111 protein-coding genes, 1 tRNA gene, 1 other RNA gene and 1 pseudogene (1 of these 114 running past the window's edge) are annotated in these 115,343 nt (G+C 58.2%); 61 read left to right on the top strand and 53 right to left on the bottom strand.

From position 1 onward, the window contains the following. Positions 1-101: the end of a 2-aminoethylphosphonate--pyruvate transaminase gene (locus tag ABI171_RS20990; RefSeq protein ID WP_348094503.1), read on the top strand. It extends 1,030 nt beyond the left edge of the window; 101 of the gene's 1,131 nt are visible here — the last part of the coding sequence; the start codon falls outside the window, past its left edge; its stop codon occupies positions 99-101. A 38-nt stretch (positions 102-139) separates the two neighbouring features. On the opposite strand, the gene ABI171_RS20985 is transcribed toward ABI171_RS20990, so the two are convergent. The 5 genes from ABI171_RS20985 to ABI171_RS20965 all read right to left on the bottom strand — a co-directional run bounded on the left by ABI171_RS20985 (position 140) and on the right by ABI171_RS20965 (position 7,014). Then, the gene (locus ABI171_RS20985) at positions 140-571 is read right to left on the bottom strand and encodes a DUF971 domain-containing protein (protein ID WP_348094502.1); all 432 of its coding nucleotides are present in this window, start codon (positions 569-571) and stop codon (positions 140-142) included. A gap of 39 nt (positions 572-610) precedes the next feature. Beyond that, the gene (locus ABI171_RS20980; protein ID WP_348094501.1) at positions 611-1,039 is read right to left on the bottom strand and encodes an HIT family protein; all 429 of its coding nucleotides are present in this window, start codon (positions 1,037-1,039) and stop codon (positions 611-613) included. Positions 1,040-1,041: 2 nt separating this feature from the next. After that, positions 1,042-5,070, bottom strand: coding sequence for an FAD/FMN-binding oxidoreductase (locus ABI171_RS20975; protein ID WP_348094500.1), 4,029 nt, complete (start codon positions 5,068-5,070; stop codon positions 1,042-1,044). A 485-nt stretch (positions 5,071-5,555) separates the two neighbouring features. Then, positions 5,556-6,416, bottom strand: a complete 861-nt coding sequence (locus tag ABI171_RS20970) for a hypothetical protein (protein ID WP_348094499.1) — start codon at positions 6,414-6,416, stop codon at positions 5,556-5,558. Between the two features lie 106 nt (positions 6,417-6,522). Next, a complete protein-coding gene (locus ABI171_RS20965; RefSeq protein ID WP_348094498.1) occupies positions 6,523-7,014 on the bottom strand; it encodes a YqaA family protein in 492 nt (163 codons plus the stop codon). Positions 7,015-7,199: 185 nt separating this feature from the next. Between ABI171_RS20965 and ilvA the strand changes: the two genes are divergently transcribed. From ilvA to ABI171_RS20930, 7 genes are all read left to right on the top strand, one after another. Continuing rightward, entirely contained in the window at positions 7,200-8,726 is a 1,527-nt protein-coding gene (gene ilvA, locus ABI171_RS20960; RefSeq protein WP_348094497.1) for a threonine ammonia-lyase, biosynthetic, read from the top strand. Between the two features lie 111 nt (positions 8,727-8,837). Beyond that, positions 8,838-9,677 carry an NADPH-dependent 7-cyano-7-deazaguanine reductase QueF gene (queF, locus tag ABI171_RS20955; protein ID WP_348094496.1) on the top strand — a complete coding sequence of 280 codons (840 nt, stop codon included), beginning with the start codon at positions 8,838-8,840 and terminating at the stop codon, positions 9,675-9,677. A 133-nt stretch (positions 9,678-9,810) separates the two neighbouring features. Beyond that, positions 9,811-10,422: a hypothetical protein gene (locus ABI171_RS20950; RefSeq protein WP_348094495.1), complete on the top strand. Its 612-nt coding sequence runs from the start codon at positions 9,811-9,813 to the stop codon at positions 10,420-10,422. Between the two features lie 331 nt (positions 10,423-10,753). Beyond that, positions 10,754-11,230, top strand: coding sequence for a PTS sugar transporter subunit IIA (locus tag ABI171_RS20945; RefSeq protein WP_348094494.1), 477 nt, complete (start codon positions 10,754-10,756; stop codon positions 11,228-11,230). A 121-nt stretch (positions 11,231-11,351) separates the two neighbouring features. Beyond that, on the top strand, positions 11,352-12,299 hold the full coding sequence (hprK, locus tag ABI171_RS20940) for an HPr(Ser) kinase/phosphatase (protein WP_038485268.1): 948 nt from the start codon (positions 11,352-11,354) through the stop codon (positions 12,297-12,299). Positions 12,300-12,524: 225 nt separating this feature from the next. Continuing rightward, positions 12,525-13,406 (top strand): RNase adapter RapZ, encoded by an 882-nt coding sequence (gene rapZ, locus ABI171_RS20935; protein WP_348094493.1) that lies wholly within the window; start codon positions 12,525-12,527, stop codon positions 13,404-13,406. Between the two features lie 35 nt (positions 13,407-13,441). Next, complete coding sequence (locus ABI171_RS20930; protein WP_348094492.1) at positions 13,442-14,068, top strand: LON peptidase substrate-binding domain-containing protein; 627 nt, start codon at positions 13,442-13,444, stop codon at positions 14,066-14,068. A 377-nt stretch (positions 14,069-14,445) separates the two neighbouring features. Here the strand turns inward: ABI171_RS20930 and mutY are convergent, their stop codons facing one another. From mutY to mutM, 3 genes are all read right to left on the bottom strand, one after another. Next, complete coding sequence (mutY, locus tag ABI171_RS20925; protein WP_348094491.1) at positions 14,446-15,573, bottom strand: A/G-specific adenine glycosylase; 1,128 nt, start codon at positions 15,571-15,573, stop codon at positions 14,446-14,448. Then, complete coding sequence (locus tag ABI171_RS20920) at positions 15,574-17,511, bottom strand: dynamin family protein (protein WP_348094490.1); 1,938 nt, start codon at positions 17,509-17,511, stop codon at positions 15,574-15,576. It abuts the gene before it with no gap. Positions 17,512-17,623: 112 nt separating this feature from the next. Further along, a complete protein-coding gene (mutM, locus tag ABI171_RS20915) occupies positions 17,624-18,445 on the bottom strand; it encodes a bifunctional DNA-formamidopyrimidine glycosylase/DNA-(apurinic or apyrimidinic site) lyase (protein WP_348094489.1) in 822 nt (273 codons plus the stop codon). 263 nt (positions 18,446-18,708) lie between these two features. Here mutM and ABI171_RS20910 point away from each other — a divergent pair, with 263 nt between their 5' ends. The 14 genes from ABI171_RS20910 to ABI171_RS20845 all read left to right on the top strand — a co-directional run bounded on the left by ABI171_RS20910 (position 18,709) and on the right by ABI171_RS20845 (position 34,103). Next, positions 18,709-20,538, top strand: coding sequence for a tetratricopeptide repeat protein (locus ABI171_RS20910; protein WP_348094488.1), 1,830 nt, complete (start codon positions 18,709-18,711; stop codon positions 20,536-20,538). Further along, positions 20,535-21,221, top strand: a complete 687-nt coding sequence (lolB, locus tag ABI171_RS20905) for a lipoprotein insertase outer membrane protein LolB (protein ID WP_348094487.1) — start codon at positions 20,535-20,537, stop codon at positions 21,219-21,221. The genes ABI171_RS20910 and lolB overlap by 4 nt, the downstream gene beginning before the upstream one ends. Positions 21,222-21,241: 20 nt before the next feature. Further along, complete coding sequence (gene ispE / locus ABI171_RS20900; RefSeq protein WP_348094486.1) at positions 21,242-22,138, top strand: 4-(cytidine 5'-diphospho)-2-C-methyl-D-erythritol kinase; 897 nt, start codon at positions 21,242-21,244, stop codon at positions 22,136-22,138. Between the two features lie 85 nt (positions 22,139-22,223). Further along, positions 22,224-22,300 (top strand) — tRNA-Gln (locus ABI171_RS20895). A gap of 175 nt (positions 22,301-22,475) precedes the next feature. Then, positions 22,476-23,426, top strand: coding sequence for a ribose-phosphate pyrophosphokinase (locus tag ABI171_RS20890; RefSeq protein ID WP_348094485.1), 951 nt, complete (start codon positions 22,476-22,478; stop codon positions 23,424-23,426). A 136-nt stretch (positions 23,427-23,562) separates the two neighbouring features. Further along, a complete protein-coding gene (locus ABI171_RS20885) occupies positions 23,563-24,195 on the top strand; it encodes a 50S ribosomal protein L25/general stress protein Ctc (RefSeq protein ID WP_348094484.1) in 633 nt (210 codons plus the stop codon). 127 nt (positions 24,196-24,322) lie between these two features. Beyond that, positions 24,323-24,907 (top strand): aminoacyl-tRNA hydrolase, encoded by a 585-nt coding sequence (pth, locus tag ABI171_RS20880; RefSeq protein ID WP_348094483.1) that lies wholly within the window; start codon positions 24,323-24,325, stop codon positions 24,905-24,907. Positions 24,908-25,041: 134 nt separating this feature from the next. Further along, positions 25,042-26,133 (top strand): redox-regulated ATPase YchF, encoded by a 1,092-nt coding sequence (ychF, locus tag ABI171_RS20875; RefSeq protein ID WP_348094482.1) that lies wholly within the window; start codon positions 25,042-25,044, stop codon positions 26,131-26,133. Between the two features lie 356 nt (positions 26,134-26,489). Next, a complete protein-coding gene (locus tag ABI171_RS20870; RefSeq protein WP_348094481.1) occupies positions 26,490-29,180 on the top strand; it encodes a TonB-dependent receptor in 2,691 nt (896 codons plus the stop codon). Positions 29,181-29,264: 84 nt separating this feature from the next. Then, a complete protein-coding gene (locus tag ABI171_RS20865) occupies positions 29,265-29,630 on the top strand; it encodes a CzcE family metal-binding protein (RefSeq protein ID WP_348094480.1) in 366 nt (121 codons plus the stop codon). Between the two features lie 149 nt (positions 29,631-29,779). Further along, positions 29,780-30,400, top strand: coding sequence for a TetR/AcrR family transcriptional regulator (locus ABI171_RS20860; RefSeq protein WP_348094479.1), 621 nt, complete (start codon positions 29,780-29,782; stop codon positions 30,398-30,400). Between the two features lie 344 nt (positions 30,401-30,744). Further along, the gene (locus tag ABI171_RS20855; protein ID WP_348094548.1) at positions 30,745-31,146 is read left to right on the top strand and encodes a VOC family protein; all 402 of its coding nucleotides are present in this window, start codon (positions 30,745-30,747) and stop codon (positions 31,144-31,146) included. A gap of 352 nt (positions 31,147-31,498) precedes the next feature. Continuing rightward, a complete protein-coding gene (locus ABI171_RS20850) occupies positions 31,499-33,802 on the top strand; it encodes an FdhF/YdeP family oxidoreductase (protein WP_348094478.1) in 2,304 nt (767 codons plus the stop codon). Between the two features lie 4 nt (positions 33,803-33,806). Continuing rightward, a complete protein-coding gene (locus ABI171_RS20845) occupies positions 33,807-34,103 on the top strand; it encodes a helix-turn-helix domain-containing protein (RefSeq protein ID WP_348094477.1) in 297 nt (98 codons plus the stop codon). A gap of 12 nt (positions 34,104-34,115) precedes the next feature. Here the strand turns inward: ABI171_RS20845 and ABI171_RS20840 are convergent, their stop codons facing one another. Beyond that, on the bottom strand, positions 34,116-35,561 hold the full coding sequence (locus tag ABI171_RS20840) for a PLP-dependent aminotransferase family protein (protein WP_348094476.1): 1,446 nt from the start codon (positions 35,559-35,561) through the stop codon (positions 34,116-34,118). A 154-nt stretch (positions 35,562-35,715) separates the two neighbouring features. Here ABI171_RS20840 and ABI171_RS20835 point away from each other — a divergent pair, with 154 nt between their 5' ends. The 3 genes from ABI171_RS20835 (at position 35,716) to ABI171_RS20825 (ending at position 38,556) form a co-directional block, all read left to right on the top strand. After that, entirely contained in the window at positions 35,716-35,985 is a 270-nt protein-coding gene (locus ABI171_RS20835; RefSeq protein WP_348094475.1) for a MoaD/ThiS family protein, read from the top strand. A gap of 2 nt (positions 35,986-35,987) precedes the next feature. Beyond that, positions 35,988-37,076 carry an exo-alpha-sialidase gene (locus tag ABI171_RS20830; protein ID WP_348094474.1) on the top strand — a complete coding sequence of 363 codons (1,089 nt, stop codon included), beginning with the start codon at positions 35,988-35,990 and terminating at the stop codon, positions 37,074-37,076. Between the two features lie 202 nt (positions 37,077-37,278). Continuing rightward, a complete protein-coding gene (locus ABI171_RS20825) occupies positions 37,279-38,556 on the top strand; it encodes a dicarboxylate/amino acid:cation symporter (RefSeq protein ID WP_348094473.1) in 1,278 nt (425 codons plus the stop codon). A gap of 18 nt (positions 38,557-38,574) precedes the next feature. Here the strand turns inward: ABI171_RS20825 and ABI171_RS20820 are convergent, their stop codons facing one another. After that, positions 38,575-39,078, bottom strand: coding sequence for a cupin domain-containing protein (locus tag ABI171_RS20820; protein ID WP_348094472.1), 504 nt, complete (start codon positions 39,076-39,078; stop codon positions 38,575-38,577). Positions 39,079-39,401: 323 nt separating this feature from the next. On the opposite strand from ABI171_RS20820, the gene ABI171_RS20815 reads away from it, so the two are divergent. From ABI171_RS20815 to ABI171_RS20780, 8 genes are all read left to right on the top strand, one after another. After that, positions 39,402-40,367, top strand: coding sequence for a MurR/RpiR family transcriptional regulator (locus tag ABI171_RS20815; RefSeq protein WP_348094471.1), 966 nt, complete (start codon positions 39,402-39,404; stop codon positions 40,365-40,367). Position 40,368: 1 nt separating this feature from the next. Further along, positions 40,369-41,361, top strand: a complete 993-nt coding sequence (locus tag ABI171_RS20810; protein ID WP_348094470.1) for an isoaspartyl peptidase/L-asparaginase — start codon at positions 40,369-40,371, stop codon at positions 41,359-41,361. 31 nt (positions 41,362-41,392) lie between these two features. Continuing rightward, a complete protein-coding gene (locus ABI171_RS20805) occupies positions 41,393-43,249 on the top strand; it encodes a dipeptide ABC transporter ATP-binding protein (protein WP_348094547.1) in 1,857 nt (618 codons plus the stop codon). Between the two features lie 82 nt (positions 43,250-43,331). Continuing rightward, a complete protein-coding gene (gsiB, locus tag ABI171_RS20800; RefSeq protein WP_348094469.1) occupies positions 43,332-44,885 on the top strand; it encodes a glutathione ABC transporter substrate-binding protein GsiB in 1,554 nt (517 codons plus the stop codon). A 147-nt stretch (positions 44,886-45,032) separates the two neighbouring features. Beyond that, positions 45,033-45,953: a glutathione ABC transporter permease GsiC gene (gsiC, locus tag ABI171_RS20795; RefSeq protein WP_348094468.1), complete on the top strand. Its 921-nt coding sequence runs from the start codon at positions 45,033-45,035 to the stop codon at positions 45,951-45,953. A gap of 8 nt (positions 45,954-45,961) precedes the next feature. Next, positions 45,962-46,867, top strand: coding sequence for a glutathione ABC transporter permease GsiD (gene gsiD, locus ABI171_RS20790; RefSeq protein WP_348094467.1), 906 nt, complete (start codon positions 45,962-45,964; stop codon positions 46,865-46,867). Then, a complete protein-coding gene (locus ABI171_RS20785) occupies positions 46,867-47,919 on the top strand; it encodes a P1 family peptidase (protein ID WP_348094466.1) in 1,053 nt (350 codons plus the stop codon). The genes gsiD and ABI171_RS20785 overlap by 1 nt, the downstream gene beginning before the upstream one ends. Before the next feature lie 17 nt (positions 47,920-47,936). Further along, positions 47,937-48,755, top strand: a complete 819-nt coding sequence (locus tag ABI171_RS20780) for a M55 family metallopeptidase (RefSeq protein WP_348094465.1) — start codon at positions 47,937-47,939, stop codon at positions 48,753-48,755. A gap of 423 nt (positions 48,756-49,178) precedes the next feature. Here ABI171_RS20780 and ABI171_RS20775 read toward each other — a convergent pair whose 3' ends face one another. Then, positions 49,179-50,408 (bottom strand): MFS transporter, encoded by a 1,230-nt coding sequence (locus ABI171_RS20775; RefSeq protein ID WP_348094464.1) that lies wholly within the window; start codon positions 50,406-50,408, stop codon positions 49,179-49,181. A gap of 130 nt (positions 50,409-50,538) precedes the next feature. Here ABI171_RS20775 and gcvA point away from each other — a divergent pair, with 130 nt between their 5' ends. Then, positions 50,539-51,441 carry a transcriptional regulator GcvA gene (gcvA, locus tag ABI171_RS20770; protein WP_348094463.1) on the top strand — a complete coding sequence of 301 codons (903 nt, stop codon included), beginning with the start codon at positions 50,539-50,541 and terminating at the stop codon, positions 51,439-51,441. A 6-nt stretch (positions 51,442-51,447) separates the two neighbouring features. Further along, a complete protein-coding gene (locus ABI171_RS20765; RefSeq protein ID WP_348094462.1) occupies positions 51,448-52,299 on the top strand; it encodes an MOSC N-terminal beta barrel domain-containing protein in 852 nt (283 codons plus the stop codon). Positions 52,300-52,302: 3 nt separating this feature from the next. Here the strand turns inward: ABI171_RS20765 and ABI171_RS20760 are convergent, their stop codons facing one another. From ABI171_RS20760 to ABI171_RS20750, 3 genes are all read right to left on the bottom strand, one after another. Then, a complete protein-coding gene (locus ABI171_RS20760) occupies positions 52,303-53,877 on the bottom strand; it encodes an aldehyde dehydrogenase (NADP(+)) (protein ID WP_348094461.1) in 1,575 nt (524 codons plus the stop codon). Positions 53,878-53,899: 22 nt separating this feature from the next. Continuing rightward, positions 53,900-54,574, bottom strand: coding sequence for a GntR family transcriptional regulator (locus ABI171_RS20755; RefSeq protein ID WP_348094460.1), 675 nt, complete (start codon positions 54,572-54,574; stop codon positions 53,900-53,902). Between the two features lie 89 nt (positions 54,575-54,663). Then, positions 54,664-55,584, bottom strand: a complete 921-nt coding sequence (locus tag ABI171_RS20750; protein WP_348094459.1) for a dihydrodipicolinate synthase family protein — start codon at positions 55,582-55,584, stop codon at positions 54,664-54,666. Between the two features lie 216 nt (positions 55,585-55,800). Here ABI171_RS20750 and ABI171_RS20745 point away from each other — a divergent pair, with 216 nt between their 5' ends. Together ABI171_RS20745 and ABI171_RS20740 are read left to right on the top strand one after the other, a co-directional pair. Then, positions 55,801-56,925 (top strand): branched-chain amino acid ABC transporter substrate-binding protein, encoded by a 1,125-nt coding sequence (locus ABI171_RS20745; protein ID WP_348094458.1) that lies wholly within the window; start codon positions 55,801-55,803, stop codon positions 56,923-56,925. A gap of 93 nt (positions 56,926-57,018) precedes the next feature. Next, positions 57,019-57,780 carry an AraC family transcriptional regulator gene (locus ABI171_RS20740; RefSeq protein ID WP_348094457.1) on the top strand — a complete coding sequence of 254 codons (762 nt, stop codon included), beginning with the start codon at positions 57,019-57,021 and terminating at the stop codon, positions 57,778-57,780. Here the strand turns inward: ABI171_RS20740 and ABI171_RS20735 are convergent, their stop codons facing one another. From ABI171_RS20735 to rsmD, 7 genes are all read right to left on the bottom strand, one after another. After that, a complete protein-coding gene (locus ABI171_RS20735) occupies positions 57,781-59,064 on the bottom strand; it encodes an FAD/NAD(P)-binding oxidoreductase (RefSeq protein WP_348094546.1) in 1,284 nt (427 codons plus the stop codon). Further along, positions 59,064-59,327, bottom strand: a complete 264-nt coding sequence (locus ABI171_RS20730) for a 2Fe-2S iron-sulfur cluster-binding protein (RefSeq protein ID WP_348094456.1) — start codon at positions 59,325-59,327, stop codon at positions 59,064-59,066. Before ABI171_RS20730 ends, ABI171_RS20735 begins: the two co-directional genes overlap by 1 nt. Beyond that, on the bottom strand, positions 59,320-60,441 hold the full coding sequence (locus ABI171_RS20725) for an FAD-dependent oxidoreductase (RefSeq protein ID WP_348094455.1): 1,122 nt from the start codon (positions 60,439-60,441) through the stop codon (positions 59,320-59,322). Before ABI171_RS20725 ends, ABI171_RS20730 begins: the two co-directional genes overlap by 8 nt. After that, on the bottom strand, positions 60,438-61,373 hold the full coding sequence (locus tag ABI171_RS20720; RefSeq protein ID WP_348094454.1) for a 4-hydroxyproline epimerase: 936 nt from the start codon (positions 61,371-61,373) through the stop codon (positions 60,438-60,440). The genes ABI171_RS20725 and ABI171_RS20720 overlap by 4 nt, the downstream gene beginning before the upstream one ends. A gap of 104 nt (positions 61,374-61,477) precedes the next feature. Continuing rightward, positions 61,478-61,756 carry a YfhL family 4Fe-4S dicluster ferredoxin gene (locus ABI171_RS20715; RefSeq protein ID WP_348094453.1) on the bottom strand — a complete coding sequence of 93 codons (279 nt, stop codon included), beginning with the start codon at positions 61,754-61,756 and terminating at the stop codon, positions 61,478-61,480. Between the two features lie 111 nt (positions 61,757-61,867). Then, entirely contained in the window at positions 61,868-62,356 is a 489-nt protein-coding gene (coaD, locus tag ABI171_RS20710; protein WP_038485166.1) for a pantetheine-phosphate adenylyltransferase, read from the bottom strand. Positions 62,357-62,402: 46 nt separating this feature from the next. Next, positions 62,403-63,050 (bottom strand): 16S rRNA (guanine(966)-N(2))-methyltransferase RsmD, encoded by a 648-nt coding sequence (gene rsmD, locus ABI171_RS20705; RefSeq protein ID WP_348094452.1) that lies wholly within the window; start codon positions 63,048-63,050, stop codon positions 62,403-62,405. 239 nt (positions 63,051-63,289) lie between these two features. On the opposite strand from rsmD, the gene ftsY reads away from it, so the two are divergent. The 17 genes from ftsY (at position 63,290) to ABI171_RS20620 (ending at position 78,829) form a co-directional block, all read left to right on the top strand. Further along, positions 63,290-64,441: a signal recognition particle-docking protein FtsY gene (gene ftsY / locus ABI171_RS20700; protein WP_348094451.1), complete on the top strand. Its 1,152-nt coding sequence runs from the start codon at positions 63,290-63,292 to the stop codon at positions 64,439-64,441. Positions 64,442-64,501: 60 nt separating this feature from the next. Beyond that, positions 64,502-65,206, top strand: a complete 705-nt coding sequence (locus ABI171_RS20695; RefSeq protein WP_348094450.1) for an ATP-binding cassette domain-containing protein — start codon at positions 64,502-64,504, stop codon at positions 65,204-65,206. Continuing rightward, positions 65,203-66,129, top strand: coding sequence for a permease-like cell division protein FtsX (gene ftsX / locus ABI171_RS20690; protein ID WP_348094449.1), 927 nt, complete (start codon positions 65,203-65,205; stop codon positions 66,127-66,129). The genes ABI171_RS20695 and ftsX overlap by 4 nt, the downstream gene beginning before the upstream one ends. Positions 66,130-66,137: 8 nt before the next feature. Continuing rightward, the gene (locus ABI171_RS20685) at positions 66,138-66,974 is read left to right on the top strand and encodes an AraC family transcriptional regulator (protein WP_348094448.1); all 837 of its coding nucleotides are present in this window, start codon (positions 66,138-66,140) and stop codon (positions 66,972-66,974) included. 89 nt (positions 66,975-67,063) lie between these two features. Next, positions 67,064-68,023, top strand: a complete 960-nt coding sequence (locus ABI171_RS20680) for a DMT family transporter (protein WP_348094545.1) — start codon at positions 67,064-67,066, stop codon at positions 68,021-68,023. Positions 68,024-68,159: 136 nt separating this feature from the next. Further along, positions 68,160-68,609: a hypothetical protein gene (locus ABI171_RS20675; RefSeq protein ID WP_348099341.1), complete on the top strand. Its 450-nt coding sequence runs from the start codon at positions 68,160-68,162 to the stop codon at positions 68,607-68,609. Between the two features lie 132 nt (positions 68,610-68,741). Further along, positions 68,742-69,086 carry a DUF1840 domain-containing protein gene (locus ABI171_RS20670; protein ID WP_348094446.1) on the top strand — a complete coding sequence of 115 codons (345 nt, stop codon included), beginning with the start codon at positions 68,742-68,744 and terminating at the stop codon, positions 69,084-69,086. Continuing rightward, complete coding sequence (locus ABI171_RS20665; RefSeq protein WP_348094445.1) at positions 69,086-69,985, top strand: lysophospholipase; 900 nt, start codon at positions 69,086-69,088, stop codon at positions 69,983-69,985. Before ABI171_RS20670 ends, ABI171_RS20665 begins: the two co-directional genes overlap by 1 nt. 206 nt (positions 69,986-70,191) lie before the next feature. Next, complete coding sequence (locus ABI171_RS20660; protein WP_348094444.1) at positions 70,192-70,830, top strand: LysE family translocator; 639 nt, start codon at positions 70,192-70,194, stop codon at positions 70,828-70,830. Between the two features lie 46 nt (positions 70,831-70,876). After that, a complete protein-coding gene (rsmB, locus tag ABI171_RS20655; RefSeq protein WP_348094443.1) occupies positions 70,877-72,184 on the top strand; it encodes a 16S rRNA (cytosine(967)-C(5))-methyltransferase RsmB in 1,308 nt (435 codons plus the stop codon). Positions 72,185-72,383: 199 nt separating this feature from the next. Beyond that, a complete protein-coding gene (locus tag ABI171_RS20650) occupies positions 72,384-72,860 on the top strand; it encodes a DUF4390 domain-containing protein (protein WP_348094442.1) in 477 nt (158 codons plus the stop codon). Positions 72,861-72,862: 2 nt separating this feature from the next. Next, positions 72,863-75,142, top strand: coding sequence for an ATP-binding protein (locus ABI171_RS20645; protein ID WP_348094441.1), 2,280 nt, complete (start codon positions 72,863-72,865; stop codon positions 75,140-75,142). Positions 75,143-75,474: 332 nt separating this feature from the next. Continuing rightward, positions 75,475-76,197 (top strand): response regulator, encoded by a 723-nt coding sequence (locus ABI171_RS20640; RefSeq protein ID WP_348094440.1) that lies wholly within the window; start codon positions 75,475-75,477, stop codon positions 76,195-76,197. Next, positions 76,194-76,568 (top strand): GTPase, encoded by a 375-nt coding sequence (locus tag ABI171_RS20635; protein ID WP_348094439.1) that lies wholly within the window; start codon positions 76,194-76,196, stop codon positions 76,566-76,568. The genes ABI171_RS20640 and ABI171_RS20635 overlap by 4 nt, the downstream gene beginning before the upstream one ends. 258 nt (positions 76,569-76,826) lie before the next feature. Then, a complete protein-coding gene (rpoH, locus tag ABI171_RS20630) occupies positions 76,827-77,726 on the top strand; it encodes an RNA polymerase sigma factor RpoH (RefSeq protein ID WP_348094438.1) in 900 nt (299 codons plus the stop codon). A gap of 141 nt (positions 77,727-77,867) precedes the next feature. Then, positions 77,868-78,419 (top strand): DUF4166 domain-containing protein, encoded by a 552-nt coding sequence (locus ABI171_RS20625; RefSeq protein ID WP_348094437.1) that lies wholly within the window; start codon positions 77,868-77,870, stop codon positions 78,417-78,419. Further along, the gene (locus ABI171_RS20620) at positions 78,416-78,829 is read left to right on the top strand and encodes a DCC1-like thiol-disulfide oxidoreductase family protein (RefSeq protein ID WP_348094436.1); all 414 of its coding nucleotides are present in this window, start codon (positions 78,416-78,418) and stop codon (positions 78,827-78,829) included. Before ABI171_RS20625 ends, ABI171_RS20620 begins: the two co-directional genes overlap by 4 nt. 81 nt (positions 78,830-78,910) lie before the next feature. On the opposite strand, the gene ABI171_RS20615 is transcribed toward ABI171_RS20620, so the two are convergent. From ABI171_RS20615 to ABI171_RS20595, 5 genes are all read right to left on the bottom strand, one after another. After that, positions 78,911-79,444, bottom strand: coding sequence for an SCO family protein (locus ABI171_RS20615; RefSeq protein WP_348094544.1), 534 nt, complete (start codon positions 79,442-79,444; stop codon positions 78,911-78,913). Positions 79,445-79,551: 107 nt separating this feature from the next. Next, entirely contained in the window at positions 79,552-80,436 is an 885-nt protein-coding gene (gene cyoE / locus ABI171_RS20610; protein ID WP_348094435.1) for a heme o synthase, read from the bottom strand. Then, positions 80,433-81,593, bottom strand: coding sequence for a COX15/CtaA family protein (locus ABI171_RS20605; protein ID WP_348094434.1), 1,161 nt, complete (start codon positions 81,591-81,593; stop codon positions 80,433-80,435). The genes cyoE and ABI171_RS20605 overlap by 4 nt, the downstream gene beginning before the upstream one ends. A gap of 21 nt (positions 81,594-81,614) precedes the next feature. Then, positions 81,615-82,133: a cytochrome C oxidase subunit I gene (locus tag ABI171_RS20600; RefSeq protein WP_348094543.1), complete on the bottom strand. Its 519-nt coding sequence runs from the start codon at positions 82,131-82,133 to the stop codon at positions 81,615-81,617. A gap of 88 nt (positions 82,134-82,221) precedes the next feature. Next, positions 82,222-82,992, bottom strand: coding sequence for an SURF1 family protein (locus ABI171_RS20595; RefSeq protein WP_348094433.1), 771 nt, complete (start codon positions 82,990-82,992; stop codon positions 82,222-82,224). Positions 82,993-83,031: 39 nt separating this feature from the next. Here ABI171_RS20595 and ABI171_RS20590 point away from each other — a divergent pair, with 39 nt between their 5' ends. Further along, positions 83,032-83,232 carry a twin transmembrane helix small protein gene (locus tag ABI171_RS20590; protein ID WP_348094432.1) on the top strand — a complete coding sequence of 67 codons (201 nt, stop codon included), beginning with the start codon at positions 83,032-83,034 and terminating at the stop codon, positions 83,230-83,232. A gap of 134 nt (positions 83,233-83,366) precedes the next feature. Here the strand turns inward: ABI171_RS20590 and ABI171_RS20585 are convergent, their stop codons facing one another. The 13 genes from ABI171_RS20585 to rnpB form a co-directional block, all read right to left on the bottom strand. Then, complete coding sequence (locus tag ABI171_RS20585) at positions 83,367-84,227, bottom strand: cytochrome c oxidase subunit 3 (protein WP_348094431.1); 861 nt, start codon at positions 84,225-84,227, stop codon at positions 83,367-83,369. 61 nt (positions 84,228-84,288) lie between these two features. Continuing rightward, positions 84,289-84,504 (bottom strand): DUF2970 domain-containing protein, encoded by a 216-nt coding sequence (locus ABI171_RS20580; RefSeq protein WP_348094430.1) that lies wholly within the window; start codon positions 84,502-84,504, stop codon positions 84,289-84,291. Positions 84,505-84,536: 32 nt separating this feature from the next. Next, the gene (locus ABI171_RS20575; protein WP_348094429.1) at positions 84,537-85,118 is read right to left on the bottom strand and encodes a cytochrome c oxidase assembly protein; all 582 of its coding nucleotides are present in this window, start codon (positions 85,116-85,118) and stop codon (positions 84,537-84,539) included. Between the two features lie 179 nt (positions 85,119-85,297). After that, the gene (gene ctaD, locus ABI171_RS20570) at positions 85,298-86,911 is read right to left on the bottom strand and encodes a cytochrome c oxidase subunit I (protein WP_348094428.1); all 1,614 of its coding nucleotides are present in this window, start codon (positions 86,909-86,911) and stop codon (positions 85,298-85,300) included. A 15-nt stretch (positions 86,912-86,926) separates the two neighbouring features. After that, positions 86,927-88,099 (bottom strand): cytochrome c oxidase subunit II, encoded by a 1,173-nt coding sequence (gene coxB / locus ABI171_RS20565; RefSeq protein ID WP_348094427.1) that lies wholly within the window; start codon positions 88,097-88,099, stop codon positions 86,927-86,929. A gap of 32 nt (positions 88,100-88,131) precedes the next feature. Beyond that, on the bottom strand, positions 88,132-88,587 hold the full coding sequence (locus ABI171_RS20560; RefSeq protein WP_348094426.1) for a DUF2244 domain-containing protein: 456 nt from the start codon (positions 88,585-88,587) through the stop codon (positions 88,132-88,134). Between the two features lie 350 nt (positions 88,588-88,937). Beyond that, positions 88,938-89,387 (bottom strand): DsrE family protein, encoded by a 450-nt coding sequence (locus tag ABI171_RS20555; RefSeq protein WP_348094425.1) that lies wholly within the window; start codon positions 89,385-89,387, stop codon positions 88,938-88,940. 133 nt (positions 89,388-89,520) lie between these two features. Further along, positions 89,521-90,630, bottom strand: a complete 1,110-nt coding sequence (locus ABI171_RS20550) for a tetratricopeptide repeat protein (protein WP_348094424.1) — start codon at positions 90,628-90,630, stop codon at positions 89,521-89,523. 145 nt (positions 90,631-90,775) lie between these two features. Then, the gene (locus ABI171_RS20545) at positions 90,776-91,918 is read right to left on the bottom strand and encodes an enoyl-CoA hydratase/isomerase family protein (protein ID WP_348094542.1); all 1,143 of its coding nucleotides are present in this window, start codon (positions 91,916-91,918) and stop codon (positions 90,776-90,778) included. A gap of 17 nt (positions 91,919-91,935) precedes the next feature. Next, positions 91,936-92,736, bottom strand: coding sequence for an enoyl-CoA hydratase (locus ABI171_RS20540; RefSeq protein ID WP_348094423.1), 801 nt, complete (start codon positions 92,734-92,736; stop codon positions 91,936-91,938). Then, positions 92,733-93,893: an acyl-CoA dehydrogenase family protein gene (locus ABI171_RS20535; RefSeq protein WP_348094422.1), complete on the bottom strand. Its 1,161-nt coding sequence runs from the start codon at positions 93,891-93,893 to the stop codon at positions 92,733-92,735. Before ABI171_RS20535 ends, ABI171_RS20540 begins: the two co-directional genes overlap by 4 nt. Before the next feature lie 199 nt (positions 93,894-94,092). Beyond that, complete coding sequence (locus ABI171_RS20530) at positions 94,093-94,608, bottom strand: fasciclin domain-containing protein (protein ID WP_348094541.1); 516 nt, start codon at positions 94,606-94,608, stop codon at positions 94,093-94,095. A 176-nt stretch (positions 94,609-94,784) separates the two neighbouring features. Further along, positions 94,785-95,110: RNase P RNA component class A (rnpB, locus tag ABI171_RS20525), an RNA gene on the bottom strand. Between the two features lie 229 nt (positions 95,111-95,339). Between rnpB and ABI171_RS20520 the strand changes: the two genes are divergently transcribed. The 5 genes from ABI171_RS20520 (at position 95,340) to ABI171_RS20500 (ending at position 99,639) form a co-directional block, all read left to right on the top strand. Beyond that, positions 95,340-96,608 (top strand): D-amino acid dehydrogenase, encoded by a 1,269-nt coding sequence (locus tag ABI171_RS20520; protein ID WP_348094421.1) that lies wholly within the window; start codon positions 95,340-95,342, stop codon positions 96,606-96,608. Positions 96,609-96,616: 8 nt separating this feature from the next. Next, positions 96,617-97,546: an ornithine cyclodeaminase family protein gene (locus ABI171_RS20515; RefSeq protein ID WP_348094420.1), complete on the top strand. Its 930-nt coding sequence runs from the start codon at positions 96,617-96,619 to the stop codon at positions 97,544-97,546. A gap of 147 nt (positions 97,547-97,693) precedes the next feature. Continuing rightward, a complete protein-coding gene (locus ABI171_RS20510) occupies positions 97,694-98,365 on the top strand; it encodes a MarC family protein (RefSeq protein ID WP_348094419.1) in 672 nt (223 codons plus the stop codon). A gap of 67 nt (positions 98,366-98,432) precedes the next feature. Next, positions 98,433-98,582 (top strand): entericidin A/B family lipoprotein, encoded by a 150-nt coding sequence (locus ABI171_RS20505; RefSeq protein ID WP_348094418.1) that lies wholly within the window; start codon positions 98,433-98,435, stop codon positions 98,580-98,582. A 340-nt stretch (positions 98,583-98,922) separates the two neighbouring features. After that, complete coding sequence (locus ABI171_RS20500) at positions 98,923-99,639, top strand: hypothetical protein (protein WP_348094417.1); 717 nt, start codon at positions 98,923-98,925, stop codon at positions 99,637-99,639. Between the two features lie 96 nt (positions 99,640-99,735). On the opposite strand, the gene ABI171_RS20495 is transcribed toward ABI171_RS20500, so the two are convergent. The 9 genes from ABI171_RS20495 to ABI171_RS20455 form a co-directional block, all read right to left on the bottom strand. After that, a complete protein-coding gene (locus tag ABI171_RS20495; protein ID WP_348094416.1) occupies positions 99,736-99,975 on the bottom strand; it encodes a hypothetical protein in 240 nt (79 codons plus the stop codon). Positions 99,976-100,321: 346 nt separating this feature from the next. After that, entirely contained in the window at positions 100,322-101,263 is a 942-nt protein-coding gene (locus ABI171_RS20490) for a cupin-like domain-containing protein (protein ID WP_348094415.1), read from the bottom strand. A gap of 52 nt (positions 101,264-101,315) precedes the next feature. Next, positions 101,316-102,080 carry an enoyl-CoA hydratase gene (locus tag ABI171_RS20485; protein ID WP_348094414.1) on the bottom strand — a complete coding sequence of 255 codons (765 nt, stop codon included), beginning with the start codon at positions 102,078-102,080 and terminating at the stop codon, positions 101,316-101,318. Positions 102,081-102,159: 79 nt separating this feature from the next. Further along, positions 102,160-103,356 (bottom strand): acetyl-CoA C-acyltransferase, encoded by a 1,197-nt coding sequence (locus ABI171_RS20480; RefSeq protein WP_348094413.1) that lies wholly within the window; start codon positions 103,354-103,356, stop codon positions 102,160-102,162. 13 nt (positions 103,357-103,369) lie between these two features. Further along, positions 103,370-105,769, bottom strand: a complete 2,400-nt coding sequence (locus ABI171_RS20475) for a 3-hydroxyacyl-CoA dehydrogenase NAD-binding domain-containing protein (protein ID WP_348094412.1) — start codon at positions 105,767-105,769, stop codon at positions 103,370-103,372. Positions 105,770-105,841: 72 nt separating this feature from the next. Further along, the gene (locus tag ABI171_RS20470; RefSeq protein WP_348094411.1) at positions 105,842-107,632 is read right to left on the bottom strand and encodes an acyl-CoA dehydrogenase C-terminal domain-containing protein; all 1,791 of its coding nucleotides are present in this window, start codon (positions 107,630-107,632) and stop codon (positions 105,842-105,844) included. Between the two features lie 22 nt (positions 107,633-107,654). Beyond that, positions 107,655-108,332, bottom strand: a complete 678-nt coding sequence (locus ABI171_RS20465) for a TetR/AcrR family transcriptional regulator (protein ID WP_348094540.1) — start codon at positions 108,330-108,332, stop codon at positions 107,655-107,657. A gap of 370 nt (positions 108,333-108,702) precedes the next feature. Continuing rightward, positions 108,703-109,089: an RNA-binding S4 domain-containing protein gene (locus ABI171_RS20460; RefSeq protein ID WP_348094410.1), complete on the bottom strand. Its 387-nt coding sequence runs from the start codon at positions 109,087-109,089 to the stop codon at positions 108,703-108,705. Positions 109,090-109,110: 21 nt separating this feature from the next. Continuing rightward, positions 109,111-109,848 (bottom strand): Nif3-like dinuclear metal center hexameric protein, encoded by a 738-nt coding sequence (locus ABI171_RS20455; RefSeq protein WP_348094409.1) that lies wholly within the window; start codon positions 109,846-109,848, stop codon positions 109,111-109,113. Between the two features lie 68 nt (positions 109,849-109,916). Here ABI171_RS20455 and ABI171_RS20450 point away from each other — a divergent pair, with 68 nt between their 5' ends. Continuing rightward, a complete protein-coding gene (locus ABI171_RS20450) occupies positions 109,917-111,083 on the top strand; it encodes a Do family serine endopeptidase (RefSeq protein ID WP_348094408.1) in 1,167 nt (388 codons plus the stop codon). Positions 111,084-111,117: 34 nt separating this feature from the next. Here the strand turns inward: ABI171_RS20450 and ABI171_RS20445 are convergent, their stop codons facing one another. The 5 genes and pseudogenes from ABI171_RS20445 to ABI171_RS20425 form a co-directional block, all read right to left on the bottom strand. Beyond that, positions 111,118-112,557: a DHA2 family efflux MFS transporter permease subunit gene (locus tag ABI171_RS20445; protein ID WP_348094407.1), complete on the bottom strand. Its 1,440-nt coding sequence runs from the start codon at positions 112,555-112,557 to the stop codon at positions 111,118-111,120. Between the two features lie 158 nt (positions 112,558-112,715). Further along, the gene (locus tag ABI171_RS20440) at positions 112,716-113,126 is read right to left on the bottom strand and encodes a hypothetical protein (RefSeq protein WP_348094406.1); all 411 of its coding nucleotides are present in this window, start codon (positions 113,124-113,126) and stop codon (positions 112,716-112,718) included. A gap of 49 nt (positions 113,127-113,175) precedes the next feature. Then, positions 113,176-113,433 carry a PAAR domain-containing protein gene (locus ABI171_RS20435; RefSeq protein ID WP_348094405.1) on the bottom strand — a complete coding sequence of 86 codons (258 nt, stop codon included), beginning with the start codon at positions 113,431-113,433 and terminating at the stop codon, positions 113,176-113,178. Positions 113,434-113,534: 101 nt separating this feature from the next. Then, positions 113,535-115,013, bottom strand: a complete 1,479-nt coding sequence (locus tag ABI171_RS20430) for an ankyrin repeat domain-containing protein (protein ID WP_348094404.1) — start codon at positions 115,011-115,013, stop codon at positions 113,535-113,537. Between the two features lie 121 nt (positions 115,014-115,134). Further along, positions 115,135-115,343: pseudogene (locus ABI171_RS20425) on the bottom strand (hypothetical protein); the annotation flags it as partial.

Genomic DNA, 115,343 nt, shown 5'->3' with positions numbered 1-115,343 from the left:
TAGGAGCGATCGGCGCTGAAGAAATGCAGCAAGCAGTGCATGCTATCGGCGATGCACTGCGTGAGATGGGAGTCAAAACAAGAAATGCGGCCAGTTCGTAGGCGATGCAGACAACCGGCTTGTACACAAAGCCGGGGATTTATGCGCAACCGTGACCGCCCGCTGACTTGCTGGTCATGGACAAATCGCGACCGGCTTCCCGGCCGTGTCCGGCATCTTCCAGCCGGCGCAGGTAATCCTCCCACATCGCATCCTGGTCGTGACCCAGCTTGTACAGATAAGCCCAGGTAAAAATGCCGCTGACGTGGCCATCGGAAAAGGTAGGCTTGACCGCGTAATTGCCGACCGGTTCCAGCGCCGCCATCTCGACATTGCGCTTGCCGGTTTGCAGCACTTCCTGGCCGGGGCCATGGCCGCTGACTTCGGCGGACGGCGAATAGACGCGCATCAGTTCAAACGGCAGCGAAAAAACCGCGCCGTCGTCGAAAGCGACTTCCAGCTTGCACGATTGCTTGTGCACTGTGAAAGACACCGGTACAGGAGCAGGTGCGGATTGTTTGGAGCCGGTCATGGTGATGGACTAGGTAAAATTAAAAACGATTAAAGACGATTAAAACTGTGCAACCATTGCCGAACGCAATGCGCCCAGTAATGCCTGCCGTTGCGCCAGGCTGGACGGTGGCGTTTGCCGCTCGGCTGCCGCCCAGACAGGACTCGGAAATTGCGCATCGTCCAGATAGCGCGGAATTACGTGCCAGTGCAGATGCGGCGTCATGTTGCCGAGGCTGGCCAGATTGATTTTTTCCGGCTGCATGACGGCGCGCACAATGGATTCGACTTTACAGACCGCAGCCATCAATGCGCTGCGATCAGCTATCGGCAGATCGGTCATTTCCTTGACATGGTTATTCCAGATGACACGGCAAAAACCCGGATAGGCTGCATCGTCCACCAGCACCACACGAAACTTTTCGGCGCGGTGGAGAACTTCTCCACCGTCGCCGCTGCACAATTCGCAATCAATCGGATGTTCTGCCATGGTCACACCAAAATTCGTTCGATGCCGCCGTTGTTGGCGCGGGCAACGTAATCCGGCAACCAGTTCTCACCAAGCAGGTGACGCGCCATTTCCACCACGATGTAATCGGCGGTAGTGCCGGAGTCATCGTTGTAGCGCGACAAACCCTGCAGGCAAGACGGGCAGGACGTGAGGATCTTGACATCGCCGACAAAACCATCGGCGCGCAGCTTGTCCGCGCCCTTGTTCATCTCTTCTTCCTTGCGGAAGCGCACCTGGGTCGAGACATCCGGACGGCTGACGCCGAAGGTGCCTGACTCGCCGCAGCAACGCTCGTTCTTCTCGATCTTGGCGCCGTTCTCGGTGGTGATCAGCGCGTTGACCGTCTTCATCGGATCCTGCAGCTTCATCGGGCTGTGGCAAGGGTCGTGATACATGTAGCGCGTGCCGCTGACGCCTTCCAGCTTGAGGTTTTTCTCCAGCAGATATTCGTGGATGTCGATGATGCGGCAGCCAGGGAAAATCTTGTCGAACTGGTAGCCCTGCAACTGGTCGTAGCAAGTGCCGCAGGAGACGATCACGGTCTTGATGTCGAGATAGTTCAGGGTATTTGCCATGCGATGGAACAGCACGCGGTTATCGGTGATGATCTTCTCGGCCTTGTCGAAATCGCCCGAGCCGCGTTGCGGATAGCCGCAACACAGATAGCCAGGCGGCAGCACGGTCTGCACGCCGACTTGCCACAGCATAGCTTGTGTCGCCAGGCCGACTTGCGAGAACAGCCGCTCCGAACCGCAACCCGGGAAATAAAACACGGCTTCGGTATCGGCGGTGGTGCTCTTCGGATCGCGGATGATCGGTACGATCTTGTCGTCTTCGATATCCAGCAAGGCGCGCGCAGTCTTCTTCGGCAGGTTGCCCGGCATCTTCTTGTTGATGAAGTGGATCACCTGTTCTTTGATCGGCGCCTTGCCGACCGTGGCCGGCGGTTTCTTGGTCTGCTTCTTGGCGAATTTCTTCAGCATGTCGTTGCCGAAACGCTGCGCCTTGAAACCCCAGTCGGTCATGACCTTGCGGGTCATGTTGATAGTGGCCGGATCGGTGGCGTTGAGAAAGAACATGGCCGCAGTGGTGCCGGGATTGAACGATTTCTTGTTCATCTTGCGCAGCAGGTTGCGCATGTTCATCGAGACGTCGCCGAAATCGATATCGACCGGACATGGCGTCAGGCACTTGTGGCAGACGGTGCAATGGTCGGCGACGTCTTCGAATTCTTCCCAATGCTTGATCGAGATGCCGCGCCGGGTCTGCTCTTCGTACAGGAAGGCTTCCACCAATAGCGAAGTGGCCAGGATCTTGTTGCGTGGCGAGTAAAGCAGGTTGGCGCGCGGCACGTGGGTGGCGCACACCGGTTTGCATTTACCGCAACGCAGGCAATCCTTGACGCTGTTGGCGATGGCGCCGATATCGCTTTGCTGCATGATCAGCGATTCATGGCCCATCAAGCCGAACGACGGCGTGTAAGCATTGCTAAGGTCAGCCTCGAAACCCGGCAGGTTGAGCAACTTGCCTTTGTTGAAGCGGCCTTCCGGATCGACCCGCAGTTTGTAGCTGCGGAAATCCTTGATTTCATCTTCGGTCAGGAATTCCAGCTTGGTGATGCCGATGCCGTGTTCGCCCGAAATCACGCCGTCCAGCGAACGCGCTAAAGCCATGATACGCGCCACCGCGGCATGCGCATCCTGCAGCATTTCGTAGTGGTCGGAATTGACCGGTAGGTTGGTATGGACGTTACCGTCGCCGGCATGCATGTGCAAGGCGACGAACACGCGGCCGCGCAGCACGCGCTTGTGAATCGCGCCGCACTCGTCGAGGATAAGCTTGAACGAAGCGCCGTTGAAAATCTGCCGCAGCAAAGCGCGTACTTCCTGCTTCCAGGAGACGCGGATGGTGCGGTCCTGCACCACATCGAATACCGTCGCTTCCGGTTGCGTACGCAAACGCTCATCAAATACCAGGCCGAGTTTTTCCAGCCCCAGTTGCACCAGCTGCTGCTGGGCATCCTTGAGCGGCAAGTCAAGATTCGCCAGCAGATAAGTCCAGCGCGCCTCGACATCGGCCAGCAATTGTTCAGCCTGGTTCACGCGGTCTTCCAGGATTTCGGTGGCCGGAATATCATCGCCGTCGGCGTCGTCGCCCTTGCCCAGTGGCAGATTGCCCTTGAGCAGGAAATCGCGTAATTCGCCCAGCAATTGCAGCTTGTTCTTGCCCGACAGTTCGATATTGATGCGCTCGATGCCGTCGGTGTACTCACCCATGCGATTGAGCGGGATCACGACGTCTTCATTGATTTTGAAGGCGTTGGTGTGCTTGGCGATGGCAGCCGTGCGTGCGCGGTCCAGCCAGAATTTCTTGCGCGCTTCCGGACTCACCGCGACGAAACCTTCGCCGACACGGTTGTTGGCCATCCGTACCACTTCCGATGCCGCTTGCGCTACCGCGTTTTCATCGTCGCCGACGATATCGCCGAACAAGGCCATCTTCGGCAACACGCCGCGCTTGGATTTGGTGGTGTAGCCGACTGCGCGCAAATAACGCTCGTCCAGATGTTCGAGGCCGGCCAGGATCGCGCCACCCTTCCTGGTTTCAGCATCGAGGAAATCCTTGATCTCGACGATCGATGGAATCGCATCGCGCGCCTGTCCGAAAAATTCCAGGCAGACAGTGCGCGTGTGCTTCGGCATCTTGTGCAGAATCCAGCGCCCGGAGGTAATCAGACCGTCGCAGCCTTCTTTTTGAATCCCCGGCAAACCCGCCAGGAATTTATCGGTAACGTCCTTGCCCAGGCCTTCCTTGCGGAACACGCGGCCCGCGATTTCCAGGATTTCGGTCTTGAATGGTTTCTCGCTTGGACGGCCCTTTTCGGCCGGATGACGCCATTCGAGCTGGAAGCGCGCCAGCGGTGTGTCGTGAATCTTGCCCAGGTTATGGTCGAGACGGGTGACGTCCAACCAGTCGCCGTTCGGGTCGACCATGCGCCAGCTCGCCAGATTATCCAGCGCGGTGCCCCACAACACGGCTTTCTTGCCGCCCGCATTCATGGCGATGTTGCCGCCGACGCAGGATGCTTCCGCCGAAGTCGGATCGACGGCGAACACGAAGCCGGCTTTTTCAGCGGCGTCGGAGACGCGCTTGGTGACTACGCCGGCGCCTGAGTAAATCGTCGCATATTCTTTATCCAGCCCTGGCAGCACAGCCATTTCCACCGCGCCGAGCTGTTCCAGCTTTTCGGTGTTGATGACCGCCGACAACGGCGTCAGCGGAATCGCGCCGCCGGTGTAACCGGTGCCGCCGCCGCGCGGGATGATGGTCAGGCCGAGTTCGATACAGCCCTTGACCAGGCCGGCCATTTCATCTTCGCCGTCCGGCGTCAGCACCACGAAGGGATACTCGACGCGCCAGTCGGTGGCGTCGGTCACGTGCGAGACGCGCGACAGGCCGTCGAACTTGATGTTGTCCTTGGCGGTATAACGGCCCAGGATCTTGTTGGTGCGCTTGCGCAGATCGTAGGTCTGGCGGAATTCGTCGGAGAAAGCGGCAATCGCTTTCCTGGCGGCGGCCAGCAACGCTTCGACATTTTCGCTGCGCTTTTTGGCTTCTTCATCGCTGCCGGCATCGCGGGTCGTGCCACCTTCCTCCGCCGCATCGGTGACGATGCGACGCTTGTCGACTTCACCGAGACGATGATGCAGCGCATCAATCAGAGCCTGGCGACGCTTCGGATTGTCCAGCATATCATCTTGCAAATACGGATTGCGGCGCACCACCCAGATGTCGCCCAGCACTTCATACAGCATGCGGGCCGAGCGGCCGGTCTGGCGTTTGCCGCGCAGTTCGTCGAGCAAGCGCCAGGAGGCTTCACCCAGCAGACGAATCACAATCTCGCGATCGGAAAACGAGGTGTAGTTATAGGGGATTTCGCGCAATCGCGTAGGGGTGGCGCCGTGTGGCGCATCTGACAATAATGCCTGGATTTTGACTGGGGCGTTCATTGATCTTAAGAAGTGACTACTGCATTGTCTTCAACTGCTGGAGCATCATTTTAGCTGATTGCGCCCTTTAGCGATGGTGACATGGTGATTTGTGCAGCGCAAGATAGCGGCGTGCTGCAGATAGCCAAAGCCAATCGATACAATAAAAACAATCAATTTTTATAATTTAATAGCCAGTACCTATAATGATTTCACCCCCACTAAAATTATGGAGCTTTCATGTTCAGCCAGATCATCAGTGAAATCATGGAAAGCATTGCCCTCACGTTGGCTGACTACGGCCAATGCAAAGGCTGAGCCGCCTGTTTTCAAGGAGTTTTGCCATGACGCCCGTATCGTTATCCACCAGAAATCCCTACTTCGGCCTCTCTCACCTGCTTCGTAAGCGGGCCTGGCCGTTGCGCATGCTGCCGTATGTGGTTTTATTGCTGATTACGCCAGCGATGTTGCGTGTACTTTGAATAAAATTCATACATAGCCGCGGCTCACACCTGCAATTCGGTAAGCACCGTGGCGACGATTTCGTCCTGCCGCATTACCCGGGTTTCAAATACGTAGTGCGAGAGATAAGCGGAAGCGGTAATACAACTGGTATGGAAAGAAAGTGGCTCCGATGCCGGCACCAGTTGATGCGCAGAAAGATCGCACTTGACCACCGTGTAGCTGACTTCCTTGTCGAGGAGGTGATGCAGCAACCTGCTCGTGGTTTGCGCCACCGTGTGGACGATGATGGCAACCGGCCAGGCCGGATAGTCCAGAAAATGCCCGGCGCAGCGAGCCGGCGCCAGCGCCTTGCTACGGGCGATAAGGGAATGGCCGATGGCGGCGTCAAACTCCAGCTGTACCGATTGTCTGTATGGCGAATGATCGTGGGATGGCGCCGAGGGCACCCGGTAATCTTTGAACAGGCGCAGGAACACCGGCTCCGTTAACGCCTGGTATTCGCAATACAGATGGGCAAACGGCTTTTCCGCCGAGATGATGGCTTGCGCGGTCAGCGTGCGCCGGTCCTGGTGCAAGACTTCCGCCGTGGCCTGAAACGAAGCGCCCGATGCGCGCGGTGCGACGTCATGCAGTTTGCTGTAGCGCGCCTTGGTCGCCAGATAATAGATTTGCGAAGCCTGCGGTGCGGCTTGCCAGGCGACGGCGGCGCAAGAACCGAGAATTGCCAGGTGACGGCCGATTTCGGCCGAGGCTACCGGACCATTTTCAAAACCTAAAGGCTGCTCCGATGAAAACGTTCCTCGGACTATCCGATTCGGTACGCCGCACAATTCTGTGAATGCAAAATACGGCGCTTGCACTGCGATGCGCTCACAAATCTCCCTGATGTCCAGTTTGTTCATAGCCTTCTCTCCTCGAAGGATTTCGATTTCAAAGAAGCATGCAAACCAGTGTTGATTCAGAGCAATATATAATAGTGCGCCGCAAAAATCCACGCTTTATTTCAGGTCACGCCAGCCAGGTCGCGACCGCACGCCAGAAGCCATCCGGCACATGCAACAGCAGCCAGACCACCATGATGTAGCGCAGGAATTTACCGATCGCCATGTACATGACGGAAGGCCAGAACGGCAGCTTGAGCCAGCCGCCCAAGGTGCAGATCGGGTCGCCGATGCCCGGCACCCAGGCCAGCAGCATGGTCTTCGCGCCATAGCGTTCAAGCCAGCCGAACCAGCTGCTGCCACGTTCGCGCGCGAAGGCCTGCTTGGCGCCGTAGCCCATCCAGTAATCGACCACGCCACCCAGGGTGTTGCCCAGGGTGGCGACAAAAATCACCGGCCAGAACAGCGCGCCATTGCCCTTGATTACGGCGAACACCGCCGGCTCGGAGCCTAGCGGCAACAAAGTGGCGGCGACAAAACTGATGACAAAGACGGAAGTCAGGCCCACGGTGGGCACGGCCAGCGTCTTGAGCAGCCATAAAACAGCAGATTCGATCATGGAAAACAATTCATAAATACGGCAGATCGGCTCGCGCAGCGCCTCAAGATGCGCTTGTTTGCTGTGCGGTCGAAAAACCTGGTGGCGCTAAAAAAGCCCTCCATTATAATGACCGGCTGTTTCCCCCGCCTGATCCTGTTGCCGATCACGTTCAAAATGCTACCGGACCGCTACTGACTAACGACATGACTACAGATTATTTGCAAAAAATCCTCACCGCCCGCGTCTACGATGTCGCGGTCGAAACCCCGCTTGAACTGGCCTCAACGCTGTCGCAGCGAATTGAAAACCAGATTTATTTCAAGCGCGAGGATATGCAAAGCGTATTCAGTTTCAAATTGCGCGGCGCCTACAACAAGATGGCCAGCCTGACCCCGGCGCAGCTCAAGCGTGGCGTGATTTGCGCTTCGGCCGGCAACCATGCCCAGGGCCTGGCGCTATCGGCTGCCAAGCTCGGCTGCCGCGCGGTGATCGTGATGCCGACCACAACGCCGCAAGTCAAAGTCGACGCGGTCCGCGCTCGCGGCGGCGATGTGGTGCTGTTCGGCGATTCTTATACTGACGCCTACAACCACGCGCTGACGCTGGAAAAGAAACTCAAGCTGACTTTCGTCCACCCTTTCGACGATCCGCATGTGATCGCCGGCCAGGGCACCATCGGCATGGAAATCCTGCGCCAACACGCAGGCCCGATCCATGCGATCTTCGTGCCGATCGGCGGCGGCGGCCTGATTGCCGGCATCGCCGCCTATGTCAAGGCGGTGCGGCCCGAGATCAAGATCATCGGCGTGCAAACCACGGATTCCGACGGCATGGCGCGCAGCCTGGCCGCCGGCCGCCGCGTGACCTTGCCGGATGTCGGCTTGTTTGCAGACGGCACGGCGGTCAAGCTGGTCGGCGAAGAAACCTTCCGCCTGGCGCGTTTGTATGTAGATGAAGTGATTCTGGTCGATACCGATGCCGTCTGCACCGCCATCAAGGATGTGTTCCAGGATACCCGCAGCATCCTCGAGCCTTCCGGCGCGCTGGCGGTGGCTGGCGCCAAAGCTTATGTCGAACGGGCCAAGGGCACGCGCAAGGCGATCAAGAACCAGACGCTGGTGACCATCGCCTCCGGCGCCAACATGAATTTCGACCGCCTGCGTTTCGTCGCTGAAATGGCCGATATCGGCCAGCTGCGCGAAGCCGTGTTCGCCGTCACCATCCCCGAGCAGCGCGGCAGCTTCCGCCGTTTCTGCGAACTGGTCGGACCACGCAACGTGACCGAGTTCAACTACCGCATCAGCGATGAGAAGACCGCGCACGTGTTTGTCGGCGTGGCGATCTCAAACCGCGACGAAGCCAGCCAGATCGCCAGGAATTTCGAAAAGCACGGATTCAGCACGCTCGACCTGACCCATGACGAACTGGCCAAGGTCCACGTCCGCCATCTGGTCGGCGGCAAGAGCGCACTGGCGCAGGATGAGTTGCTGTACCGCTTTGAATTCCCGGAACGCCCGGGCGCGCTGATGCGCTTTTTGAATTCGATGGCGCCTAACTGGAATATCAGCCTGTTCCATTACCGCAGCCAGGGCGGCGACGTCGGCCGCATCCTGGTCGGACTGCAAGTGCCGAAAAAGGAAATGAAAGCGTTCCGTACTTTCCTTTCCAGCCTCGGTTATCGCTATTGGGATGAAAGCGCCAATCCGGTCTATAAGCTGTTTCTCGGCTAAGGGCCTCATCGTCAAATGCGTCTCCCGATAACCGCCATCAAGCTGTGAATATCGGGGATTCATGCTTATCTGGCAAAATACTGCTTTTACGCATACGTACAAGCAGAAGCCATGACCATACCAAATACGCCCGACGCTTCGCCGTTGGGCAAGCCCGCCGCCTACCAGACCCAATACCAGCCTTCGTTGCTGTTCCCGATCGCCCGTCAAGGCAAGCGCGATGAAATCGGCGTTAGCGGCACTTTGCCGTTTTTCGGCGTCGACATCTGGAATGCGTACGAGGTGTCCTGGCTCAATGCGCGTGGCAAGCCTCAGGTGGCTATCGCCACTTTCACGGTGCCGGCAGATTCTCCGAATATCGTCGAGTCGAAGTCGTTCAAGCTGTACCTGAACTCCTTCAATCAAACCAAATTGGCGGATACAGATGCCTTGTTGCAACTGTTGCGTACCGATTTATCGACCGGCTTCGGAGCGCCGGTGCATGTGACGGTGACCACGGCAGATGCATTTGGCAGTCTGAAACTGCAGGAACCGCAAGGCTTGTTGCTCGACCGGCTGGATATCGAAGTCAGCGAGTACCAGCCGAATCCGTCGTTATTGAAAGCCGATCCGAATCAAGTTGTCGTAGAAGAAACTTTTTTGTCGCATCTTCTCAAATCGAATTGCCTGGTCACCGGCCAGCCGGACTGGGGCAGCGTACAAATCCATTATGTCGGCGCAGCCATCGACCAGGAAAGCCTGTTGCGCTACCTGATCAGCTTCCGCGACCATAACGAATTCCACGAGCAATGCGTCGAACGGATATTTATGGACATCATGCGCAACTGTTCACCACAAAAGCTGTCTGTGTATGCGCGCTACACCCGCCGCGGCGGCCTTGACATCAATCCGTGGCGCAGCAATTTTTCCACCGGGCAGCCACCGTCAAATTGGCGTCAAGCAAGGCAGTAACACACAAATCGTTACATTTGTAGCAAAAAGACAGCACTTATGTATATAAATACGCATTAAATTAGTGGGGATATTGACGCAAAGTGACCCAGCGTCTACCGTACCACCTCGCTGCAAAGGACTCTATTTTTTTATGACTATTTTTTCTCGTTTTCCCGCCGTCAAAAGGATCGCAATTCTCTCCGGCATGACTGCCATCGCCGCCATGTGCGCCTCGGCCCACGCTCAGGAAACCCCTGACACCACCGGCTGGTTCAGCAAGACGTTTACGCAAACCAAGAACCGCCTGGATAACATCGTTGATAACGGCGACATGGAAGTGTATCTGTCTGGCTACGCTTATCATGGCCGCCGTACCTATACCGAAGAAAAAATTCGGGATTTGAACGAAAAGGCCTGGGGCCTGGGTGGTGGCCGCACCATTCGCAATGCCGACGGCAATGATGAATCCCTGTACTTGTTTGCGATTCGCGACTCCCACTGGCGGCCGCAGATCATGGCCGGCTACGCCTATGAATGGATCTGGAACGTGCCCAAGACACCGGTCGAAGTCGGCGCCGGCTATACCGCGATGCTGATGAGCCGCCAGGATTATTTCGGCGGCGCGCCGTTCCCGATCGCCTTGCCGGTCGTATCTCTTGGCGTCAAGGGAGCTAAATTAATGGGCTCTTACGTACCTCGCTTGTCGCAAAACAAAGGCAATGGCGATGTCTGGCTCGTCTTCGCACGCTTCGAAGTTAAGTAAAACATCACACTATTCAGCGACTAGCATCACTGCAAGTTGATGTTGTTGGCCAGAATCAAGTCTATAATTCGGGTTGGGTGTCGCCAATAGAAACCGAATCGGCGCTGTAGCGGCGCCCTAAGGGTGTCATAAGCACCGTAACCTGAGCCATGCTGACCAGGGCCAAATCGGGGAGGCGTTGTAGTAGAATCTGCGGCCAAGCAGCAACGCGCCGCAGCCTAGCCCCGAAATTGACATGTCTAGTATGTTTTCTACATGCAGCGCTGGGTTTTTAGCGATGGCGGCTCTTAAGACACAACCATCCATACTGGACCGCAAACCAATTTGTATTATGACTAATCTTGCAAAAATCCTGCCCGCACAAAATGTGGCGCTGGATCTGGAAGTCTCCAGTAAAAAACGTGCTTTCGAACAAGCCGGCTTACTCTTCGAAAACAACTGCGGCATTGCCCGCTCTACCGTCTCCGATAACCTGTTTGCGCGCGAGCGCCTGGGTTCCACCGGTCTCGGCCATGGCGTCGCCGTGCCACACGGCCGGGTCAAGGGCTTGAAAGCACCGCTGGCGGCGTTTGTCCGCCTGGCCGAGCCGATTCCGTTCGAATCGCCGGATGGCGAACCGGTCAGTTTGCTGGTATTCCTGCTGATCCCGGACAACGTCACCCAGCAGCACCTGGAAATCCTGTCGGAAATCGCGGAAATGTTTTCCAGCGACGCCTTCCGCCAAATCTTGGCCAGCGATCCCGATCCGGCCTCGGTGCACGCCCACATTGTCGCCTGGCAGCCCATGGGCGCCGAAAATGCGACATAATTTGGCATAAGGACATCGTTTTTACCGGGCAACATGAAAACCAGCGCTGTGTCGGTTTTTTGAGGCTCTACCGGGTGTCTGCGGGCGATCCTGCCCTAACTAACCATGTCAGACGCCTATCATGCCCGCTTCCACGCCTCTATCGATTCAGCAACTGTATGACGAAAACCGCGAATCGCTGCAACTAGGCTGGTTTGCCGGCTTTCCCGGCGGCGAGCGCCTGATTTCCGGCGACGCTGCTTCGGCTGCCGACCAGGTCGGCCACTTGAACCTGATCCACCCGGGCCGGATCCAGGTCTTCGGTCATCAGGAAACCGAGTATTACCAACGCCTTTCGGCCACCTCGCGGGTTTATCAGACCGCGGAACTGGTGGCGGGCGCACCGCCGGCCTTCATCATCGCCCAAGGATTGGCGACGCCGCCGGACATCCTGGAAATCTGCGACGAAAAAAATATCCCGCTGTTCTCGACGCCGCTGCCCGCAGCCCAGGTGATCGATTACCTGCGCGTGTATCTGTCGAAAAAACTGGCGCAGCGCATCACCATGCACGGTGTGTTCATGGATGTGCTGGGAGTCGGTGTGCTGATCACCGGCGAATCCGGGCTCGGCAAAAGCGAGCTGGGGCTGGAACTGATTTCACGCAGCCATGGTCTGGTGGCGGACGATGCGGTGGAATTCGCGCGCATTGCGCCGAACATGATCGAAGGACGCTGTCCGCATCTGCTGCAAAACCTGCTGGAAGTCCGCGGACTGGGCCTGCTTGACATCAAGACCATCTTTGGCGAAACCGCGGTGCGGCGCAAGATGCGCCTCAAGCTGATCGTCCATCTGGTGCGCCGCGCGACGCTGGAAGAGAATTACGAACGCTTGCCGCTCGATGCTCACACGCAGGAAGTATTGGGGCTGGCGATTCGCAAGGTCATCATTCCGGTGGCCGCCGGCCGCAACATCGCGGTGCTGCTGGAAGCCGCAGTGCGCAATACGATCCTGCAATTGCGCGGCATCGATACGCTCAAGGATTTCATCGCCCGGCAACGGATTGCAATGGATAGCGACAGCGATCTTTGAAACGCCATATCGCGGGTACATAACGTTACAAAACCGTAAGCGGATCTGGCGCAGGATTAGCGCGAGTGGCATATAAAATACGATACGGCAGACTTGGCGGGGACACACTTCTCAAGTGTGATTTTTCGCCGGGCGAGATGGCGGCATGTGGTTCATGCCTGCTTCCAATTCGGACACTCCCTGTAGCCTCGCGGCGTAAACCCCGACTTACGGTATCATTCTCCAATGCGCATTATTCTTATTACCGGTATTTCCGGTTCCGGCAAATCAGTCGCTCTTCGGGTACTCGAAGATGCGGGTTATTTTTGCGTCGACAACTTGCCGCCAGTGCTGCTGCGCGACCTGGTCGCCGCCCGTCAACACGAAGGAGCGCAAATGCTGGCCGTGGCCACCGATGCCCGCAGCGCCGATTCGCTGGCCGGCCTGCCGAGCGATATCCAGCAATTGAAAACCGAAGGACACGACGTCAAGGTGTTTTTCCTGACGGCGCAGACCGAATCGCTGATCGCGCGCTTTTCCGAGACCCGGCGCAGCCATCCGCTATCGCACCGGCTGCGTCCCGGCCAGAATCCGAGCGACCGCCTGACCCTGACCGAGTGCATCCTCAACGAGCGCGAGATGCTGGTCGAGATCGAGAACATCGGCCACACCATCGACACCTCGGACATGAGCGCCAACCGCTTGCGCAGCTGGATCAAGGAGCTGGTAGATACCGAACCGGCGCCGCTGACCTTGCTGTTCGAATCGTTCGCATTCAAGCGCGGCGTGCCGCTGGATGCCGATCTGGTATTCGATGTGCGGATGCTGCCGAACCCGCATTACGACGTCAAGCTGCGGCCGCTGACCGGGCGCGACCAGCCGGTGATCGCTTTCCTGGAAGGCTTGCCGCGGGTCGCCGACCTGCTGGGCGACATCCGCAATTTTGTCGAAAAATGGCTGCCTGAGTTCAAGAACGACAACCGCAGTTATCTGACGGTGGCGATCGGCTGCACCGGCGGCCAGCATCGTTCTGTGTATATGGTCGAGCAGCTGGCGGAATATTTCCAGGTCTCAGAACGCGTGGTGCGGCGTCACCGCGAGCTGGCCAAGCGCGCAGGCGATCACTAGCCGACGACGCAGTTCAATTTATCTGTTCTCTTTCCATGCCTGAAAATAATTCCTGGATTCCCTTATTTCCTCTTCATGCCGTATTGTTTCCAGGCGGCGTGTTGCCGCTCAAGGTGTTTGAAACGCGCTATCTCGACATGCTGCGGGATTGCATGAAGAGCGAACAGCAGTTTGGCGTCGTGTTGATCAAATCCGGACAGGAAGTGGGTAACGCCGCGGACCCTGAAAGCGTGGGCTGCCTGACCCGGATTACCGAATGGGATATGCAGGACCTGGGGGTGATGATGTTGCGCACCGAGGGCAGCCAGCGGTTTCGGATTTTGCGGCAGCGGGTGTTGGCGGATCAGCGGCTGGAGGCGCAGGTAGAACTGATCGATGCGGATCCGGCGACTGTACCGGATGAAGTTCACTTGCAATGCGCGGGGACTTTGAAGCTGGTGATTGACGATATCAACAAGAAGGGCCGGGCTGCGCATGGGGCGGATTACGCTAGCCCGTTCTCGTTGCCGGTGCGGTTTGATGATGCGGGATGGGTTGCTAATCGCTGGTGTGAGATTTTGCCGATTCCTTTGAAGGCGCGGCAGAAATTGCTGGAGTTGACCGACGGCCGCGAACGGCTGAGAATCATTCACCAATATCTCCTGCAGCACAACATCATCTAGCGCTCGACAAATCCCGAGCCGCTACAAACGTAGTTAAATAGGGTCGTCGTTATATAAAGCGGCGGCGGCTCCGTGGATGCAAGCCGAGGGTAGCCCGGCAGCTACTCACTTTCTTTTGCTTCGCCAAAATAAAGTAAGCAAAGAAAAGGCGACCGCAAAGCTTTTGCCTTCCCTTCGGTCAGGTCCTCAAAAGAGGCACGTGGCAGTCGGGTGAGGCACAAACTCGCTGCGCTCAAACATGTGCCCCACAATTCCCGACTGCCACGTGCCTCTTTTGGCAAGTTCTCAATGCGGAACACTTCAACATCAACGTCAACGTCAAAAACCACAGCTTTGTACTTTTGCGTATGCGCGTTTAACTTGGTGCCAGAATTTGTTTAAGCAAACAAATCCGCTTCGCGGAAAACTTCCAGCAATAATTTCTTGACCGGCGCAGGCAATGGCGCATCCGCCAGTTTTTCAGCGGGATACCAAACGTAATTGGCTTGAGCGATGCCATCTACTCTGTCTGCCAGCGTAATCTGGAACGGCGAGATCTGCAGTTTGAAGTGGGTGAACACGTGGGTGAACGGTTGCAGCGGTTCGCATGACGCGACCTCGCCGAAGGCAGCCGTGGCGCGGCTCAGGGCTGCGTCGAAATCTGCTTCGGGGGAGATTTCCGGCAACGACAACAAGCCGCCCCAGATGCCGCTGTCTGGACGTTGTTCCAGCAATACCTGGTGCTGGTCTACGATTACCAACATGCCGGTATGTTTTTCCGGGATGGCTTTCTTTGGCTTGCGGACCGGCAGCTCACCTACGCGATCGGTGGCGAGCGCTACACAGCGCTGCGCCAGCGGACATGTCTGGCAGGACGGTTTGCCACGGGTGCACAGGGTCGCGCCTAGATCCATCAGCCCTTGCGTGTACGATTCCACGCCCTGCTCCGGCAACAATGCTACCGCGCGCTGCCACATGACATCCTCGATCGGTTTGCTGCCGGGATAGCCTTCTATTCCGAAAACCCGCGCGAATACGCGTTTGACATTGCCGTCCAGGATCGCTGCCTGCACGCCGTAGGAAAAGGCGGCGATGGCGGCGGCGGTGGAACGCCCGATGCCGGGCAGGTCTTGCAATAACTCCGGATCATGCGGGAATACTCCGCCATGTTCGGCAACCACTCTTTGCGCGCAACGATGCAGGTTGCGGGCCCGGGTGTAGTATCCCAGGCCGCTCCAGTGCGCCATTACTGCCTCGCTGGGTGCAGCGGCAAGAGCTTGCACATCGGGGAAACTGGATAAAAACTTTTGGTAGTAGGGAATCACCGCCGCCACCTGCGTTTGTTGCAGCATGATTTCAGATAGCCAGACGCGATAAGCGTCACGCGTCTGTTGCCACGGCAAAGCGTGACGGCCATGTTGCTTCTGCCATGCAATCACCGCCGCAGAAAAAGACGGGTCGGCAAATATGGCGGTTGCCTGATTATTTGCTGACTTGATGCTACTGCTGTTAACTACACGTTTCATTTATACCGCAACTTTCATGGGCGACAGCTCGCTTCCAAGCGCATTTCTCAAATCGTTCTCCAGCGCCATCAAGGTGTTTCTCTGCGCAGTCAACTCCTTCTGCAGCATTTCCACCGACTGGATTTTCTCTTCCAGGCTGTCAATCGCGACGTGCACCCGTTCGATCGAATCGGTGCGCTGCTTCAGTTGCGATTTGTGGGCGCGGATCTGCTCTTCCAGTGGCGCCATGACTACCTTGAGCCAGGCGTCGACATCGCGATTGGCTTGCAGGTAGCTCTGCTTGACGCGGGAGGCGATCGAATCGAAGAATTTCTGCATCAGCACCACCTGGCTGGTTTTCACCAGGGTGACCGTGCCGAACTGGCGATGATACGCGGTTTCGATGACGTTGATTTCCTTGCGATACTTATCCAGCGAAAACGGCATCGGCGTCGATAGGGCCAAACCGTGTTCGGTCGAAAACTTGCGGTACATGATAGTCATCATTTCCGAGATTTCATCGGTCTTCTGGCCGGACAGCATCAGGTTTTCCTGCGAATTGTCAAAAAAATCCTTCACCGCGTGGCGGAAACCGGCGGTAAACATGCTGCCTTTCATGGTCTCGCGCGTCTTGCGGATTTCTTCTTTCAGCAAGCCCATGCCCAGTGTACTGAAGACGCCCGCCGACAAACGGGCAAACACGGTGCGCGTGCCCTGTAATTTCAGCAAACTCTCGTCGAATTCCTTTTTCTCGATATCGATACGCTTCATCATGTGGCTGATGATGGAGGTATTCTTGCCGCGCAAGCTCTTCAGCTCCAGCAGTTGCTCCACCACGCTACGGATATGCGCCGACATCAAGGCTTGTTTGGTGACTGTCAGGTCATGGATGTCCGCAATCAGCTGCGAGCGGATGATGTCGCGTTTGGCGGGTATCAGCTCGCGCGACAAGGCGTTTTCCAACGCCGGCAAGCGGCTCCTGCGCAACAGGTCCGGCTCGCCGTTGATCTTGCCGACCAGCCCCTTCTGCGCCGATACCGGATAAACCTGCGCCTCCGACAAACCCAGCGTATGCGCCACGCTCGACACCTGCTTGCTGATCTGCTGCTCGACTTCAAACGGCGAGCGCAACTCGTCCCACATGCTGTCGATCTTGTTCAACACCACCATGCGCCCGGCGCCGCTGCCGATATGATGACGCCAGACGTCGATATCGCTCTTGGTGACGCCGGTATCGGCCGCCAGGATGAACAGCACCGCGTGGGCGTTGGGAATCAGGTTGAGAGTCAGTTCCGGCTCGGTGCCGATTGCATTCAGGCCTGGCGTATCGATAATCACCAGCCCCTCTTTCAGCAAGGGATGCGGGAAATTGACGATGGCGTGCCGCCACTGGGAAATTTCAACGCGGCCCAGGACATCGATGGCGACCGCGGCGTCCGGGTCGTCTTCATCGTACAGGCCGTAAAGCTTGGCCTCTTCCACCGGCACCCATTTGGTCAGGCTGACCTGCTTGAATGCTTCCAGCATGCCGTCGGTGGAGGAGATATCCAGCGGCAGCACCGTCCATACGTGGTGCGCGCCCTTGTAGTCGCTGGTAGATTGCGATTCGGCGCGGGTTTCTATCGGCAGCAGCCGGATGCAGGACGGGAACGAGGCGTCATACAGCAGCTCGGTCGGGCACATGGTGGTGCGGCCGGCGGCTGACGGCAAGATGCGCTGGCCGTAATCGGCGAAGAAGATCGCGTTGATCAGCTCCGATTTACCGCGCGAAAATTCCGCCACGAAAGCGATCGATAATTTATCGTCGGTCAGCCGGGCCAAGGCGCGTGCGATGCGCTGTTCGCTGGCGATATCCGATAATTTCGATGCGCTCGCCCATGTCTGATAACGCCGTAGCGCGCCCGCCACCCCGGTACGCCACTCACTGTATTCCTGGAATTTCTGGACTAGATTGCTCACTATCTCTCTCGCCTATCGTTTCTGATATTTGTTTCTGATATTTTTAATAGCTTCTACAAGCTATTTCTAAAATTCACTTCTCTGCCTGATTTTTCAGCTGAACTTCTCAACTTTATTTCTGACATTTCTTGCAATAAAACGTCGACCGCTGGCCTTGCTTGATCTGCGTAATCAGCGCTCCGCAATTTCTACACGGCAACCCAGCACGATCATAGACGAAATAACTCTGTTGGAAGTAGCCAGATTGGCCATCGGCACCAATAAAATCGCGCAAAGTGCTGCCGCCCTTCTCGATTGCCGCCGCTAAAATTATGCGAATGGCATCAACCAGCCGCTCATAACGCGCCAGGCTGATGCGATTAGCCGGCGTTTTCGGATTGATGCCGGCCCGGAACAGGCTCTCGGAGGCATAGATATTGCCGACCCCGACCACGATATCGCCCGCCAGCAGCACTTGTTTGACCGGCGCGCTGCGGTTGCGCGTCTGGCGGTAAAGAATCTGTGCAGAAAAAACCGGTTCCAGCGGCTCCAGCCCGAGGCCGGCCAGCAGCACATGCTGCTCCACCGGACCGTCGACGTCGTCATGCCAGAGCACGGCGCCGAAACGGCGCGGATCGGTCAGGCGCAGCAACTGCTGGCCAACCACGAGGTCGAAATGGTCGTGCTTTTGCGGCTCGGTGCCGAGCGTCAGGATGCGCAAGTGGCCGGACATCCCGAGGTGGATCAGCACGGTGCCATGATCGAAACGCAGCAACAGATACTTGCCGCGGCGCTCGACCCGGCGCACCGCGCGGCCGACCAGCAGCGCCGGCAAATCTTGCGGAAACGGCCAGCGCAAACCGCTGTGACGGAACGTGACGGCGGTGACCACGCGGCCATCGAGATGCGGCGCAACGCCGCGACGGGTTACTTCTACTTCAGGCAATTCTGGCATAAGTGGTTATTTTCAAAGACGGGGTTTAGCAGTAACTGACAAATTCTGTCGCGAACTATCCTGCCCCCGGCTGATCTGATAAAGCAGTAAAAAAGCAATAAACAAGCGGTCAAATTACAGCAGGCGGAATTGTGTGCCGCCGCCGATACTATTTTTGAAACAAAACTCGCGCTGGCGACTGCGCATTGCTCTCCGGTTGGGCGTAAAATCAGAATTACCTCTGAAATTCAGATCTCGAATGCTGACAAGCTAGGATATGTCCCTTGAAAAAAGCCCTTGCCATTGTAACGCTCTCTACCCTGCTGTCGGCTTGCGCCGGTGTTTCCTCAAGCAACAACGATGCCAAAGATTCAGCCGCGGCCACCAGCGCCACTCCTGCCGATCCACAAGCAACTGCAGCTACGGCCAATCCTGAGCAGCTCAAGGCGCGCAAGCTGGCGACCAGGCCAATGCCGGTCAAACCACCGGAAGAACATCTGCCGGCGGTTCCGCTGACCAAGGAAATCCTGTTCAAGGTGCTGAGTTCCGAAATCGCTTTCCAGCGCGGTAACTGGCAATCCGCCTATGTGACCTTGCTCGGCGCCGCGCAACAAACACGCGACCCGCGCCTGGCGCGGCGTGCGGCTGAAATGGCGCTGAGCGCCAAGCAGGCCGGCGAAGCGCTGGTAGCGATCCGGCTGTGGCGCGAACTGGCGCCCGATTCGGAAGAAGCGACCCAGTATTATCTCGGCTTTATCATGCTCAGCAATAATCTGGCCGAAGCCCGGCCGATCCTGGAAAAGCGCCTGCAAGATGCACCGCCGCAGGCACGCGGCGTGATGATGCTGCAAATCCAGCGCTTGCTGGTGCGGGCGCAGGACAAGGCTGGCGCCTTCACGTTGCTGGAACAGCTGGTGACGCCTTACACGGCGATGTCGGAGGCGCATCTGGCGCTGGCGCAAGAGGCCTTCAGTATCGGCAACGTCACGCGCGCCAAAGAAGAAGCGCAAATTGCGTTGAATCTGAAACCGGATTCCGAACTGGCGATACTGACCAGCGCGCAAGTCGCGTCGGAAAACTCGGAAGTCGAGCGTATCCTGACCGATTTCCTCAAGAAATATCCCGGCTCGCGTGAAGTGCGGGTGGCTTATGCACGCACCTTGATCGATCAAAAGCAATACGAGAAAGCCCGCGGCCAATTCGAGATCCTGCTGAAAAGCGACAAGCAAGACGTCACCACTTTGCTGGCGCTGGGTTTGCTGAATGCGCAGATCGGCGACACCACGGCTGCCGAACGTTATCTGACCAGCTATCTTGATCAGTTGAGCAAACATCCCGACGAGTCGCGCGACAGCACCCAGGCCTTGCTGATCCTGGCGCAAATCGCGTCGGACCGGAATGACACCGAGACCGCCTTGAAATGGCTGGCGCAAGTCGAGCCGGGCGATGCTTACCTCGACGCACAGCTGCGCCGGGCGCAATTATTGTCCAAACGCGGCGACCTGGACGGCGCGCGCCGGGTACTGGCGGAAATCGACACCAACGGCGAACGCGAGAAAACCCAGGTCACCCAGGTCGAAGCACAATTGCTGCGCGAATCGAAACGCCCGCAAGAAGCTTTCAAGGTACTGGAAACCGCCCTCAAGGCCCAGCCGGACAATGCCGACCTGCTGTATGACTACGCAATGGCAGCGGAAAAACTGGACAACCTGAGCGCCATGGAAACCGCCTTGCGCAAACTGATCGCCATCGCGCCGGAAAACCAGCAAGCCTATAACGCGCTCGGCTATTCGCTGGCGGACCGCAATATCCGCCTGCCGGAAGCACTGACCCTGATCCAGAAAGCGTTGTCGCTGGCGCCGCAGGATCCATTCATTGTCGACAGCATGGGCTGGGTGCAGTACCGTATGGGCAACCTGGATGAGGCTGAAACCCGTCTGCGCAATGCCTATGGCTTGCTGCCCGATCCTGAAATCGCGGTGCATCTGGGAGAAGTGCTGTGGATCAAGGGACAAAAGACCGACGCCCAGAAACTGTGGCGTGAAGTACGGCAGAAAGATCCTCAAAACGATGCACTGAAAAACACCCTGGCACGGCTGCGCGCAACATTATGATGCGAAACACCAGCAAGACTTCACAGGCAATGCCGTCGATGTTGCAGGCATTGCGTCGCACCAGCCTTGCCGCCGTTGCACTGGCCGCGATGGCATTGAGCGCTTGCAGCAGCTTGCAGCAAGCACCCTCTGCCGCAGCCACCAGCACCACCGGCGGCGCTGCGCGCCAGTATCATCAAGCCATCGATGTCAGCGGCCGGCTGTCGCTGCGCTACCAGCAGGACGGCAAGGAGCAGGCGGTGTATGGCAGTTTTACCTGGTCGCAAAACAAGCAGGAAACCGCCATCACCCTGCTCTCGCCGCTGGGACAAACGCTCGCCACCATCAATATAGGCGCCGACCAGGCTACCCTGAAACAAGCCGGCCAGCCGCCGCGCATCGCCAGCGATGTCGATGCCTTGACTGTGCAGGCGCTGGGCTGGCCGCTGCCGATCGCCGGTTTGCGCGACTGGCTGCAAGGCTTCGGCCAAAACGCTGCCGGCCAGCGCTTTACCGCGACGCCAGCCGCCGACGATAGTTTCAGCGTGACCACCGCCGACAAATGGCTGATCCAATACAGCAACTGGCAGGACCAGAACAATGCCGTCGACAGCTATCCGAAACGGATAGACCTGGCGCGCAATACCGCCCAGGCTGGCGACGTTGCGATCCGTATCGTCATCAGCAATCGCCAATCACACTGAATCTCTGCAATGAATTTGCCATGACCCGCACGCTGAACAACTGCCCGGCGCCAGCCAAGCTGAATTTATTCCTGCACGTCACCGGACGACGGGCGGACGGCTATCATTTGCTGCAAACCGTGTTCCAGCTGGTCGATTTCAATGACTTGCTGCATTTTGAAGTGCGCGACGACGACCAGATCCGCCGCTGCACTGACATTCCCGGCGTGCCGGAAGAAAGCGACTTGATTGTCCGTGCAGCCAGACTATTGCAAACGGCGATCCGGGAAAAAGCTGGCGCGGATGCCGGATTGACGCCGGCGTCGGCGCCGTTAGGCGCAAATATCGGCATTGAAAAAAATCTGCCTATGGGCGGCGGCCTGGGCGGCGGCTCTTCCGACGCCGCCACCACGCTGATGGCGCTCAATCATCTTTGGCAAGGCGGCTTGTCACGTGTGGAGTTAATGGCTTTGGGTCTGCAATTAGGCGCCGATGTACCGTTTTTCCTGTTCGGCCGGAATGCATTTGCAGAAGGAATCGGGGAATCTCTGCAAAAGCTTGACACTCCCGGGCTATGGTTCGTTATAATTCAGCCCGGCGTAACAATTCCGACTGAAATAATTTTTTCATCTTCGGAATTGACAAGGAGTACGAAACCCGTCAAAATGACGGACTTTTCGATAGGTACTAAAAAGCTCTTCGGAAAAAACGATCTGGAAGCCGTGGCAGCAAGGCAGTTCCCGGAAGTTGCAGAGGCCATCAAATGGCTCGGCAATTACGGAGACGCCAGGATGACCGGATCGGGTGCTTGTGTTTTTTGTGCTTTTACCGAAGAACACGAAGCTGATGAAGTACTGAAATTAGTGCCAACTCAGTGGAAAGCATGGAAAGCCAGGGCGATCCAGGAACATCCGCTCGCTGGGTTGTTGGATAGTTAGTTGAGTTGTACAGAATTCGGTTTAGCATCAGATTCAAGCGCGGCATAGGATGTAGCGCGGATTTATGATAGACAACAAGTTGCGTAGGGGAATCGCCAAGCTGGTTAAGGCACTGGATTTTGATTCCAGCATTCGAAGGTTCGAATCCTTCTTCCCCTGCCATTAAATACGGACAATAATGTCCTGCAGGAAATATAGTCTTACAGCGGTAGCCGGATTACGCCGCATCAGAAATACAACACTGCACACAGCGAACACATAAGCCGCCAACGCAAGACTCCATCAGTCTGGCATTGTCGGCTTTTCAACTTTTTAACGACAGTATCCAGGGAACTCCATGGCAAACGAAAACCTGATGGTTTTTACCGGCAACGCAAATCCGGAACTAGCTATTGGAGTTGCCAAGCAACTCGGTATCCCGCTAGGCAAAGCTAACGTTACCAAATTCTCCGACGGCGAAGTCATGGTCGAGATCAACGAGAACGTACGTGGCAAGGATGTGTTCGTGCTGCAATCGACATGCGCGCCAACCAACGACAACCTGATGGAAATCATGTTGATGGTCGATGCCCTGAAGCGCGCCTCTGCCGGCCGCATCACTGCTGCGATTCCTTATTTTGGCTATGCAAGACAAGACCGCCGCCCGCGTTCGGCGCGCGTTGCGATTTCCGCCAAGGTGGTTGCGAACATGCTGCAGGAAGCCGGCGTCGAACGCATGTTGATCATGGACTTGCATGCCGACCAGATTCAGGGCTTCTTTGATATTCCGGTAGATAACATCTACGCATCGCCGATTTTGCTGGGCGACCTGGTAAGCAAGAACTACGAAGACTTGCTGGTCGTATCGCCGGACGTCGGCGGCGTGGTTCGCGCCCGCGCCCTGGCCAAACGCCTGAACTGCGACCTGGCGATCATCGACAAGCGCCGCCCGAAAGCGAACGTGTCGGAAGTCATGAACATCATCGGTGAAGTCGAAGGCCGCAACTGCGTGATCATGGATGACATGGTCGATACCGCCGGCACCCTGACCAAGGCAGCCGAAGTATTGAAAGAGCGCGGCGCCAAGAAAGTGGTCGCTTACTGTACGCATCCGGTGCTGTCCGGCCCGGCCCTTGAACGTATCGTCAATTCGCCGCTGGATGAGCTGGTGGTGGTCGACACCATTCCGCTGTCGGCAGAAGCCAAGGCCTGCGGCAAGATCCGCCAGTTGTCATGTGCGGAACTGCTGGCCGAGACCTTCAAGCGTATTACCAAGGGCGACTCGGTCATGTCGCTGTTTGCCGAGTAATTATTCGGCATACTGAATTCGCATTCCCTGCTACGCCTGCCCTGCCTTACTGCAGGCGTAACAGGTTAACAAAACCCTCTGGTCGCGGAGGGTTTTTACCGCCGGACTTCAATCCGGCACACATTGGAGCTTCAAAATGAAAGTCATCGCATTTGTACGCAAAGAGCAGGGGACCGGAGCGAGCCGCCGCCTGCGCAATGCTGGTCAAACACCAGGTATCGTTTATGGCGGTTCCGACGCGCCGGTCAATATCTCGCTGGACCACAACGCGCTGTACCACGCACTGAAAAAAGAAACTTTCCACTCCTCGATCCTCGACCTCGAAATCGATGGCGCGGTACAGAAAGTTTTGCTGCGCGACTTCCAAGTCCACGCATACAAGCAACTGGTCCTGCACGCTGACTTCCAGCGCGTTGATGCCAAACAAGCAATTCACGTTAAAGTGCCTCTGCATTTCGTCAATGCAGACATCGCTCCGGCAGTGAAACTGAATGGCGCCATCATCAGCCACGTTCTGGCTGAACTGGAAATCACTTGCTTGCCAGCAGACCTGCCAGAGTTCGTTGAAGTCGACCTGACCAGCATCGAAGTCGGTCACTCGATCCACTTGGCCGATCTGAAATTGCCTAAGGGCGTTTCGGCTGTGTCGCAAGAAAACCTGACTATCGCTACTGCATCGATCCCAGCCGGCAAGGTAGAAGCTGAAGCCGAAGCAGCTGCTCCGGCCGCTGCTGCTGCCCCAGCTGCACCTGCTGCCGACAAGAAGTAATAGTCGACGTATTTACCAGAAGGCTTTTTTTCTGGTCGAAAAACCCGCCTTCGTGGCGGGTTTTTTATTATTGGTCCCGCGCTTCTTCTATAATTTGCGCTAGCCTTTCATACGAAATCAAGAAAACATGTCCATCCGCCTCATCGTCGGCCTCGGCAATCCCGGTCCGGAATATGAACAAACGCGCCACAACGCCGGTTTCTGGCTGGTCGACAACCTGGCCAACCAGCTCGGCCGCAACCTGGCGCGGGAAGCGCGCTTCAATGCGTTTGTCGCCAAGACCAGCATCGCCGGCCAGGAAGTCTGGCTGCTGGAGCCGCAAACCTTCATGAACCGCTCAGGTCAGTCGGTAGGCGGCCTTGCGCGCTTCTACAAGATTGCGGCGGAAGAAATCCTCGTGGTGCACGATGAGCTGGACCTGCCGCCCGGTAGCGCGAAGCTGAAAAAAGGCGGCTCGTCGGGTGGCCACAATGGCCTGAAAGACATCACGGCCGCGCTCGGCACCCAGGATTACTGGCGTCTGCGGCTAGGCATCGGCCATCCGCGCACGCTCAACCTGCAGCAAGTGGTCGCGGATTTCGTATTGCACCGGCCACGCAAGGATGAGCAAATCCCGATTGAAGAAGCGATTGCCGATAGCCTGAAAATTATTCCGATGCTATGCGAAGGTAAATTCGAGGCCGCGACCATGCAATTGCATACTGCAAAATAACGTTCAATAACGCCTGACAGGGCCAATACGCGGGGGCGAACGCGATTACTTACTGCGATTGCTTACGGCTTGAGCAGCCGCTTCCGGTAAAATAGCAGGCTAGTTCCAATAATTCACTCACCAAAGTCCATATCATGAGTCTCCAATGCGGCATCGTCGGCCTACCCAACGTCGGCAAATCCACCCTCTTCAATGCCCTGACTAAAGCAGGCGTTCCGGCAGAAAACTATCCCTTCTGCACCATCGAGCCGAGCGTCGGCGTGGTAGAGGTGCCCGACCCGCGCCTGACGGCGCTGGCCGGGATCGTCAAACCGGAACGCATTGTGCCGGCCGTCGTGGAATTCGTCGACATCGCCGGCCTGGTTGCAGGCGCCTCCAAAGGCGAAGGCCTGGGCAACCAGTTCCTCGCGCACATCCGCGAAACCGACGCCATCGTCAACGTCGTGCGCTGCTTTGAAGACGACAACGTGATCCACGTCGCCGGCAAGGTCAATCCGCTGGACGACATCGAAGTGATCCAGACCGAACTGGCGCTGGCCGACATGGGTACGGTTGAAAAAGCCATCCATCGCGAAAACAAGAAAGCCCGCTCCGGCGACAAGGATGCCGCCAAGCTGGTCGCCCTGCTGGAACGACTGATGCCGGAACTGGACCAGGCCAAGCCGGTGCGCGCCTGCGGCCTCGACGCTGAAGAAATGGCCCTGATCAAGCCGCTCTGCCTGATCACGGCGAAACCGGCGATGTATGTCGCCAACGTCTCCGATCACGGCTTCACCAACAATCCGCTGCTCGATCAGTTGTCCGTCTACGCCGCTGCGCAAAACGCGCCTATCGTCGCCATCTGCGCCGCCATCGAATCGGAAATCGCCGATCTGGACGACGCCGACAAGCACGAATTCCTGGCTGACATGGGTATGGAAGAGCCCGGCCTGGACCGCCTGATCCGCGCCGCCTACAAGCTGCTCGGCCTGCAGACCTACTTCACCGCCGGCGTCAAGGAAGTGCGCGCATGGACCATCCATGTCGGTGACACCGGCCCGCAAGCCGCAGGCGCTATCCATACCGACTTTGAACGTGGCTTCATCCGCGCCCAGACCATCGCCTATGAAGATTTCATCAGCCACAAGGGCGAGCAAGGCGCCAAGGAAGCCGGCAAGATGCGCGCCGAGGGCAAGGAATATATTGTCAAGGACGGCGACGTGTTGAACTTCCTGTTCAACGTCTAAGCATGCGGAGGCGTTGCCGCCGTTCTGCTTCGCCATTCGCATCAACCCTGCGGCGCTCCTGGAGCGCCGCTTGTATTTGCGAGCTGCAGTTTGCCAGCCGCACATCTGGAATCAATCACCACAAGGGATGCGAGATACATTCCCTCTCGCAACTTCCTCCTCCCAAATCTCGCTTCTAAGCTTTGTCTTAACTGTTCAGTATTTATTGCCATAAAAGCACTGAATTGCAATACTTCTTGTACGACCTGACTACCCGGACTTTCGTCCAATCCGGTGAATTCGTCACGGGCGCCGGCAGGAGACACTCAACAAGAATGTATTTCAGATCTGAGTTTACCCATAGGAGAGGTTTGATTATGATGAAGGAACGGGGATTGCCACATTCGCTGCGCATGATGTTTTCGGGCGGCATGGCTGTCGGCTTGGGTCTGCTGGCTCAGCCGTTGCAAGCACAAGAGACCGATAAGGAAGAAGAAGCACCGCAACAAATGCATCGGGTCGAAATCACCGGCTCGTCGATCAAACGGGTGGCGGCGGAAGGCGCATTGCCGATTACTGTCATCAAGGCGGATGACTTCGTCAAACTGGGATCGACTACCGCAGCTGAAGTGCTATCCAATATTTCGGGAAATCAAACGAATTTCACAACCACCTCAAACGTTGGCGCCGGCAGGACCGTCGGCGCCGCCGCGGATCTGCGCGGCCTGGGACCCAACAAAACCCTGGTGCTGCTGAATGGCCGCCGTCTCGCCAACAGCGCATTCGACGGCTCCGCAGTGAATCTCAACGTAATCCCTATCGCAGCGCTGGACCGGGTTGAAATCCTGCGCGATGGTGCTTCTGCGATCTACGGCACCGACGCCATCGGCGGCGTTATCAACTTCATCACCAAACGTTCCTACACCGGCCTCAACCTGAGCGCCGAAGGCATCCTGCCGGAGCAAAGCGGCGGTGCAGAAAAACGTTTCAACCTGTCAGGCGGCCTTGGTGATCTGGATAAAGACGGCTACAACTTCTTTGGTGTCATCGATTATCACAGCCAGAACGCGGCGAAAGCCAGCGATCGGAGTTTCTCCGCACCGGGCGGCCGAAATCCGGGCCTGGGAATGGATATCGGCAGCGGCAATTCGTACCCGGCCAATTACTACGACATCAATGCCGACCAGTCCGGAAATCCCTATGCTGCAGCAGGCTGCAAACCGCCCTATGCGTTCTCCCAGGGCGGCGTTTGCCGCTACAACAGCCAGGCGGTGATAGGCATCGTGCCGAAGACGGAAGAAATTGCAGTGTTAGGCAAAGGCACCTTCAAACTGGATGCCGACAATACGGCGTCGATTGAATACCTGCATTCACAAAGCAAAGTAAGAACCTATATCGCCCCCGATGTCTTCGGCGGCGACGGCAGCGGCACCAGTAGCGATTATGTGATCAATCCCAACAGTCCTTACTATCCCGGCAATGGCATTACGCCAGGCAGCGTCAGCGGTGGCCCGCTATCGCTCAACTGGCGTTCGATAGATGCCGGCCTGCGCATCGGTGAATCCAAAAACAGCACCGACCGCCTGCTGTTCAGCCTGGATGGGACGCTCGCCGGCTGGGATTACAAGACCGGCCTGGCATACGCCATGAGCAAGGCCAGCGACTCCCTGATCGACGGCTACCTGAATAGCAATATGATCAGGGAAGGACTGTTGAACGGCATCCTCAATCCATTCGGTCCACAGAGCGCCGCCGGCGAGGATTACTTGAACCGGGCCAAGGTGCGTGGCGTTATTCTAGACGCCAAGACGCAGGTGACTTCGCTCGATTTCACCGCCAGTCGCGAACTGTTCCAGTTACCGGCCGGGCCTCTGGGCTTCGCGCTCGGCGGCGAATTGCGCAGGGAGCAAGCCAGCTTCAACGTCAATCACGCGCTATCCGATCTGGTGGAGAGCAGCGGTTCGCAAGACTCCAAATCCGCGTCCGGCAGCCGCAACGTGAAAGCGCTGTTTACTGAACTCAACGTACCCATCTTCAAAACCCTGGAGGCCCAGCTGGCGTTGCGCTACGACGGCTACAGCGATGTCGGCAATACCGTCAATCCCAAGGTCGCGCTACGCTTCCAGCCGGCCAAGGAAATCATGTTCCGCAGCTCGTACAGCACAGGCTTCCGTGCGCCTAGCCTGTATGAGTTGAATGATCCGAATGCAAAAACATATACTGGGGCGCCGTACAATGATCCTGTCCTGTGTCCAGGTGGTGCAGTGGCTCCCGGCGGCATTGGCGCACGCGATTGTGGACAACAGTTTTTCAAACTTCAAGGCGGCAACAAAAATTTACAGCCCGAGAAATCCAACTCTTTCACACTAGGCATGGTGATCGAACCGCTGCCTAGCGTTACGGCCTCAGTAGACTATTGGAATATCCGGATCAAAAACCAGATCAACGTCATTCCTGAAAATGATATTTTTGCCGACCCGGTCAAATACGCTGATAAATTCGTCCGCAATCCGGATGGTTCGCTCAGTCACATCATTGATACTAACGTCAACCTTGGCAATGTGCATACCTCAGGCTTTGACCTTGGCTTTGCATGGCGTTTGCCAAAGACTGCCTGGGGCAATTTCGGCCTGTCCCTGGACGGCACCTATGTCAGCCAGTATGACTATCAGACAGAAACCGGTGGCGAGTATCTGAACAACCTGGCGACCTACGCCAACGGCAGCGTGATTTTCCGTTGGCGCCATTCCGCCACTTTCAACTGGAGCCAGGGGCCGTGGAGCGCCGCTGTACAGCAAGTCCACACCACAGGATATCGCGACCAAAACGGCGGCCAGATTGCGGATGGATACAAGAACCACCAGGTCGGCTCCTACACGCGCTACAACCTGTCCGGCAGCTACGGCGGATTCAAGAGCCTGACCTTGACCGCCGGCATCAAAAACCTGTTCAACACCAATCCGCCTGCCTCCAACGTCACCGATAACTTCCAGTATGGTTACGACGCGCGCTATGCAGACGCCATCGGCCGCGCGTTTTTCGTGCGCGCCAATTATCAGTTTTTTTAAACAGGGAATTTAATTAGCGTTCGTTCTTCGCATGGCTTAATATCCAACTATCCTGTTCCAACCACCCTATCTCCAGGAAGCGTCATGCGAAGACAATTGCTGTTGCCCTGCATTTTGAGCGCCATGTTATGCACCGCATGTGCTTCAAGCACCGACAGATCCGCCAAACAGGTTCTGATCGGCAGCCCTGCGCAGGTAACCGCCGCCACGCGCACCATTGTGATTGCTACGGATACAAACTACGTGACTGTCGTCGGCGGTGAAATCATCAAGTTCATCGTCGGTGAGAATTCGTTCGCCTGGAACTTCGATAAAACGGCCGATTCCCGGCAACTCGAGTTAACCCGAGCGGCTCCTGCCGGCATGCTCGATCACGAGGTCACGGCCTATGTCGCTCCTGATCCTGAATGCGCCTGTAAAAATAATGCGCGCAGCGATGGCCACAAATAAGTGACCCGGCGACGTGCCCTGTTGCCGCAGGACCTGCAAATCAACCGTGGCGGAACGCCTGATTTTTAAGGGTACCGGCGACTTGGCGAACGCCTTGTCCGACCATTGGTATAATATGAGTTATTACTCGCCTTATTCCAGATAACGTCGTGACGACAAAAAAGCACCAATCATTAAAGCCTCGCAAGATTCCCAGTCAGTCGCGCGCCGAACAGACCGTTGCCGCGATTTTGGAGGCAGCGGCTTGCATTCTGGAAACCAAGGGATTGGACGGCTTGAACACCAATCTTGTTGCGCAACGTGCGGGGGTCAGCATCGGTTCTCTGTATCAATACTTCCCAGGCAAGGACGCGCTTATCGTTGCCCTCTCGCAGCGGGAGCGCGCCGTGTTCTTTGCAGAGGCTGAAGGCGCGCTGAACGAGCCAACGGGCCAGAGAGGATTGAAGCACCTGATTGCCGCCTCCGTCCGCCAGCAACTACGCCGGCCGACGCTCGCGCGCCTGCTCGACTTCGAGGAAAACCGCCCTTCCATTGCCAAGGAGCTGGCGCCATTCATTACCGCCATGACGGAACTGATCCGACAGCTTCTGGACCATGAAGATATTCCGCCACAGCCGAGCATCGAGACAGCGGCTGGCGACATCATCGCCATCGTGCGCGCCATCGTAGACGCAGCGGGAGAGCGCGGCGAAGTAGACCGCACAGCTCTCGAGCTTCGTGTCAGCCGTGCCTTGTTCGGATACTTGGGAATCGTGGGTCGTCAGCCCTGAAAGCCACGCGCCAAGAGACAGACGAACTCCCACATCAGACAAGACAATCGTCGCCCATCATCCCGTCACCAGCCCGCGCCGGCATAGAGCGCCAGCCCCGGCGGCTTCCAGAATGCGAGCAACCGTCCAAGCCTCAGTTACGCCCGGCGCGAAGATCCTCCGCCACTCCTATCCCTCACGCTACAAGCGGGCGGGAAGTCCAATGCGAGTTTAAAAAACGAGCAATTGCTCGTAAAATGAAAACCGTGGTGAGTCACACGATCGGCATCGCCGCACAGGTCCTGATCGGCCGATCGGTGACAACTTCTTCCACAATGCATTTCAACCTTTTTGCGAGATCGATCATGAAAATTCATACAGAAGTAAAGCTGAACCACCTGAGTTTCCCCACCACCAATGTGGCAGAAACGACTGCTTTTTTCGAAAAATATCTGGGCTGCGAAGTCGTAGCTGCCGGAGAGACTTGTCTTCTCAAACTGAATGGTTTTGACATTGTTCTGGACCACGCCACGAAGGAAATACCGGTATGGCCCGAAAACTTCCACTTCGGCGTAGAGGTCGACAACCTGGATGACGTCCATGCCCTCTACAAGACATTCCTGGAAGGCGGCGTCCATATGGAGACCGAGGTCTTCAACAACTCGCGTGGATCGCGGTTCTTTTGCCGCGCGCCTGGCGGCCTGATGGTCGAGGTCAACACCCGCGCGGACATACAGAAGGACAAATGGCAAAAGCTGTTTGCATAGACCAGGGCTTGAAGGGGCTGCGTAGCTGCAGCTCCTTCAAGGCCGCAGCTACACATCCTCCCTCCGGCCTTGGCTTCATCCGCGAGCAGTCGGTGACTCTAGGCCGCCTCCGATCCTGGCGCAAGATCCTCCTGCCCCGTCAACAACCAGGCCTGTTTTTCCGTCTTCCGTCTTTTCAGCCAAGAGCAAACAAAGTACAGTATTAAATTTATTTGTAACTGTGCTTTAAATCTATCGCGCCGGCTGTATATACAGCGATAAACGCGCCCCCACTACACTCCACCTGACCCCGCGCATTTTGCGTAAAGACGTTTCGCGTGGCGCACATCTGCGCCCGGAACAAGGAAGAAAATTGAGCACTGAAAAGATCGAGCAGTACAACCATCCGGCCGGCGGCTGGGGCGCCCTGAAATATGTGGCGCTGCATTTGCTGAAGGAAAAGGTCCCGGGCGGCGGCATCCGCACCTTGCTGGCGCAGAATCAGCCGGACGGCTTCGATTGCCCCGGCTGCGCTTGGCCGGACCGCGACCATGCGTCAACCTTTGAATTCTGCGAAAACGGCGTCAAGGCAGTGGCGGCGGAAGCCACTTCCAAGCGCGTCACGGCGGATTTCTTTGCGCAAAACAGCGTCGCTTCGCTGCTGCAGCAATCGGATTACGCGCTGGAAGAACACGGCCGCCTGACCGAGCCGATGGTGTATCACGCCGCCAGCGACAAGTACCAGCCGATCTCGTGGACGGATGCATTCACCCTGATGGCCGATCATCTCAATGTATTGGAAGATCCGAACCAGGCCTCGTTCTATACTTCCGGCCGTACCAGCAACGAAGCTGCGTTCCTGTATCAATTGTTCGTGCGCGAATACGGCACCAACAATTTCCCCGACTGCTCCAACATGTGCCACGAGCCGACCAGCGTCGGCTTGCCGGAAACGGTGGGTGTCGGCAAGGGCACCGTGACGCTGGACGATTTCGACCTGGCCGACACCTTCCTGATCTTCGGCCAGAATCCGGCCACCAATCATCCGCGCATGATGGGCGAGCTGCGGGAATGCGCCAAGCGCGGCGCCACCATCGTCTCCATCAATCCATTGCGCGAGCGCGGCCTGGAGCGCTTCTCCAGCCCGCAACATCCATCCGACATGCTGTCGCGCTCCGGTACCGTCATCAGCAACATGTTTATCCGCCCGACCTTGTGCGGCGACCTGGCGCTGGTCAAAGGCGTGATCAAGCGCGTGCTGGAACTGGACGACCTGGCGCTGCAAAACAATGATGAACGCGTGCTCGACGTGCAATTTATTGCCGAGCACACCGCCTACTTCGAAGAATTCGCCGCCGATATCCGCGCCGAAAGCTGGGACGATATCGTCACCGAATCCGGTGTCAGCCGTGATGATATTGAAAAACTGACGCAAGTCTATGTGCGCGGCAAGAACGTCATCGCCACCTGGGGCATGGGCCTGACCCAGCACAAACATGGCGTCGACACCATCCAGATGGTTTCCAACCTGATGCTCTTGCGCGGCAATATCGGCCGCCCGGGTGCGGGCCTGTGCCCGGTGCGCGGCCATTCGAATGTACAAGGCGACCGCACCGTCGGCATCGATGAAAAACCGACCACCGCTTTCCTCGACCGTATCGAAAAAGTCTATGGTTTCAAGCCGCCGCGCGAACACGGCCTGGATGTAGTCGGCACGATTGAAGCGATGCTGCAAGGCCAGGTCAAGGTTTTCATCGGCCTCGGCGGCAATTTCGCCATGGCCACGCCGGACACGCCGCGCACCTGGCAAGCGCTGCAGTCCTGCGCGCTGACCGTGCATATCACCACCAAATTGAACCGCAGCCATCTGATCCACGGCAAGGACGCCTTGATCCTGCCGACCATGGGCCGCACTGAAATCGACATCCAGGCAAGCGGCGCGCAAGGCGTGACCGTGGAAGATTCAATGAGCATGGTGCACATCTCCTACGGCATCAACAAACCGGTAACCAAGACCTGCTTGTCGGAAATCGACATCGTGGCGCGCCTGGCGCACGCTACCCTCAAGGACAGCCGCATCCAGTGGCTGGAGTACGTCAAGAATTACGCCCTGATCCGCGACGACATTGAAAAAGTGTACGACGCCTTCAAGGATTACAACGCGCGCATCGCCAAGCCGGGCGGTTTCCATCTGGGCGTCGCTTCGCGTGAACGGGTCTGGAAAACCGCCAGCGGCCGGGCCCAGTTCAAAACCATCGCGATCCCCAAGGACACGCCGATTCACCAGGCGCGCCGCAAGCACGGGCCGGAACTGATGATCCTGATGACCACCCGTTCGCACGACCAGTACAACACCACCATCTATGGCCTGGACGACCGTTATCGCGGCGTCTTCGGCCAGCGCCGGGTGGTGTTCGCCAATCCGCTGGATATCGCCATGCTGGGCTTCAAGGCCGGCGACTGGATAGATCTGATCGGCGTCTGGGACGATGGCATAGAGCGCCGCGCCGACCGTTTCCTGCTGGTGGAATATGACATTCCGCGCGGCTGCATCAGCAGCTACTATCCGGAAACCAATCCACTGGTGCCGCTCAACAGCTTTGCCGACAAGGCGCGCACGCCGACCTCTAAATCGATCCCGGTGCTGCTGCGCCGCTCGCAACAGCTGGTTGCGTGATTCGATGATGATCCTGGAAAATGAAGTCGACGATGCCGTGCTGCTCATCTTGTCCGTACTGCATGCCGACGCCATCGATGAAGACAATCATCGCGGCGATCCGGGCCTGTCGCTGGCCAAGCTGAGCAAACGCACGGAGCTGCGCATGAGTACCTTGCTGCGCCATTTGACGGCACTGGAAGATGCCGGGATTGTCAACGTGATCAACAACGAAGACGGTACCGGTCGCGCCGCATTGGCGCCCTATGGCATGACGATTTTCGATGCCTTGGATGAGAGCCAGAGCGCTGACATGGCTTGACGCCGATAGCGCCTAATCCAGCATGGCGGCCAGCATCTCGCCCAGTCGCCGCAATGCCTGTTCGATCTGCGGCGTCCAGCTATAGCTGTAGTTCAAGCGAATAAAGCTGCGATAAGCATCTGAAGTCGAAAACAAGCGGCCCGGCGCAATCGTGATGCCCTCGGCCAGCGCCTGCTGGTACAAGGCCATGGAATCAATCGCCGGCGGCAGTTCTATCCACAATACATAACCGCCGCCAGGCCGCGTGATGCGCGTCCCGGCCGGAAAAAACCGTCCGACAAACGCACTCATGATGTCGCAACGCTGCTGCAAGGCGCGGCGCACCCGGCGCAGATGGCGGTCGTAGCCACCGGCGGTGAGGTAAGCGGCGATGGCCCGCTGCGGCAAAGTCGAGGTGCTGAGCGTATTGAGGAATTTCAGTTTTTCCACCTGCGCCCGGTAGCGGCCCGGCAGAGTCCAGCCGATGCGGTAAGCCGAGGTCAGACTCTTGGAAAACGAAGAACAGTAGAGCACCATGCCGCGCTTGTCGTAAGCCTTGAGGACGCTCGGGTGCGCGTTGCCAAAGTAAAGTTCGTTATAGACGCCGTTTTCGATAATCGGCATGTTGTAGCGCGCGCCCAGATCGACCAGCTGGCGCTTGCTTTCCTCCGGCATTTCAAAGCCCAGCGGGTTCTGGAAATTCGGCATCACCATGCAGGCCGCCACCGGCTGCGACTGCATGATCGTGCTCAGCGCCGCAATATCCATCCCCAGCCGCGGATCGGTCGGCACCTCGATCGCGCGCATGCCCAGCCGCTCGATAGCGTGCAGCATCGCATAAAAAGTCGGCGACTCCACCGCGATGGTATCGCCGGCCTTGGCCACCGCTTGCAGGCACAGGTTGATCGCTTCAGTCGCGCCCACCGTGACCACCACATCATCCGGACTGACGACCAGCCCGGTTTCCAGGTGACGCCGGACAATCTGCCGGATCAGGTCCGGATGCCCGGGCGGCAAATCATCCAGCACCCCGAGCGGGCCACCGCTGCGCAGGATGGCGCCGTTGTACTGGCTGATGCGGCGGGCCGGAAACAGCGACGGATCCGGATACGGCGAGCCAAGCGGAATCGCATCGTGTTGATGGATCGATTTCAGGGTCGCCAGTACATGGCGGCTGACGTCGACTTCGGCCGATACCGGCAACGGCATGGAACGGCCTGGCTCGGCTGGCGAAGCCGGCAACGCCGTCGCGGCAAACTGCGCCCGCACAAAATAACCCGACTGCGGATGGCTTTCGATCAGCCCGCTACTCTCCAGCAATTCATAAGCACGCACTACGGTCGTGATGCTCAGCCCGTGTTGCTGGCTGGCCTGCCGCACCGAACTCAGGCGATCGCCGGGACGCAGCACGCCATTCTGCACCGACGCCTTGATCTGCTCGGCAAAACGTTGGTAAAGTGGCTGGCGCGCTGTTTTCAATGCGGACGATGAGGGAGATCACGGATCGGTTCATTATAGTGAAAATCAGACAGTACCTTTGTTGATAAGCGGTAGTTATCACGCAGGCATGGCAAAAATGCCGGATCCATCTATAGTGATTTAGCGGCAACACGACGACTTTTTTGGTGACTTGATGGCGACACTGATTTTCACCCCTCAACTGGCGCGCTTTACCGCCGCGCCGGAAATCCACACCGACGCCCTCACCTTGCGCGCCGGCCTGGAAACCGCGTTCTCGGCCAACCCGCGCCTGCGCGCCTACCTGCTCGACGAGCAAGGCTGCCTGCGGCCGAATGTCGCCATCTTCATCGACGGCCATACCGTGCGTGACCACGTGCGCCTGGATGCGCCACTGACGGCGCTAAGCAAGGTGCATGTCCTGCAAGCTCTCTCCGGAGGTTAATCATGATTGAACGGGCCTGGATCGCAAGCCGCAAAGGATTGTTTGAACTGTTGAAACGCAACGAGCGCTGGGCCCTCGGCCCGGTCGCCTTTCTCGGCGAACCGGTCTCGATGGTGCTGGCCGATCCGCGCGACGGCGCCGTCTATGCCGCGCTGAATCTAGGTCATTTCGGCGTCAAGCTGCATCGCAAGGACGCCGGCGCGGAACACTGGGTTGAAATCGCCGCGCCGGCCTATCCGCTTAAACCGGAGGGTTCTGCCGATCCGCTCGACTGGACTGTGAAATTCATCTGGTCGCTGGCTTACGGCGGCGCCGACGAGCCAGGCGTCATCTGGGCCGGCACCTTGCCGGGCGGCTTGTTCCGCTCCGTCGACCGCGGCGCATCATGGACGCTGGTGCATGCCTTGTGGGACGCACCTGAACGCAGCGAATGGCTCGGCGGCGGCTACGATGTTCCGGGGATACATAGCATTTGCGTCGATCCGCGCGATAGCCGCCATGTGCTGGTCGGCATTTCTTGCGGCGGCGCCTGGGTCACGCATGATCGCGGACAAAGCTGGACCTTGAGCGCCAAAGGCATGCACGCCAGCTATATGCCGCCGGAGCGCGGTGACGAGCAGAATGTGCAGGATCCGCATCGCATCGTCGGCGCCAGGGAGACCCCCGACCAGCTCTGGTGCCAGCACCACAACGGCATCTGGCGCTCGGGCAATTTCGGCGTCGACTGGCAGGAAGTCAGCGCCGCGCCTCTGTCGAATTTCGGCTTCGCGGTAGCCGTCCATCCGGCCGATGGCGATACCGCCTGGTTTGCACCGGCGCTGGCCGACCAGACGCGGATTCCGACGGACGCCGCCCTGACCGTCAGCCGCACTACCGACGGCGGCAAAACGTTCACCGCCTTGCGCGCCGGCCTGCCCCAGCAAGATTGCTACGACCTGGTCTATCGCCACGGCCTGGCGGTGGCGGAAGACGGTTGCACCTTGCTGATGGCGTCCACTACCGGCGGTGTCTGGCTGTCGGAAAACGCCGGCGACAGTTGGCGCACCATTTCCAGCAGCATGCCGCCGGTTTATTCGGTATGTTTTGGCTAATGGCGTTATTATTTACGCAATTCAGATATCAATAGAACAATCCGCCATATGGATAGAGCAAAAAAATATTGGACGCCAATACAGTGAGCCCCGATACTCTCGGATCGCTCGGCTTATGTGCTGGTTTCAGACATATCGCAGCCAACTTTACCTTTCGCGTTGCAACAAGACGCGCAGTGTCAACATTCCCCCTGATTACTCTATGAACATTTTCTCTCTCTGGTTCCGCATTCCCTTTTGGCAACGCGTGCTGGGCGGCTTCGTGCTCGGCGCACTGGCCGGCTGGCTGGTAGGCGCACCGGCGGAAGCCTGGTTCGGCCCGCTCGGCAAGCTGTATGTCACGCTGATCAAGATGATCGCCGTGCCGCTGGTGTTCTTCGCCGTCACCAACAGCATCTCCAGCCTGCACGGCATGAAGAGCGTGGCGGCGCTGGGCGGCAAGACCTTCTTGTGGTTCGCCATCACGGCGGTGCTGGCGGTCGGCGTCGGCCTGCTGGTGGCGAATATCACCAATCCCGGCCAAAACCTCGGCCAATTGGCCATCGCCGCCGATTACGCCGTGCGCGAAGTGCCTACCCCGATCCAGGTATTGCTGGATGTAGTGCCATCGAATCCGTTCAAGGCACTTTCCGAAGGCAAGATCCTGCAAGTGATTTTCTTCGCCGCGCTGCTCGGCATGGCGCTGGTCAAGTTGGGCGACAAGGTCCGGCAGATACGCGAACTGATGGGCGAAGCCAGCAGCGCGATGATCCAGATCACCCGCTTCGTGCTGGAAATGACGCCGCTCGGCACCTTCGGCCTGATCGCTGCGCTGGTCGGTTCCTACGGTTTCGAGCGCCTGCTGCCGCTGGGAAATTTCGTGTTTACGCTGTACCTGGCTTGTGCGCTGCATATCGTGGTGGTGTACGGCGGCCTGCTGCTGACCCATCGCCTGAATCCGATCCGCTTTTTCCGCGGCGCTTTCCCGGCGATGCAGGTGGCGTTCACCAGCTCGTCCAGCTTTGCCTCCATGCCTATCGCCCTGCGCAGCGTAGTGCATAACTTCGGCGTGAAACAGGAATACGCAGCGTTTGCGGTGCCGCTCGGCGCCAGCATCAAGATGGACGGCTGTGGTGCAATCTATCCGGCGATTGCGTCGATTTTCGTGGCGCAGTACTTCGGCCTGCACCTGGACATGTCGCAATACTTCATCATCATGCTGGCGTCGGTGCTCGGCTCGTTCGGCACCGCCGGTGTACCCGGTACGGCGATCGTGATGGTGACGCTGGTGCTGAGCTCGGCCGGCCTGCCGCTGGAAGGCATCGGCTACCTGGTGGCGATCGACCGTATTCTCGACATGATGCGCACCATGACCAATGTCACCGGGCAGATGCTGGTGCCGGTACTGGTGGCCAAGGAAGAAGGCTTGCTGGACCTGGACATCTACAATGCGGCCAACAGCGATGTCGGGCTGGATCAGAACAGCAACGCGGCCGCCTGATCCGCCCGGGATTATTTTTCAGGGCTCGCCGTCCCAGTAGTCCAGATCGTTTTCGGCGCGCTGGATGACATCAAATACCCGCTCGCCGCCAACGGACGCCATCGCCAGGAATTTGCCGGAATCCGGGTACTCGCAAACCTCCGGCTGCTCCCTGGTGCTGACCGACAGATACTTCAACGGCTGGTCCGAGGTATTCACTATCTGGTGTGGATACTCCGGGCCAGGCGGGATGAAAATGACGTCGCCGCAACGCAGCGGCAGCATTTCCCCGGCCACCCTGAGCGTGCCGCTGCCCTCAAGAATGATAAACATCTCTTCCTGCGCATAATGGAAGTGGTAGGGGCAGGAAATTTTTCCCGGAGCGACGATATCTACGCTGGCGCCCAGTTTCTGCGCTGCGGTATCCGTCCCGAGGCGTGCGCAAAGCGTGTCGTATAAAGGTTCGCGCAGCTCATGCTTGAGCGGCGCGGTAATGAAGTTGCGTATCAAACGGCTGTTCAAAATCTCTGCTTTTTCATTCATTCATTTCTCCGCGGTTTTTCTCGGGTTTTCTCTGTCATTGCGGCGCCGGGAAGGTCGTCTTGCGCCTGTCCAGCAGAATACACTTAAGCGCGTCTCGCCGTAATTTCCGGATAAATTTGTCCGCACCGTTACGGACAGCGCCCACACAAAAATGGTGCGGAGCCGCATTCCAGAGCGGTTTGAGCAACATCCGCGCACCACTTCCGCACATAGTTGATGACACAAAATACACACACCCGAAAAGAAAATAAATTTTCTTTACTTGAGAAGAAAATGTAAATATATTTACATAAATTAGAAAAAATCTTAAGCGAGGATAGACAGTGCAACACGCCGCAGTCACAGCATGGCAACGCGAAAGCGCGGTTGCCGCTCGCATAGGAAAAACCTATCCCGAGCTCTCGAAAGCACACCGCAAGGCCGCAGATTATGTGCTCGCGAACGTGTTCCGCGCCGCCACCATGACCATCGACGAACTGGCCGATGCGGTCGGCGTCTCGCTAGCGACCGCCAACCGTTTTGCCCACGCACTGGATTTCGACGGCTACCCGGCATTCCGCGCCGCGCTGGTATTGGATTTTGCGTCTTCTCTGGCGCCGGTGGAAAAGCTGCGCGACCAGGTGCAACGCCCCGCCACCAGTGCCGAAATCATCGCCGCCGCGCTCAGCGCCGACATGCAAAACCTGGAAGCCACCCGCCGAGCGCTGGCGCCGGCGCAATGCGACCAGGCGGTCAGCATGATCTTGAATGCGGAGCGTATCTTTATCCTAGGCTTCGGCGCTAGCGCCTTCCTGGCCGGCATCATGGCGCATGCGCTGGAACCGTATTGCCGCACCGTGCAATCGGTGGCAGGCCCTGGCGGCCCGTCGCAAGCCGGACGCCAGTTCTTCAAACTGGATCAGCGTGACCTGGTGATTGCCTTGGCCTTTCCTCGCTACGTCACAGATACCGTCACGCTGGCGATGCGCGCCAAAGAGCGCTCCGCCCAAGTGCTGGCGTTTACCGACAGCCCGACCTCGCCGCTGGTGCCGCTGGCGAACGTCACCTTGTACGCGCAGACCGAACGCCAGTTATCGGCAACCTCCGACGCCGCCTCGCTGGCCTTGATCCAGGCAGTGTGCGACGCCGTCGCCCACCGCGCCAACCGCTCGGTGCATGCGGCGTCAAAAATGACCGAAGCGGTGCTGCCTTGGCTCTACCATGCCAACGGTAGCGATCAATCGAAGGCCAGGAGCAAAGGCAAGGGCAGCAAAGCCGTCACCAACAAACCAGCAGCGAAAGTGAAATAACGTGTCCACATCAAACAACACCGCCACCATCGCCATCCACGGCGGCGCCGGCACCATCTTGCGCAGCGCCATGAATACCGAGCAGGAACGCGCTTACCATGACGCCATGACCGAAATCCTCAGCGCCGGCCAGAAGATCCTGGCAGACGGCGGCAGCGCGCTGGATGCGGTCTCCAAGGCCGTCAGCATGCTGGAGGATTGCCCTTTGTTCAACGCAGGAAAAGGCGCGGTGTATACCCACGCCGGCACGCACGAGCTGGACGCTGCGATCATGGATGGCGCCACGCTGGCCGCCGGCGCGATAGCCAATGTGGCGCACGTGCGCAACCCGATCCTGGCGGCGCGTACCGTGATGGAACACAGCGAACACATTCTGCTGGTAGGCGCGGGAGCGGAAGAATTCGTCGCCCGGCATGGCGCGGACCTGGTGGAAGCGGACTATTTCCATACCGAAGCGCGGCATGCGCAATGGCTGCGCGCGCGCGACCAGGAAGGAATGCTGCTGCTGGATCATGACGCCACCAGCCAGGCCGCCGGCAAACTCCCGGCGGCGGAAATCGCTCCCATCGATCCCGATAATAAATTCGGCACGGTTGGCGCCGTCGCCGTCGACATGCATGGCAACCTGGCCGCCGCCACGTCAACCGGCGGCATCACCAACAAGCGCGTCGGCCGGGTCGGCGATTCGCCGCTGATCGGCGCCGGCTGCTACGCCAACAACCGCACCGCTGCGATTTCAGCCACCGGCACCGGCGAAGCGTTCATGCGCACGGTGGCGGCCTATGACATCTCTGCGCGCATGGAATACGCCGGATTGTCCCTGCAGGACGCCGCGGAAATAGTGGTGATGGATCTGTTGCCGCTCTACAAAGGCCGCGGCGGCCTGATCGCCATTGATGCGCAAGGCAACGTGGCGCTGCCGTTCAATACCGAAGGCATGTACCGCGGCTACGCCAAGGTAGGCGCTGCGCCGGTGACGGCGATTTATAAATAGTACACAGGCGACTGAAAGCGATTATATGAACATGCAAACTGGCCGACGGGTGCTGACGGTAGAACAAATGAGCGTCGGCTTTACCACGTCCGAACGCACGGTCGAAGCGGTGCGCAATCTGTCCTTCCATATCGATGCCGGCGAAACGCTAGCCATCGTTGGTGAATCGGGTTCCGGCAAGTCGGTCTCGTCACAAGCCATCATGCGCCTGATCGACTATGGCGGCGGCCGCATCAGCGGTGCCCGCATGAATTTCCAGCGGCGCGACGGCAGCACGGTCGATCTGGCTAGCGCCGAGCAAAGTACCATGCGCCGCATTCGCGGCTCGGAAATCGCCATGATTTTCCAGGAGCCGATGACTTCGCTCAACCCGGTCTTCACGGTGGGCGAACAGATCGCCGAATCGATCCGCCTGCATCAAGGCAAGAGCATGGCCGAAGCGCGCGCCGAAGCCTTGCGCATGCTGGAAATCGTGCGCATCCCGGAAGCGCGGCGCATTCTTGACCGCCATCCGCACCAGTTGTCGGGTGGCATGCGGCAGCGCGTGATGATCGCCATGGCCTTGTCGTGCAAGCCATCGTTGCTGATCGCCGACGAGCCGACTACTGCGCTGGATGTAACGATACAGGCGCAGATCCTGCAACTGATACGGGCGCTGCAAGATGAAATGCAGATGGCAGTGATTTTCATCACCCACGACATGGGCGTGGTGGCCGAAATCGCCGACCGCGTGGTGGTCATGTGCCGCGGCGAGAAGGTCGAGGAAAACAATGTCCACGCCATCTTTGAAGCGCCACAACATCCATATACTCAGGCTTTGCTGGCAGCCGTGCCGCGCCTGGGCGCCATGCATGGCACCGACCTGCCGGAACGGATCGCCATCGCCGGCGCAGTCGTCACGCCGGAAATGGAAGCCGAAGCGAAAATCATCCGCAGCATTCCCGGCGCCGATCCGCAACAGCAGCCTTTACTGAAAGTACGCAAGCTGACTACCCGCTTCGACGTCAAGAGCGGCATCTTCAGCCGGGTCAAGCAACGGGTGCATGCGGTCGAACAAATCAGTTTCGACCTGTATCCCGGCGAGACGCTGGCGCTGGTCGGCGAATCCGGCTGCGGCAAATCGACCACCGGCCGCTCGCTATTGCGCCTGGTCGACATTACCAGCGGCAGCGTCGAGTTCGGCGGCCGCGACCTGGCCAAACTGCCGCGCTCGGAATTGCGTTCGCTGCGACGCGAAATCCAGTTCATCTTCCAGGATCCGTTTGCCTCGCTCGACCCGCGCCTGACTGTCGGCTATTCCATCATGGAGCCGCTACTGGTGCACGGTATGGCTGAAGGTGTACAAGAAAAAGTCGCATCCCTGCTGACCAGAGTCGGCCTGCTGCCGGAACACGCACAACGCTATCCACATGAATTCTCGGGTGGCCAGCGCCAGCGGATCTGCATCGCCCGCGCGCTGGCGCTGAATCCGAAAATCGTCATCGCCGATGAATCGGTATCGGCGCTGGACGTCTCGATCCAGGCACAAATCGTCAACCTGATGCTCGACCTGCAACGCGAAATGGGGATTTCCTTCATCTTCATCTCCCACGACATGGCGGTGGTAGAGCGTATCAGCCACCGGGTGGCGGTCATGTACTTGGGGCAGATCGTCGAAATCGGTCCGCGCCGCGCCATCTTTGAAAATCCGCAGCATCCCTATACCCGCAAGCTGATGGCGGCGGTGCCGGTAGCGGATCCCAAGCAGCGCCATCGCCAGCGCGAACTGCAGACAGAGGAAATCCCAAGCCCGATCCGCGACGTCGGCGATTTGCCGATAGTCGAGCCGCTGAAACAGGTCGGGCCGGGACACTTTGTGGCAACGCACCGGATTTCCGCTTCCTTTTAAGAGGCTGCATTATCGTTTTTGCGTTTTTTCGTTTTATCCGTTTGTTTGTCTTCAATGTTTTTTTGAACCAGGGGAGTAACACATGCGCACTACTCGACACTTCGGCAAGATACTTGCCAGTACCGCCGTTGCACTGACTGCACAATTCGCCGCCGGCCATGCCTTTGCCGCCAAGGACGTCACGCTGGCGGTCGCCTCGACCTTCACCACGCTCGATCCTTACGATAGCAACGACACCTTGTCGCAGGCAGCGATCAAGTCTTTCTACCAAGGCTTGTTCGGTTTCGACAAAGACTTGAAAGTGGTCAACGTACTGGCCGACGGCTATGAAGTCAGCAAAGACGGCTTGGTGTACACCATCCGCTTGCGCAAAGGCGTCAAGTTCCAGGACGGCACCGATTTCAAAGCAGACGCCGTCAAGGTCAACCTGGAACGCGTCATCAATCCGGACAACAAGCTGAAGCGCTTCAACCTGTTCAACCGGATTTCCAAGGTCGACATCGTCAACGACTATGAAGTCAAGATCACCTTGAAAGAGCCGTTCTCGCCATTCATCAATACCCTGGCGCACTCTTCCGCTGCGATGATTTCGCCGACGGCGCTCAAGCAGTATGGCAACAAGGACATCGGTTTCCATCCGGTCGGCACCGGCCCGTTCAAGTTTGTGGAATGGAAGCAGACCGACTACATGAAGGTCGTCAAGTTCGACGGCTACTGGAAAAAGGGGTATCCGAAAGTCGACAGCATTACCTGGAAACCGGTGATCGACAACAATACCCGCAGCGCCGTGATGCAAACCGGTGAAGTACAGTTCGCCTTCCCGCTGCCCTATGAGCAAGCCGAGCTGTTGAAGAGCAAGCCGAATCTGGACCTGATCACATCGCCTTCCATTGTGCAGCGCTACATCTCGATGAATACGCTGCAAAAGCCTTTCGATAATCCGAAAGTACGGCAAGCGATCAACTACGCAATCAACAAGGATGCACTGGTCAAGGTGGCCTTCAGCGGCTATGCCGTGCCGCAGGATGGGGTGTTGCCGCAAGGCGTCGACTACGCCTTGAAAACCGGACCATGGCCTTACGATCCGAAGAAGGCCAAGCAGTTGCTGGCCGAAGCCGGCTATCCGAACGGCTTTGAAACCGAGCTGTGGTCTGCCTACAACCACACCACGGCGCAAAAAATCATCCAGTTCGTGCAACAGCAACTGGCGCAAGTCGGCATCAAGGCCAAGGTCATGGCGCTGGAAGCCGGCCAGCGCGTAGAGAAAGTCGAAAGCGCGCCGGTCGCCGCCAACGCGCCGGTCCGCATGTACTACACCGGCTGGTCGTCCTCGACCGGGGAAGCCGATTGGGGCCTGCGGCCATTGCTGGGATCCGATTCGTTTCCACCCAAGCTGATGAACACTGCTTATTACAAGAATGAGAAGGTCGATGCCGATATGGCCAAGGCCTTGACCACCACCGACCGTGCAGAAAAGACCACGCTCTACAAAGATGCACAGACGGAAATCTGGAAAGACGCGCCGTGGGCTTTCCTGGTCACTGAAAAACTGTTGTACGCACGCAGCAAGAACCTGAAAGGCATGTATGTCATGCCAGACGGCTCCTTCAATTTCGATGAAATTGAATTGAAGTAACGAAACGTTCGCCGATGACACCAATCATTACGGCGATCTCACGCACTCCGTCGTCCCCGCGAACGCGGGGATCCAATTTTCTGCCTAATTTGGATTCCCGCGTTCGCGGGAATGACGCTGTAGTTTAGTCAATTTTCTGAGCGCGCCATGCTTCCCTATATCTTAAAACGCCTGATGGGCCTGATACCAACCTTGCTGATCGTCGCAGTGGTGGTATTCATGTTCGTCCATTTGCTGCCGGGCGATCCGGCCAGACTGGTCGCCGGTCCCGAAGCCGATTTGCAAACGGTAGAGCTGATCCGCAAGGATCTTGGTCTCGACAAGTCGTTGCCCGAACAGTTTGTCAACTATTTCGGCAGAGCCTTGCGCGGCGATCTCGGCACCTCCCTGCGCAGCAAGCGTCCGGTCAGTACAGAGATTGCCGAGCGCTTCTGGCCTACCTTCTGGCTCACCGTCACCAGCATGGTGTGGGCGGTGCTGTTCGGCCTGGTCATCGGCATTGTTTCCGCCGTGTGGCGCAATCAATGGCCGGACCGCCTCGGCATGACCTTGGCGGTGTCGGGTATTTCGTTTCCATCATTTGCGCTGGGAATGCTGCTGATGGAGCTGTTCTCGGTCAAGCTCGGCTGGCTGCCTACGATTGGTGCCGACAGCTGGCGTCACTACATTTTGCCGTCGCTGGCGCTGGGCGCAGCGGTGGCGGCCGTGATGGCGCGCTTCACCCGTTCCTCCTTCGTCGAAATCCTGCATGAAGATTTTGTCCGCACGGCACGCGCCAAGGGCCTGTCGGAAACCATCGTGGTGCTCAAGCACTGCCTGCGCAATTCGCTGATCCCGGTGGTGACCATGATGGGGCTGCAGTTCGGCTTCCTGCTGGGCGGTTCCATCCTGGTGGAAAAAGTGTTCAACTGGCCAGGCATGGGACGGCTGCTGATCGACGCGGTCGAAATGCGCGACTACCCGATCATCCAGGCCGAGATCCTGCTGTTCTCGCTGGAGTTCATCTTCATCAATCTGGTGGTTGACGTGCTGTACGCCGTCATCAACCCTAGCATCCGTTACAAGTGAGGCCGCCCGTGACCAAGCCAATCAATCCTGTAGCGGCAATTGCCGCCGCGCCGCTACCGAATACCATCCGCACGCCGTGGAGCGAATTCTGGCGCAAGTTCAAGAAGCAGCATCTCGCGGTTGCCGCCGGCTGCTTCGTGCTGTTTCTGATCGTGATTGCCATTGCCGCACCCTGGCTGGCGCCCTACGATGCTGAAAATTATTTCGACTACGACGCCCTGAACGCCGGGCCATCGCTGGCGCACTGGTTCGGCGTCGACTCGCTGGGCCGCGACATTTTCAGCCGCATCCTGATGGGCACACGGATTTCCCTGACCGCCGGCTTTTCATCGGTAGCGGTGGGCGCCGTGATCGGCACGCTTGCTGGCCTGGTCGCCGGTTACTACGAAGGCTGGACCGACCGCATCATCATGCGCATCTGCGACGTGCTGTTCGCCTTTCCTGGCATCTTGCTGGCGATCGGCATCGTGGCGATTCTGGGCAGCGGCATGACCAACGTGATTTTTGCGGTGGCGATTTTCAGCATTCCGACTTTTGCGCGGCTGGTGCGCGGTAACACGCTGGCGCTGAAACATCTGACGTTCATCGAAGCGGTGCGCAGCATCGGCGCCAACGACCGCACGATTATCCTGCGCCATATTTTCCCGGGCACGATATCGGGCGTGGTGGTCTACTTCACCATGCGCATCGGCACTTCCATCATCACCGCCGCCGGCCTGTCCTTCCTCGGCATGGGTGCACAGCCGCCGATGCCGGAATGGGGCGCGATGCTGAACGAAGCGCGCTCCGACATGATGACGGCACCACATATAGCGATCTTCCCCAGCCTGGCGATCTTCCTGACAGTGTTGGCGTTCAACCTCCTCGGCGACGGCTTGCGTGATGCCTTGGATCCGAAGATCGACCGCCGCTGATGCTGGCGCTGTCCCTGCCCTATATTGGCGGACTGCCGTCCGGCCCTCTCAACGCCATCAGCGATGTCGCCGGCGTCACCGTCGGCCATAGCACTCTGGCGCAAGATGCCATACAAACCGGCGTGACGGTGATCCGGCCGCATGGCGGCGATCCGTTCCGCAACAAGGTGCCTGCCGCTGCGGTGGTGTTCAATGGTTTCGGCAAGAGTATCGGGCTGGTGCAGATGCAAGAACTGGGCGTACTGGAAACGCCGCTGGCGCTGACCAACACGATGTCGGTCGGCGCCATTGCCACTGCCCAGATCAGCGCCGCCATCGCCGCTAATCCAGAGATCGGCCGTAGCGATCCGACGGTCAATCCGCTGGTGTTCGAATGCAACGACGGCTATCTGAACGATATCCAGGCGATGGCCGTCACGGCCGAGCACTATCAGCAAGCGCTGGACTCCGCCGCGGCAGAATTTTCCCAAGGCGCTGTTGGCGCCGGCCGCGGCATGTCCTGCTTCGATCTCAAGGGCGGCATCGGTTCCGCATCGCGTTATGCAAAAATCGGCGGCCAGCAATATTGCGTCGGCGCGCTGGTGCTGGCCAATTTCGGCAAGCTGCCGGCGCTGACCCTGGCCGGCCAACGGGTTGGCGCGCAATTACTGGCCGCTCGGAATCAACCTTGCAAGCCTGACGGCGAGACGCCGGAAATGGGCTCGATCATCATGATCGTCGCCACTGATGCGCCACTCGACGCCCGCCAGCTGGGACGTCTGGCAGCCCGCTGCGGCATCGGCCTGGGCCGCACCGGCTCGATCTACGGTCATGGCAGCGGCGACCTGGCGCTGGCGTTCTCCACCGCGCAAACCATCCCCTATCGACCGCTTGAGGCTGTCCGTCACACTGCTATCTTGCATGACAACTTGCTCGATCCGCTGTTTGAAGCGGTAGTCGACAGCACCGAACAAGCCATCGTCAACGCCCTGTTTGCCGCAGAAACCGTAACCGGCCGCGACGGCCACCAGCGCCAGTCATTGTATGACATGGCGGCCGACCAAATTATTTAGCTTAAATCCAAAAGACAATGAAAATCCTGATTTCCGTTGATATCGAAGGCATCGCCGGCGTATTCCACCCGGAACAAGTCCGCCCCGGCAATCCCGAATACGAACGCGCACGCCGTCTGATGACGGCGGAAGCGAATGCAGTCATCGAAGGCGCGCTGGCCGGCGGCGCCAGCGAGATCCTGGTGAACGATTCGCACGGCGGCTTCCGCAACCTGTTGCCAGACCTGCTGCATCCTGCAGCCAGCCAGATCCTCGGCAAGCCGCGCCTGCTCGGCATGATGAGCGGCGTCGAAATCGGCGTAGATGGCGTCATGATGGTCGGCTACCATGGCCGCGCCCAAAGCCGCGGAGTCCTGGCCCACACGATCAACGGCTTTTCCTTCGCCCGCATCTGGCTCAACGACCAGGAACTGGGCGAAGCCGGTATTTACGGCGCACTGGCCGGTGAGTTCGGCGTACCGGTAATTTTCGGCAGTGGCGACGACGTCTTCGTCGCAGAGAACCAGCCACTATTCCCACACGCCACGCTGGTAGGCGTAAAAACCGCGCAAGGCGCCAACAGCGGCATCTCACTGTCACCGCAAAGCGCATTGACATTACTGAAAGACGGCGCTGCAACAGCGATCGGCAAGCTCAAGGATGCCCATCCATTCACCCTGCAACCGACAATCAAATGCAAACTACAAACCCAAAGCCCCGCGCTGGCCGATCTGTTTTGTCAGTTGCCGATGCTAAACCGGGTTGATGGCGTAAACCTGGAATTCGAGGCGCCATCGGTGCAGTATGCGGTCAGGATACTGAACAGCTTGTCAGCGATGTCGTTCATGCTGCGCTGAAGTTGTTTTTGACGTTGTAGTTGCTTTTGAAGTACCCCGCATTGAGAACTTGCCGAAAGAGGCGCGGGGCAGTCGGGAATTGTAGGGCACATGTCTGAGCGCAGCGAGTTTGTGCCACACCCGACTGGCACGCACCTCTTTTGGGGACCTGACCGAAGGGAAGGCAAGGGCTTTGCGGTCGCCTTTTCTTTGCTTACTTTCTTTTGGCCGGGCCGCGCAGGCAAGCAAAAGAAAGTGAGTAGCTGCCGGGCTACTCCCGGCTTGCATCCACGGAGCAACCACCGTTTCGAACGCAAATGCGTGTACTCCGTCGCCCGTTAAATGGGGGCAGAGTTTTTTTACGACAGCTTCATCGTCGTAAATTACTCTGACCCCATTTAACTATCAGTGCGCGTGGAGACCGAGCCCCCTAAGCTCCAAGTATCAAGCCGGCTGATCGCCAGTTCGCAAAACCGCACCCCGTAATGGCCGGCAAAACCAAGCACCGGCGGCCAACTGCACCACCAACGCAATCATCCACGAAGCCCGATGCGCCACCACCGCATACCCACCCACATCATGCGGCCAGGCATTCAGTAATAATCCAAACCCATACTGCACAACAAACGCACCGGCAAAAATCACCAAGGTCAACCCGGTGCTAACCCGCCCAGCCAACTGCGCAGGAAACTTCCTCACCAGCGCCGCATAAGACAACACCCCCGAAGTCCCGAACACCCCATACATACCCCACAACAGCCACCCAGGCAAAGGCACATCCAGCAAAATCAGCAACTGCGCCAGCATGAACAAAAACATCCCCGCCGCCCCCGTGGTATGCAAGGAAATCCCCCGCTGCTGCAAACGCCGCGCCAGCCACCCCGACCCCACCGCCCCCAGCACCATAGCCAAGCCCACCAGCGCCACGATATTCGCCGCAGCAACCGCCGGCAACCGGCTCACATCCCGCAAATATGGCCCCGCCCACAAACCCTGCACCCCAAGAAACACCCCTTGGCTAGCCATCACGAACGGCGCAGTACGCCAGAACACCGGGCTCCGGAAAATCCCGCCAATATCGCGCAACTGCTTTCCCAGCGTACTTTTAGGATGCTGCTCGTCCTTCTCCGGCACAAGGGTAAACAAGGCCAGCACGATCAGCCCGATCAGCACCGCCACCACCACAAACAGCACGCGCCAGGTAGTCACCCCTAGCGCCCACGCAATCGGCGTCCCCGTAGCCACCGCCCCCAAGCCGCCAATCGCATAAATAGCGCCATTCATCAACGGCAGATGATCATGCGGAAACCAGGCCACGATCGCCTTCAAACCCGCCATCAGACAAGCCGAGGTGCCGATCCCCAGCAACAGGCGGCCTGCCAGCAAGCTGCTGAAGCCATGCGCATTTGCCGACACCACAGCCCCGGCCGCGGCCACCAGCAACAGGCAAGCCAGCACCCGGCGCGGACCAAATCGATCCAGCAAAATTCCCAAAGGCAGCTGGCAGGCGGCAAAAGCAAAAAAGTACAAACTGGTCAACAAACCCAGTTGCGCCGGCGACAAGCCGAGTTCGCTGCTGAGCAAAGGCGCCAGCGGCAAATTGATGCCGCGCGCCAGGTAGGAAATGAAATAGCCTGAAGAAAATATCAGGAAAACACGGGTTGCGAGTTTCATAGACGGTCACCAATAAGAGCAGAATGTGCCAATACTAGAGAGCATGCTGTACGAATGCCAACGAAGTGTTTTATCCTTATGTGTGAATGAAATTAACCGATTAACTTAAAAGGCAAGCCAGCCCTCTCCTATGTTTGAACGCCTGCCGCCCACCCAGACCCTGCGCGCTTTCGAAGCCGCCGCCCGGCTGGGCAACTACACCCGCGCCGGCGAAGAGCTGAACCTGACGCACAGCGCCATCAGCCACCAGATCCGAGCGCTGGAACAGCGCACCGGATGCAAATTGTTCCAGCGCGACGGCAGGCAAATGGTGCTGACCGATAGCGGCCGCCTGCTGGCCGAGGAAGTGCGGCAAGCGCTGCATGCCTTGGACCTGGCCTTGCCGCTGGGGAAAGTGGCGCGCCGGCATGCAACGCAAATGCTGCGCGTCAGCGTCTCGCCATCGTTCGCCAGCGCCTGGCTGGTGCCACGGCTGGCGGCGTTTCATCAGCAGCATCCGCATATCAACATCAGCCTGCGCAGCACCCACGAATTGAGCGAGCTGGATTTCAGCGACGCCGATGTCGCCATCTGGTACGGCCGCGCCGGCGACAAGAATTTCCGCTACCAACGCTTGCTGGATGAGGTGATTTTCCCGGTATGCAGCCCGGCGTTCGCCGCCGCCCATCCCGGCATCAGGCCGCAGGACCTGCCACAATACCCCTTGCTGCGCTTCGCCCATACGCTGGGCTGGGCGCCATGGTTCGTGAGCGCCGGCGTCAAGCATGGCGAACCGCAGAACGGGCCGATATATGACGATCCCATGCACTTGCTGGATGCGGCCGCAGCCGATCAGGGCATCGCACTGGCGCGCGGCTGCCTGGCGCACAACCACCTTGCCAGCGGCCGCGTGGTGCGCCTGTTCGATATCCATGCGCCGGCGCGCGGCAACTATTTTTCGGTCTCGCCCTTCGATACCGGCAAAGCAGACGTGATCAATGAATTCCAGGATTGGCTAAGCGCCATCCTGGCTGAATCAACCGTACAGGAATAAACACCGATGTCCACAATTACCACGCTGACGCTTTATCCGATCAAATCCTGCGCCGGTATTTCGCTGCAAGCGGCCATCATCACCGCTGCCGGCCTCAGCCATCAACACGTGCATGACCGTGAATGGATGGTGGTCGACCAAGCCGGTCAGTTCTTGTCGCAACGCAGCCATCCTGTCATGGCCTTGATCGTGCCATCTCTGCAAGCAGATAGCATGACCCTGCAGGCGCCAGGCATGGCGCCGTTGGAAATTCCGACCGTGCAACCGGAGGCTGCGCAGGCTGCATCGATGGACGTGACCATTTGGGATAGCAGCCTGAGCGCCCGCGATTGCGGCGACGCCGCTGCCGGCTGGTTCTCGCAAGTCATGGGCCAATCCTGCAGGCTGGTGCGCTTCGATCCCGAGGCAAGACGCCTGGCCAGTAAAAAATGGACGCTCGATGTCGATGCGCCCACCCGCTTTGCCGATGGCTATCCGGTGCTGCTGATATCACAAGGATCGCTGGATGACCTGAACCAGAAGCTGCAAGCGCAAGGCAGCGCTGCATTGCCGATGAACCGTTTCCGCCCGAACATCGTGATCGATGGCGTGGACCCGTTTGAAGAGGATTTTGCGGCAATCATCCAGGCCGGAGCGGCGCGCTTGCAGCCGGTCAAGCCGTGCACCCGTTGCCCGATACCGTCTATCGACCAGGCCACAGGAAAATTCGGCCCAGATCCGATGGATATCCTGCTGACTTACCGCGGCAATCCGCGCGTCGACGGCGCGGTCACCTTTGGCGTCAATGCGCTCTTGCTGGAGGGCGCCGGTGAAATTCTGCATATCGGGCAATCAATCGAACTTGAACTGGATTTCTGAATTTTACTTGCTTAGCTGACCATCGCGGCGCTGCCAGATAGTCAGCGGATTGGCGTCTTGCAAAGCTTCCGGCAACAAGTCTTGCGCCAGGTTCTGGTAGGACACCGGCCGCAGGAAGCGAGAGATCGCCGCGCTGCCGACTGAGGTGCTGCGGCTGTCCGAAGTAGCCGGGAACGGCCCGCCGTGAACCATCGCATGCGACACTTCGACGCCGGTCGGAAAACCATTGGCCAGAATTCGACCGACCTTGCGTTCCAACAGTGGCAGTAGGCGGCGGGCCAAAGGTTTGTCATCCTCATCCATTTGCAAAGTGGCGGTGAGCTGCCCTTCCAGATGCTCGGTCACCTGCAATAACTCAGTTTCATTTGCGCAGGCAACCAGCAGGGATACCGGTCCGAACACTTCTGCGCTCAGCACAGGGTTGGACAAGAAAGCAGCCGCGCTGGTGGCGTACAGGGCCGGCATGGCCTGGCAGCCATCGGCAATCGCACCCTGCCCCAGTTGCCTGACATCGACTTGCGCCGCCAATGTCGCTACGCCTTGCTGGTAGGCGGCATGAATGCCCGCGGTCAGCATGGTGGCTGTGCCGCGCCGCGTCAGCTCCTGGCCAGCCAGTTGCGCAAAGCGCTCGAAGTCAGCACCCGCCAGGCCCAGCACAAGGCCCGGATTGGTGCAGAACTGGCCGGCTCCCAACGTCACGGAATCGACGAAATTCTTGGCGATCGTCTCGGCCCGCGCCGCCAGTGCAGCCGGCAACAGATAGATCGGGTTGATACTGCTCATTTCGGCATATACCGGAATCGGCTGCGGCCGCGCCGCCGCTACTTTCATCAAGGCCAGGCCGCCCTGGCGTGATCCGGTGAAGCCGACTGCCTGGATATGTGGATTGCTCACCAGCGCGGTTCCCAGCGCATTGCCCATGCCGGTCAACAGCGAGAACACGCCCGCCGGAAAATTGCTGGCGGCAACCGCCTTTTGCATTGCGCGTCCGACCAGTTCTGAAGTACCGGGATGGGCCGGATGCGCCTTGACCACCACCGGGCAACCGGCCGCGAGCGCGGCAGCAGTGTCGCCGCCGGCGACTGAAAACGCCAGCGGAAAATTGCTGGCGCCGAACACCGCCACCGGACCGATCGCGATATTGCGCATGCGCAGATCGACCCGCGGCAACGGCTGCCGCTCGGGCAACGCCGGATCGATACGGGCATCGTTCCATGAGCCTTCGCGCAATACCGCCGCGAACAGCAGCAACTGCCCGACTGTGCGGCCGCGCTCGCCTTCCAGGCGGACGCGCGGCAAGCCGCTTTCCACCATGGCGCGGACGATCAGTTCATCGCCCAGCTCAAGCAGCTGTTGTGCGATGTTTTCCAAAAACCGGGCGCGCACTTCCTGGCCGGTTGCGCGATAGGTATCGAAAGCGGCCTGCGCCAGGGCGCAGGCGCGTTCGATGTCGCCTTCCTCCGCGCTATGGAAATCTGGCGCTATCGCTTTGCCAAGCGCGGGGTCAAACGCCTGGAATACGACGCCATTACTGGCGCTGCTGGCGCCGCCGATAAGTGATTGTCCGGTAATGTTCATGTTTTTCCTTGCCAAGGCATGTCTAATTTTCGATGACCTTGCGCGTAAATAATTCCAGGTAGTCGATCAGCGCATCCGCGCCTTTGACGGCTTCCTTGGGATCGCCTTCGGCTACCGATGCCGCCATCTGCATATGGCATTTGGCGCCTTCGACAATATCGCCTTCATGCTGGAAGGCATACCAGAAACGCCGGCACTTGATGATCAACGGCGTCACCGCCGCCACCGCCGACGGATTGCGGCAAGCCGCGTGAATAAAGTGATCCAGTTCCTGGTCGGCCTGCATATATGCGCCGAGGTCGTCTTTTTTTGCCGCCGCCACCATGCGTTTTGCGCAAGCCAGCAAATCCTTGCGCTGCTGCGGCGTGGCCTTGCGCGCGGCGCTTTGCGCGATCAGCTGGTCCAGCACGCGCCGAGTCTCGATCAGGGTCAAGTGCTCGGCAGCTTCGATGGCGCTGACGACCAGGCCACGCCGCGGCATCTGCTCGATCAAGCCGTTCGACATCATCCGCAGCAAGGCTTCCCGCAAGGGCGTGCGGCCGTGTCCGGTCATTTCAACCAAGTCGGCTTCGACGATCGGCGCGCCAGGCTGTATCTGCAACGTGACGATCAGGTTTTCCAGCGTGTCGTAGGCGATATCCGCCGCTCGCAGTTTCGGCGGCGGCAGGGTACGTTCACTTTGTTTGCTGCTGCTCATGATGTTTTATTGATCCCTATTCTGCTTACGGTACACAGGCAAGCCCAAATGATAGCAGTCCGGGGAAACATCCAGCAGGTTCACATTGCCTATCGGTCAAGCTTGAACTGGCTCAGGTCGGGACGGGTGTCGATTGCCTTCTGGATGATGGCGGCAACCCGTTCGCGTTCCGCACCGGCCAGCGGTTGGCGCGGACGACGCACGATTTCGTTGCCGACGCCGGCCATCGCTTCGATCAGCTTGAGATTCTGCACCAGCTTGGTCGACACATCCAGATGCAGCAACGGTGTCATCCATTGGTACAGCTTGAGCGCTTCGTCATAGCGTTTGGCTTTCATCAGCGTGTATAGCGCCACCGTCTCTTTCGGAAAGGCCACCACCACGCCGGCCAGTAAACCATCGGCGCCGATCGCCAACGCTTCAAACGCCAAATCGTCCACTCCCATGAACAACTGATAGCGATTACCCAGCGCGTTGCGCAGGTCGGTGATGCGGCGGATGTTATCGGTCGATTCCTTGATTGCCACCAGCCATTTGCAATCCTCCAGCTCGATAAAATCCTGCGGCGTCAGGTCGACCCGGTAGGCCACCGGATTGTTGTAGACCATGACTGGCAGTTGTGCGGCGTTGGCGATGGTGCGCAGATTGTCCTTGGCTTCGCGGGCGTCGGCCACGTACAGCACAGATGGCATCACCATCAAGCCTTGCACGCCCAGCTTGGCGGCCCGCTCGGCGAAATGCACCGCGTCCCGGGTGCGCAACTCGGAGACATTGGCCAGCACAGGCACGCGGCCGTTGGCCACCGACAGCGCTATTTTGGTGACTTCCAGCTTTTCTTCCAGCGACAGCGTGCTGGCTTCTCCCAGCGATCCGCAAGTGACCAGGCCATGCACGCCGCTGTCGATCTGGAAGGCGTAGTGCTTTTCCATCTCGGCGTGATCGAGGTCTTCGTTTTCCTTGAACTTGGTGGTGACTGCGGGGAATACGCCTTCCCATTTGACTGACGACATATGCGGCTCCTTGAAAGAAATGCTGTTGTAAATCTTGATTTTTATTGATACTAATATCTTGCAAATATATTTGCAATATATTTAAATGAAGCATTCTTACAAAAACAAGGAGCAGAAAACCGGCGTGCAGAAGCCGGTGCCGACACTGTGCAGAACTCTGCATGGATCTTGCATAAACCCGTACAAATCCACAGAAATTATTCAGGAGTAAAGAAAATGCGCTTTATCGTCAAAGTAATTTTCCTGGCCTGTAGTTTGGTCGTCAGCGCCGCATCGTCAGCGCAGGAAGTTGTCAAGATCGGCCTCAGCAGCCCCTTGACCGGCCCGCAGGCCCCTGCAGGGAAAGATAATGAAAGCGGCGCCAGGATGGCGGTCGAACAGCTCAACAAAAGCAAGTTCACGGTGGCCGGCAAAGTACTGAGTTTCCAGCTGCTGACAGAGGACGACCAGGGCGACCCGAAAGCCGGCGTCGCGGTGGCGCAAAAGCTGGTGGACAGCAAGGTGAAAGCGGTGCTGGGACCGTACAATTCCGGCGTCGCGATTCCGGCGTCCAAGGTATATAACGACGCCGGCGTCGTCATGGCTACAGTCGGCACCAATCCGCGCATCACGCAGCAGGGTTACGAACAAGTATTCCGGCTCGATCCCAACGATAACCAGCTCGGGGGCAATATGGCAATGTATGCGTCCAAACAGCTGAAGCTGAAGAAGGTCGCGGTCATCGATGACCGCACTGCCTACGGCCAGGGCGTCGCCGACGCCTTCCTGAAAGCAGCCAAAGCCAGCCAGATCGAGATCGTCAGCCGCGAATTCACCAACGATAAGGCGAGCGAATTCAGCGCTATCCTGACCTCGATCAAGGGCAAGCAGGTGGACGCCATTTTCTACGGCGGTTACTTTGCCCAGGCGGCGGCGATGAAGCGCCAGATGAAGCAGTTGGGGCTGGATGTGATCCTGATGGGCGGCGACGCCATCTGCAATGCGGAAACCGGCAAGCTTGGCGGCGACGCGGTCAATGACAAGCTCTATTGTGTGCAAGGCGGCACCGTGCTGGGCGACAAGGCCGCAGAGAAGGTTTTCCTGGGCGAATTCCAGAAAACGTACGGTAAGGCGCCGCTGACCTACGCTCCGTATTTCTATGATGGCATGCTGATGATTGCCGAGGCGATGAAAAAGGCTGGCTCCATCGATCCCGCCAAATTCGGGCCGGTGCTGGCAGCCATGAAATATACGGGAGTGGTCGGCGAGTATGAATTCGACGCCAGTCACGATTTGAAGAATGCGCCGGTCACCATCTATCAGTTCAAGGGTGGCGAGCCGGTGGCGGTTCCTGTGCATTGACAAGGCTAGCCTCGCCGGTGTCGAGACACCGGCGTTTTCCACAAGGGTATGATGCAAGCAAACCAACTGCCGCGCTGTCAGTATGAATCGACCATGACCCAGTCTTCCATTAATGCTATCCAGGCCGACCGCAATCTGCTGGCGGCTTCGCTGGCCAATGGTTTTTTTGCCGAAGCGCTATTCGATGCATTGCCGGATGTCGTATTTTTTGTCAAAGGCAAGCGGGCCGAATATCTGGTGGCTAACCAGACGCTGGTGGCGCGTTGCGGCCTGGCGGACAAGGATGCCTTGCTGGGCCGCACCGCCAGCGAGATTTTTCCGCCAAGTTTCGGCGCCAGCTTTCTGCAGCAAGACCTGCAAGTGCTCGGCACCGGCATCGACATCCACGATCAGCTGGAACTGCACCTGTATCCGAACCGCGCGCCCGGTTGGTGTCTGACACATAAGATCGCGCTGCGCGACCGGGATGGCGGCGTCGCCGGCATCGCGGGCATTTCGCGCGACCTGGCCATGCCGGACAAGAATCATCCGGTCTATCGGCGCGTCGCTGCGGCGGCCCGCTTTATTCACGATCATTACGACCAGCAAATCCATATCAGTGAACTGGCGCAGATTGCCGATCTTTCGGTATCCCAGATAGAACGCTATTTCCAAAAGATTTTTTCACTGAATCCGCGCCAGATGATCATCAAGACGCGCCTGGATGCAGCGTCGGCCATGCTGGCCGGCGAGCGCAGCATCACCGAGATCGCCGCTGCCTGCGGCTATCATGACCACAGTGCTTTCACGCGTCAGTTCAAGGCCACGGTCGGCATTACGCCGCGCGCCTACCGGCAATTGCTGCAAACCGGGTAGTTATGCCCGGCCGTCGATTTCGGCAAGGGAGGCGTTATCCAACGCCATCAGACTGGAGATGCGCGCCGGTGAAATTGGCAGGCGTACGGAATCCGGTTTCCAGCCGAACAGGAAGTCGGTAGCGCCGCCGCAAATCCGCCCCTGGCAAGGCCCCATGCCGCAGCGCGTTTGCAATTTCGCGCTGCGCCAGCCGGCGTGCGCTTGCAAGTCGGCATAGGCAACGTCTTCGCAACGGCAAACCAAGGTATCGGGATCGCACAAGTGACGCAGTTCCGGACGCAAGGAAAATGCGTGCTCCAGCCGCCCTGCGTAAGCCTGCTGGCTACGACGTTGCGTCAGCCAGCGTCGCTCAGGAGCGCCAGAACCAGCGGCATGGGCGCCGGCGATATGGCCTTCGGCGAGCGCCAGATCGACGCCGCCTACGCCAGTCCCCTCGCCTGCGCAATAGACGTTTTCGATACCGGTTTGCTGACGTTCATCTACCTGTATCGCGCCATCGGCAATACGACAGCCGAGCGCCTGCGCCAGTTCGGTATTGGGCAGCAAACCGTAGCCGCACGCCAGGTAATCGCACTCAACCCGCATCTCCCGTCCCGCTACCCGCATCTGCACCGCACGCAACTGCTGCTCGCCCTGCGCTTGCAGCACATAACTGTCAACGTAATACGGCACGTCTGCCAACTGACGACGCAATTGCCAGGCCTGGCGCAATTTGGCGGGAGTGCGCGCCAGTTGCAGCGCAAAGCTCGCCAGCTTGCGCTGGCCGCTTTGCTCCAGTATGTGCAGCACCTGCGCGCCTTGCTGCTGCAAGGTCGTCGCCACTGCCAGCAACAAAGGGCCGGAGCCGGCGACGACGATACGTTTGCCGCGCACCGGATAACCACCTTTGACCAGCGCCTGCAAACCGCCGGCGCCGGTGACGCCTGGCAGCGTCCAGCCGGGAAATGGCAACAGGCGTTCGCGTGCGCCGGTTGCCAGGATCAGCTTGCGATAAGTCAACTTACAGGCCTGTTGCGGCGTTTCCAGCAACAGTTGCGTCTTGCCTGCCAGCCCCACTACGCGGCTCTGCATGAACCACTGAACGTTGGTCATCCGCTGTAGTTCGGTCCACAGCTTTTGCGCATGTGGATGCGCGGCGAATTGCGGGCCGCCGCGCCAGATCTGGCCGCCGGCCAGCGGATTGTCGTCGACCAGCGCCACTGTGGCGCCGCTTTGCGCAGCGCTTCGGGCCGCCGCCAGTCCTGCCGGTCCGGCGCCGATGATGACGATATCGACAGCAGCCATCATGCGGCAGCCTGTGCAGTTTCTATACGCATGCCGGTTTCGCACACGGTCTGGCATGCCAGGCGATGCGCGTGGCCATCGATGCTGACCCGGCATTCCTGGCAGATCCCCATGCCGCATAAGGGCGCCCGCAACATGCCGCTTATCGAACGTCGTGTGATTGCGGCAGCGCCAGCCACGGCCAGCGCTGCCGCCACACTGCAACCCGCAGCCACTTGCACGCCGCTGCCATTGACGTACACGATGATGCTGTTCTCAACCATATTGCATTCCCAGTTGTGCGAAACGCGCCGGCAGATACGGCGCTATTGGTATTTCTGTCGGATTACCGATGATCTGCGCCGCCAGCAGCTGTGCGCTGGCCAGTGACGTGGTGATCCCCAACCCTTCATGGCCGGTAGCCAGCCAGACATTGGCGCGCGACGGATGCGGACCGATCAGCGGCAAGCCGTCGCTGCTGGCGGCGCGCAATCCGGTCCAGCAACGCAAGGCGTTCAAGCCGGCCAGCGCCGGCACGAAACTGGTTGCGTGCACCAGCATGCGCGCCAGGATTGCCGGTTCGACCGCCTTGTCCGTGACATCGAACTGGCGCGAGGAACCGATCAATAATTGCCCGGTCGGACGCGGCTGCAAATTGAAGGCGACCGAATCGCCATCGGCTGCGTGCGCGCTTTTGATGTAGCCGAGTTCAACCAGCTGATGACTGATCATGCCGGGATAGCGGTCGGTGATGACGATGTGGCCCTTCTTGGGACGGATCGGCAGTTCAGGCAGCAACTGCAGGGACGCGCTGCCATTCGCCACCAGTACTTTGTCGGCGTGCAGTTCGCTGCCATCTGCCAGCAGCACGCCGTATCCGGTAAGCGCCCGCACCTGTCCCTTAAGTACTTGCGCTCCGCGGCTCTGCGCTCGCGCCAGCAGCAATGCGGCGCTTTTCGGCGGATAGACGATGGCGTCCGCGTTTACTCGCAAGCCACCTCTGAGACCTGGCCGCAGTTGCGGTTCATATGCATACAAAGCAGTAGCGTCCAGCAGCTCGCAAGCGATGCCGTGTGCGCCCAAGGTGAATTGCTTGTCTTGCGCCACCGCCATTTCCTCATCGTCGGCGGCAATCCATAACGTGCCGCAAGGGCTGTATTCATGCGGTGCAGGGTCGACTGCAGCGAGCTGTCGCCAAAGCGCTAGCGAATAGGAAGTCAGCGCCAGTTCGGCGGGATTATCGTCCATCACCACCAGGTGGCCCATGCCGGCGGCGGTGGCGCCGCTGCCTGTCGCTTCACGCTCCACTACCATCACCGCCAAGCCCTCGGCCGCCAGCGCATCAGCACAGGCGGCGCCGATGATGCCGGCGCCGACTATCAGTACATCGATGCTCAAACCATGCCCCAGGCGAAAGGATCGTCCTGGTTGAAGATGAAGCTGCTTTCGGCGTTGACATAGGCGGTGCCGCGGATGGCTGGCAGTATCTGCTCGCCGTGGCGATGGTAGGAGGCTTCGAACACGCTTCCGATGATGCTTTCCTGACGCCAGATTGCGCCCTCGGCCAGCTTGCCGTCAGCCGCCAGGCAAGCGATCTTGGCGCTGGTGCCGGTGCCGCAAGGCGAGCGGTCGTAGGCTTTACCGGGACAGAGTACGAAATTGCTGCTGTGGTTACCGGCCCGCCGGGCCGGACCGAATAATTCGATGTGATCGATCGCTGCGCCGGCGGCGCCGGTGATGCCGGCCAGTTCCAGGCTGGCACGCACTGCCGAGGAAAAATCGGTCAAAGCCACGATGTTCTCTTGCTGTAAAATATGCCCATGTTCGCCGACCAGGAAGAACCAGTTGCCGCCCCAGGCAATATCTCCGATCACGTGTCCGTAGCCAGGCACTTGCAACGCCACGTCCTTGCGCCAGCGATACGCGGGAATATTGTGCACGGTGACGCTGGCGTCGGCATGCAGCTCGGTCTCGACCACCCCGACCGGGGTCTCTATCTTGTAGCGGCCCGGACCGATGCGGCCCAGGTAAGCAAGCGAAGCGACCAGGCCGATGGTGCCGTGGCCGCACATGCCGAGATAGCCGACATTATTAAAAAAAATGACGCCGGCCGCGCATGCCGGGTCTTGCGGCTGGCACAGTAGCGCGCCGACCAGCACCTCGGAGCCGCGCGGCTCGCACACCACTGCGCTGCGCAGGCGATCATGCTGCGAGCGCAGCAGTTGCAGCCTCTCGGACAAAGGCCCGTTGCCGAGATCGGGGCCGCCAGCCAGCACCAGGCGGGTGGGTTCACCGCCGGTGTGGGAATCGATGATAGAGATTTTTTCCATGCCGACAGCGTAGCCGGGCCGGCAAACGCTGTCTTGCTGCTACGCGCCGCGATAGATGACGAAATCGGCATAGTGCCGATAGCCGTGCTTGCAGCGGCAGGGAATCAGGGTTGTTTGGTTGCGGCGGGAGGCGTCAGTTCAGCCTGCAGGCGCTCGTACTTGGCTTGCAGCTGTTCTTGGGATTCGCGCCAGGCCGGATCGAAAGGGATGCAGGCGACCGGGCAGACTTGCTGGCATTGCGGCTCATTGAAATGGCCGACGCATTCGGTGCATTTATGCGGGTCGATCTCGTAGATCTCGGGTCCCATGTAAATCGCACCGTTCGGGCACTCGGGCTCGCATACGTCGCAATTGATGCAGTCATCGGTAATCAATAAAGCCATTGCACTACTCTTTTACACAAAATACAGCGGAGGCTGGAAGTAAAACGGGCCAGCCCGCCTTACTTAAGCCATTTTATTCTTTTTGGTCGGGCCACGCTGGCCGGGCGTCGCTTAAGGCTGCTGGGCGTCGAGCTTTTCCTTCAGCCATTTTTCAACCGAAGGGAATACAAATTTGGAAACATCGCCGCCCAGGGTGGCGATTTCGCGCACGATGGTGCCGGAGATGAACTGGTACTGGTCGGATGGCGTCAGGAACAGCGTTTCGACGTCCGGCAGCAGATAGCGGTTCATGCCGGCCATCTGGAATTCGAACTCGAAGTCGGAAACCGCGCGCAAGCCGCGCACGATCACGTTGGCGTCGTGCTGGCGGACAAAATCCTTGAGCAGGCCGGAAAAGCTTTCCACCTGCACATTGGGGTAATGGCCCAGCACTTCGTTGGCGATCGACAAGCGCTCTTCGAGAGAGAAGAACGGCTTTTTGTTTTTACTGTCGGCGACGCCGACCACCAGCTTGTCGAACAGCCCGGACGCGCGCCGTACCAAATCTTCATGACCACGCGTGAGCGGATCGAACGTTCCCGGATAAACTGCAGTGACCATTTTGTTCCCCCTCCCAATCAGATCGCGCATTATGCCTGAAATTGCCTCAGGCCGAAGTAGCTTGCCTTTTAAGCAAGTGATAGAACACTATACCAGCCTTGTCGGCGCGCAGCAGCTGCCAGCCGCTCAGCCAGGCCGGCAAGTCATTCGCTTCCAGCGCGAACTCGGCTTCCAGATATAGCAACCCTTGCTCCGCCAGCAAACCCTGGCATAGCGGCAGGATCTTTTCCAGCCAGCCTTGCAGATAAGGCGGGTCCAGAAAAATCAGATCGTAGCGCTCGGCTTCCGCACCGGCCTTGCTCAACCAGGTCGCCGCATCGCTGCGCAGGATCCGCACCTGGCTGGCGTCCAGCTTGATTTTGGTGGCTTCCAGCTGGCGCACTGCCGGCGTATTGTGCTCGATCATGGTGACGTCCGGCGCACCGCGGCTGGCGGCTTCAAATCCGAGGGCGCCGGTGCCGGCAAACAGGTCCAGGCAACGTACCTTGTCCCAGTTACCATCCAGCAAATGATTCAGCCAGTTAAACAAGGTTTCGCGCACCCGGTCCGGCGTCGGCCGCAAACCTTCGCTATCGAGGACGGCCAAAGGGGTGCGCTTCCAGGCGCCGCCGATAATCCTGACCTGACGCGCAAGGGGCGGCTTGATGGCGTGTACCGGCGTTTTTGGCGGCTTTTTGCTGCTTGGTTTTTTCATTAATAGTAATCAATAGGGGAATAAAACAGGGGAATATTCGCCGGAATTTCAACGATTCGACAGCATTTTGGGGTCAATCCGGGCGCTCACACTACCCGCATTACAGGGCGACTGGCAAGACTATCCTTAATTTGATAGCCTGCGCTCTGATAGAATGCCGCTGATTGTACCTCTTGTGCCACTGGCTCCGGCAGCCCGCCGCAGCACCCTATTTCACCGCCCGACAGACCAGGCCTCAGATGTTTAGTTTCTTCAAGAAAAAACCAAAACCCGAAGTTGCGCCAGCGCCGGAAGCGCCGGCAACAGAATTACCGCAAGCAGAACCGGCCACCGCCGCGCCGGTTGTCGTACCTACCATTGCGCCCGCCGTTGCTCCTGCCGTTGCTCCACCCATTGCGCCAAGCGAAGCGCCACCGGTAGAGATCATCGCCACGCCAATCGCTGTTGCGACAGCAGAAACCGAGATTGTTTCAGCCCCGGTGGCGGCGGAGCAGAAACGCTCTTGGCTGTCGCGCCTGAAAACCGGACTGTCCAAGACCTCATCCAACCTGAGCACCTTGTTTGTCGGCGCCAAGATCGATGACGACCTGTACGAGGAACTGGAATCGGCGCTGCTGGTGTCCGATGCCGGCGTCGACGCTACCCATTTCTTGCTGAACGCCCTGAAAAAGAAGGTCAAGGAAGAAAAGCTGACCGAAGCGGCCCAGGTCAAAGCCGCCTTGCGCACCTTGCTGATCGATTTGCTGACGCCTTTGCAAAAGCCGCTGGTGCTGGGTGAGCATCAGCCGCTGGTGATGATGATCGCTGGCGTCAACGGTGCCGGCAAGACCACCACCATCGGCAAGCTGGCCAAGCATCTGCAGGCGCACAAGCAATCGGTATTGCTGGCCGCCGGCGACACGTTCCGCGCCGCCGCGCGCGAGCAGTTGACGATCTGGGGCGAACGCAACAACGTCAGCGTGATTTCGCAGGAATCCGGCGATCCGGCCGCGGTGGCTTTCGACGCCGTGCATTCGGCGCAGGCGCGCGGCACCAATGTGGTCATGGTGGACACCGCCGGCCGCTTGCCGACGCAGTTGCACCTGATGGATGAGCTGAAGAAAATCAAGCGCGTCATCGGCAAAGGCATGACCACCGCGCCGCATGAGATCTTGCTGGTCATCGACGGCAACACCGGCCAGAATGCCTTGGCGCAGGTCAAGGCTTTCGACGATGCGCTGGGACTGACCGGGCTGGTGATCACCAAGCTGGACGGCACCGCAAAGGGCGGCGTGCTGGCGGCGATCGCCACCACCCGCGCGATCCCGGTGTATTTCATCGGCGTCGGCGAGCAGATCGAAGATTTACAGCCGTTTAATGCAGCCGATTTTGTGGATGCACTGCTTAGTTAACAATGTTGTTCCGGGTTTCCATTCAAGCTGTATTGCCATCGCTACTAGCCAACATTTGCAATGATTGAATTCAACCAGGTATCCAAGAAATACGCCCGCGACGTGGTCGCGCTGCGCGATATCACGCTCACGGTTAACAAGGGCGACCTGATTTTCCTGGCGGGGCCGTCCGGCGCCGGCAAAACCACCTTGCTCAACCTGATTGCAGCGATCGAGCGTCCCAGCAGCGGCACCTTGACTGTCAGCGGCGCCAATGTCGGCAAGCTGAAATCGTCCGGCCTGCCGTATCTGCGGCGCAATCTCGGGCTAATCCTGCAACAGCAGAAATTGCTGCAAGACCGTAGCGTGCTGGCCAATGTCATGCTGCCTTTATTGGTTACCGGCGCGACCCGCGCCGAAGCGGAAAAGCGGGCGCAAGCCGCGCTGGACAGGGTCGGCTTGCTGGATAAAGCCGCCACCGATCCGCAGGCGCTGTCCGGCGGCGAGCAGCAACGGGTGTCGATCGCCCGCGCCATCGTCAACCGGCCGCAGATCATCCTGGCCGACGAACCGACGGCCAACCTCGACCGCGACAACGCCAACAAGGTGCTGGATGCGCTCAAGTCGTTCCATGCAGTCGGCGTGACTTGCCTGATTTCCACCCACGACGAGCAGTTCCTCAACAGCGCCAACCGCGTGGTGTTCCTGGACCAGGGGCAGATTGTCGATCACTGGCAGAATTCCGCCGTCATTGTCAACACTGGTAATACCGGAGGTGCGGCATGAAGAGCTGGCTGCGACAACATCTGTTCGCCATCAGCGATGCCTTCACTCATCTGTTCAAGGCCCCCGGCGGCTTTGCGTTGAATGTGCTGGTGGTGGCGATTGCGCTGGCGCTGCCGTTTGGCGGCCTGACCTTGATCGAAAATATTCGTCCCGTATCGGAACAACTAGCGGTGGAGCCGGAAATCAGCATCTTCATGACGCTGGACGCCGTGCGCGACAAGACCGTTGCGCTGGCCAAGCCCATCGATGCGATTTTGCAGCAGCATCACAGCCCGGCAAAAGTGCTGTTCATTCCGCGTGAAGACGCCTTGATCAGCCTGAAAAACAAAACCGGCATGGACGACGCCCTGACTACGCTCGGCCAGAATCCTTTGCCGGATGCCTATGTGCTGAAGCTGGCCGGCTTCCACGACGCCCCTGATGCGGCGCGCATCGACCTTATTGCAGCCGACCTCAAGGCCCTGCCCGGCGTCGATACCGTGCAGGTCGATTCGGAATGGGTCAAGCGGCTGGCGGCCTTGCTAGGCATCTTGCGGCTGGTGCTGCTGTTCCTGGCGGCGACACTGGCGGTGGTGGTGGTGGCGGTGGTGTTCAATACCGTGCGCCTGCAAGTGCTGACGCAGCGCGAAGAGATTGCCGTCGCCAAGCTGGTCGGCGCCACCGACAGCTTCATCCATCGGCCGTTCTATTACACCGGCGCCCTGCTCGGCCTGTGCGCCGGCGGCGTAGCGCTGGCGGCGGTGGCGCTGGGCTTGCAGCCGCTGAACCAGGCGATTGCCGAATTTGCCCGTTTGTACGCTTCCGAATTCCGCTTGCTGCCGCTGAACTGGCTGGTCAGTACAATATTGCTGGCGATCAGCGCCGGCCTAGGCCTGGTCGGCGCGGTGTTGTCGGTGCGGCGCCATCTGGCGCGACTGGCCTAAGGCCCGATATGTTTCACCATCCGTCCGAATTCGTCACCTTCAAGACCAGTCCGCATCTGCCGGGCGTGGAACTGTATTCGGCGCGGCTGGTGGACCATGAATTTGCACCGCATGTGCACGACGCCTATTCGCTGGGCGCGATCGAAACCGGGGTGGAGCGCTTCAGCCACAAAGGCTCCCAGCATCTGGCGCCGGCCGGCACGCTGGTGCTGCTGAATCCGGATGAACTGCATGACGGCCACGCCGAAGTCGCCGCCGGCTGGACTTACCAGATGCTGTATATCGAGCCACAGGTGTTGCAAGAAATGACCGGCAGCGAAGCCTATTTCATCGCAGCCACGGCACATGACCCGGCCCTGGCCGATCATTTCCAATTGCTCTTCAGGCGCATGTGGCAAGCGCCGGACGACATCGCCTTTGTCTCGCATTTCACGTTGCTGATCGATGCCGTGACCCAGCGCTACGGCAAGAACCTGCGCCCGGCCGCCACGGCCGCGGCGCATTATCCGCAACGCATGCTGGCCATGCGGCGGGTGCTCGACTGTATCGAAGCCAACCTGGACCAGACTTTGCACATCGATACCCTGGCGGCGGAAGCCGGCATGTCGATATTTCATTTTGTGCGAACTTTTTCCGCGCAGTTCCACGCCACTCCGCACCAATACCTGCAGGCGCGCCGGGCGGCGCGCGCCAAGACCTTGCTGGCCCAGCGCAGTACGCCGAGCGATGCCGCCGCTGCGGTCGGACTGACCGACCAGAGCCATCTGACACGCTGGTTCAAACGCGCCTACGGCGTCACGCCGGCGCAGTATCAACAGCAAATTGGTACAAGACCGCTAGGGTAAAGCTTGGCATCATGGGTACAGTCGCTACTCATTTCCGGTCTTCCTATGGCATCACCGCGCTTCACCACCCTCTTCTCGATCCAGGCAGCATGCTGACCGGCCTCTTGTGCGCACTCGGCGCGGGCCTGATGTGGGGGCTGGTTTTCATCGCGCCGCTGATGTTGCCGGACTATCCCGGCCTGATGCTATCGTTCGGGCGCTATGTGGCGTTCGGCCTGATCGCGCTGGCGCCCGCCCTGTTGCATCGCAAGCGCATCGCCGCCTTGAGCAAGGCCGACTGGCGCGCCGCCCTGAAACTTTCACTGGTCGGCAACTTGCTGTATTACGCGGCGCTGGCGACGGCGATCCAGCTGGCGGATGCGCCGCTGCCGACCATGCTGATCGGCACTTTGCCGGTGGTGATTTCCGTGTTTTCCAACTGGTCGCCCGGTCATGCAACGGAAAGCGTGGCCTGGCGCCGGTTGGCGCCTTCGCTGGTGATCATCTTTATCGGCATCTTGTGCGTCAACGCGGCGGAGCTGGCGCATATGCACCAGATGGGCAGCAACAATACCCGCTCGATGTCGGACTATCTGCTGGGCTGCCTGATCGCGCTCGGCGGCGTCGCTGCCTGGACCTGGTACCCGATCGTCAATGCGCGTTACCTGCGCGCCAATCCGCATATCAGCCCGTCCACTTGGGCCACCGCGCAAGGGCTGGCGACTTTGCCGCTGGCGCTGATCGGCTTGTTTGCCTACGGCAGCTATCAGAAACTGACGGGCGGCTCCTATGCTTTCCCGTTCGGCCCGCGGCCACTGCAATTTGTCGGCCTGATGCTGATCATCGGCCTCTCGGCATCCTGGATCGGCACCCTGCTCTGGAACAAGGCCAGCCAGCGCTTACCGACCGCGCTGCTGGCCCAGCTGATCGTCTTCGAAACCTTGTCGGCCCTGCTGTACGCCTTCATTTTCCGCGGCGTGGCGCCGGGCATGCAGGTAGCAGCGGGAATTGTTTTGTTGTGCATCGGCATCGTTTTCGGTGTGCGCACCTTTCAGCATCAGATACCATAGGGGTTGCTTCCATTCTTGCAGTCCGCTGCGCGATCCCGTGAAACCTGTCTCTTGCCTATCTGTCCGCTCTGTATTGCTGTCCGTTTGCGCGTTGTTATTGCTCTCCGCCTGCTCGCCCAAGTTCAACTGGCGAGAGGTGCGTAGCAAGGAAGCGCCTTACAGCGTACTACTGCCAACCAAACCCTCGACATTTTCGCGCCCCATCGATCTCGACGGCATGCCGCTCACCATGACCATGACCGCCTCCAAAGTGGACGACACGGTATTCGCGGTGGGCAGCGCCACCGTGCCCGACGCCGCCAAGGCGCAAGCCGCCTTGATCGCCATGAAAACCGCGCTGGTGAAAAATATCAACGGCATTGTGCGCTCGGAGAAATCGAGTGCTGCCGCCAGCAGCACACAGGGACTGTCGGCCAGCATCGATATCGAAGCGGTCGGCAAGACGCCCGGCGGCAAGGACGAAGTGCTGTTCGGGCATTTTGTCAGCAGGGACAAACAAATCTACCAAGTGATCGTGATGGGTCCCGCAAAAGAGGTTTCCCGCGAAAATGTCGACACGTTCATCAGCTCATTCAAAAATAATTAGCATTGTGACCACTTTACGTTTGTCAGCTGCGCAACCAACCGTGTAACCGCCGGTGACAAACCTGGCGGCCACCGGGACAAACAAGTATTCTGTACAATGTGTTTTTTATCAAAAACAATATTTTGAGGTTTTATGTTAGTTACGTTCAAATCCAAGGCATCGTCCGAAGTCATCATGTTCGAACACGACGCCAAGCGCATCCTCGATCTGCTGAATAAAGATGTAAAGATCGGCGTGATCACGGCACAAGAAGGCGCGGCAGCGATTGCCCGCCTGGAACAGGAAACCTCGGAAAGCCGTGCGCATCCTGCATCCGATAGCGTGCAGCGCGACATCGCCGCCCACCACAATGCTGCCGGCGACGATAGTGGTCATGAGCCCGTGCAAACGGTCAACTTCGCCAGCCGCATCCATCCTTTGCTGGAAATGCTGCGCGAAGCCCAGAAGCACAACAACGATATACTCTGGGGCGTTTGATGTCCGCTGCCCGTGAGCAGCTACTGACCACGGACGACGGTATTCCACTGTTCGTCACCGACTGGCCGCTGGCTCCCGGCGAACCAGTCGCAGGCAGCATCCTGCTGATGCACGGGCTGGGCGAGCACTCCGGGCGCTACGCGCACGTAATACGTTTTTTCAATCGCTGCGGCCTGCTGGTGCGCAGCTATGATCACCGGGGCCATGGCCGTTCCGGCGGCCGCCGCGGCGACATTGCCAATGACGGCGCGCTATTGCGCGACGCCAAGCTGGTGCTGGACGATTTCAGCCGCCGGCAAGGGCTGATTCATCCGGAACTGGCAAACCACACTCCTTTACTGTTCGGCCACAGCATGGGCGGCCTGTTTGCCGCGCGCTTTGCCGTGGCGCAAATGGCGCCTCTGCGCGGCTTGATTTTGTCGTCGCCGGCGCTGGCCCTGACCATGAGCGGTTTCCAAAAGGGCCTGCTCAAGCTGATGTCGCTGCTGGCGCCCGGTCTGCCTGCGCCTAACGGCCTCGACGTCAACCACCTGTCGCACGACCTCACCGTCGCCAAAACCTACAGCCTGGATCCGCTGGTGCATAACAAGATCAGCCCGCGCATGTTGAACGGCATGTTGCACGCCGGGGCATTTGCTATCAGCCATGCACCGACGCTGGAGATACCAACGCTGATGGTGATTGCCGGCGACGATCGCATCATCGACCCGGAAGGCAGCCGCCGGTTTTTCGCCGCCTTGCGTCCCGAGATCGCCACACTGCGCGACTACGAAGGCATGTATCACGAGATCTTCAATGAAATCGGCGCCGAGCGCGTATTTGCCGATGTCCGACGCTGGCTTGATAGGCAGCATATGCTGCAACCGTTGCCCCTTAGCCAGACAGCCTTAATAGATTAACATCGAGATTGACATCGCTTGATGGGCAAACAATTATCATCATGATATTTTTATCACCGGCAGCCCGCTCCGGTAAGGCAAGCCACTGCCGCTGTCAAGCCATCCGCTAAATTCATCGTTTTTCCTGCCACAAATGTGACCTAACCGTAGGTTCGCGAGCATATCCCCGCTACAATCGCACTGTTACCATCCTGTCTAGCGTCGCCATGATTTCGTTCGGCATTACCGATTTCGGCCTGTTCCTGATGGCCGTCCTGTTACTCAACGCCACTCCCGGCCCGGATACCGCCTATATCGTCGGCCGCAGCGTGGCGCAAGGCCGTCGCGCCGGCTTGCTGTCAGCGCTCGGCATCACGGCCGGCTGCTGCATTCACGCGACCTTGTCCGCTTTCGGCCTGACGGCGCTGCTGGCCGCCTCATCGACCGCGTTCATGGCGGTCAAGCTGGCAGGCGGCGCTTATCTGGTCTATCTCGGCCTCAAGATGCTATTTAGCAAAAAACAAGCCGTTAGCGTCGACCAGCCCAGGTTGGATTTGCGTTCGCACAAGACGATCTTTGTGCAAGCCCTGATCACCAATGTGCTCAATCCCAAGGTGATCTTGTTTTTCCTGTCGTTTTTCCCGCAGTTCGTGCTGCATGACTCGCCACATAAAATCGCCGCCTTCTTGTTGCTGGGCGCGGTATTTTCGGTGGTGACGCTATGCTGGAACAGCGGCACCGCGATGCTGGCGGGGACCTTGACGCGGCATGCGGGCAACAATCCGCATATCAAGCAATGGCTGGAGCGCAGCGTCGGCGCCGCCTTTGTCGCGCTGGGGATCAAGCTGGCCCTGACCAAGAATTGATTTTTAAACCCTAAACCCATTACCTGCAGAATCGACCAGAAATACAGTGACCTATTCCACCCTCAAGAAAGACTCTCTCGCGTTTAGCCTGCTGGCCGCCGCCCAAGCCATCGCTCTGGTGCGCGACGGCGCAGCGTTGCCGCAGGCGCTGACCCAGGTGTTTGCCCAATCGGCATCGCCGGCGCCGACCCGCGGCGCCATCCAGGACATCGCCTACCGCACCATGCGCGGTATCGGCCGCGCAGAAACCTTGTTGGACAGCCTGGCCAGCCGGCCGCCGGAACCGACCCTGCTGCATTGCCTGCTGTGCGCCGCCTTGTGCCTGCTGGCCGATGTGGACGATCCTGCTTACGAAAATTTCACTGTGGTCAACCAGGCGGTCACCGCAGTCTCCTCCGATCCGCAGATGGCGCACGCCAAAGGCATGGTGAACGCCGTGCTGCGCCGCTTCCTGCGCGAACGCGAAGCGCTGGTGGCGGCCGCCATCAAGACGCCGTTCGCCTTGTGGAATTACCCGGTATGGTGGATCGATCGCATGCGGGCCGCCTATCCCGAACATTGGCAAACCATCCTGACGGCCGGAAACAGCGCGCCGCCGCTGACCTTGCGCGTCAACCGCCGCAAGACTTCGGTAGCGGCCTACCTGGAAACCCTGGCCAGCCACGATATCGTCGCGCGCCAGATCGGCGTCGATGCCATTCGCCTCGACGTCGCCATGCCGGTGCTGCAGATTCCCGGCTTTGAAGACGGCCTGGCTTCGGTCCAGGATGCGGCCGCGCAACTGGCGGCGTCACTGCTGGACGTACAGGATGGCATGCGGGTGCTGGATGCCTGCGCCGCTCCCGGAGGCAAAACCTGTCATATCCTGGAAACGGCCGAGGTCGAGCTGACCGCGCTGGACAACAATCCCAAACGTTTGCAACGCATCACCCAGAACCTGCAGCGCCTGCAATTGCAAGCCACGCTGCAACTGGGCGACGCCAGCCTCGGCGGCGACGGCAAGGACTGGTGGGACGGCAAGCTGTTCGACCGCATTTTAGCCGACGTGCCCTGCACCGCTTCCGGCATCGTGCGGCGTCATCCGGATATCCGCTGGTTACGGCGCAAGACCGATACCGAGCAACTTGCAACACTTTCGGCAAAGATTCTGGACAATCTTTGGCAGATGCTACGACCGGATGGTAAATTGCTGCTGGTAACATGTTCCGTCTGGCCGCAGGAATCCGAGGCCCAGGCCGTAGCATTTGCCGAGCGTAACAACGCCCGCAGGCTGCCCGCCCCCGGCCAGCTGTTGCCACGGGCCGACGCCGAACAAGATCACGACGGGCTGTTTTATGCCCTGTTTCAAAAATGACGCTGTGAACGCTGCCCGGCGCCAAAAGCGCCAGGCAATTCCGCCTTTCTTGTTGGTCAACCATTTTTTAGCGGATTTTGCTCCGTAACAGATACCAGTGACACGACCATTGCCTCAATTCATAAAATACTGGCTGCTGGCTCTGATGCTAGTTCTGTCTTTTAGCCACGCGTCCAGCTTTGCCTCTGACGGCGTTGAATTGAGCCAAGCCCATATCGAAGCCGGCGACGATGGCTACCGGCTGTCGTCGACCTATTCCTTCGATCTGAACCGCGGACTGGAAGATGTCGTCAATCGCGGCGTTGCCCTGTACTTTACGACCGACGTCGAACTGACCCGGCCGCGCTGGTACTGGTTTGACGAGAAGGCAATCACCGCCACTCAGACCATCCGCCTGCAATACAACGTGATCACGCGCCGTTTCAACGTCGGCATCAACGGCAGCTTGCAACAAAGCTTCAACACCCTCGACGACGCGCTGTCCCTGATTCGCCGCCCTAGTCGCTGGCTGATCGCCGACAAGAGCGCGCTTACGACCGGCGAGGTGTACCGGGTCGCGGTGCGCATGCGGCTGGACCTCGGCCTGCTGTCCAAACCGTTCCAGGTCAATGCGCTGAACAATAGCGACTGGAATTTTTCTTCCGACTGGAAGAGTTTCAACTACAAGGCTGAATAACCGTGCCGCGCGCGCTACGTTATTTGCTGGTGATCGGCGGCGCCATCGTCAGCATCCTGCTATTCCTGCTGTCGTCGGCGTCCTCCAATTCGGATTTTTTCGATAAACATTATTCCTGGCTGCTCGGCTTGAATGCGCTGGTGGCGGTGGCCTTGTTCGTGCTGGTCTGTCTGCTGCTCGGCCGGCTCTACAGCCGCTATAAACGCGGCAAGTTCGGTTCGCGGCTGACCGCCAAGCTGGTATTCATGTTTGCCCTGATCGGCATCTTGCCAGGCGTCGTGATTTACCTGGTGTCGGTGCAGTTTGTGTCGCGCTCGATCGAATCCTGGTTTGACGTCCACGTCGAGTCCGCCTTGCAATCGGGCTTGAACCTGAGCCACGCCGCGCTGGAATCGTCTCTCAGCGACCTCAGCGCCAGGGCACGCACCCTGGCGGGCGAATGGTCGGACCTGTCGAATGCTGCGCAAGCAACCCAGCTCGGCCGCCTCAGCGACCAGAATTTGAACGCATCGATTGTCACCGCCAAGGGCGATGTGATCGCTTCCGTCGGCGGCCATCTGGGAACGCTGGTGCCGACCAACCTGCCAACCCCTGCCATGTTGCAGCAGGCCCGCTTGTCGCGTGGTTACGCCGCCACCGAAAACGGACCGGACAGCAACGGCGTCGACAATGGCAGCAACGACCTGCAGCTGCACGTGGTGGTGGAAATTCCGCCGCCGCTGAAAAGCGCGTCCTTGCAGAATGAAACGCATTTCCTGCAAATGATCCAGCCGGTGCCAGCCTACCTGGCGACCAATGCCGATGCCGTGGCGTCCGCCTACACCGAGTATCAGGAACGGTCCTTGGGCCGTTCGGGCTTGCGCAAAATCTATCTTGTCACCTTGACGCTGACGCTTTTGCTTGCGGTGTTCGGCGCCATCGCCAGCGCCTTCCTGATCGCTACCGATCTGGCCAAGCCCTTGCTGCTGCTGGCGGAAGGCACCAAAGCGGTGGCCGAGGGCAATCTGTCGCCGCGGCCGATTGTCGCCACCTCGGATGAACTCGGCACCCTGACCCAGTCGTTCAACCTGATGACCCGACAGCTCTACGATGCGCGCGGCGCCGTGGAGAAAAACCGCAGCGAACTGGAAAACGCCAAAGCCTACCTGGAGTCGGTGCTGGCCAACATGTCGGCCGGCGTAATGGTGCTGGACGGCGATTTCAGGCTGGTCAGCAGCAACCAGTCGGTGGCGCGCATTCTGCAATACGATTTTTCACCGCACATCGGCCAGCCGCTCAACATCATCGACGGCCTGGCGCACTTTGCGGAAGTCATCACCAACGCTTTCTCGGAGCAGAATGCGCAATTCGCGACCGGCAAGATCGGGCCAGAACTCCTGCATTGGCAACAGCAGATCGAAATTCCGCGCAGGGTCGACAGCGGCGAAACCAGCGATAGCGACGACATCTCCCTGCTCGCGCGCGGCTCGCGTCTGCCGGTGGAGAACCGTACCGGCTATGTAGTGGTGTTCGACGATATCTCCGACGTCATCTCCGGCCAGCGCTCGATCGCCTGGGGCGAAGTGGCGCGCCGCCTGGCGCATGAAATCAAGAATCCGCTGACGCCGATCCAGCTGTCCGCCGAACGCCTGCAGATGAAGCTGGAAGACAAGCTGATGACCCAGGACGCCGCGATCCTGAAAAAAAGCACCGATACCATCGTCAACCAGGTGGCGGCCATGAAGCGCATGGTCGACGATTTCCGCGATTACGCCAAGACCCCGCCGGCGGTACTGAACGAGCTGGACCTGAATGTGCTGGTGGCGGAAATCCTGCACCTGTATCTGGCCGGCGACGAACGCGACATGATTCATGCCTCGCTGGCGCCGGACCTGCCCCAGATCATGGGCGACGCCACGCAGCTGCGGCAAGTGATTCACAATCTGCTGCAGAACGCTCAGGATGCCGTCATGGACCGCAGTGCCGACTCGCTGCCGCCACGCATCGACGTGGTGACCGAGCGCGTCAGCTATCAAAGTTCGGATGGTTCCTCGCGCACTGCGGTGCGGCTTTCGATTACCGATAACGGCGCCGGATTCTCACCTAAAATACTGGCCAGGGCGTTCGAACCGTATGTTACCTCGAAGCCGCGCGGCACCGGCCTGGGCCTGCCAATGGTGAAAAAAATCATCGATGAACATGGCGGCCGTATCGATCTGCAGAATCGAAGCGACACAAAGGGCGCAAAAATCCTGATTTTGCTGTTAAAGTTAGCCTCGAGTCATGATTCGGCCAAAATTTGATCAAGAACTGCTGCAAATTGGCAGTTGAGTGATATAGCATGTATCCGTACACGGAAATATAACAAACAGGACTTACGCAAAGTTTCGCCAGCAAGGGTGTAGCCGGGAATTCGTGCAGCGTGCTGCACGCCTGCGTAACGGTCAACGCTTGCAAGCGTTGATGCGCTCTGCAAGAGTGCCGACGCAGACAGTGCAACTGCATGGCAAGGAAGCATAACGCCGCTGGCGGAATTTTGCGTAATCCGTATAAAGAGACATCAACAATTTAACTGGACTATCTGAACGGTCCATATAGTGGGATTTGATGCAACAGGAAATGGGAAGGCAACCGCATGGCTAACATCCTAGTCGTTGACGACGAAATGGGAATTCGGGAATTGCTCTCGGAAATTTTAGGTGACGAGGGGCATGTAGTAACCGCCGCGGAAAATGCACAACAGGCTCGCGAATTTCGTCAGGGTGGCGTACCCGATCTGGTGCTGCTCGATATCTGGATGCCTGACACCGACGGCGTGACTCTGCTCAAGGAATGGCAGCGCGACGGCTTGCTGACCATGCCGGTCATTATGATGTCCGGTCACGCCACTATCGACACCGCGGTAGAAGCGACGCGCATTGGCGCCCTGAATTTCCTGGAAAAACCGATTGCATTGCAAAAGCTGTTGAAAGCCGTTCAGCAAGGCTTGTCGCAAGGACCGAAGACCGCCCGCGCGCCGACCCTCTATCCGCTACCGGCCGCCACTGCGAACGATTTGAATGACGCGGTTGTCACTGCGGGCGGTTTCAACAACCCGGCTTCGTCTGAAACCGCGCACGCGACTGCGCTGCCGTTGGTAGCGGCGTCGTCCGAAAGCTTGTTCTCGTCCTCGTTCGGCCTGCCGCTGCGTGAAGCGCGCGATGCTTTCGAACGTGCCTATTTCGAATACCACCTGATCCGCGAAAGCGGTAGCATGACCAGGGTGGCCGAAAAAACCGGACTGGAACGGACTCACCTGTACCGGAAATTGAAACAACTCGGGGTCGACCCGGGAAAGCTGTCGAAAAAAGGCGGATGACTCTCATCACGCTGGTATGCGGCAGATCGGCGGGCGTCCGTGAGGCCGCAATCTGGTCTGCCCTGCAGGAAGAATTTGTGCGTAGCGGCAGCCACCTCAGCACCGCGCTCATCCTGGAAGGCCTGGCCGATGGCAAGCTTGCCCCCGAAACCATGCCGCCGGCGCTGGAAATCAAACGGATCGCACCCGGCTGCTTTTGCTGTATTGGCAATCTGACCCTGCGCGTCACCTTGAACCGCCTGCTGCGCAAACCTCCCCAACGTTTGTATCTCAGCATCGCCGACAGCAGTCATCTGCAGCAAATCCGCGCGTTTCTCAGCCAGCCGCCCTACGATGCCTATCTTGCCATGACGCCAGACCTGGTCGCCTGAAAAGCCAGGCGAAGCTGCGCGACTTTCCCTGCGGCTATGCAGCATTTTCCTTACTCCCGGTCGCAACTTTCTTGGGATTTGCCCCTCTAAGTTCTTGCGCATGGCAATCATAAAAATAATTCCAATAGCAACACGCTATATACATTCTCTAACAAATCCTATTAGCACTCTGCAATAGAGAGTGCTAATATATTCGAGTCAAACGTCTGATCGTTGATCGACCGGCAGCCTGAGCTGGCCGGACAGCAAGGAGAAAGAATGAAGAATCCATCAGTCAACACTGCTTTAATGCCAACCGAGACCAATGCCCTGGCGCTCGGCTTTTCCGGTACGCTGGGGAATATTGACGCGTACATCTCGGCAGTGAATCGCCTGCCGATGTTGACACATGACGAAGAAATTTCTTTTGCGCAACAATTGCGTGATAAAAACGACCTTGGCGCCGCGCAAAAGCTGGTGCTTTCACATTTGCGCCTGGTGGTGTCGATCGCCCGCGGCTATCTCGGTTATGGTTTGCCGCACGCCGACCTGATCCAGGAAGGCAACATCGGCCTGATGAAGGCCGTCAAACGCTTCGACCCCGATCAAGGCGTACGGTTGGTGTCGTATGCGATGCATTGGATCAAGGCGGAAATGCATGAATACATTCTGAAAAACTGGCGTCTGGTGAAAGTTGCGACCACCAAGGCGCAGCGCAAGCTGTTTTTCAACCTGCGCAGCCATAAGGAAGGCCTGGACGCGATGACGCCGTCGCAGGTCGACGCTTTGGCCAGGACCTTGAACGTCAAGCGCGAAGAAGTGATTGAAATGGAAACGCGGCTCACCGGGCGCGACATCGCACTGGATGCGCCGACTGACGACGACGATGATAAATTCGCGCCGATCGCCTATCTGTCATCGGAATTGCAAGAACCGACCAAGGTGCTGGAAGCGCAGCGCTATGACCGCATGCAGTCGGAAGGGATCGAGTCTGCGCTAGGCAAGCTGGATGAGCGTTCACGCCGTATCGTCGAAGCGCGCTGGCTAGCCAACGACGACGGTTCCGGCGCTACCTTGCATGAACTGGCGGATGAGTTTGGCGTATCGGCAGAACGGATACGGCAGATTGAAGCGGTGGCCCTGAAGAAGATGAAGGGCTCGCTGGCGGCATTTGCCTGATCAGCAAGCTTTGCGCAAGGCGACAGCAACCAGCGCTGGTCGCATAGGCAAGAGCAGATAAAGCTCCCTCTAACCACACGGTTCAGGGAGCTTTATTTTTGCTGCGGGTGCTACACTATTGCTTTCATGCAAACACGCCCCATGAGCTCTCCCGACTCGCTCTACCGCCAGGCAATGGCCGATGATTTCCATTCATTGGCGCCTGAACTACAACTGTTTCATAGCCTGGCCGGACAGGTCACGTTACCTGGACGATGCACGATCAAAGGCCCGCAAACCGCGATCGGCCGCCTGTTCGGCAAGGTATTCTCTCTCCCCGAAGCGACAGCGGAAACCGACTTCCGGTTTGAGCTGGACGCGGACAGCCGGCAAGAGACCTGGCGCCGCCACTTTCCCGGCAGGACGATGCTCTCGCAGATGCACATCAGATCTGGCGGCCTGGTCGAGCGCTTAGGGCCGGTGGATTTGCACTTTCAACTCAGCGCCCGTCAGGGACAGCTGCACATGGTCATCCAACGCATCACCTTTTGCGGAATTTCCTGTCCGAAATTCCTGTTGCCTGCCGTATTGGCCGAGGAAACCGGCGCCGACGGCAAACTGCATTTCAATGTCGCGGCGACTCTGCCGCTGGTCGGGATACTGGCCGAATATTGGGGTTATCTGGATCTCGAACAAGTACGGGCGGCAGCATGATTATCGTGTTCGACGCCAAGTGCCTGATTTGCTCAGCCTGGGTGCAATTCTTGCTGAAGCGAGACCGGCGCCGAGTATTCCGGTTTGCTTCGATGCAATCAAGCGCCGGCGCGGCGTTGCTAGCCCAGGCCGGTCTGAGCGTCGCCAGGCTTGAAACCCTGTTGCTGGTTGATGGCACGTGCAGCTATCAACATACCGCCGCGATTTTCAGGGTGCTGCATCAACTGGGATATCCCTGGAAGCTGGCCTGGATCATGTGGCCGCTGCCGGCCTTTATACGGGATGGCATTTATCGCTGGATAGCTCGCCACCGCTATCGCCTGTTTGGACGCAGCGAAGCGTGTTTTTTGCCCATAGCCGAAGACCGCCTCCGATTCATGGAAGACATGCCGGAGACCATCAGCGATTGAAGCTGTCAAAATACAAAAGGCAGGACCGCAATCAAACGGGCCTGCCTTTTTAGTCCGCGCCGGCGGTAAGGCCGCCACAGATCATTGCAGCAACAATTTCAAATCGTGCGCAACCGGTTCCGGTCCTTGCCCATGGCGGATGAACAGGCGGATGTGGCCTTCCGGATCAAACACATAGCTGCCGGCGGTGTGGTCCATGCTGTAGCTGCCAGGGGTCTTGCCCGGTACTTTCTGATAGAACACGCGGAATTCCTTGGCTACCTTTTCAGTCGCTGCGGCATCGCCATACAGGCCGACAAAGCTCGGATCGAAAGCCGGCACATACTTGGACAACAGCTCTTGCGTATCGCGCTCCGGATCGATCGTCACGAACAACACCTGCACCTTGCTCGCCAGCGGGCCCATTTGCTTCAAGACATTGGCCATTTCCACCATGGTGGTCGGACAGACGTCGGGACATTGGGTATAGCCGAAAAACACCACCACCACCTTGCCCTTGTAATCGGCCAGCGTACGCGGCTTGCCAGTATGGTCGGTCAGGGCAAAATCGCGGGCGTAACCGAGGCCTGTGACGTCGGTATTGTTGAACGCGCTCTTGGCTGGCGACAGGGTCATTTCCTGGCTGCTACCGGCTGATTTGTCACCACATGCCGCTAGCGACAACACCATCAGCAAGCCGGCAAACAGGGAGACGACGGGGGTAATACGCTTCATGTTGGCTTTCAGAATTTGAGGTAGTGATCGACCAGCAGAGCGGCGAACAGCAGTGACAGGTAGATGATCGAATAGGCGAAGGTCTTGCGCGCAATCAGATCGGTGTAATGCTGATAGATCTGCCATGCATACCATAGGAAAATCACGCCCAGTACCGCCGCGCTGGCGAGGTAGATCAGCCCGCTCATGCCGACTGCAAACGGCAGCATGGTGGTGGCTACCAGGGCGATAGTGTAGAGCCAGATCTGCAATTGGGTGAATTTCATGCCATGCGTGATCGGCAGCATCGGCAAGCCGGATTTGGCGTAGTCGTCGCGGCGGTACATGGCCAGCGCCCAGAAATGCGGCGGGGTCCAGACAAAGATGATCATCACCAGGATCCAGGCCTGCATCGGCACATCGTTGGCGATCGCGGCCCAGCCCAGCGCCGGCGGCATGGCGCCGGCAAGGCCGCCGATGACGATGTTTTGCGGTGTCGCCGGCTTCAGGATGATGGTGTAGATAATGGCGTAACCGAGGAAAGTGGCGAAGGTCAGCCACATGGTCAGCGGATTGACGAAGTTGTACAACACCCACATGCCGGCGCCACCGATAACGCCGGAAAATACCAGCGTCTGGTTGACAGTAATCTCACCCCGCGCCATAGGACGCCGCGCAGTACGCGCCATGCGTGAATCGATTTCGCGCTCGACCAGGCAGTTGACGGCAAATGCGGCGCCGGCCAGCAGCCAGATGCCGATAGTGGCAGCTACCACCCGTTGCCAGTCCGGCAACCCCGGGGTCGCCAGGAACATGCCGATCACCGCGCAAAATACCGCCAGCTGCGTCACGCGCGGCTTGGTCAGCGCCCAGTACTGGGAAATTCGATTGGGTGGTATGGTCAAAGCAGTCATGGGTGCGGGTTGAGGCGGTCAACAATTACTGGATGGCTACCCGCCCCCGAAACAGCATGCAGGTTGGGAGCAAGTCTAGCCTTATAGTTTAACATGACCAGCAGCACCAGCAGCGCCGACGCCCCACCGTTGTGCAGCACTGCTATTGCCAACGGCCAGTTAAAGTAAATAGTAGACAAGCCGGTCAACAATTGCAAACCAATAACAATCAACAGCCAGCGCCCGGTTTTCTGCAAGCCCTCGGTGCGTAGCGCTTTCCATGCCAGCCAGACGATGAACGTAATCACCACGAAGGCAAAGCTGCGATGGGTCCAGTGAATCGCCGTGAGGGCTTGGAATGATAAAAACTCGCCATCAGCGGTCATGCCCAGATGACGCCACAATGTAAAGCCGTTGGCAAAATCCATCTGCGGCACTAGCGCACCGTGGCACAAAGGGAAGTCGGTACAAGCCAAAGCGGCGTAGTTGGTACTTACCCAGCCGCCAAGAGCGATCTGAATTACCAGCAAGACAAGACCGATCAGGGCCGGCTTGACCAGATTGGCGGCGCTCGCCGCTACCGGCGCATGGTCGTTCTGATGCGCGCCCAGCCAAGCCATCAACGCCAGCAAGGCCAGGCCCAGCATCAGGTGGGTGGTAACGATCACCGGCTGCAGTTTCTGGGTAACGGTCCAAGCGCCAAAAGCGCCTTGCAGGCAGACGCACAAAAACAGCAGGGTCGGATACCACGGTGAAAATTTCGCCAGCCGCTGTGCCGGCCGATGCTTCGATTTCAGCCAGCGCAGCCAACTGATCGCCATCAACGCCATGATCATCACGCCGACGCCCATGGCGAAGTAGCGGTGGATCATTTCGATCCAGGCCTTCTTGACCGAGACCGGACCGAACGGCATGGCTTCTTGCGCGGCGCTAATGTGGGCATGCGCCAGCAGCGGGTTGGAATGGCCATAGCAGCCGGGCCAGTCAGGGCAACCGAGGCCGGAATCGGTGAGCCGGGTGAAGGCGCCGAACATGATCAGGTCGAAGGTCAGGAACAGCGTGACCCACACCAGCTTGCGGTATTTATTGGTATCGCTGGAAACCCACACCACGCAAAACGCCAGTATGGCAACCAGTATGCCCATGCTGCCGAGCTGGGCGAGCGCTGCTGCTGTCATTGGAAACTCGTCATGGCAAGCTTATCCTATCGCCGAAGCGCGCAATAATTTGGACAGGTCTTTTTTAACCTTGTTCGGATCGGCATCCTTGGGGAAGCGCATCATCAGGTGCCCGAGCGGATCGATCAGGTAGATGTGATCGGCAGCGCTGGTATCTGCTTCGACCGGCAGCCAGGCTTTCAGCAACTCCGGTTTGACGCGCAGCAATTTGGTGCCATCGTATTCGCGCATCACCATGGTTTCCAAAGGCTGGTCGTCGGTGATCAGCCAGACGCGCTCGATGCGTTCCATTTCCTTGCCCTGCATCAGGCGCAGCTGGCGCATTTCAAACAACTTGTCCTGGCAAGCCTTTTGGCAATCGCTGCCGTTGACCTGCACCATCAGCCATTTGCCCTTGTAGGCAGCCAGTGATTCAGGCTTGCCGTCGAGCGTGGTGCTGCCTAATTCGGGAATCGGATAGTCGCGCGGATCGATCAGCGCGCCATAGTTGGTGCGGCTTTGCGGCTTGATCACGTAATACGTGAAATAAGAAGCGAGCATGGGCGCCGCGCATACGGCGATCACCGCAAACAGTTTCCAGCGGCCGCTCTTGCGCTGTTTGCCATCCGCAGTTGGCGGATTGGCCGGATTAGCCGGATTGCTGATCGGCTGGCTTGTTGGTATTTTCTGATCCACGTCTAAATCCTGTCACAACAAAAAAAATGAAGGCCATGGCGGCCAGCGCATACCACTGGAACGCGTAGCCGCGGTGCCGTTCGATCCCCAGCGATGGCCGCGGCCATGCGCGCTGCATATGATCGCCGGCGTCGCTGGTTTGTTCGACCACGAACGGCTGTAGTTTGAATTTGCTGGCTGCGGCAAATCCGGTGATGCCGAGATTTTGCACGATGGCTTGCGGTTGCAGCGGGCTGGCATCGCCCAATTGCATGACATGGCCGAAATCGCGCCTGGCCAGCCCTTCTATCTCGACCGTACCGGCCGGCGTCGGATAAGACGGCAGCTTGCTACGGTCCGACGGATCGCGCGGCAGCCAGCCGCGCGCCACCAGGACATAACTATCCGAACCGGCGATCTTGAACGGCATCAGCACATAGAAGCCGGCCACGCCGTTCAACGGCCGGTTATCCAGATAGACCGGCCAGCCGCCAATAAATTCACCGCGCAGCGCGAGACGCCGGTATTCAATCTGATCGACATCGGCCGCGGCATCGCCCAGCCTCAACACCGGCTCGGATTCCCGTTGCAGCAGTTTGCTTTCAATCAGCTGCTTCTGGTCGCCGCGCCGGGTTTGCCATTGTGCCAACGCGATACCGAGCGCCACCAGCAATACGGTCGCCACAAACGGTATCAGCCGGAAGCGGAATCTGCGTCGGGTGCCGGAACTGGAGTCAATCCGCATTACAATATCGCCTTAGTCAACATTTCCCCCGGCAAAAAAATGAAAATCGTTGTCGCCATTGCCTTCATCCTGATCCTCGGCAGCCTCGCCTCCGCATTGATATTCCTGATGCGCGACAAGGGCAAAAGCAACCGCACGGTACAGGCCCTGACCTGGCGCGTCGGCCTGTCAGTGGCATTGTTTCTCATGATACTGATCTTGTACAAACTGGGTTATATCCAGCCGACCGGTTTGCATTAACAGCGCTCGGACTAACCAGACTCCCGAACCCGTCGTAAAAAAGGCCGCACCGAAGTGTGGCCTTTTTTTATGCGCTGCCGCTTGTGCTGCCAGGCAGACAAGCGCCGTAATCCGGCGCCGCCTTGCTACCGGCTTTACAGCCAGTACACCACTACATACAGACCGAGCCACACAACGTCGACAAAGTGCCAGTACCAGGCCGCGCCTTCAAAGGCGAAATGGTGGTCCGGGGTGAAATGTCCCTTGAGTACGCGATACAGCACCACCGACAGCATGATGGCGCCGATGGTGACGTGGAAGCCGTGGAAACCGGTGAGCAGGAAGAAGGTCGAACCGTAGATGCCAGAAGTCAGCTTCAGGTTGAACTCGGAGTAGGCTTCCATGTATTCGGCCGCCTGGAAACCCATGAAGGTGGCGCCCAGCAGGATGGTGGCGAACAGCCAGGCAGCGGTCTTGGCACGGTGGCCGGCGCGCAGCGCATGGTGGGAAATCGTCAGCGTCACGCCGGAAGTCAGCAGCAGGAAGGTATTGATGGTCGGGATCGGGAACGGCCCCATGGTGGTGAACGGGTCAATCGTACCGGCCGGCCCGGCGTTGCCCCAGTGCGCCGCAAAATCAGGCCATAGCACCTTGTTGTCCAGATCGCCCAGCCATGGCATCGAGATGCTGCGGGCGTAGAACAAGGCGCCGAAAAATGCGCCGAAGAACATCACTTCGGAGAAAATGAACCAGCTCATGCTCCAGCGATACGAGGTATCGATGCGGGCGCTGTACATGCCGTTTTCGGATTCGCGGATGGAATCGCCGAACCATTTGAAGAGCACAACCAGGAACGACAGGATGCCGATCACGCACAACTCGGGGCCCCACACCACGCTATTGACCCACGCAGCGGCGCCGGCCATCGTTGCCAGCAGCGCCGTGCCGCCCAGCACCGGCCACCTGGACGGGCCAGGGACGAAATAATAAGGTGCACTGCCTTGTTGAGAACTCATTGCCATCTCCCGATACAAATATAATTAGTTGCTGTCAGTTATTGTGCTGCACTTATTTGCGTTACTTGGCGACCACCAGTTTCACGATCGTGATCAATATCCCGATAAAAATCAATACGCCGAGGATAGCGGCGATAACGACATGGATCGGATTCAGCCCGGCCGCATCGCTTTCATAATCTTTTCTCTTGCGCACACCGAAAAACGACCAGAAGACCGCCTTCATGGCGGCGCCAAACGAGGCTTTACGGTGGCTTGCTTCCTTCAGATCCGACATTTGATACCCCTGCTTAGGCCTGGCGTTGACGCTTAACTTGTCGGCTTGTCCGGCTGACCTGCAATCTCAAAGAACGTGTACGACAGCGTGATCACCGTTACATCTTTAGGTATAGCAGGATCTATGTAAAACACCACCGGCATTTCCTTGGCCTGGTTCGGGCCCAGAGTCTGCTGGGTAAAACAGAAACATTCGACTTTCTTGAAGAAAGCCGCCGCCTGCTGCGGCGCGTAACTCGGAATCGCCTGGGCGTCCATCTTGCGCGCCTGCTTGTTCACCACCTCATACATCACCGTGGTCATTTCGCCCGGATGCACCTGCAGGCTGCCGACCGTCGGCCGGAAACGCCATGGCCCCTGCGAATTGCCGTCGAATTCAATGGTGATGGTGCGGCTCTTGTCGACCTGGGTATTGACCGGCGCTTCCACCGTACCATCCTTCGGCGTCAGATAATTGACGCCGGTGATTTCGCAGATCTTCTTGTAGACCGGCACCAGGCCATAACCGAAGCCGAACATCATGACGGCGATTACCATCAGCTTGCCCAGCATCTGCCAATTCAGCTTCCTTGATTCGACCTTCGCACCGCTATCGTTATCCGCAGGATTGGTCATCTATTTGAACCACAACATCTTGACGAAGATCGCAATGAAGAAACTCAAGGCAAGCAAGCCCACCAGCAAGCCGGTACGCAGGTTATTCGGTTTTTTCTGCTGACTCATATTGCTTACCCGTTGGCTACCCGTTATACATCCATGCAGAACCGGCGGGAATCTGCTTCCCGCCAATGCCATTATTTAAAGACCGGCGGCGTTTCGAATGTATGGAACGGCGCCGGGCTAGGCACTGTCCATTCCAGGCCTTCGGCGCCTTCCCATGGCTTGTCGGCTGCCTTCTTGCCGCCCTTGATCGATGGAATGATCACGAAGAACAGGAAGTAGACCTGCGTCAGGCCGAAACCGAAAGCGCCGATCGACGCCAGCATGTTGAAGTCGGTGAACTGCGCCGGATAGTCGGCGTAGCGGCGCGGCATGCCGGCCAGACCCAAAAAGTGCATCGGGAAGAAAGTGACGTTGAACCAGACCAGCGAATTCCAGAAATGGATCTTGCCGCGAGTTTCGTTGTACATGAAACCGGTCCACTTCGGGCTCCAGTAGTAGTAGCCGGCGAACAGTCCGAACAGGGAGCCTGCCACCAGCACGTAGTGGAAATGGGCCACCACGTAGTAGGTATCCTGCATCTGGATATCGATCGGCGTCACCGCCAGGATCAGGCCGGTGAAGCCACCCATGGTGAACACGAAGATGAAGCCGAGCGCGAACAGCATCGGTGTTTCGAAAGTCATCGAACCGCGCCACATGGTAGCGATCCAGTTGAAGATCTTGACGCCGGTAGGCACCGCGATCAGCATCGTCGCGTACATGAAGAACAGCTGGGCAGTCACCGGCATGCCGGTGGTGAACATGTGATGCGCCCAGACGATGAACGACAGGATCGCGATCGAGGCGGTAGCGTAGACCATCGATGCATAGCCGAACAATTGCTTGCGGGCGAACGCCGGGATGATCTGCGAGACGATGCCGAAGGCCGGCAGAATCATGATGTACACCTCGGGATGACCGAAGAACCAGAAAATATGCTGGTACATCACCGGATCGCCGCCGCCGGCGGCGTTAAAGAAGGAGGTGCCGAAGTGACGGTCGGTCAGCGTCATGGTGATCGCGCCAGCCAGAACCGGCATCACGGCGATCAGCAGGTAGGCGGTAATCAGCCAGGTCCAGCAGAACATCGGCATCTTCATCAGCGTCATGCCAGGCGCGCGCATGTTGAGGATGGTGGTGATGATGTTGATCGAACCCATAATCGACGAAGCACCCATGATATGGATGGCGAAAATCGCCATGTCCATGCCAGGGCCCATCTGGGTCGACAGCGGTGCGTACAGAGTCCAGCCGGCGGCGGTCGCGCCGCCAGGCACCAGGAACGACGTCAGCAGCAACAGCGCAGCCGGCGGCATCAGCCAGAACGAGAAATTGTTCATCCGTGCAAACGCCATGTCTGAGGCGCCGATTTGCAGCGGGATCATCCAGTTGGCGAATCCGACGAAGGCCGGCATGATCGCACCGAACACCATGATAAGACCGTGCATGGTGGTCAGCTGGTTGAAAAACTCCGGCTTGAAGAATTGCAGGCCGGGCTGGAACAGCTCGGTGCGAATCATCAGCGCCAGCACGCCGCCTGACAGCAGCATGGTGAACGAGAACCACAGGTACAGGGTGCCGATGTCCTTGTGGTTGGTGGCGAATAGCCAGCGACGCCAGCCGTGCGGGTGCTCATGTTCGTGACCATGCGCGTGGTCGTCGTGAGAATGATCGTGTGCGTGATCGACTGCGGTAGTGCTGCTCATCTCAATCTCCTGATTTTATTTACGCGCAGCCAGCACTTCTGCCGGTTGGACAATATTTTCTTGTGCCTTGTTGGACCAGTTGTTGCGGGTATAGGTAATCACCGCAGCAATTTCGGTATCCGACAACACGGCTTTCCAGGCAGGCATTTGCAACGCACCGTCGATTTTGCCGTTCAACACCACATTGATCTGTGCAGCACGCGGGCCGTTCACGATCGGATCGCCGTCGAGTGGCGGGAAGGCGCCAGGGACACCCTTGCCGGTCGCCTGGTGGCAGGCCGCGCAATTTGCGGTGTACACTTTTTCGCCGCGCTGTTTCAGCTCGTCGATGGTCCAGGTCTTGTTCGGATCGTCTGCCTGCGCAGCCATTTCCTTTTTCTTGCCATCGACCCAGATCTTGTAGTCGGCGTCGCTCAGGACATTGACCACGATCGGCATGAAGGCGTGGTCCTTGCCGCACAGTTCAACGCACTGGCCGCGGTAGACGCCGACCTTCTCTGCCTTGAACCAAGTGTCGCGGACGAAACCGGGAATCGCATCCTGCTTGACGCCGAAGGCCTGGATCGTCCATGAGTGGATGACGTCGTTGGCAGTGGTGATGATGCGGATCTTCTTGTTGACCGGCACCACCATCGGATTATCGACTTCGATCAAATAGTTGTCGTTCTTCACCTTGGTGGAGTCGACGATCTGTTCGTGCGGCGTAGCCAGGTTGGAAAGGAAGGAAATGCCGGCGCCATCGCCGTTCAGGTAGTCGTAACCCCATTTCCATTGCATGCCGGTGACCTTGATGGTGATGTCGGCATTGGAAGTGTCCTTCATCGCTACCACGGTCTTGGTGGCCGGCAAAGCCATACCGATAACGATCAGGAACGGAATCACGGTCCAGGCGATTTCAACGCCGGTGCTTTCGTGGAAACTGGCCGACTTGTGGCCCAGCGATTTGCGGTGTTTGAGGATGGAGTAAAACATCACTCCGAACACGGCCAGGAAAATAACCAGGCAAATGATCAGCATCAAATTATGCAGATCGTAAATTTGCTGCGCAATTTCTGTTACCGGCGGTTGAAAGTTCATCCCTAGTACTTTAGGACCACCCGGGCTATCGACCACCGCCCATGAAGGCATTGCTGCCGACAGGAGCGACGCACCGAGCGTCAACGATGTAAGGCGCTTCGCATATTCCATGATTTCCTCAAAAGCCCAAAATTATAATTTTATCAACCACCAGGCAATGATCTGCGCTGTATCTCCTGCCTTAACTCTCGCACAAACTCACGCCGCTTCCATTCCGTCAAAAACTGACCGACTTCTACCCGGGTGCCTAGTGCTTCCAGGCCGATAAGGCCCTTCTTGGTCTCCTGCACAGCAATCCGGATGGAACGCAAATCCAGTTTAAATTGTCGAACTTCCTGCGCTTGTATCAGTTCTACAAGCAGATAATCATCCAGCATCGCGATGTGTTCACGGTCCGTGGCATGCCGCGCATAGATCAAAAACGCGGCTGCGACTGCCGACATCTCCAGCACCGCGAACAATAAAACAAACCAGGCCCCGCGCAAGGCAAAACCAAGCGCAACGGCCATCGAGGTGGCACAGAGGATGACATAAAAAAAACCAAGCTGGCGCGGCGCGATAGCGCAATTACGCCGCAAGTCCCATTCTCGCTTAATCATGATGCACCATCGACATCAATCATGTTGCCTGTACGCACAAGCTAAAACCTTTGAAGTATAAGGGCTAATCGAACTTGTTATCAAGGAGAATCAAATCCCCCGCGCCAGCGTCGCTAAACGCCCTGAAACCCCGATTTCAAGCCGCTTAGCGAGGCAAAATCCCAACATCGACCATATGCTCAATAGCAGATTGTTGATAGTCGATATATGCGCAGGCCGGTATATCTGTCAGGATAAAAACAGGATTTATGAGGCAGATTGACAACTTTTTCCTTTATACAGCAGCTCTTCTCCCTACTTCAAAAAAACAATTAGGGTCAGAGTCGATTTCTTTCTTACCGAGCGGCCGATCATGGCCGCAAATAAGCGTAGCCCTGCGATTGCAGGTCAGCCAGCAACACCACACCACCTTTATCGGCCACGCCGAAATGCGGCAGCAAGTCTTTCAGCGCGACGTTCTGCGCTTTCATGGTATTGATGCAGGCGCTCATTTCCAGCCCCATTTTTATCAACTGGCTGACAAGCGCGCTGAAATCCTGGCTTGCCTGCGCGAGATGGAACGCCTTCAGCGCCGGGCCGTGGATCACCAGCGCAATTTTCACCTTGTCCGGACCACCCATGCCATCGTAGTGATTCTGGATGTTGCCGAGCACGAAACCGGTTTTATCAAGCTCGCTCAGGTGATAGGCGACTTTGGCTTTATCCACATTGGCGGCATTGGCGCGCGAGGTGGTCGCGGCGAGGACGGAGGCCGCACCGATTGATGAAAACATGGTCCACAGGATGCTGCGTCGTTGCATCTTCGCTCCCGGTCGGAAAATAATGAAAAATTAGCTGGTCAACGCCAGATTAATTGGCCGTTCTCAAACTGATCTAGTCAAACTGTGCATGGCTGCTCCTTGCTCTACGCCATAAGTCTGATGAAAAGCCTATTTATTGAATACCAGGTGCAGCACCAGCTTGCCTCATTGGACGAGCACTGATTTTTTTAAAATTTTCAACCAGCGATTTAATCCCAGGCTGATCACAACCACCCCGCTGGATTTGCCCATCGACCGTCGCCTTCACTTTAGCCAAACGATCATCCAGCATTTTCCGGACATCGGCCGGCTGCATGCCGGGATTAAGACGCGCAGTTTCGTTGCCTGCCACATTACCGGCAAGCACCAGATTAGTGACATCCAGCTTTGGATCGTCCGGACCACGACAGGCAGTCGCTGCGAAGAAAGTGGCAAAATAAGCTTCATACAATTTGACGGGATCAATCGCCGATTGGCTATTCGATTGTGTACTGCCTGTCGCATTGACCGGAACGGCAAGACTACCTGCGCTCCCTTGCTTGGCCCTGAGATTCTGCACATAGTGCAGCTCATTCATCGCCTTCGTGTCATTCTTGTCGATATCCAGACATTGCCTATACATCTTCTCGGCATCATCCAGCCGATTCTGTTCGACATAGACAAAACCCAATCCGCGCCATGCACGAGATAGGTCGAGATTTTTTTGCTCGGGCGGAGAAAATCCGGTCGCCGATTCTTCGGCCTCTTGAAATTCCTTCATGGCCATTGGCCAATTCTTTTCACGCTCATATATGTTTCCCAACTCCGAATGGAATTGGGAATTCTGAGGCGAGAGCGCCAGCGCACTTTGCAAAGCAGACTTTGCTTCGTCGATACGCCCCATATCCTGCAACGCGTAAGCCTTCAGAAAATAGCCATAGGCCCAGTTCGACGATTCCACCAAGGCAGAGCCCGCTTTCTTGTTCGCTGCCTCCATAAGATACATCAGCGATTCTGTAGAGAAACGTGCGCTGTAATATCTGATATTTGGATCATTGAACTTTCCTTCGTAAAGCGCGATTACCTGTTCGCTTTCGGCCAATGCTTCCGCAGCTTTTTTTTCCCGAACAAGGCGCGTCCCATCGTTGATCAACTGGGTTGCCTTTGCATCAAGTTCGGACTGTACCGACTGGACGCCCTCTGCCCATGTAGACGGCAGATGAAGTAACGCGAGACTGAACAGAATTATTTTTAATATTTTCATTGATCCCTCACCGTAGAAAACCAATTGCCATGCCCATGCAACGCGGCCAAGCATATCAGACGATAAGGCGCCCGCACGGATAGCAAGAAAACAGATCAGAGCAGGCTAGCGAATGAAAAAAAGCTAGTGGATACAAGCAATTTATTTATCGTAAATCTACTAATGGATGCGAATCTGCGGGCCATGGATCATCGAAGAATCCGTTACCCCAGTCGTTGCCGACTTCGGCCAATGTCGCCGGCTGCCATTTCGGCTGCCTGTCCTTATCGATAATCAATGCGCGTATGCCTTCAGCGAAATCGGCGCGGGCAGCGCAATGCAGCGACACCACATATTCCAGCCGGAACACTTCCGCCAGCGACATGTGCAATGCAAGCTTTTGCAAAGCATGCGATAACCAGGCCGAGGCGGGACTCCCTGCGACCAGGGTTGCGACACCTTTTTGCAGCCATGCATCTTCCGTTTTCAGCGTGATGATATTTTGTACCACCTCGTCCAATGTCGGCGCACTGCAAAGCTGATGAATCAATTCAAAATGCTGGCGCAACGGCGTTGCTGCCGAGGCGAACATCGCTGTTGCCTTGTGCTCGGCCTCCAGCAATACGCGGCTCAGTAAAACATCATCCTGGCGGCCGTCCCACGGCTGTGCCAGCAAAGTCGCCAGCAGCGCCTGTTTTTGTGCATGATCGATCTGGTAGTCGGCCAAGCGGGCAAAGATAGCGTCGGCGGCGCCGATGGAAGCGCCGGTGAGCGCCAGGAACAGACCCAGCTGGCCGGGCATCCGGTTGAGGAACCAGGTGCCGCCGACATCGGGGTACAAGCCGATCGTAATTTCAGGCATGGCCAGCCGCGATTTTTCTGTCACCACGCGGTGGCTGGCGCCGGCCATCAAGCCAATGCCACCGCCCATCACGATGCCATGCGCCCATACCAGGATCGGCTTTGGATAAATATGAATCAGATAGTCGAGACGATATTCCCGCTCGAAGAAATCGCAAGCGTAGGTATTGCTGGTGATGTCTTCGCGTTTGGCGCTTGCGTGCTGGTCCAGCATGGTGCGGTACAAGCCTTGCAGGTCGCCGCCGGCGCAAAAGGCCTTCTCGCCGGCCGCCTGCAGCACTACCATCGCGATGCCGGCGTCGTCAGCCCAGACGCGCAATTGCGCATCGAGCAGATCGACCATTTCCAACGATATTGCATTGAGCGTCTTTTCGACATTCAAGGTAGCCACGCCGATACGTTTGCCGTTCTGCGCAGCCAGCTCTTCAAACAAAGCAGGCGCTGCCATTTTCACTGCATCTTCCATTATTCATTACTCCAGACGGGCGGGCGCTTTTGCAGGAAAGCATTCACGCCTTCTTTTTGATCTTGCGTATCGAACAGATCGAGGAATAGTTCGCGCTCCACCGGCAACAAGCTGGCCAGCGGATTGGCGCGGGCGCCCTGGATCAGTTTCTTGCAGGCGCTGATGCTGGAAGGGCTTTGCCTGGCGACCTGTTCGGCCAGCGCCAAGGCGCGCTGTTTCGCTTCGCCTTTTTTTACCAATTCTTCCACCAGGCCGATACGTAATGCCGTTTCGGCATTGACCCGCTCGCCGCATAGGATCATGCGCTTGGCCCAGCCTTCGCCCACCAGCCAAGGCAGGTTCTGAGTACCGCCTGCACATGGCAACAGGCCAACCGCCGCTTCCGGCAAGGCCATCTGCGCATGCTCTTCGGCGATGCGCAGATCGCAGGCCAGCGCGCATTCCAGACCGCCGCCCATGGCGTAGCCGTTGATGGCGGCAATCGAGACGCCGCGGAAGGCGGACAAGGTTTCGAATGCTTCGCCAAAGCGGCGCGCCATTTCACGCGCCATGACTTTGTCGCCGTCGGCGAACAGTTTCAGGTCGGCGCCGGCGCAAAAGAATTTTTCACCGTCACCGGTCAGCACCAGGCTGTAGATGTTCTTGTCGGCGTTGAGGGCCTGCACCAGCCGCGTCAGGTCGCGCAGCGCATCACCGGTCCAGGTATTCGCCGGTGGATTGGCCATGGTCACCACTGCCGTGTAGCCGATGATTTCCAGCCGCAGGTTGGTATAGCTAGTTTCAGTGAGGGAGCTGCTCATCGGATGTCCTCGTTGGATGCGTTGCCAAGCAACTGGCGCGCAATAATCACGCGCATGATTTCATTGGTGCCTTCCAGGATCTGGTGCACGCGCACGTCACGGAAATGGCGCTCCAGCGGATACTCGCGGATGTAACCGTAGCCGCCGTGGATTTGCAGCGCCTCGTTACAGATCTGGAAGCCGATATCGGTGGCGAAGCGTTTCGCCATCGCGCAATACGTCGTGGCATTGGGGTCCTTGGCATCCAGCTTGCAGGCGGCCAGGCGCACCATCTGGCGCGCTGCGACCAGCTCGGTCTGCATGTCGGCCAGTTTGAATTGCAGCGCCTGAAAATCCGACAGCGGCCGGTTGAACTGGCGGCGCTGGCTCATGTAGGCATGCGCGGCATCGAGCGCGGCTTGCGCGGTGCCAACCGAACAGGTGGCGATATTGATGCGGCCGCCATCCAGGCCGCGCATCGCCAGGCGGAAGCCCTCGCCTTCCGCACCCAACAGATGGTCGGCAGGGATCCGTACATTATCGAAGCTGATGGTGCGCGTCGGCTGGCTGTTCCAGCCCATTTTTTCTTCCTTGCGGCCATAGCTGATACCTGGCGCATCCGCCGGCACCAAGAATGCCGACACGCCATGCGCGCCGCCGGCGCCGGTGCGCGCCATTAGCACCAGCACATCGGTGGAACCCGCGCCGGAGATAAATGCCTTGGAGCCGTTGATGACGTAGTGGCCGTCGACCCGCTCAGCGCTGGTTTTCAGTGATGCGGCGTCCGAGCCGGAACCGGGTTCGGTCAGGCAGTAGGAGCCGAGCTTCTGGCCGGCAGCCAGTTTCCCGCACCAGTGCTGTTTTACCGCCGGCGTCGCCCAGTTGGCGATCATCCAGCTCACCATGTTGTGTATCGTCAGGTAAGCCGTGGTCGAAGTACAGCCGCGCGCCAGCTCTTCGAAGACGATGGTAGCGTCCAGCCGTGACAAACCCAGGCCGCCCACTTCTTCCGGTGTGTACAAGCCGCAAAAACCCAGTTCGCCGGCCTTGGCGATGACGTCGACCGGGAAAATCGCTTCGGCGTCCCATTTGGCCGCATTCGGCGCCAGTTCTCCTGCGGCGAAATCACGCGCGGTCTGCTGGAATGCGCGTTGATCTTCTGATAATTCAAAGTCCATGGTGGTCTGTCTCCAAAGCGGATAGGTATTGTTGATTGCTGCTGACGGCAATTTCTTTCTTCCAGCAGAATAACAATAATTGACGTTAACGTAAACGTCACCCAATCCGTTGAGACAAAAAAAGGCGACGGGGAGAATGCCGTCGCCTAACTCGCTGCCACTGAAACGCTTGAATCCGATTGATCGGCCTGATGACTGCTTATTTAGGCAACAACACAGTATCGATAACGTTGATCACACCGTTCGACTGGTTGACGTCATAAGTGCTGATGTTGGCGACATGGCCACTGTCGTCCATGATGGCGATGTTGTGCGGACCGTTCTGTTCGAAAGTCAGCTTGCCGCCGCTGGCGGTCGCCAGTTCAGCCTTGCCGCCGCCCTTCTTGATTTCGCTTTCCAGTTTGGCGTAGCCGTAACGGCCTGGCACCACGTGGTAAGTCAGGATCTTGGTCAGGGTGGCCTTGTTTTCAGGCTTGATCAACGTTTCCACCGTGCCGGCCGGCAGTTTGGCGAAGGCGGCGTTGGTCGGAGCGAAGACGGTGAACGGGCCTTTGCCCTTGAGCGTATCGACCAGGCCGGCAGCCTTTACCGCGGCCACCAGTGTGGTGTGATCGGCTGAGTTGACGGCGTTATCGACGATGTCCTTGCTGGGGTACATGCTTTGACCGCCCACCATGACGGTGTCTTCGGCATGGGCCGCGCTGGCGGCGATCATGGCTGCGGATAAAGCCAAAGCATAGGTAAGTTTGCGCATGATGATTCCTTAGAATGAGAGTCAGTTTTCGGAGCCTGCACAGTCATATACGCAACTGTCCCGAAACTGGATTCGCCGGATTCAAAAAATCATGCAAAAGATGTGATGGCGATGCGTTTTCCGCATCAGCCGGAAGAAAATGAAGTAAGCCGATAGGCCGGATTCTGTTACGACGCTAAGGCTTGCGCCCTCGCGTTATGACAACCATTCCTCTAGGCGCTGGATTACTCCAGCGCTCCAGCTCTCTACCCGCACGCTCCGCGAGCAACATCAACGCGTGCCTATTTGAGATTGCTCCGAGTGGAGGTTACCGCGTTTCACCGTAACTTAATACGCTCGTCTCTGTGGCCCTATTCCTCACCTCACGGCGGACGGCCGTTAACCGTCACCCTGCTCTATGGAGTCCGGACCTTCCTCCCGCCGGCGCCTTGCAGCGCCAGCCAGCGGCTGTCTGGCTTACTTCAGGCGGCATTCTACCGCAAAGCTGGGTGCAACTCGCCGATTAACATCGATATGCATTGATATTCGCTGATATTTTATTAAGTTTAGGGATAGGATCCGATCGACGATGCCAAATTGGCATGAGACACCATACATAGTCGCAAGTATAGTATTTGGAGTTTATTGCAGTGCAAAACTGAAAGCGGCAATGAACCTCATCGATTGACTATTTCCGCAACGGGACAAAATACATGCACATCTGCGTACTAGGCGCCGGCATCGTCGGCGCGACCTCCGCATATCGTTTGCTGGAAGCCGGCCATCAGGTGACCCTGGTTGACGCCGCCGCACAGCCCGGCAGCCAGACCAGCCTGGGCAATGGCGCGCAACTGAGTTATTCGTATGTGGCGCCGCTGGCCGATCCGTCGGTGTGGACGCACTGGCCGGAGTACCTGTTCAGCGCTGCGTCGCCACTAACCTTGCAGCCGAAAATGGATCCGGCGCAATGGCGCTGGCTGTTGAAATTCCTGGCGGCGTGCAATGGCAAGCGGGTCCGGAAAACCACGGTTGATCTGCTGCGATTATCGTTCTTCAGCCGTGCGCAATTGACGCAGCTGACCACGGCCATCCCGTTCGATTTCCAGCACCGCACCGCCGGCAAACTGGTGATGTACGCCGACGCCAAAGAACTGGAAGGCGCCCGCGAGCAGATTGAATTCCAGGCGCAGCACGGCTGCCAGCAAGAAATCATCGACGCCGCACGCTGCCTGCAGATCGAACCGGCGCTGGCCAACGCCAGACGCGACTGGGCCGGCGGCGTTTACACCGCCAGCGAAGAGGCCGGTGATTGCGCATTGTTTTGCCGGCAGCTGGTAGCAGCGATGTCGCGACAACCCGGCTTCCGCTTCGCGCATTCGCAACGTATCGGCAAACTGGAAATGCGCGATGGCGCATTGATCGCAGTACACGCAGGCGCTGAAAAAATTGATGCCGAGACCTTCGTCCTGGCGCTAGGTGCGGAAAGCGCCGGTTTTGCACGTCAGGCAGGATTCTCCCTATCGCTCTATCCGCTCAAGGGTTACAGCATCACCGTGCCGTTGAACGATGCCGCAAGCCAGGCCGCCGCGCCGCAAGTATCGATTACCGATCTCTCCAGGAAGATCGTCTACGCGCGCCTCGGCGACCGGCTGAGGGTGGCCGGACGGGTAGAACTGGTGGGCATGGATCGCAGCATCCCTGCTGCTGCAATCGACGAATTGAAACGCGGCGTCAACGCGCTGTTTCCCGGCTGCACCGACCTGTCCGACAATAACAGCTTGTCGCCATGGAGCGGCTTCCGGCCGGCAACGCCAAGCGGCGTGCCGATCATCGGCGCTTCGCCGGTCAAGAACCTGTATCTGAATATCGGCCACGGCAGCCTTGGCTGGACCCTGGCGCATGGCAGCGCAAGCTTGCTGGCGCAACTGATCGGCGGCGAAACCACCGCCATCGACGCCAGCCCTTTTTCATTTAGCGGATAGGAAACATCATGAAACTGATCACCAACCAGCAAGTCGCGGAACTGATAAACACCAGCGACGCAATCGAAGCCATGCACCAGGCTTTCCAAGGCATAGGCCAAGGCGCCCAGCAAGCGCGCATGCGCACCAGCGCCGCTGGCGGCAATGGTCCCATCATGATGTCCAGCATGGGGGCGCTACTGCCAGCCGCCGGCATCGCCGGCTACAAGGTCTACACCACCATCAACGGCAAGTTCCACTTTGTCACCGTGCTGTTCTCCACCGAAGACGGACGGCCGCTGGCGACGATTGAATCCGATACCATGACCGGCTTGCGCACCGCCGCCGCAACCGCCGTTGCAGCCGACCATCTGGCCAATCAGGACGTCGCCACGCTGTCAGTCATCGGCACCGGGGTCCAGGCGCATTCACACGTGCCGGCTCTGCTGGCAGTGCGCCAGTTCAAGGAAATCCTGATCGCCGGCCGCAGCGGCCAGCAGCAGTTTGCCGAACAAATCGCCCAGCAAACCGGCGTACCGGCGCGCGCCGTGAGTATCGACGAAGCGGCACAGTCCGGCGACGTGGTAGTGACCGTGACCCGTTCGGCAGAGCCGCTGTTTTCCGGCGACTTGCTGAAGCCGGGCGCTTTCGTCGCCGCCGTGGGCGCCAGTAAAGGCAACCTGCGCGAACTCGACGACCGCGCAATCGCCCGCGCCAACGCGCTGGTGGTGGAATGGAAACCGCAGGCGCAGCAGGAGGCAGGCGACCTGTTGCTGTGCCAGCCCGGCACTTTCGCTTGGGATCAGGTCTGGGAGCTGGGACAGATTGTCGACGGCAGCAGCGGCTACCAGCGCCAAGCGCAGGATCTGGTGATCTACAAGGCGATTGGCGTCGGCGTTGAAGACATTGCTCTGTCCGGCCTGGTCTATCGCCGCGCCTGCGAACGTTTCGGCTGGTAATGCCCATATAACCTTGCGTGCAACAAGGCATTGCCGGTCATTGCTTGCAGCCGTCATGCCTGCGGTCTAGAATCGGGCTCTCGCTTCAGTTGGCGCTATTACCGCATGCGCCTGAAGCCAATGCACGATTACTGACGACAAGCACACATGGAATTCCACTTACTCAGCTTCATGAAGACGGTGCTCTTTGTGCTCGCAGCGCTATTGCCGATCATGAACCCGCCAGGCGGCGCGCCGATTTTCCACTCGCTGACCATCACCGCATCCGACGCCACCCGCAATTCGCTGGCGCGCCGGGTCGCCATCAATTCCTTCCTGCTTCTGGTCGGCGGCATGTTTATCGGCACTCACGTGCTGGCGTTCTTTGGCTTGTCGCTGCCGGTAGTGAAGGTAGCCGGTGGCCTGCTGGTGGTGGCCACCTCCTGGAAAATGCTGAATTCCGATGAAATGCCGAAAGGCGAAGCAGTGCCGGAATCGCTCTGGACCGAAGAACTGGCCTCAAAAAAGGCGTTCTATCCGCTGGCGTTTCCACTCACGGTGGGACCCGGTTCGATCTCGGTCGCCATCACCCTCGGCGCCGGCGTCCGCGTGCCCAACGTACCGCTACCGCTATCGCTGGTGGCCGCCGTGGCCGGCCTCGCGCTGGCGGCGCTGGCGGTCTACCTGAGCAACCGCTTTGCAGGGGTATTGATTCGCCTGCTGGGTGATACCGGCACCACCGTCATGCAGCGCATGACCTCGTTCATCTTGCTCTGCATCGGGGTACAGATCCTGTGGGACGGCGTCAGCGGCCTCTTGATGATATGGCAAGCGCATTGATTTAAGCGTGGACAAAGCGGGCGCTGATGATAATATTATTGCCTCACCAACCCACTCGGAGAACACAATGTTCAAGAAAGTCATGGTAATCGCAGCGATGTTTGGCATGTTCGGCGCAATATCTGCTTGCAACACGGTATCAGGCATGGGGAAGGATGTGCAGACTGGCGGTGAAAAGGTGCAGGATGCCGCGCAGGATGTGCAAAAGAAAATGTAATTCCGGGCGGGTCGACATGGAGTCGAGCAGCATTACCGGTCGCTCCGTGCCGCCCCCCCCCATTCCAGCAATATTTAGCAGCACAGAGCCGCCTGTTCACCCAGACTACCGCTAGCCAACAGAAACGCTCGCACCACCGATCAGTTTGCCCTCCCATATTCTGTTAAACAATCCTGCACGGCGACCGACATTTCACCCACGATAAAAGTAGGGTGGGCGATAACGATTTTATGTGTAACGCGTGGTCTGCAGTCAGGGTAGTGCTGCGAGCAGCCAGCCTCATCTCCCAGGCGTGCAATCGGCTTGACCCGACGTCGTATGCCGGCGTGTGAAAGAAAAAATGACCAACATCGACTTACCCTTTCGCGCAACAACCGAGCAGGCTTGCCACTGGCTTGCACAGCAAACCGGCGAGCCATGGACATTGGCGCGCATGATAGAAAACGGCTTGATCCCTTATGTTTGGCTGGACTATGACGCCGACTATCCGGAGCTCTTCGGCGATGCGAACGGCGGTTATCCAGCGCCGATTTTTTTTGAAAGCGACACCAGACGTCTCGCCGCCGGAAGCGAAGATGTGCTCATCACGATCACCAAAGACGTTTATAAAATAGTGGCGCAGCTCAAGCCGCCAGGTTTTCGCAGGGCTCTGCATGAGTTGCGTTTTCTGAAGAAGGATCTGGAGCGCATGCCAGGCAAGCTAAAGCGCGAGGCCGAAGCCAAATCCGAACCAGTCAAAATTGAAGCAGCAATGGAAGCACAGACCGGCATCAACAAAGAGCAGGTGCTGATGGCATTTTCCAGCCTGGTGAAAATTGATTTGGCGCAGGCCCTTAGTGATGGCGGCGGGATATTCGGCGATGAAGGTGCAAGGGTTAAAGGCAGCGCTAAAAAGGCAAAAAACAAGGCCGTGTGGAATCCGGTCACCTTGGCGCTGGGATTAAACGATGTGTACCGGGTGCCGATACCGCATCTGAAAAGAGCTTTCCATGCGCATGACTTTTTGTACGCATGGACTACGGAATGGAATCATTCTCTAGCGCTGCTGGGAAAATAAGACGTCTATGTTCTAGTCACTCACTCCGGCCGCCCGAACGAAGTTTTGCGAAACACTATCGGCAAATAAATCTTCTCGTTTCATTGTCGGCGGCCGCTATCTGTTGTTGAGACCGCTGACTATCAGACCCAGCCCAAATTCAAAGGCCACATCAGGATCGATGGGATTAATCGCCGGGTCGACAACTATGACAACGAGCGGTGGCCGCTGGCCGTGCGTAATGGCCGGCAGGCACTGCTGCGCACGGACTTCGATACGCGCTTTGGCATAGAAACCAAAGCCAACCGGGATTTTTTCCCGGATCTGCTTGATTCCGGTGCTTTGCTGCTGCGGCACCGCTATCAGAACGCAGATATGTCATCTCCAAGCAATCAGCCGGAGTTGATTACTCACCTCCCTCACGCCTGGATCCGGCGTAACGGCCAACAGATCACGACGCTAGATCTCTTCGGCGACAGCTATGTGTTGCTGGCCGGCCCAAAGGCTACAGTGCTGGCATCGAGCCATCCATACCTGAACCCAGGTACACCCGCCGTTTATGTCGTCGACAGGGATTTCGAATTCGTTGATGCCGAGGACAACTGGCGCACGCTGACGAGCCTGTCCGATGACGGCGTTGTGACTGTAGGCCAGATGGATTTGTCCTGCTTCGCTCGGTTCCGCGCCGAGGGGTTCGAACAACTTAGCCGGTCTGCAGCGACGCGTCTCCGTTCAATGCCAATGGCAACGCCCTGGCCCATCGGTTGGCCGACAGCGAAAAAGTCAACGCCCGAACCTGGTGGTACCACCCGGCCGGTACATACAGCAGCTCACCGGGTTGCATGATGCATTCGATCATTGCTGCCTGGCGCGCAAGTGGAAACTTCTCGAAATCCGGCGCCTCGGGGTCAAACGGCGAACCGAACAGGATGGCGTTCGCCTCACGGGGATAAAGGAATTCGTCGTGGTGAGGGGGCGCCAGGAAAATACGTTTGGTACCCCAGATCTGCGCAAAAATATTGTCGTCATAGTCGCAATGCAGCGGGGTCACTGTTCCGGAGGGACCGAGCCAAAAGCGAGGCGGACCCATTTTTTTAAAATAGGCTGGCCAGTAACACAGCGTATTCAATTCACGCATTTCCAGATTGCCCAGATACGGTGGCAGGTCTTGCGCGTTATCAGCAACGAGCTCAAGGTACGCCAGCAGCGACATATCCTGCATCGCCCGGTCAGCCGCGAAAGCGGTATTGACATAGTCACCCACCCTCGCGCGCACGTGCAGCTCGCCAAAGCGGTCGCGCAGCGTTTGTGGCGTGAGAGCAGACAACGGCCATTTGCCGACGAGGCCGGTGATGACAAATGGCAGGCCTTCTGCTGCACACATGCGAAACGCCGCAGCGTCGAGCTTACCCATGCGTGGCACTGCGGAAATGCTCGGGAGCTCACGCGCAGCACACCTTATCGCTTCACGCATTTCCTGTATTGAAGTGACGCCGCGAACCAGCGCATCCTTTCGCTCTCGTTCCTGCTTTTTGGCAATGGCGTCTTCAGGCGACATGGACGTCGATGACGGTCGGGGCGGCAATAATCGCGACGATAGAGGTATCTCTCGTCGCTCTTGATTGCCGGCTGCCGGATTTTTCATATTTCCTTTTCTATGGCAGTACGGATTTACGTTTTAACGGTAAGAAAACCGATCAGCAAAACTTGCTGAAATCAGGCTTACGCCGCTCAAAGAACGCAGTAAATGCCTCAGCCGCCTCGGGCGCTTTCAGCATCGCCCCGAAATGCTCGATCTCCTGCGCCATCCGCGCTTCCACCGCAGCGGTCTGGTCGCCCTTCATCAAACGCTTGGTGATGCGGATCGACGCCGCCGGCAACGCCACCAGCTTGGCTGCCTGCGCCTGCGCAAACGCCAACAGTTCTTCAGCAGGCAATACCTTGTTGACCAGGCCCATGGCGGCGGCTTCTTCCGCCGTAAAGGCTTCACCCAGCAACAACTTTTCGGCAGCGCGCTGATAGCCGGCGATTTGCGGCAAGATCAGGCTCGACGCAGCTTCCGGGCACAAACCCAGTTGCGTGAAGGGCATCGAAAAACGCGCATTATCGGCCGCGTAAACCAGGTCGCAATGCATCAGCAAGGTAGTGCCGATGCCGACCGCCGGACCAGCAACGGCGGCTACCATCGGCTTGCCGGCGTGGCTGATCTGGTGCAGAAACTGGAACACCGGGCTGTCAGTGCCGGTCGGTCGGTTCTTCATGAAATCTTCGAGATCGTTGCCGGCGCTGAAGATCTGCGGCTTGCCGATAAACAGGATGGCCCGTACCGCCGTATCTGTCTCCGCATCTTTCAAGGCATCGACCATGGTCTGGTACATGGCGGCGGTAATTGCATTCTTCTTTTCAAGACGGTTGAACTCGATCGTCAGGATGCCGTTTTCCTTGCTGGTCAATATGTCCATTTGCTGCTCCGATGTTGAAAAGCCGCACGGCGGATAGCTGTGCGGCTTTTGTTATTGACGACTGCTTATGACAATCTAATTACATGCGTTCAAAAATACCTGCGGCGCCCATGCCTGTACCGACGCACATGGTGACCATGCCGTACTTCTGGTTGCGGCGGCGGATGCCGTGGATAGCAGTAGCGGCACGGATCGCGCCGGTTGCGCCCAGCGGATGGCCCAGGGCGATCGCGCCGCCCAGCGGGTTGACCTTCGATGGATCCAAACCGAGATCCTGGATTACCGCCAGCGCTTGCGCTGCAAATGCTTCATTCAATTCGATCCAATCCAGCTGGTCCTGGGTGATCCCGGCGGCGCGCAGCGCTGCCGGGATCGCTTCTTTAGGACCAATACCCATGATTTCCGGCGGTACGCCGCGTACCGCGAACGAAACAAAGCGCGCCAGCGGCGTCAGGTTGAATTCTTTCAGGATCTTTTCGCTGACCAGGATCAACGCGCCGGCGCCGTCCGACGTCTGCGAGCTGTTGCCTGCGGTGACACTGCCTTTGGCGGCGAACACGGCCTTCAGCTTGCCCAGGGTTTCCATGGACGACTCGGCGCGCGCGCCTTCGTCACGGTTAACGCTGCGGGTCTTCAGGTCGATCTGGCCGGTGGCCAGGTTCGGGATGCGCTCGATGATGTCGAAGGGCGTGGTTTCGTCATTGAACTCGCCAGCCAGCTGGCCGGCGATGGCGCGGCGGTGGGACTCCACGGAAAACGCATCTTGCGCTTCACGCGACACTTTCCACTGCTGCGCCACTTTTTCCGCAGTCAGGCCCATACCGTAGGCCATGCCGACATTTTCATCCTTGAACACGTCCATGTTGACCGAAGGATGGAAACCCATCATCGGCACCATCGACATCGACTCGGCGCCGCCGGCGATCATCACATCAGCCTGGCCGACGCGGATACGGTCGGCCGCCATAGCGATCGCAGTGATACCCGATGCGCAATAGCGATTGACGGTGACGCCGCCGATGGTGTTCGGCAAGCCGGCCAGCAGCACGGCGTTACGCGCCATGTTCAGGCCTTGCGCGCCTTCAGGGAAAGAACAGCCGATGATGGCGTCTTCGATCAGTTTGGGATCCAGGCCAGGCACTTGCGCCACGGCGGACTGGATTGCGCGCACCAGCAGATCGTCCGGACGGGTGTTCTTGAACATGCCGCGCGGCGCCTTGCCGATTGGAGTCCGGGTAGCGGAAACGATATACGCTTCTTGAAGTTGTTTGCTCATTTTTTACTCCTAATTAGTTGCGCACTGGTTTGCCGGTTTGCATCATGCCCATGATCCGCTCTTGCGTCTTAGGGTTGTTGAGCAGTTCGACGAACGCCTTGCGCTCCAGGTCCAGCAGCCATTGTTCATTCACCACGCTGTTGTCGTTCACTTCGCCACCGCAAACGATGTTGGCGATCATGTGGCCCAGTTTGTAGTCGTGTGCGGAGATGAAACCGCCGTCACGCATGTTGACCAGCTGCGCCAGGATAGTGGCGATGCCGTTGCGGCCGATGACCGGGATCTGCGCCTTCAGCGGTGGGCGATAACCTGCGTCGAACATGGCGCGCGCTTCAACCTTTGCCACGTGCAGCAATTCGTAGGCATTGAAGACGATCACGTCGTCGGCTTTCAGGTAGCCCATGCTCTTCGCTTGCAAGGCCGATTTCGAGACATTGGCAGTCGCCGCGTTCAAGAAAGACGTTTTCAGGAATTGCAGGATGTCGTTGCCCTTGGCGTCGTTGGCTGCACGTACCGCCGCTTCCTTCAAACCGCCGCCGGCAGGGATCAGACCGACGCCGACTTCCACCAGGCCGATATACGATTCGATCGAAGCAACCCGCTTGGCCGTATGCAAAGCCAGCTCGCAACCGCCGCCCAGCGCCAGACCGGCCACTGCTGCAACCACCGGAACGCTGGCGTACTTGAGACCCATGAACGCTTGCTGCAATTCCGCCACCATCGGTTCGATCGCCTTGGCGCCGCCCGACATGAACAACGGCAGCATCGATTGCAGATCGGCGCCAGCCGAGAACGCGCCGCCTTCAGCTGCATCCGAATGCCACAGCACGAGGCCCTTGAAATTCTTTTCTGCTTCCGCAACCGCCTTGTTCAAACCGGCGATCACTCCAGGTCCGATCACGTGCATCTTGGTCTTGAACGACAGGACCAGCACGTCGTCATTCTGATGCCATGCACGTACCGAGTCATCTTCAAACACGGTGGTGCCGGCAGTCTTGCCATCGGCCACGCCTTCACCCAGCAACGGTGCGCGGAATACCTGGCGCTCGTAGACCGGCAAGGTGGAACGGGCGACATTGGCTTTCTTCGCTGGCGAGTAGGAACCGTCGGCAGCGTGGACACCGGTGCGGCCGTCGAATACCCAGGCTGGCAGCGGTGCATTGCACAGCGCCTTGCCGGCATCGATGTCTTCCTTGACCCAGCCGGCGATCTGCTGCCAGTCGGCGGCTTGCCAGATTTCGAACGGGCCCACGCTCCAGCCGAAGCCCCAGCGCATGGCGAAATCGATGTCGCGCGCGTTGTCGGCAATCGATTCCATGTGCACCGCGATGTAGTGGAAACCGTCGCGGAAGATCGACCACAGGAACTGTGCTTGCGGATTGGTCGATTCACGCAGTGTCTTCATGCGTTTGACCGGATCCTTGTCTTTCAGGATGCGCGCCACCAGTTCGTCGGCCTTGCCGCCGGCGCTCACGTATTCAATTTTGGAGTCGCCCTTCGCGGCGTCGATGCGCAGGATGTCCTTGCCGACTTTCTTGTAGAAACCGGCGCCGGATTTTTGACCCAGCGCACCCTGCTCGACCAGCTTGGCCAGCAGCGGCGGCGTCGCGTACACGCCATAGAACGGGTCGTCCTTCAGCGTATCCTGCATGGTCTTGATCACATGACCCATGGTGTCCAGACCCACCACGTCGGCGGTACGGAAAGTACCCGACTTGGCCCGGCCCAGCTTGGCGCCGGTCAGATCGTCAACCACATCAACCGACAGGCCGAATTTTTCAGCCTGATGAACAGTCGACAAGATGCCGAACACGCCCACGCGGTTAGCGATGAAGTTAGGGGTATCTTTAGCGCGGACCACGCCCTTGCCCAGCGTGGTCGCCAGGAAACCTTCCAGCTGATCGAGGATCTCTGGCTTGGTGGTCGCGGTCGGGATCAGTTCAACCAGATGCATATAGCGCGGCGGATTGAAGAAGTGGACGCCGCAGAAGCGTGCTTTCAGTTCCGTGTCGAAACCTTCCGACAAGGCGGTGATCGACAGGCCGGAAGTGTTGGAAGCGAAAATCGCGTTCGGCGCAATGTGCGGCGCAACCTTCTTGTACAGGTCGTGCTTCCAGTCCATGCGCTCGGCGATCGCTTCGATGATCAGGTCGCAACCGGCCAGCACTTCCAGGTTGTCTTCGTAGTTGGCGACTTCGATCAGTGCAGCGTCATCCTTGTTGCCCAGCGGCGCAGGGCTGAGTTTTTTCAGGTTTTCGATGGCGCGCTGGACGATGCCGTTTTTCGGGCCTTCCTTGGCTGGCAGATCGAAAAGCACCACCTGTACCTTAGCGTTCAGGCAGTGGGCAGCGATTTGCGCACCCATCACGCCGGCGCCGAGAACGGCGACTTTTTTAACGATGAAATTCGACACTTGTATCTCCTTGGTCAGTCGGTTGGGAGCGTGGACCCGGCAGGTTCAAGCCTGGTCCACTCTACGGCTAAATTAGAACAAATCCGCGTCCAGCGCCATCAGGCTGCCCGAACCGGAGCGTGCCTGACGAATCAACATTGCTGTTTCCGGCAGCAGGCGGGCGAAATAGAAACGTGCTGTCGCCAGCTTGGAAACATAGAACTTGTCACCTGAATCTTGCTTGGCCAGTGCGATCTTTGCCATTTGCGCAAAGAAGTAGGCATACACCAGATGACCGACTACGCGCAGGTAAGGCACTGCTGCCGCGCCGGCTTCGTCAGGATTCTGGAAAGCCTTCATGCCGATTTCCATGGTCAGCTTGCTGACCTTGTCGCCCAGATCCGCCAGCGGCGTGATGAATTCCGACAGCGATTCGTCAGCGCCGTTCTCTTCAATGAACGCTTGTACCTTGGCGCCGAATTTCTTCAGCTTGGCGCCGTTGTCCATCAACACCTTGCGGCCCAACAGATCCAGCGACTGGATGGTGTTGGTGCCTTCATAAATCATATTGATGCGGGCATCGCGAACATACTGCTCCATGCCCCATTCGGCGATGAAACCGTGGCCACCGTACACTTGCATGCATTCCGAAGTCGCCACCCAGGCGTTGTCGGTGATGAATGCCTTGACCACTGGCGTCAACAAAGCGACTTCATCAGCCGCGTCCTTGCGTACTGCTTCATCCGGATGGTTCAGTTCCTTGTCCAGTTGCAGGGCGACATAAGAGCAGAATGCGCGCGCGCCTTCAGCATACGCTTTTGCCGTCAACAACATGCGGCGCACGTCAGGATGGACGATGATCGGGTCGGCAGGCTTGTCAGGCGCCTTGATGCCCGACAGGCTGCGCATCTGGATGCGGTCTTTTGCATACACCAGCGCGTTTTGGTAAGCCACTTCAGTCAAACCCAGGCCTTGCATGCCGACGCCGAGACGGGCCGCATTCATGAACACGAACATCGCGTTCAAACCCTTGTGCGGGCCGCCGATGAGCCAGCCGGTGGCGCCGTCAAGGTTCATCTGGCAAGTCGAGTTGCCGTGGATGCCCATTTTTTCTTCGATCGCGCCACAGGTGATCGGATTGCGCGCACCCAGCGTGCCGTCTGCATTCGGCAGGAATTTCGGCACCAGGAACAGCGAAATACCCTTCGAACCTTCCGGCGCGCCTGGCAAACGCGCCAGCACCAGATGCAGGATGTTGGCCGACATATCGTGTTCGCCGGCCGAAATGAAAATCTTGCTGCCGGTGATCTTGTAGGAACCGTCGTCTTGCGGCTCGGCCTTCGAACGCAACATGCCCAGATCGGTGCCGCAATGCGATTCGGTCAGGCACATGGTGCCGGTCCACTCGCCGGATACCAGCTTCGGCAGGTACATTGCTTGCAGTTCAGGTGTGCCGTGGGCGTGCAGGCACTCATAGGCGCCGTGCGACAAGCCCGGGTACATGGTCCAGGCCTGGTTGGCCGAGTTCATCATTTCGTAGAACGAATTGTTGATCACCAGCGGCAAGCCCTGGCCACCGTATTCCGGATCGCAAGACAGCGAAGGCCAGCCGGCTTCAACGTACTGCTTGTAGGCCTCCTTGAAGCCTTTCGGTGCGGTCACAGTATGCGTGGCCTTGTCGTGATGACAGCCTTCGCGATCACCGGAATGGTTCAGCGGGAACAGCACCTGGGAAGTGAACTTGCCGCCCTCTTCCAGCACTTGATTGATGATGTCCGCATCGATTTCAGCGTGCTTCGGCAACTGCTTCAGCTCATCTTCTACATGCAGCAACTCGTGCATGACGAATTGCATATCCCGCAACGGCGCGACGTATTGACCCATGGTGCTCTCCTGATGATTAACTTTATTGGATTGATCTGGCTGCCGTTTTGGCAGCGATTTTTTGATTCGTTTTCTGATTCTCTGATGAAGACTTTTTAGCCGCCAGCGGCTGCGCATTGCGATAACTGTCGATCAAGCGGTCAAAGCCTTTTTGCGCACGCTCGACACTGCCGGCTTTCTTGAGAAAGCGTGCGTCATGATGCAAGCCCAGGATCAGGCCGTACATCTCATAGACCAGCTGGTCGGCGTCGGTGTCGGCGTTCAGATGGCCGGCCTCGACTGCTTGCAATGCGCAACGATGCAAGGCCAGTTGCCAGGTGCGCACCATGGTCACCAGCTGCTCGCGGATTTCGCCCGGCCGGTCGTCGTACTCGACCGCGCCGCTGATATAGATGCAACCAGAGGCGATTTCAATCGTCACCTGCCGGATCCAGCGCCCAAACATGCACTCCAGACGCGGCAAGCCACGCGCTTCCTTGATACTTGGATAGAACACTTCCTGTTCGAACTGGCGGTGATACAGCTTGACCACTTCGATCTGCAAGTCTTCACGCGAACCGAAATGGGCGAACACGCCGGATTTGCTCATGTTCATCTTTTCAGCCAGCAAACCGATGGTCAGGCCTTCGAGACCGTCGCGGCTCGCCAGCGTGATGGCGACATCCAGGATCGCTGCGCGCGTCATTTCGCCTTTACGCATGAATTTTGGCGGCGTGTCAGTGTGTGCCACGATAGTCCTGTCTCTGCCTGGTTGGCTTTAGTTAGCTTTGGTTACGAGCGGCGCCTGTCCGCTTTGGCATGGTCGGATTACCCATGTCGGCAAGAATGCGAACGCTCGTACTATTATGCACCAGAATCGAAATGTCAAACAGCGACTTAGAGGGGCGGTTCTACCGAGAGCCCCCTCGAATTTGGTCGGGAGTTTATTTGCGCGGTTTGGGTCCGATGGCGAACGTGGCGCTCCATCATTGGTGAAGCGCCACTACCGCTGGGAAAACGCTCTGGACAGCTCCACGCTACCGGGAAATCAGCGTGAAAGCGATGTCAGAGCGCTATTGAAAATTGGCGCACTAGGATTGTGTTTTATCCAACAAACGACGGTCGCGTTTGGTGGGACGGCCCTTGATGGCCATGGTCGGTTCCTTGAAGAATTTCCGGTCCTCGGCGACCACGCCGCGCTTGGCCACGCTTTGCTCGGTTTCCCGGTACAGCGTTTGCGCGATCGCGGCGGCGCTGCGCGTGTCAGACAGCAACAGCACCTCGACTTCCCAGACGCTGGCGCCATTATCGATCGCCAGGATGTCGCCTGTTTTGAGGTTGCGCGCCGGCTTGACGCGCTCGTCGCTCAACTTCACCTTGCCGTTATCGACCGCATCGCCGGCCAGCGTGCGAGTCTTGAAAAAACGTGCCGCCCACAGCCATTTGTCGATTCTTACCGTTTCTACTGTTTTACTCATGCTTGAATTCTGGCTTGGCCATCAAACCGGGTTGTCGATATCGATAAATTGATGCTGCAGGCCGAAGCGCTCGGCCAGATGCTGCCCCAGCGCCTGTACCCCGTAGCGCTCGGTGGCATGATGTCCTGCCGCAAGGTAAGCCACGCCGCTTTCACGCGCCAGATGCACGGTCGGCTCGGAAATCTCGCCGCTGATGTAGACGCCGGCGCCAGCGGCAATCGCGTCGCCCAGCATGTTTTGTGCGGCGCCGGTGCACCAGGCGATGCTTGCCAACGGCTGGGCCGGATCGCCGATCAGTACCGGTACGCGCTTCAAGCAGCGCTCGATCACGGCGGCGAGATCGCCCACCGTCTTTACCAGCGGATCGGTGACGCTGCCCAACCAGCCAAGCTGATCGTCGCCGAAGCGCCCGCTCGGGGTGAGGCCCAATTGCCGCGCCAGCTGCACGTTGTTGCCGAATTCGGGATGGGCATCCAGCGGCAAATGGTAGGCGAACAGGTTGATATCATGTGTTAACAGCAATTTCAGGCGTTTGTGTTTGGTGCCGATAACCCGCGCATCTTCGCCCCGCCAGAAATAGCCGTGGTGCACCAGGATCGCATCGGCCCCGGCATCCTGGGCCGCCTCCAGCAAAGCCTGGCTGGCAGTGACGCCCGTCACCAGCCGCTTAATTTCAGCGCGTCCTTCCACCTGCAAGCCATTTGGACAATAATCACGGAACTGTATAATGTTTAATGCTTCGGCAAGATACTTTGCCATGTCGTTACGGCTTACCGACTGCCGACCTACGATTTCCTCGATTTTTGATCTCACTCTAAGACTCCACTATGCGACGTTTCTGGCTGTTATTTGCACAAACCGTAACCATCGGTTTAGCGATCCTGTTCATTGTAACGACCTTGAAGCCGGATTGGCTAAACGGTTCGCTGACCAGCTCGCGCCTGCATATCGCCGCCTCCAAGGTGCCGCTGCAGGAAGCCGCTCCCGGTACGGTCGCGCCGAGTTCCTATCGCCAGGCTTCACAGCGGGCGATGCCGTCGGTAGTGAATATTTTTACCAGCAAGGACGCCAAGCCCCCCAGCCCGGAAGTGCTTGAAGACCCGCTGCTGCGCAAATTTTTCGGCGATCGCGGCGACGATACGGATGACAAGCAGTCCAGCCTGGGTTCCGGCGTCATCGTCAGTTCGCAAGGCTATATCCTGACCAATAACCATGTGGTCGAGTCGGCCGACGAAATCGAAGTGGCGCTGGCCGACGGCCGCACCACCACCGCCAAGGTAGTCGGCACCGATCCGGAAACCGACTTGGCGGTGATCAAGATCGACCTGCCTAACCTGCCGGCAATCACTCTCGGCCGGGCGGATGAAGCCAGCGTAGGCGATGTGGTGCTGGCGATCGGCAATCCGTTCGGTGTCGGCCAGACTGTCACCATGGGGATTATTTCCGCCCTCGGCCGCAGCCATCTCGGCATCAACCAGTTTGAAAACTTCATCCAGACCGACGCCGCCATCAATCCCGGCAATTCCGGCGGCGCGCTGATCGACACCAACGGCAACCTGCTGGGCATCAACACGGCCATCTATTCGCGTACCGGCGGCTCGTTAGGGATCGGTTTTGCCGTCCCCATGACGACCGCGAAAACCGTGATGGAATCGATCATCAACACCGGCCACATGGTGCGCGGCTATATCGGCGTCGAACCGCAGGACATCACGCCGGAGCTGGCGGAAAGCTTCGGCCTGACGCGCAAGACCGGCGCCATCATCGCCGGCGTCATCAAGAGCGGCCCGGCCGACAAGGCCGGTTTGAAACCTGGCGACATCCTGGTGGCGATCGAAGGCAAACCGATCACCGACAGCACCGACATGACCAATTTGATCGCGCAACTGGCGCCTGGCAGCAAGGCCAAACTGACGATACTGCGCAAGACCCAGGAAACCACGGTGGAAGCCGTCATCGGCAAGCGGCCACCGATGAAACGTGAAGCGGAATAACAACCGTGGGCCGGATTAGTTACGCTAATCCGGCCTAAGCCTGTCCAGCCGCACCCCCTGCAACCTGGCTTGCCACCGACTTCAGCAAAACAACGCTCAGCAGCGCCGCCACCGTGGCGAATATCGCCCCACCCAGGAACGCCAGTTGATAGCCGCGGTTGAGCGCAGCAGCCTCTCTCCATCCGAGCGCCAGCAAACTGCCGCTACGCGCATCGGCAAGGCTGGCCAGCAGCGCCAGCCCGAGCGCGCCGCCCATCATGAACGATGTATTGACGACGCCGGAAGCCAACCCGGATTCACTTGGCGCCACTTCACTCATCGCCGCCAGCAACATGGGATTGAAGGCAATTCCTGCGCCCAGGCCGAGCAGCAGCATGCCCGGCAACACATCGGCCACGAAGTTGCCATCCACCGGCGCCCGCGCAAACAAGGCCAGGCCGACAGCCGCCACTAACAAGCCGGTCGCCAGCGGCAGGCGGATGCCGAAATGCATGACCAGCTTCGCGGACAGACCGAGTGAAAAGACCGCCATGATCAGGTTGGCCGGCAAGAAAGCCAGGCCGACCTGCAACGGCCGGTAGCCCAGCACGCGCTGCAGGTATAGTGCGGAAATGAAAAACCAGGCAAACATCGCCGCCGCCCACAATACGCCGACAACATTGGCGACTACCACGCTGCGCAAGCGAAACAGCGCCAGCGGCACCAGCGGCACCTTGACCCGCGCTTCGATGCCGAGAAACAGGATCAGCAGCGCCACCGCGGCCAGCAGCATGACGATAGTCTGGGTCGAGCCCCAGCCGGCTTCATTGCCATTGACGATCGCATACACGGCGAGCATCAGCGCGATGGTGATGCTCGCCGCGCCGGCCACATCCAGCTTGTGATGGCTCTCTGCGCCACGACCCGCCGGCAGCAGCCTGGCGCACAGTGCGTAGACCGCAATTCCGATCGGCAGGTTGACCAGGAAAATCCAGTGCCAGCTCAAAGCGCTGGTCAGCAGGCCACCCAGCAGCACGCCGATGCTGCCGCCGCCGGCGCAGACAAAACCGTACACGCCCATCGCCTTGGCGCGTTCGGCAGGCTCGATGAACAGGTTCATGATGAGCGACAGCGAGACGGCGGAAACAACGGCGCCGCCCAGGCCCTGCACCGCCCGCGCACACACCAGCAATACTTGCGAATTGGCCAGGCCGCACGCCAGCGAAGCCAGCGTGAACAAGGTAATCCCGAGCAGGAACATGCGCCGGTGGCCGAACAGGTCGCCCAACCGGCCGCCGAGCAGCAGGAAGCCGCCGAAGGTCAGCATGTAAGCATTGACCACCCATACCAGTGAGGTCTCGGTAAACCTGAGGTCGGCGGCGATCGAGGGCAGTGCGACATTGACGATGGTGGTGTCGAGCACGATCATCAACACACCGAGGCAGAGCACTATCAGGGCCGACCAGCGTTGGCGGTCATCGATACCATGGGTCATGATAAAGTCTCCGGTGAGGCGCCGTCAGGCTTAGGGCGCTTTTTAAAATATTAGCATGGGAATTACATGAGATTTTGAGCGGGTCGGCGGCCTGTTCTGCATTGCCCCTACCGGAACGACTACGACACACAGCAAGCGACGCTGCGGATTGCAAGGTGTCAGGTTACGGTCTTGATTTTATTGGCGGGAATTGTTTTGGAGCGCGTTGTAGAGTCGGTACCGCGCTTTTCTTTTTCCTGCTGGGCGGCATGCAGCATTTGTTTGGCCGCATGCTTGACGAAATGCGGTACATCACTCAATTCGGCAACGAAATTCTGCAAAAAATAAACGCCGGCAATACCCGATGTATTGTTGGAGCGGAGAAAATCGCAAAAATCTGCCAGCGGCATCGGTGCATGCTCTTCAACTATCCTGTCACGCCAGGCTTGCGCCATCTTTAACCCGATGTCCTTGCCACCGCTGGTTCCATCATCGAGATTTTTACGGGATTCCTTTCCGCAGCGTCTGAGTTTAACCACCCAGCGCATATACCTGATCGCCGTCTTTTCGGCACACCGGATACCAATCATTTCCGGCGCATGCCTGATTCGCTTCTGTTTCAGATTACAACTCCCTCAGTTACAGCGACGAAATCAGTGTCGCGCCGCAGGCAGTCGGATCATCGTGATAAGCCACCGCCTTGCCGTGATGCTTGCGTGTGCTGTTCGCCGGCAAAATGGCGAACTGGCCTTTGCACTGCGGACAATCCGTCATATGGCCTTCCAGCGCAACCGCTATGCCCATCGCTTTAAAATTGTCGCTGGCAGTGATGACTTCGCCGCCATGCGACGTTTTATCGCCCAGGCGAATCACGCCGCGTCCGTTTTCGTCTTTCATTCATCAACCCTTTAAGATACTTACTAAATCTATTTCGTCACGCCAACGTCCCTAATATAAACAGAGCCAGATGCATGAGCTCGAAATCGATTATTTGCTGCTCACTCTTGGCAGACTGCTCTGTTGTCAGCAATGGAACAACGCAGTTTCACGCCGTAATATTCGACTACCGCCGATCCGTCATTTAGCTTAATAGACAGATCATCTTGAATACGAGAGCTTGTCGACAGCGTGCCGAATCCTGGGCAATCATTATCTGGTGATATATATCCGGGGCTTGGGGCACCGAGATTCTGCATAAAGCGTAGCGATGATAGCCTGTCACTTACCTCCTTGATGCAAGCGTTCAAATCGCTTTGTGCCATCCAATGTGCTTGTTCTTTCGTATCACCGCCAGCTTCGACAAGCAATTTGCGTATATCACCCCTCCTGCTAATACCAAGCGCACTAAGTCCTTGCATGTTTTTATCTGCGATGCGACTGCCGGCCTTGATCAACGCCCGAGTCGCATCAAGATTGCCCCGCATTGAAGCCAAAATTAATGCGGTGTCTCCATTGCTATCCTTTAGATGGACGTCTGCGCCGCTTTTTATCAGTACGTTCAACGCATCACCGTTACCATCAGGTTGTGCGGCAATCAGCATAAGAGCAGTGAATCCTTGAGCGTCTTGCGCATTGAGATTGGTGTTTGCGTTTATCACAGCATGTAAAACAGATGGATCGCCATTCATTGCTGCTGCCATAAGCGCAGTTTCGCCTTCGTTATTGCTAATATTGGCATCGGCCTTAGCTTTAACCAACTCATGCAGTCCCGTCACAGTTGCTTGGTGCCCAATTTTAGTTTGACCTATTATGGATATTTGCCGCCAATTGGCTGCCATTATGAAGGCAGTATCCCCTTTCGTATTTTTGGAATTGATATTGGCGCCTTTCTCTAGCAGCAATGAAAGTAGTTCAGCGTTATTTTTTTTACCAAGGCCTGGAGCTTTGCTTATTACATCATCGCCAACCATCAGCGATGAAAATCCGTTTTCGCGACGTTGTCGATTGGCCTCCTTCAATATTTCTTGGGCTACATTTGTTCCTGCGGTGTCTCTTTGCTCAGTATCTTTTTGTTCTTTTAAATCAAAAATTAATGTGTAATCTTCGGCTAGCTCCCGAGCATCACCGGCGGCCAACATCAACGGGGTATTGCCAGCAATATCCTTTGCATTTACGTCACTTCCAGCAGCTAACAACATATTGGCCAATTCAACGCTACTACCGCGACCAACGGCAAGCATGAGTGCCGTTGGTCCCTGGCGAGACTGTTTCTTAACATCGGCTCCGGCTGCCAAAAGTAACTTGACCACGTCTGCACGATCTTGCGCGGCGGCTACCATCAATCCCGTAACACCATCCTCGCCGGCGATGTCGACCTTGTCGCTCTTCTTGAGCGCGGCTTCTATGTCATCTGCTTGGCCAAACTTACAGAGTTGCAGAAACGCTGTGGCTCGCTCGCCACTGGACTGACATCCGGCAATTAATAGTGCACCGCATATCAGCGCTGAAAAGAATATTCGGTTATATGTATGTCGCATAGAGCATTATTCCTACAAGAAAAATTACCAGGTACCTAGTGATACATATATCCGGCATTGGAACTGGCCGAAGTCCAAAATACTGAAACGGGTCTTAAACTATCAATCATTCTTTCGTCAATCAAACTTTGGGTGGTACATCTTCCGCCCAAAGTGAAGCGTTGATAGCTCCTTCTTTCTGACCGCGCCAGTTGTCGATTTCCCTTTTCGGATCGTAGGGGTAGTCGTGTCGCTCTTGTGCAAGAGCGGTTTCGGCCCAACCGACAGGGGTGTCGCCACGCGGCTGGTTGTAGATGTCGTCAGCAGCAACCACGCTGACTTGTTCCACTG

Source organism: Collimonas sp. (genome assembly GCF_039923675.1).
GTDB lineage: Bacteria > Pseudomonadota > Gammaproteobacteria > Burkholderiales > Burkholderiaceae_D > Collimonas.
Note: the sequence above shows the minus strand (reverse complement) of the source record. Positions and strands in the feature narration are given on the sequence as shown.

Coding starts and splice junctions, on each gene's coding strand:
- ABI171_RS20985 (WP_348094502.1), bottom strand. CDS start 571: ATGACCGGCTCCAAACAATCCGCACCTGCTCCTGTACCGGTGTCTTTC.
- ABI171_RS20980 (WP_348094501.1), bottom strand. CDS start 1,039: ATGGCAGAACATCCGATTGATTGCGAATTGTGCAGCGGCGACGGTGGA.
- ABI171_RS20975 (WP_348094500.1), bottom strand. CDS start 5,070: ATGAACGCCCCAGTCAAAATCCAGGCATTATTGTCAGATGCGCCACAC.
- ABI171_RS20970 (WP_348094499.1), bottom strand. CDS start 6,416: ATGAACAAACTGGACATCAGGGAGATTTGTGAGCGCATCGCAGTGCAA.
- ABI171_RS20965 (WP_348094498.1), bottom strand. CDS start 7,014: ATGATCGAATCTGCTGTTTTATGGCTGCTCAAGACGCTGGCCGTGCCC.
- ilvA (WP_348094497.1), top strand. CDS start 7,200: ATGACTACAGATTATTTGCAAAAAATCCTCACCGCCCGCGTCTACGAT.
- queF (WP_348094496.1), top strand. CDS start 8,838: ATGACCATACCAAATACGCCCGACGCTTCGCCGTTGGGCAAGCCCGCC.
- ABI171_RS20950 (WP_348094495.1), top strand. CDS start 9,811: ATGACTATTTTTTCTCGTTTTCCCGCCGTCAAAAGGATCGCAATTCTC.
- ABI171_RS20945 (WP_348094494.1), top strand. CDS start 10,754: ATGACTAATCTTGCAAAAATCCTGCCCGCACAAAATGTGGCGCTGGAT.
- hprK (WP_038485268.1), top strand. CDS start 11,352: ATGCCCGCTTCCACGCCTCTATCGATTCAGCAACTGTATGACGAAAAC.
- rapZ (WP_348094493.1), top strand. CDS start 12,525: ATGCGCATTATTCTTATTACCGGTATTTCCGGTTCCGGCAAATCAGTC.
- ABI171_RS20930 (WP_348094492.1), top strand. CDS start 13,442: ATGCCTGAAAATAATTCCTGGATTCCCTTATTTCCTCTTCATGCCGTA.
- mutY (WP_348094491.1), bottom strand. CDS start 15,573: ATGAAACGTGTAGTTAACAGCAGTAGCATCAAGTCAGCAAATAATCAG.
- mutM (WP_348094489.1), bottom strand. CDS start 18,445: ATGCCAGAATTGCCTGAAGTAGAAGTAACCCGTCGCGGCGTTGCGCCG.
- lolB (WP_348094487.1), top strand. CDS start 20,535: ATGATGCGAAACACCAGCAAGACTTCACAGGCAATGCCGTCGATGTTG.
- ispE (WP_348094486.1), top strand. CDS start 21,242: ATGACCCGCACGCTGAACAACTGCCCGGCGCCAGCCAAGCTGAATTTA.
- ABI171_RS20890 (WP_348094485.1), top strand. CDS start 22,476: ATGGCAAACGAAAACCTGATGGTTTTTACCGGCAACGCAAATCCGGAA.
- ABI171_RS20885 (WP_348094484.1), top strand. CDS start 23,563: ATGAAAGTCATCGCATTTGTACGCAAAGAGCAGGGGACCGGAGCGAGC.
- pth (WP_348094483.1), top strand. CDS start 24,323: ATGTCCATCCGCCTCATCGTCGGCCTCGGCAATCCCGGTCCGGAATAT.
- ychF (WP_348094482.1), top strand. CDS start 25,042: ATGAGTCTCCAATGCGGCATCGTCGGCCTACCCAACGTCGGCAAATCC.
- ABI171_RS20870 (WP_348094481.1), top strand. CDS start 26,490: ATGATGAAGGAACGGGGATTGCCACATTCGCTGCGCATGATGTTTTCG.
- ABI171_RS20865 (WP_348094480.1), top strand. CDS start 29,265: ATGCGAAGACAATTGCTGTTGCCCTGCATTTTGAGCGCCATGTTATGC.
- ABI171_RS20855 (WP_348094548.1), top strand. CDS start 30,745: ATGAAAATTCATACAGAAGTAAAGCTGAACCACCTGAGTTTCCCCACC.
- ABI171_RS20845 (WP_348094477.1), top strand. CDS start 33,807: ATGATGATCCTGGAAAATGAAGTCGACGATGCCGTGCTGCTCATCTTG.
- ABI171_RS20835 (WP_348094475.1), top strand. CDS start 35,716: ATGGCGACACTGATTTTCACCCCTCAACTGGCGCGCTTTACCGCCGCG.
- ABI171_RS20830 (WP_348094474.1), top strand. CDS start 35,988: ATGATTGAACGGGCCTGGATCGCAAGCCGCAAAGGATTGTTTGAACTG.
- ABI171_RS20825 (WP_348094473.1), top strand. CDS start 37,279: ATGAACATTTTCTCTCTCTGGTTCCGCATTCCCTTTTGGCAACGCGTG.
- ABI171_RS20820 (WP_348094472.1), bottom strand. CDS start 39,078: ATGAATGAAAAAGCAGAGATTTTGAACAGCCGTTTGATACGCAACTTC.
- ABI171_RS20805 (WP_348094547.1), top strand. CDS start 41,393: ATGCAAACTGGCCGACGGGTGCTGACGGTAGAACAAATGAGCGTCGGC.
- gsiB (WP_348094469.1), top strand. CDS start 43,332: ATGCGCACTACTCGACACTTCGGCAAGATACTTGCCAGTACCGCCGTT.
- gsiC (WP_348094468.1), top strand. CDS start 45,033: ATGCTTCCCTATATCTTAAAACGCCTGATGGGCCTGATACCAACCTTG.
- ABI171_RS20785 (WP_348094466.1), top strand. CDS start 46,867: ATGCTGGCGCTGTCCCTGCCCTATATTGGCGGACTGCCGTCCGGCCCT.
- ABI171_RS20780 (WP_348094465.1), top strand. CDS start 47,937: ATGAAAATCCTGATTTCCGTTGATATCGAAGGCATCGCCGGCGTATTC.
- ABI171_RS20775 (WP_348094464.1), bottom strand. CDS start 50,408: ATGAAACTCGCAACCCGTGTTTTCCTGATATTTTCTTCAGGCTATTTC.
- gcvA (WP_348094463.1), top strand. CDS start 50,539: ATGTTTGAACGCCTGCCGCCCACCCAGACCCTGCGCGCTTTCGAAGCC.
- ABI171_RS20765 (WP_348094462.1), top strand. CDS start 51,448: ATGTCCACAATTACCACGCTGACGCTTTATCCGATCAAATCCTGCGCC.
- ABI171_RS20760 (WP_348094461.1), bottom strand. CDS start 53,877: ATGAACATTACCGGACAATCACTTATCGGCGGCGCCAGCAGCGCCAGT.
- ABI171_RS20755 (WP_348094460.1), bottom strand. CDS start 54,574: ATGAGCAGCAGCAAACAAAGTGAACGTACCCTGCCGCCGCCGAAACTG.
- ABI171_RS20750 (WP_348094459.1), bottom strand. CDS start 55,584: ATGTCGTCAGTCAAATGGGAAGGCGTATTCCCCGCAGTCACCACCAAG.
- ABI171_RS20745 (WP_348094458.1), top strand. CDS start 55,801: ATGCGCTTTATCGTCAAAGTAATTTTCCTGGCCTGTAGTTTGGTCGTC.
- ABI171_RS20740 (WP_348094457.1), top strand. CDS start 57,019: ATGACCCAGTCTTCCATTAATGCTATCCAGGCCGACCGCAATCTGCTG.
- ABI171_RS20735 (WP_348094546.1), bottom strand. CDS start 59,064: ATGGCTGCTGTCGATATCGTCATCATCGGCGCCGGACCGGCAGGACTG.
- ABI171_RS20730 (WP_348094456.1), bottom strand. CDS start 59,327: ATGGTTGAGAACAGCATCATCGTGTACGTCAATGGCAGCGGCGTGCAA.
- ABI171_RS20720 (WP_348094454.1), bottom strand. CDS start 61,373: ATGGAAAAAATCTCTATCATCGATTCCCACACCGGCGGTGAACCCACC.
- ABI171_RS20715 (WP_348094453.1), bottom strand. CDS start 61,756: ATGGCTTTATTGATTACCGATGACTGCATCAATTGCGACGTATGCGAG.
- coaD (WP_038485166.1), bottom strand. CDS start 62,356: ATGGTCACTGCAGTTTATCCGGGAACGTTCGATCCGCTCACGCGTGGT.
- rsmD (WP_348094452.1), bottom strand. CDS start 63,050: ATGAAAAAACCAAGCAGCAAAAAGCCGCCAAAAACGCCGGTACACGCC.
- ftsY (WP_348094451.1), top strand. CDS start 63,290: ATGTTTAGTTTCTTCAAGAAAAAACCAAAACCCGAAGTTGCGCCAGCG.
- ABI171_RS20695 (WP_348094450.1), top strand. CDS start 64,502: ATGATTGAATTCAACCAGGTATCCAAGAAATACGCCCGCGACGTGGTC.
- ftsX (WP_348094449.1), top strand. CDS start 65,203: ATGAAGAGCTGGCTGCGACAACATCTGTTCGCCATCAGCGATGCCTTC.
- ABI171_RS20685 (WP_348094448.1), top strand. CDS start 66,138: ATGTTTCACCATCCGTCCGAATTCGTCACCTTCAAGACCAGTCCGCAT.
- ABI171_RS20680 (WP_348094545.1), top strand. CDS start 67,064: ATGCTGACCGGCCTCTTGTGCGCACTCGGCGCGGGCCTGATGTGGGGG.
- ABI171_RS20670 (WP_348094446.1), top strand. CDS start 68,742: ATGTTAGTTACGTTCAAATCCAAGGCATCGTCCGAAGTCATCATGTTC.
- ABI171_RS20665 (WP_348094445.1), top strand. CDS start 69,086: ATGTCCGCTGCCCGTGAGCAGCTACTGACCACGGACGACGGTATTCCA.
- ABI171_RS20660 (WP_348094444.1), top strand. CDS start 70,192: ATGATTTCGTTCGGCATTACCGATTTCGGCCTGTTCCTGATGGCCGTC.
- ABI171_RS20640 (WP_348094440.1), top strand. CDS start 75,475: ATGGCTAACATCCTAGTCGTTGACGACGAAATGGGAATTCGGGAATTG.
- ABI171_RS20635 (WP_348094439.1), top strand. CDS start 76,194: ATGACTCTCATCACGCTGGTATGCGGCAGATCGGCGGGCGTCCGTGAG.
- rpoH (WP_348094438.1), top strand. CDS start 76,827: ATGAAGAATCCATCAGTCAACACTGCTTTAATGCCAACCGAGACCAAT.
- ABI171_RS20625 (WP_348094437.1), top strand. CDS start 77,868: ATGAGCTCTCCCGACTCGCTCTACCGCCAGGCAATGGCCGATGATTTC.
- ABI171_RS20620 (WP_348094436.1), top strand. CDS start 78,416: ATGATTATCGTGTTCGACGCCAAGTGCCTGATTTGCTCAGCCTGGGTG.
- ABI171_RS20615 (WP_348094544.1), bottom strand. CDS start 79,444: ATGACCCTGTCGCCAGCCAAGAGCGCGTTCAACAATACCGACGTCACA.
- cyoE (WP_348094435.1), bottom strand. CDS start 80,436: ATGACTGCTTTGACCATACCACCCAATCGAATTTCCCAGTACTGGGCG.
- ABI171_RS20605 (WP_348094434.1), bottom strand. CDS start 81,593: ATGACAGCAGCAGCGCTCGCCCAGCTCGGCAGCATGGGCATACTGGTT.
- ABI171_RS20600 (WP_348094543.1), bottom strand. CDS start 82,133: ATGCTCGCTTCTTATTTCACGTATTACGTGATCAAGCCGCAAAGCCGC.
- ABI171_RS20595 (WP_348094433.1), bottom strand. CDS start 82,992: ATGCGGATTGACTCCAGTTCCGGCACCCGACGCAGATTCCGCTTCCGG.
- ABI171_RS20590 (WP_348094432.1), top strand. CDS start 83,032: ATGAAAATCGTTGTCGCCATTGCCTTCATCCTGATCCTCGGCAGCCTC.
- ABI171_RS20585 (WP_348094431.1), bottom strand. CDS start 84,227: ATGAGTTCTCAACAAGGCAGTGCACCTTATTATTTCGTCCCTGGCCCG.
- ABI171_RS20580 (WP_348094430.1), bottom strand. CDS start 84,504: ATGTCGGATCTGAAGGAAGCAAGCCACCGTAAAGCCTCGTTTGGCGCC.
- ABI171_RS20575 (WP_348094429.1), bottom strand. CDS start 85,118: ATGACCAATCCTGCGGATAACGATAGCGGTGCGAAGGTCGAATCAAGG.
- ctaD (WP_348094428.1), bottom strand. CDS start 86,911: ATGAGCAGCACTACCGCAGTCGATCACGCACACGATCATTCTCACGAC.
- coxB (WP_348094427.1), bottom strand. CDS start 88,099: ATGGAATATGCGAAGCGCCTTACATCGTTGACGCTCGGTGCGTCGCTC.
- ABI171_RS20560 (WP_348094426.1), bottom strand. CDS start 88,587: ATGATTAAGCGAGAATGGGACTTGCGGCGTAATTGCGCTATCGCGCCG.
- ABI171_RS20555 (WP_348094425.1), bottom strand. CDS start 89,387: ATGCAACGACGCAGCATCCTGTGGACCATGTTTTCATCAATCGGTGCG.
- ABI171_RS20550 (WP_348094424.1), bottom strand. CDS start 90,630: ATGAAAATATTAAAAATAATTCTGTTCAGTCTCGCGTTACTTCATCTG.
- ABI171_RS20545 (WP_348094542.1), bottom strand. CDS start 91,918: ATGGCAGCGCCTGCTTTGTTTGAAGAGCTGGCTGCGCAGAACGGCAAA.
- ABI171_RS20540 (WP_348094423.1), bottom strand. CDS start 92,736: ATGAGCAGCTCCCTCACTGAAACTAGCTATACCAACCTGCGGCTGGAA.
- ABI171_RS20535 (WP_348094422.1), bottom strand. CDS start 93,893: ATGGACTTTGAATTATCAGAAGATCAACGCGCATTCCAGCAGACCGCG.
- ABI171_RS20530 (WP_348094541.1), bottom strand. CDS start 94,608: ATGATCGCCGCCAGCGCGGCCCATGCCGAAGACACCGTCATGGTGGGC.
- ABI171_RS20520 (WP_348094421.1), top strand. CDS start 95,340: ATGCACATCTGCGTACTAGGCGCCGGCATCGTCGGCGCGACCTCCGCA.
- ABI171_RS20515 (WP_348094420.1), top strand. CDS start 96,617: ATGAAACTGATCACCAACCAGCAAGTCGCGGAACTGATAAACACCAGC.
- ABI171_RS20510 (WP_348094419.1), top strand. CDS start 97,694: ATGGAATTCCACTTACTCAGCTTCATGAAGACGGTGCTCTTTGTGCTC.
- ABI171_RS20505 (WP_348094418.1), top strand. CDS start 98,433: ATGTTCAAGAAAGTCATGGTAATCGCAGCGATGTTTGGCATGTTCGGC.
- ABI171_RS20500 (WP_348094417.1), top strand. CDS start 98,923: ATGACCAACATCGACTTACCCTTTCGCGCAACAACCGAGCAGGCTTGC.
- ABI171_RS20490 (WP_348094415.1), bottom strand. CDS start 101,263: ATGAAAAATCCGGCAGCCGGCAATCAAGAGCGACGAGAGATACCTCTA.
- ABI171_RS20485 (WP_348094414.1), bottom strand. CDS start 102,080: ATGGACATATTGACCAGCAAGGAAAACGGCATCCTGACGATCGAGTTC.
- ABI171_RS20480 (WP_348094413.1), bottom strand. CDS start 103,356: ATGAGCAAACAACTTCAAGAAGCGTATATCGTTTCCGCTACCCGGACT.
- ABI171_RS20470 (WP_348094411.1), bottom strand. CDS start 107,632: ATGGGTCAATACGTCGCGCCGTTGCGGGATATGCAATTCGTCATGCAC.
- ABI171_RS20465 (WP_348094540.1), bottom strand. CDS start 108,332: ATGCGTAAAGGCGAAATGACGCGCGCAGCGATCCTGGATGTCGCCATC.
- ABI171_RS20460 (WP_348094410.1), bottom strand. CDS start 109,089: ATGAGTAAAACAGTAGAAACGGTAAGAATCGACAAATGGCTGTGGGCG.
- ABI171_RS20455 (WP_348094409.1), bottom strand. CDS start 109,848: ATGGCAAAGTATCTTGCCGAAGCATTAAACATTATACAGTTCCGTGAT.
- ABI171_RS20450 (WP_348094408.1), top strand. CDS start 109,917: ATGCGACGTTTCTGGCTGTTATTTGCACAAACCGTAACCATCGGTTTA.
- ABI171_RS20445 (WP_348094407.1), bottom strand. CDS start 112,557: ATGACCCATGGTATCGATGACCGCCAACGCTGGTCGGCCCTGATAGTG.
- ABI171_RS20440 (WP_348094406.1), bottom strand. CDS start 113,126: ATGATTGGTATCCGGTGTGCCGAAAAGACGGCGATCAGGTATATGCGC.
- ABI171_RS20435 (WP_348094405.1), bottom strand. CDS start 113,433: ATGAAAGACGAAAACGGACGCGGCGTGATTCGCCTGGGCGATAAAACG.
- ABI171_RS20430 (WP_348094404.1), bottom strand. CDS start 115,013: ATGCGACATACATATAACCGAATATTCTTTTCAGCGCTGATATGCGGT.